Raw genomic sequence first — 112,843 nt, 5'->3', positions numbered from 1 at the left:
CCGTGGCGCTGGGCGCCACCATCGACCATTTCCTGCCCCATGTGAATTCGCTGCCCGAGGCGGTGCGGGCCATACAGTCCGGCATGAAGGCACGCTGAACCCTGCGCTGGTCGGGCGCATGCTCAACCACACCAGTACAGGTTCGGGCCGTCCACCTGGCATCATTCCGGCCACCCCAAAAAAAAGCGGGAGGCGCCTTGGGCGCCCCCCGCTTTGTGCGGCTGGACTGGGTCCTTGCTGTTGTGCTCAGCGTGCCGTCACAGCAAAGCCCTGTACCAGGCCACCGGTGTAGCGTACGAATAGCTTGCTGCCTTCAAACCACCAGTTGCTGTCGGCAGGCCCCGTGCCCGCAGGCAGCAGAGCCAGGTCGGGCACCAGCTGAAAGCGCTGGCCGGCCACGATCAGCTCGGTCTGCAGGTCGAGGACGGTGCGCAGGACGGTGGCCGTGCCCAGGAGCGATTGCAGCAAGCTGGTGAGCCCGTCGTAGTCGGCTACGTCGCCCTGCAGCGCCTGGCTCACGCCATTCGCATCCGTGAAGACCAGGCCGGTCGTGCTGTGGAAGACGAAGCCCGGGGCATTGCCCGTGCGGCCCATCGGCAACCATTGCGCGCGCAGGTGGAAGACGGTGCTGCCCAGGGAGACGCGCAGGGCCCCATTGGGCTGCAGTACCGTCGTGGCGCCCAGGGCCGTGAGGGCCTGGCCCATGGCGGGCAGGGACTGCAGGACCGGTCCGAAGCGGGTCACCAGGCCTGCTGTGGCCACCTCGATGCTGCCATCGTCCGCCACGGTCGCGCCATCGGCGCGGCCGGGCACCACACGCACTTCCAGCGGCACCACGGGGAAGCTCACGCCGCCCAGGGTCCAGGTGACGCTGCCATCCGCAGCCTGCGCCGCGCTGGTGATGCCAACGGTGCGCAGGCCGTTGTTGACCAGGGTTTCCAACGGCGTGCTGCCGCCCGTGCGGGTGGGCACGCCCGCAAGGCGCACGAAGCCCACGTTGGCGTTGATGCCCGCAGGCAGGTCACTGCGCTGCACGGGGTCGCCCAGGCCGGTGCCGGCCACGGTGCCCAGGCGCACGCTCTGTACCTTGCCCGCGCCATCGAGCCGAGCCACTTCGCCGCTGTACACCGTCACGGCGGCAGCCCCATTGGCAGCCGGTGGCAGTGCCACCCGGCCTGTGCGCACGAACACGCTCCACGACTGCGGCGTGCCAGCGGCAGCGCGTGGGGTGGTGATGAGCGTGACCGACACCACGCCATCGCCCAGTGCAGTCAGTGGCAGGTTGCCCGTGGTGGTGGACAGCAGGGCCACCACCGTGCCCTGGCTCACCGTACCGCTGAGCGTGACTTGGGAGTCACCCGAGGTCGACGGGTTGAGCACCAGCGCCACCTGGGGCTGGCCATTGGCGCCGATCAGCGTGACCACGCTGAGCACCGTGGCCGTGTCGGGCTGGGGCTGGATGCTGAAGGTCTGGCCGCCGATCACCAGGGTCACCGGCGCCGGGGTACCGCCACTGCCTGCGGGGGGCAGGGTGATGGTGGATCCGCCCGATTGGGGGTTGAGCGTGATCGTGCTGCCTGGGGATGCCGTGACCTGCACATTGCCGCCGACGATGACCGGCGCGCCTGGCGTCACTGCCACGCTGCCTTGCGTCACCACCGTGGGTGGAGTCGAGCCACCACCACTGGGCACCTGGGCCGTGTAGGTCAGCACGGGGCTGCTGGCGCTCTCGTTGCCTGCAGCGTCCGTGGCCTTGAGTGTGAAGTTGTGCACCACGAAGGTCAGGCCGGATACCGTGACCGAGAAGTTGCCGCCCGTTGCCGTGCCGCTGCCCAGCAGGGTCGCGCCTTCGTACACATCCACCCGGCTGCCGGCTTCTGCCGTGCCGCTGATGACCACCGAGCTGCCTTCGGCCGATGCGTTATTGGCTGGTGTGGTCACTGCCGGGGCTGCCGGAGCGCTGGTGTCGTACTTGACCCCCGTGATCGATGCGGTGACTGCGGGGTTGCTGGCCGCATCGGTCGCGTCGAATGCGAAGGTGTAGATCGCACCATCGACCAGACCCAGGGGAGCCGTGCAGCCATTGGCGTCGGCGGTCAGCGCCACACCATGGGCGCCCGCATTGAGGGCGGTGCCCTGCAGGTTGCAGGTGTGGGGGGAGGCGCCGTCGGCCGTGCCGCCCGTCTGGGTGGCGGTGATGAGCGCGCTGGCCACAGCCTTGCTGAGCGTGAAGCCCAGCGTGGAATTGGCCTTGATGGCTGCGTTGTTCGCCGGGGTCGTCGCACTGAACGCCGGGGCGTTGGTATCGCGCGTCAGGGGCAGCACCAGTTCCGCGCTCACATTGCCTGCAGCATCGCGCAGCGTGATCCGGAAGGTGGCTTGCTGGCCATTGGCAATGCCGCTGGTGTCGATGCTGATGCTGGCGGTACCGCCCGCGATGACCTGGCCGGTGTTGCTATTGCCGAGCCAGACCTGCAGCCCATTCTCGGCGCTCTGGATGGTCAGCGCGGTGGAGTTGCCGATGGCGTAGGTGGGCGTCGTGGCCAAGGTGGGAGCCACCGGCACGCTGGAGTCCACCAACACGCTGGCAGTGGCAGCGGGCGCGATGGCAGAGACGTTGCCGGCATTGTCCTTGACGAAGCCGTACAGCGTCTTGTTGCCATCCGATGCAAACGGATAGCTTGTGGGCACCGTACCCCAGGCGCAGCTGGCCGACACGTTGCTCTCCTGCAGGCAGTAGCCTGCAGCGGCAATGCCGGATCCTGCATCGCTGCCGCTGAACGCACCGGCCGCTACGGTGATCGTGCGGCTGGTGGACGTGGCGGGCAGGGTCAGGCTGGCCGTTGGGGCCGTGGTGTCGTAAGTGACACCGGTGACTGGGGCGGTGGCCGATGGGTTGCCCGCCTTGTCCGTCCCACTGAAGGCGATGCTGTAGATGGCATTGCTGACCAGGTTCAGTGCCGTGGCGCAGCCGTTGGCATTGGCGGCATAGGCGATCTGGTGGGTGCCCGAAACCAGCGCAGTGCCTTGAAGTGTGCAGGTATGCGGTGTCGGGTCGGCGGCGCCGCCAGTGCGCGTGAACACGATGGTGGCGCCGGCCACCACGTCTTCGCTCAGCGTGTAGCCGATCGTGCTGCTGGCACCCAGGAAGCCACTATCGGCCGGCAGGATGTTGGAGAACACCGGCGGCGTTCCGTCGCGCGTGATCGTGAGCGTGCCGGTGACCAAGGTGGCCCCACCGCCCGCGGTCTTGGTTTCGACCAGGAAATTCTTGTTTCCATCCGGGGCCGGAGTATCGAGCGTGACGGTCAGCTTGCCGCTGGCATTGATGGTGCCCTTGTTGGCACTGTCCACCCACACCTCGGCATTTTGCGGGCCGCTCACCGTGACCTGCTTGGTGTCCTGGTTCGTAGAGCTATTGATGACCTGGGCCACGCCTGCAGAAGTGCCGGCCAGGTAGTTGCTGTCGCCGGGATACTGGGCCGTGATGGTGTGCACACCCACGACCAGGGTAGCCGGGCTGCAGCTCGCAGTGCCATTGGTCAAGGCGATATTGGAGCAACCGGCAATGGCATCCACGCCGGACAGCAGGCTCACCGTGCCCGTGGGGGTGGTGCCGCCGGTCAGTGTCACCGACAGGGTGGCAGCGCTGCCCACGGTGACCGGTGTGGTAGGTTGGACCGTGATGGTCGGAGGGCTCTCTGGATAGGCTTGTCCTTGCGACACGCTGCCCGTGGTGGTCAAGGTGGCGCTGCTGCCCGTGGCATTCATCACGGCCACACCCAGAGGAACGACAGAGCCCCCTGTGCTGCTACCGGTGTTGGCACCGAACTTGGAATTGAGCAGGTCGATAGTGGTTACCGCCGTGCGGTTGACCCACACCGCGCCGCCGCGGTCGGCCGTGTTGCTGTTGAAGAGGGATCCGTCCACCGTCATCGTGCCGATGTTGCGGATGGCTCCGCCTTCACCGGCTGCCGTGTTGCCGGTGAAGGTACAGGCGTTGATGGTCAGCGCGCCGCGGTTTTCGATGGCACCGCCGCTGGACTGGGCGTCGTTGTTGCGGAAGGCGCAGTTGCTCAGGTTGGCGGTGGAGCCTGTGGGGATGAACAGCCCGCCCGCATTGCTCATGGTGCTGCTGGCCAGCGCCTTGCCGCTTTGTACGGTGAGCCCGGTCAGGGCCAGTGTCACGCTGCTGCCGATAGGAATGTCCAGCACGCGAACTTGGCCGCCACCTGAAATGCTCGTGGAGGCCGCGCCGTTGCCCGTGATGGTGAGGTTGCGCTGAATGACCAGAGGGCCATTGCCCGCGGTCAGTACGATTGTCTGGGCCGCTGCATTGAAGCGAATTTCGTTGCCGCTGGCATCCCCCCGAGTGCACTCCGCTGCTCCCTGGTTGGCCGCGTTGGCGTTGGAAAGGGCCCTGCGCAGGGTGCATCCCGTGTTGCCATCCCCCAGCGTATCCACCGTGATGGTGGCAGCCATGGCATGGCCGCTGGCCCCCAGGGCCAGAACCAGCATGCCCAGCCCAGACCACCAGGTCGGCTTCAGGGTTTGGATCCATCGTTGCATGAAATCAACTCCTCGGTCGGCCCGTGGGCCTTGCAGCGCCAGGGCGCCTTGTGGGTTCTTGTGTGGATCAGTTGCGGGACGGAAAAATGCCCTGCAGCGCGATCGCGAAGTTCACCACCAGAAACGGTGGGCGGTTTTCGTGGGGTGAAGAACCTCCCCCGCTGGAGACCAGGGTGGCCTGGGTTCCATTGCTGCTGGTGGAATACGGTGAATCCACCGTCGAGGCGGCGAGTGCATTGCCGCCTGGCGAGGCTTGGTCGCCTGAGGCGCTGGATGCCATTAGGGTATGGTTGTGGGGTGCCAATTCCAACAGGGTCAGCTCGTGGGTTTCGGCACCGCCCACCTGCCCCCACACATAGTTGCTACCTGCGCCCGTGCCCATGCCGATGGTGCGCCGTCCGCGCAAGTCCGGAAGTGCAAATGTAGTCTGCCCATTGCCTCCATAGGTGGTGCCGAGCAAGGAGAACAAAGCCGAGTTTTGCGCAATGGACAAAATTTGCCCATTGCACAGTGCCCAGCCACGTGGCGCAAAGTTGAAGCCGCACATGCGGATTTCGCCGATAAAGGGATCTGACATGGATATTTTTCCGAGGGTTTTGCCGGGGGCGACGGTTTTAGTTGCGAGACGGGAAAATACCTTCCGTCGCAATACAAAGGCCCACCGCCATGTAAGGGGGCATGTTGTTGTGAGGCTGGCCGCCACCGGCAGTATTCACTGCAAAAGAAGACATCGCTGTATCCGGTGCGGTGGCGGCGTACAGATCGCTACGTATGCTCGATTGTGCGAGGGCGTTCCCAGCCGGCGCGTCGCTGGTGCCGACAGCAGCCACGGCAGATACCAGGTGGGTGTGTGGCGGTATGTGTGCTGCCGTCAGGGTAACAGTCGTTGCGCCCAGTTGCTCGCCCAGGACGTACGGGCTTAAACCTGGCCCCTGGCCTTGTTGGATCGGGGTGCGCCCTGCGAAGTTGGGCAATGCGAACGTGGTCTGTCCGTTGCCCCCGTAGGTGGTTCCCAGTATGGAAAAGAGGGCTGTATTTTGGGCAATGCTCAAAATCTGGCCTTGGCAGGCCATCCAGCCCCGAGGCGCGAAGCTGAAAGCGAAATGGCGGATTTCTCCGATAAATGGTTCGGACATAGATACCTCAAACTCAATTGCGCGACGGGAAGATGCCTTCCAGCGCGATGATGAAGTTCAGTGCCAACACAGGCGCGCGATTCTCATGCGGCTGTGCGCCGGCACCGGACGAAATGGTGCCGGCATGCAGAGCGGCGCTTGCCGCAGCGTTGGAGTAACGGAAATCGCGCGCTGGGGTGGTTGCGGGCAAGCCTCCCGACGGCGAAGCCTGGGTCCCAGTGGACCCGGCGGCCAAGGTGTGGCTGTGGGCAGGGATCTCGGTGGCGATCAAGGACACGCTTTCTGCACCTCCGAACTGACCCTGGTCATAGTTCCCGCCCCCGGTGAGTTGGCCCGCGTGAACTGGTGCGCGGCCGCGTAGGTCGGGTAGGGCGAAGGTTGTTTGTCCGTTACCTCCATAAGTGGTGCCCAGCAGGGAGAAAAGAGCGGTATTTTGCGCAATAGACATGATTTGGCCTTGGCAAAATGCCCAGCCCCGGGGGGGGAAGTTACCGGCAAACATGGTGATTTCGCCAATGAATGGTTCGGACATCGTCAATCGCTTTCTAGGAAATTCTGGAAGATGCTCACGCTGCCAGATAAGTGCCTGTGACCCGGCTGAGCAGCACGTCACACAATCCTTGGCAGGATGCGGCCGACACGGAGGGCAGGGTTACCGCTGCGCGGGCCTGTTTCAGGTGCAGGGCGTGCAGGTAGGCTGCCGTCACTGTTTCTCCAGAGATCGCATCCAGGCGCACTTCTCCGCGCGGTGTCTGCAGCACGGCCGCTGCCATGGCCTGGGCCAGCGGCAGTCCAAGAGGGGCCGACCGGGCTGCTGCGTGCAGGCGTTGGGCAAGTTCGTACCCCAGCAAATGGAATGTTGTGGGCTGCTGCACGCGCTGAAAGGCTGTCACACCGCTGGTGCCCTCCGCCTGAGGTTGCCAGGAGCGTGCTGCCCAGATCTCCAATCCCCACGCCGGTTGGTGGGCAGCCGCCATGGTTTCCGCGAGCATGCCGCTGGCCACAAGGGGTACTTGGCTGGCAATGTCCGACTGTGTCCAGAATTGCTTGAACGCATCGGCCCGGTGACCGGAGTCCAGCGCGAACACGAAGTCGGGTCGTGTCTGGCGCACCAGCAGCGCCAGTTCATCCAACAGGCTGGTCCCGTCGACTGAGCGTGTGAACACCGTGTTCTGCACCCGCCCACCGGCAGACGCAAAAGCGCGCTCGAAGGCGGGAAGGTGGTCAAATCCGCAGTCTGCCGGGCCCACGGCCACAATGGCGCGCGGGCCGAGCGCCTTGGCGGCCCAGCGGCCTGCGGCCCAGGCTGCCTGCCAGTGGCCCAGGCTGTTGTGCACCACCCAGGGCGAGCGCGCCTGGGGACTGAGCGCGTTGGCGCCGGTATCACCCACGAGCAGGGGCACCTGGTAGCGTTCCAGCAGGGGCTCCCAGGGGGCGGCCTGCTTGCCGGTATGGACGAAACCGGCCAGCACATCCACCTGCCCGGTCGCCAGCAACTCCTCTGCGGCATGTTGCGCCTGGCTGGAGTAGTTTCCGTAGGTGACGGGCGAGAAGCGCAGTTGCGGGCCACCGGTCTGCTGCTGCGCAAAGGCCTGTGCGCCGGCCATCAACTGTGCGCCGAGCAGAGGGTAAGCCCGCCCTTCGGGCAGCAGCATGCCTACCCGCAGCGTACGGCCCGTGCTCATGGTGGTGGTTGTGGCCAGGGGTGAGGAGGGAGCAGCACCGACAAGGCCGGGAGCGCCCAGTGCGGCGGCAACTGCCATCGCTCCGGTGCCGGCCACAAACCGCCGGCGGCTTTCCGATTCCAGGGCCTGCGGGGCCAAAGGCGCGGTGTCTTCGAATTCCATGGTTTGTTGTTCCTGGTTCAATCAGTCCACTATCTGTTTGTCGGTACCACGGCTGCCAGGCTTCCTAGGGGAAGCCCGCCGTGGCTTGCTGTGCGGCCACTCCATCTGCCGCACCATGCCGTCATCGGTCACGCTCTCAAAGCCGCAGCGCTCGTACAGGCGCACCACGGGGCTGGCGCTGGCGGCCTGCAGCCGCAGACCCACGCCAGCGGACACGGCGTCCTGCTGGAGCCGGGCAATCAGTTCGGATCCTATGCCCTTGCCCCGTGCGGCGGGAAGGAGCTCGATGTTCACCAGCACCCAGCGTTCCGCACTGCGGCACACCGCGAGCATTCCCGCAGGGTTTCCTTCCCACAGCACCAGGGTCGTTTCCACGGGGGGCAGGTACTGCCCGTACCCCGCCGTGCGAAACCGGTGCTGCATTTCGCAGAAAGCATCGATCTGGGCGTCCGGCCAACCGATGGCCTGGAGCTCCGGCTCGCGCACCGAGCGGTACACGGCGCACAGGAACGCGGCATCCTGCTCCGTCGCAGGACGCAACGCGAGGGCCTGCTGCTGCTTCGCCGTTGACGCTCCCACTTGCCACACCTTTCTTGCCGCCCACCCGGGCAGGCGCTGCCTGGCGGCGCAGGGCCGCGGAAACTCGAAGTTACACGCAAATTTTAACGATTGCACGTAAAGTTTTACGGACTGGTGCAATTGTGGCCCCGAAGCGGCAGCTCCGCCACAGGCAAATTCTGCATGGGGCCGGCGCCAGGTGGGCGTGGTGCCTGTGTCAGCCCCGCTGGCCGCACGCCGGCAAGGCGTCCAGCTCGCCACGCAGCTGTCCCAGCAGCGCGAGCAACTGCGCTTGGGTGCCTGCATCGCAGCCTTCCAGCAACCGGGCCGACAGCGTCTGGCGCAGGCCGCGCACCGTGTCCTGCAGGGCCTGGCCTTCCGCGCTCAGGGCCAGGATGCGGCTGCGGCCGTCCTCGGGGTTGGGGTGGCTGGTGATCCAGCCGCGCTCGGCCAGCTGGGCCACCATGCGCGCCACCTGGGCCTTGTCGGCGCCGCTGTGGCGCACCAGGTCTTTCTGGGTGGCCCCGGGGTGGCGACCGATGAAGCCCAGGGCGCGTACCTCGTTCATCGTCAGACCGGGGTGGATGGCCGCCATGGCCCGCACCATGTGCGCGCGGTACACGTGCATCAGGTCGTGCATCGCTTCAAAGACATCGGCAGGGGGGCGGTTGCGGTGCATGGCAAAGCCAACCGGTTGACAAAGTCAACTTGTTGGCGGATGATCTGGTTGATTAAGTCAACATTTTAAATCATGAGCACTGACGCCTCCAACCCCCTTGCCTCCAACGATCCTCTGGCCATCACCCGCGTGCGCCACACCCTCAAGGCCCGCCATGCACAGGTGCTGCGCCGCACCGAGGTCAGCCCCGGCTTCGTACGGCTCACGCTGGGCGGGCCGGATCTCGCCGACTTCGTGAGCGCGGGCTTTGACGACCACATCAAGCTCATCCTGCCGCACCCAGGGCAAGAGCGCGCCTCGCTGCCGACGGTACAGGATGGCCGCCCGGTGATGTCCGAGCCGCGCCCGGTGCTGCGCGACTACACACCGGCGCACTACGACACCGCCAAGGGAGAGTTGGACATCGAAGTGGCCCTGCACGACGCCGGCCCCGCGTCGGACTGGGCTGCCGCCGCGGCCGTGGGCCACTGGGTGGGCGTGGCCGGCCCGCGCGGCAGCATGGTGGTGCCCACGGCCTTTGCCTGGCACTGGCTGCTGGGCGACGAGACCGCCGTGCCCGCCATCGTGCGCCGCCTGGCCGAGCTGCCGGCCGAAGCCGCCGCGACGGTGCGCATCCAGGTGCGCAACCCCGCCGACCAGCGGCCCCTGGCCAGCGCCGCGAAGCTGGATCTGCAGTGGGTGGCCTCACTGCCCGAGGCGGCCCAGGCGCTGGCGATCCCCGAAGGCGATGGCTATGTCTGGGCGGCTGGCGAACACGCCGACATGGCAGCCCTGCGCAAGGTGGTGCTGGCCAAGCCGGGCGTGAACCCCAAGCGCATGCGCATCGCGGCCTACTGGAAGAAAGGCGTGGCCGACCACCACGAGGATCTTCCTGCCTGATCCCGCAGCCTAAGGCAGCAAGGCGGTGGCCGCAGCCTGCTGCACCGCCTCGGTCATGCGCTGCAGTGCCTGTACGTCCAGGCGCCAGAACTGCCAGTGCAGTGCCACGTCCACTGGCTTGCCGGGTACCAGTTCGACCAGGTGGCCGGCGTCGATGGCCTCGCGTGCCAGTTGCTCGGGGCTCATGCCCCAGCCCAGCCCGGCCAGGGTGGCTGCTACGAAGCCTTGGGACGAGGGCAGCCAGTGCACTGGTGGCGCCAGCGCGCGCCGGGCGATGCGGCGCATGAAGCGCTCCTGCAGGGCGTCCTTGCGGTTGAAGACCAGCACGGGTGCCTGGGCCAGCGCTGCGGCGGTCACACCCTGGGCAAAGTGGCGTGCCATGAACGCGGGGCTGGCCAGCGCCCGGTAGCGCATGGTGCCCAGGCGCACCACCTGGCAGCCCTGCACGGGTTGCGGCTCGGCGGTCACGGCGGCCATCACACGGCCCTGGCGCAGCAGCTCGGAAGAATGGTCCTGGTCCTCGACGTGGATGTCGAAAGTGATGGGCGGGGCCCTGCCTTCGCCCGGCTCTGCGGCCCGGGCCATGGCGTCCACGAACCAGGAGGCCAGCGAATCGGCATTCACCCCCAGCGCCAGCCGCACCGGCGCCAGGCCGGCGCTGCTGCCCGCAATGCTGCGCAAGGCGTCGGCCTCGCTCAGCGCCATCTGCTGGGCGTGGCGCAACAGGGCCTGGCCGGCCTCGGTCGGGGTGCAGGGCGAGGCGCGGCGGACCAGCACCTGGCCCACGCGCTCTTCGAGCAGCTTGACGCGCTGGGACACGGCCGAGCGCGTGACGTGCAAGGCCAGTGCTGCGCGCTCGAAGCTGCCTTGCTCCAGCACGGCGGCCAGCGCGGCCAGTTGGGCGGTGTCGAGGTGCATTCAGTTTTGCTTACGGGTAGCAAAAAAGTATAGCTTTTCTTTCGCTCCACGGCTGGGCACCATCGGGTCCATGAACCTTTATTCGGCCTTTGCCAACGGCTTTTCCTCGACCGCCATCCTGATCATCGCCATTGGCGCGCAGAACGCCTTCGTGCTGCGCCAGGGCCTGCGGCGTGAGCATGTGTTGCCCGTGGTGGCCGTGTGCGCGCTGTCCGACGCCATCCTGGTGCAGGCCGGCGTGTGGGGGCTGGGTTCGGCCGTGCAGTCCCACCCCGCACTGCTCGTGGCCGCGCGCTGGCTGGGGGCGGCCTTTCTGCTGGCCTATGCGGCGCGCGCCTTGTTGCGCGCCTGCAAGCCTGCCGCGATGCAGGTAGCAACCGACGGTACGGCGCCCGCCGGTTGGCAGCCCGTGGTGCTCACCGCCATGGCCTTCACCTGGCTCAACCCCCACGTGTACCTGGACACGGTGCTGCTGCTGGGGGCGATCGCCAGCCCCTACCCCCCATCGCTGCGCATGGGTTTCGCGGCAGGCGCCAGCCTGGCAAGCCTGGTGTGGTTCGCCGCGCTGGGCTGGGGGGCACGCTGGCTGGCGCCGCTGTTCGCATCGCCGCACGCCTGGCGCGTGCTCGATGCGGTTGTCGCGGCCATGATGGTCGCACTCGCCGTGGGGTTGCTGCTACATTGAAACCCGGCAGCGCCCTGGGGGTGCGGTGCATAAGGTTACAACGAGAAATTCGTTCGTGTGGAAGCAAGCCCGGTCCATAGTGCAGCGCACTAAGACTTTCTGTACAGGCCTACCTTTCATGCGATTCCAATCCCTCTTGCTGGCGGCTGCGCTGGCCGGTGCGCTGCCCCTGGCCAGCCATGCCAACACCTTCCGCTGGTCGCGTTCCACCGACCTGTCCTCCTGGGACATCCATGCCCAGAACGTGGGCGTGAACAACACGCTGCATGCAGCGGTGTATGACACCCTGGTCGAATACAACAGCAAGACCTTCAAGCCCGAGCCCTCGCTGGCCACCGAGTGGAAGCGCGTGAGCCCCACGCAACTGCGCCTGACCCTGCGCAAGGGGGTCAAATTCAGCGACGGCAGCGAGTTCACCGCCGACGACGCCAAGTTCTCGCTCGAACGCGCCAAGGCCAAGACCTCCAACTTCGCGGTCTACACCCAAGGCATCGACCGCGTGGAAAAGGTCGATTCCCACACCATCGACATCTTCTCGGAGGTGCCCAACCCCGTGCTCGTGAACCAGCTCACCGAGCTGCGCATCCTGAGCAAGGCCTGGGCCGAGAAGAACAATGCCACGGCGCCCAAGGACATCAAGACCAAGGACGAACCCTTCTCGCACCGCAACGCGTTGGGCACTGGTCCCTTCACGCTCGAGTCGTGGACGCCCGACCAGCGCCTGGTGCTCAAGGCCAACCCCACCTGGTGGGGCAAGGGCAAGTACACGGGCAACGTGACGCAGATTGTCTACACGCCGATCAAGTCCGACGCCACGCGCACAGCCGCGCTGCTCTCGGGCGAACTCGACTTCGTGCTCGACCCGGGCCTGCAGGACCTGCCGCGCGTGCGCCAGACGCCCAACCTCAAGGTCCTCGACGGGGCCGAGAACCGCACCATCTTCCTCGGCCTGGACCAGTTCCGCGAGGAGCTGCCGGGCTCCGACGTGAAGGGCAAGAACCCGCTCAAGGACGTGCGCGTGCGCAAGGCGCTCTACCAGGCCATCGACATCAGCGCCATCCAGCGCGTGGTGCTGCGCGGCCTGGCCCAACCCACGGGCGCCATCATCGCGCGCCAGGTCAACGGCTGGACGCCCAAGGCCGACGCACGCTGGCCCTATGACCCCTCTGCCGCGCAGAAGCTGCTGGCCGAGGCCGGCTACCCGCAGGGCTTCGAGGTCGACTTTGCCTGCAGCGCGGGCCGCTATATCAATGACGAGCAGCTGTGCCAGGCCATCACGGCCCAGTGGGCCAGGATCGGCGTCAAGGCCAAGCTGCGTTCGCTGCCGTTTGCCACTTACTTCCCGATGATCCAGCGCAACGAGGCCAGCATCTACCTGCTGGGCTGGGGCGTGCCGACCTTCGACGCCTTCTACTCGCTGCAGTCGCTGGTCCGTTCCAGCGGTGCCGGCGGCGACGGCAACTTCAACCTGGGGCGCTTCTCCAACCCGCAACAGGACGCGTTGATCGAGCGCATCAAGAAGGAGACCGACACCGCCACGCGCAACGGCCTGATCGAAAAGGCCCTGATCGCCGACCACGAGTTGATCTCGCACATTCCGCTGTACAACCAGATCATCCCCTGGGCGGCCACTCAGAAAGTGGACATCGTGCACCGTGCGGACAACCGCGTCGATTGGCGCATTCTCAAGGTCAACTGACAGCTTTGCCTTCAACCGGCTAGCGTCGTTGGGCAGCCTTGCCGTGCTACAGCACTGTCTGCGGCTTCCCGCCTGCCTATCCGGTCGAATCCAAAGCCGTGGGCACCGGGCTCACTCGCGAAAAAAGCCCTCGCAGCCCTTCTGGCTGCGAGGGCTTTTTTGTTGATCAGAGAGATCAGGCCAGCGCGCGTTGGACGGCGGGGCGCTCCAGCATGCGCGCGGTGTGCGCAGCCACCTTGGGAAACATCGCAATGTCCACGCCATCCGACTTGAGCCACGAGGCAATGGTGAACAGGTAGGCATCGGCCACCGAATACGCCTCGCCCAGTACCCACGGGCCTTGCAGGTAGTGGTTCTCGATGACGGAGAAGGCCTCGGACATGGTCTGCGGCACCTTGCGCTGCATATCGGCGATGGAGCCGGCCTCATCGGCCCAGCGCCCGGCGCGCCGCCCATGGGCGTGATTCACGTGCACGGTGGAGGCCAGGTAGCTGTTGAACTCCTGCATGCGCGCCAGCGCGAACGGATCGTCCAGAGGGGCGAGCTTCGCGGCCGGGAAACGCTGGGCGATGTAGAGCAGCAGCGCGGTCGTCTCGGAGAGCACACCCTGCTCCGTCACCAGCGTGGGCACGCGGCCCTTGGGGTTGATGGCCAGGTACTCGGGGCTGCGCTGCTGCTGATTGGCAAAGTCCAGTGTCACCAATTCATGGCCGGCGTCGGCCTCCTGCAGGGCAATGTGCGCGGCCAGGGAGCAGGTACCGGGGGCGGAATAGAGTTTGAGCATGGTTGCGTGGTGAAGTAGTAAATCAGTACAAACCGCGGGTGCGGGCCATCAGGCGTGCCAGGCCCAGCAGGGCGGCGGTGTGCGGGGTCGGTGTATCGGTGATCTGGCCCAGCTCATGCACCGCGCCCACCAGGGCGTCGATCTCCACGGGCTTGCCGGCCTCCACGTCCTGCAGCATGGACGTCTTGAAGGCGCCGAGTTTGCGCGTCACGGCGTGGCGGTCCTCGGGCTGCTGGTCGATGGGCAGGCCCAGCTTTTCGCCGATGGCCTTGGCCTCCAGCATCACGGCCGAGACGAAGCCGCGCACCAGCTCGTCGTCCAGGATGCGGTCGGTGGTGGCGCCGGTGAGGGCGCTGATCGGGTTCACCGTGAGGTTGCCCCAGAGCTTGAACCAGATGTCCTTCTGGATGTTCGTGGAGACCTCCACGTCGATGCCGCCGCGCTGCAGCGCGTCGGCCAGGGCCTGCAGCCGCGTACTGGCACTGCCATCGGGCTCGCCCACGATCAGCCGGTTGCCGAAGTGCTGCTTGACGAAGCCCGGTGCCTCCAGCGAGCAACTGGTGTGCACCACGCTGCCCAGTCCCTGGCCTGCGGGGATGGAACGGGCGATGGCACCGCCGGGGTCCACCGATTCCAGCGTGCGGCCTTGCGCCGCGCCGCTGCAGCCACCCAGGAACCACCAGGGCACGCCGTTCATCGCGGTCAGCACGACCGTCTGGGGGCCGATCAGCGGGGCCATGGCGCGCGCCACCTCGGGCAGGCCCGGCGCCTTCACGGCCACCACCACCAGGTCCTGCACGCCCAATGCGGCCGTGCTGTCGCTGGCGCGCACGGAGGCGTGCACCACACTGTCATCGGGGCGGCGCAAGCGCAGGCCGTGTTTCTCAAGGGCCGCCAGCGTGGCGCCGCGCGCCACCATGCTGACCTCGCTGCCCGCTTGCGCCAGGGCCAGGCCGATCCAGCCGCCAATGGCGCCGGCGCCGTAGATACATGCTTTCATCGTTGCATTGCTTTCCATATCGAAGGGTGTTCAGTATCCGTTGGGCATTGCGGCTGGGGCGTCCGCGCGAAAGCGCGCCAGCAACTGCCGGGCCGCACTGGCCAGCAGCATGGTATCGACCCCCACGGCCACGAACAGCGCGCCCGCTGCCAGCCAGTGGCGCGCCTGCGCCTCGTTGGTGGCCAGGATGCCCGGCGCCTTGCCCGCGCGCAGGATGCGCGCAATGCCTTCGGTGATCGCGGCCTGCACATCGGGGTGGCCGGGGTTGCCCGGGTGGCCCATCGACGCCGACAGGTCCGCCGGGCCGATGAAGACCCCGTCCACGCCCGGCACAGTGGCGATGGCGTCGAGGTTATCCAGGGCCTGCACCGTCTCGGCCTGCACCAGCAGGCACACCTGGGCATTGGCCTCGTGCACGTAGTTCGGGTAGGCCTGCCAGCGCGAGGAGCGCGCCAGGGAGCTGCCCATGCCGCGCACGCCCTCGGGCGCATAGCGCGTGGCGCGCACCAGGTCGCGGGCCTGCTCGGCGGTGTCCACCATGGGTACCAGCAGGGTGGTGGCTCCAATGTCGAGGTATTGCTTGATCAGCGCCGTGTCGCCCACGGGCACGCGCGCAATCGCGTGGGGTGGTTGCGCGCCAGCGGGTAGCGCACTGGTTGCGCTGGCCACCGCCTGCAGCAGGTGCAGCTGCGAGCGCAGGTCGTTGGGCGCGTGCTCGCCATCGAGCAGCAGCCAGTCGTAGCCCGTGCCGGCCAGTACCTCGGTGCTGTAGGCATCGGCCAGGGCCAGCCACAGGCCGATTTGCGCGCGGCCTTGGGCCATGGCCTGCTTGAAGGGGTTGATGGGGGTTTGCATGCGTGCGTCTCTTTCTGGCTCTGGTGCAAGGCCGCCATCGTACGGGTTGTGCACACCCTGCGGCGGGCGTGCGCCAATTGCCCCGGCAATGCGCCTTGGCGGGGCTGGCCGGTATAGTCACCAGCCTGCCTTCTGTTTGTCCCCATTTCCCACGCCATGGCCAAAGAAAAAACCGTTTTCACCTGCACCGAATGCGGCGGCACCAGCCCGCGCTGGCTGGGCAAGTGCCCCGCCTGCGGCGCCTGGAACACGCTGATCGAGCAGGTGGCCGAGGCCGGGCCGGGCAAGAACCGCTACAGCGGCGCGCAGTTCGCGGGCCTGAACCAGGCCCAGGCGGTGATGCCGCTGTCGGCCATCGAGGCCAGCGACGTGGAGCGCACGCCCAGCGGCATCGACGAGCTTGACCGGGTGCTGGGCGGCGGCATCGTCGAGGGGGGCGTGGTGCTGATCGGCGGCGACCCAGGCATCGGCAAATCCACCTTGCTGTTGCAGGCGCTCGATGCGCTGCAGCGCGCGGGCCTGCCCACGCTGTACGTGACCGGCGAGGAAAGCGGTGCCCAGGTGGCGCTGCGCTCGCGCCGGCTCGGGCTGGACCACAGCCAGGTCAATGTGCTGGCCGAGATCCAGCTCGAAAAGATCCTGGCCACCATCGAATCCATGCAGCCCGCCGTGGCCGTGATCGATTCCATCCAGACGGTGTACTCCGACCAGCTCACCTCGGCCCCGGGCTCGGTGGCCCAGGTGCGCGAATGCGCGGCCCACCTCACGCGCGCGGCCAAGTCCTCGGGCGTGGCCATCGTGCTCGTCGGCCACGTCACCAAGGAAGGAGCGCTTGCCGGCCCGCGCGTGCTCGAGCACATGGTGGATACGGTGCTCTACTTCGAGGGCGACACGCACAGCCAGTTCCGCCTGGTGCGCGCCATCAAGAACCGCTTCGGCGCGGTCAACGAGATCGGCGTGTTTGCCATGACCGAGAAGGGCCTCAAGGGCGTGAGCAACCCCAGCGCCATCTTTCTGAGCCAGCACAGCGAGCCCGTGCCGGGCAGCTGTGTGATGGTGACGCTGGAGGGCACTCGCCCGCTGCTGGTGGAGATCCAGGCGCTGGTGGACAGCGGCGGCCCCAGCCCCCGGCGCCTGTCGGTGGGCCTGGACAAGGACCGGCTGGCCATGCTGCTGGCCGTGCTGCACCGCCACGCGGGCGTGGCCTGCATGGACCAGGACGTGTTCGTGAACGCGGTGGGCGGCGTGCGCATCAGCGAGCCGGCGGCCGATCTGGCCGTGATGCTGTCCATCACCTCCAGCCTTCGCGGCAAGGCGCTGCCGCGCGGCTTCCTCGCGTTTGGCGAGGTGGGCCTGGCGGGCGAGGTGCGGCCCGCACCGCGCGGGCAGGAGCGGCTCAAGGAAGCCGCCAAGCTCGGCTTCAGCGTGGCCGTGGTACCCAAGGCGAATGCGCCCAAGAAGCCTATCGAGGGGCTCACCATCCACGCGGTGGAGCGCGTGGAAGAGGCGATGAACGTCGTGCGCGAGATGGGCTGAAGGCTTTCAGCCTTTCAGTTTCGCGGAGTCAGAAGGATTCCCAGTCTTCGTCCGAGCCCTTGGCCTTGGGGGCGGGCCTGGCGGCGGCCGGTGCCGGGGCTTTGGCGGCCGCAGGTGCGGGCTTGGGCGCCTGCAGTTTGCGGGTCGCGCTGCCAGGTGAAGTGACTTTGGCAGTGGCCGTCGCGGCTGGGCGCGGCACCGGGGCGCGGGCCGGGGCCGGCCGGGGCGCGGGTGCAGCAGCGGCCGGCTGGTAGCCCACATTGAACACCGACACCACCTCGGCCAGGCGCTGGGCCTGATCGCGCAGCGACGAGGCGGCGGCGGCGGATTCCTCGACCAGCGCGGCGTTCTGCTGCGTCATCTGGTCGAGCTGGGTCACGGCCACGTTCACCTGGGCAATGCCGTCGCGCTGTTCGGACGAGGACGCAGTGATCTCGCCGATCAGGTCCGACACGCGGCGCACGCTGCTGACGATCTCGTCCATGGCCTGGCCGGCCTGGGTGACCTGCTCGGATCCGGTCTCCACCGATTCCACCGACGCCGTGATCAGGCCCTTGATCTCCTTGGCCGCCTCGGCGCTGCGCTGCGCCAGGCCGCGCACCTCGCTGGCCACCACGGCAAAGCCCCGGCCCTGTTCGCCGGCCCGGGCCGCTTCCACGGCGGCATTGAGCGCCAGGATATTGGTCTGGAAAGCGATGCCGTCGATGGTGCCGATGATGTCGGCGATCTTGCGCGAGCTGTGGGTGATGGTCTGCATGCTGGTCACCACCTGGGCCACCACCTCGCCACCCCGACCGGCGGCCTGCGCGGCCGTGCTGGCCAGCTGGTTGGCCTGGCGTGCGGTGTCCGCCGACTGGGTCACGGTGGCGGTCAGCTCCTCCATGCTGGCGGCGGTTTCTTCCAGGTTGGCGGCGGTCTGCTCGGTGCGCGACGAGAGGTCGTGGTTGCCGGTGGCGATCTCCACCGAGGCGTTGGACATCGAATCCACGCCGCTGCGCACTTCCGACACCAGGCCGCGCAGCTTGGCCGCCATTTGCGAGACCGAGCGCAGCAGGTGGCCGAACTCGTCCTGGCGGTCATCCGAGGACTGCACGGTGAGGTTGCCACCGGCAATGGCGTCGGTCAGCTGCACCGCATCGTTCAGCGGCCGGGAGATCGAGCGCACCAGCAGGAAGGAAAGTGCCAGTCCCAGCAGGAACACCACGGCCTGGATGGTCCAGGCCAGCGCGCGGGCACGGGCCATGGCGCCTGCAGCCTCCTGCTTGGCCGTGTCGCGCTGCGACTGCTGCAGCTGCACGAAGGCTTCCAGCGAATCCACGTAGCGGCCGATGGCGCCCAGGTATTTCGACTCCACGAAGGTCTTGAAAGCGGCAGCATCGCCGGCCAGCTTGATCTCGCGGGCCTGCTTGTTCAGCGCCAGCACATTGGTGCGTTCGCTGGCCACGCGCTCCAGCGCAGCTTTGTCGGCGGGGCTGGTGGCCAGTTCCACCACCTTGGACTGGATGCCGGAGATGCCGGTCACGCCTGCCTTCACGCGTGCGTCGAACAGCGTGGTCAGCTCCGCATCGGGCGTGGAATTGCTGGCCAGCACGCGCTCGCCCGTGGTTTCGGTCGCGCCTTTCCATTGCTGGGCCAGGGAGATGCGCTGTTCGAACGCCTCCAGCGACGCCAGCGTCTGCGCCATGACCTGCGAGGCCTGGTATTGCGACCAGAGGGAGACCAGCAGCATGGCACCCAGCAGGCCCACGATAGACCCCCAGAGTTTGGGGGAAAGGCGTATGTTGTCCAGTTTCATGGCTTGTGCTTGCGCAGGCGTCACCCGGCGTATCAGGTTGTATCAACTGGCGAGCGTAAACCGCAGCGCACGGTTGCGCCATACGCCAGGCACCCGTATGCATTTGATGTAGCGTTTGCACAACGAATCTGCAGCCCGGGCCATGCTGGTGCGGCCTGCGAGGGTTTTTGGCGCCCATCGGCGGGCAGTACCCGCAAGACCTGCGGTCTTCACGTACGGCGGCACGCGCTGGCCATATGACAATACCGCCCATGAATTTGCGCAATATGTTTGTTCCGCTCGCTGCCGTGGGTGCCCTGGTGTTCGGTTTTGTGTCCTATGGGTGGCCCGGCGTGGCCGCTGTGGGGGGCGGGCTCCTGATGTGGGCGCTGCTGCACTTCACGCGCCTGATGACTGTGCTGAAAAAAGCGGCAGACAGGCCTATCGGTCACGTGGGCAGCGCCGTCATGCTCAACGCCAAGCTGCGGGCCGGGGTGAACCTGATGCATGTGGTGGCCATGACGCGCTCGCTGGGACAGCTGTTGTCGGACGATGGCGCCCAGCCTGAGCTGTACCGCTGGACGGACGGCAGCCGCTCGTTCGTGACCTGTGAGTTCAAGAACGGCAAGCTCGTGAAGTGGGAGCTCGTGCGCCCGGCGCAGGAGGAAGAGGTGCCGCCCGCAGTTGCCCCAGTGGCCGAGGTGCCGCCAGCCCCGTAAAATCGCTCTTTTGCGACCCACAGCAATTCAAAGGACACCCATGAGCCCCGTAGTTCCCTCAATGGCCGACCGTGACGGCAAGATCTGGATGGACGGCCAGATGGTGGATTGGCGCGACGCCAAGATCCACGTGCTGAGCCACACCCTGCACTACGGCTGCGGCGCGTTCGAAGGCGTGCGCGCCTACAAGACCGCCGACGGCACGGCCATCTTCCGCCTCGAAGAGCACACCGACCGCCTGTTCAACAGTGCCAAGATCCTGCGCATGAAGATCCCCTTCAGCAAGGAAGAAGTGAACGAGGCGCAGAAGGCCGTAGTGCGCGAAAACAACCTGGAGTCGGGCTATCTGCGCCCATTGACCTGGATCGGCTCGCAAAAGCTCGGCGTTTCGCCCAAGGGCAACCAGATCCACCTGATGGTGGCCGCCTGGGCCTGGGGCGCCTACCTGGGCGAAGAGGGCATGCAGCGCGGCATCCGCGTCAAGACCAGCAGCTACACCCGCCACCACGTGAACATCACGATGACCCAGGCCAAGGCGGTGAGCAACTACACCAACTCCATCCTGGCCAACATGGAAGCGCTGGACGACGGCTACGACGAAGCCTTGCTGCTGGACAGCAGCGGTTTCGTGAGCGAAGGCGCGGGCGAGAACATCTTCGTGATCAAGAACGGTGTGATCTACACGCCCGACCTGTCGGCCGGCGCCCTGAACGGCATCACGCGCAACACCGTGTTCCACATCGCCAAGGACCTGGGCCTGGAGATCGTGCAAAAGCGCATCACGCGCGACGAGGTCTACATTGCCGACGAAGCCTTCTTCACCGGCACGGCCGCCGAAGTCACGCCGATCCGCGAGCTCGACCGCATCGAGCTCGGCAGCGGCAGCCGAGGCCCGATCACCGAGAAGATCCAGAGCGCCTTCTTTGACATCGTCAACGGCCGCAATCCCCAATACGCCCACTGGCTGGCAAAGGTCTGAACCATGTCCCAAGCTGCGATCGAACTGCTGGCCAAGGACTTGAACGCCCAGGGCGGGGTCTTCTGCCCGAGCCCCAAGGCGGACATGAAAATCTGGAACAACCACCCCAAGGTCTATCTGGACGTGGCCCGCAGCGGAGAGGCCAAGTGCCCCTACTGCGGCACGGTGTACCGCCTCAAGGCGGGCGAGCACGTGCACGCTGGCCACTGACGGATGTCGGCGGCCGCTGGCGACGAGAAACCGTCGCCCACGCTCACGGTGGCGGTGCTCACGCACAACGAAGCGCACCGTATCGAAGCCTGCCTGCGCAGCGCCGCTTTTGCCCACCAGGTGCTGGTGGTTGACAGCGGCAGCACGGACAACACCGTCGCCCTGGCCCAGGGCCTGGGTGCAGAGGTCCATTCCTACCCCGACTGGCAGGGCTTTGCCGTGCAGCGCAACCGCCTGCTCGCCCATTCGCGGGGTGACTACGTGTTCTTCCTCGATGCCGACGAGGTCATGACGCCGGCCTTCCAGCAGGAGCTGCAGGCCATCGTGCGCTCGGGCGCACGCGGCGTGTGGACCATCCGCTGGCGCATGGTGGCCTTTGGCCAGGAGCTGCGCTATTTTCTGTCGCAGTCGCGCATCGAGCGGCTGTTCGTGCGCTCCATGGTCCGTGAATTCACGGGCGTGGTGCACGAGCAGGCGCAGCTGCACCCCGAACCCGGTGGTGTGGCCGTGCCGCGCCATCTGGTACGCGCCCGCCTGCTGCACTACACCCGCAACTCGGTGCGCACCAGCCTCGAAAAGCTCACCCAGTATGTGATGCTGGGCGCCGCCAAGCGGGCCGAGGCGGGCAAGCGCGGTGGCGTGCTGCGCGGCTTGGCCTCGGGCGGCTCGATGTTCCTGCGTCTGTATGTGTTCCGCCTGGGCTTCCTGTGTGGGGGCGCGGGCTTCCTGTACTGCCTGTTCGTGGCGCTGGAGGGCTTCTTGCGGTATGCGGCCCTGCACTACGACCGCGACAGCCTCACCGGCCGGGTGATACGGTGATGGTCAGGTCCTACCGCTGGTTCGGGCGCTGCGCGAGCATCGGCGCATTCATGGTGCCTGGCCTGGCCCTGTGGCTGCCCTCGGGCTATTCTTATGGCGCGGCGCTGCTGCTGCTGGCGGCGCTGGCCAGCGCGCCAGTGTGGTGGAAGCGCCCCGCCCCCCGCGCCGCCTGGTGGCTGCTGGCCGCCTTTTCGTGCATGGCCGCCCTGTGGCTGCTTGACGTGGGCGCCACCTGGGGCTGGGGCAGCATGGACCGCCCGGTCAAGTACCTGCTGGCGCTGCCGTGCATCTTCTACCTCATGACGTTCGAGCCGCGCGCCTCCTGGCTGTGGATGGGCGTGGCGGTGGGCGCCGTCGGCAGCGGCCTGGTGGCCATCTACCAGATTGGCGTGCAGGCGCTGCCGCGCGCCAGTGGCTTCACCAATGCCATCCAGTACGGCAACCTGAGCATGCTGCTGGCCGTGATGAGCGGCCTGCTGCTGGTGGTGCAGTGGAAGCGCTGGGTGGCCTGGCAGCGGCTGCTGCTCACGGCCGCCATCGTGCTCGGCGCGGTGGGCTCGGTCCTGTCGCAGTCGCGCGGCGGCTGGCTGGCGCTGGTGTTGCTGTTGCCCGTGTGCGCCTGGCTGCTGGTGCGCACCACGGGCCAGCGCCGTGTGTACTGGGGCCTGTGTGCCCTGGCGCTGGCCGCTGCGGCCCTGTCGCAGGTGCCGGCCGTCGAGCAGCGCGTGGACGAAGCGCGCCAGGAGGTGCAGACCTACCAGCAGCGCGGTGATGGCCGCAGCTCCGTGGGCCAGCGCCTGGCCCATTGGCACTTGGCCTGGCAGATGGGCTGGGACCGGCCGTTCACCGGCTGGGGTCGGGCCGGCTACGAGCAGGAGAAGGCGCGCCGCGTCGCCGCTGGCCTGGCGCACCCCGTGGTGCTCGAATTCGGCCACGCGCACAACGAGGCGCTGGACCTGTTCGCCAAGCGCGGCCTCCCTGGCGTGCTGCTGCTGCTGGCGTTCTACGGCATTCCGCTGGTCATGTTCTGGCCCACGGCCCGGCGCATCCGCGACGGTGCGGGCAAGATGGACCGCGAATCGCTCTCGCTGTGCCTGGTGGGCGTGATGCTGCCGCTGTCGTACATCGGCTTCGGCCTGACCCAGGTCTTCTTGGCGCACAACAGCGGCAACATGTTCTACCTCTTCATGTGCCCGCTGGTGCTGGCGGCCCTGCATGAGCGGCGCGCCCGCATCGGCTGCGGCCGCCCCTTCTGACGACAGGTATCCTCCATTCCATGCACATCTTGCTGGTCAACAACTCCTCCATCCCGGTGTACGGCTACGGCGGTACCGAGCGCGTGATCTGGGACCTGGGCAAGACTCTGGTGCAGTTGGGCCACCGCGTGAGCTACCTGGTGCCCGAGGGCTCGAGCTGCGACTTCGCCCAGGTGCTGCCGATCAAGCCTGATCAGCCCTGGGACAGCCAGATCCCGGCCGACGTGGACATCACCCACTTCCAGTTCAACCCGCGCAGCGAACCCTCGCGCCCCTACCTCGTCACCGAGCACGGCAACGCGCGCAAGCCCAAGCCGCTGCCGCTGAACACGGTGTTCCTCTCGCGCAACCATGCCGCGCGCTATGGGTCGACCGAGTTCGTCTACAACGGCCTCGATTGGTCGGCCTATGGCCCGGTGGATTTCGAGCGCCCGCGCTCGCACTACCATTTCCTGGGCAAGGCGGCCTGGGGCGTGAAGAACGTGGCCGGCGCCATCAAGGTGGCCAAGCTGGCCGGTGTGGAGCTCGACGTGCTCGGCGGCAACCGCATCAACTTCAAGCGCGGTTTTCGCTGGACGCTGTCGCGCCGGATCCATTTCTTCGGCATGGTCGGCGGCCAGCAGAAGAACGAGCTGCTCAACGCCTCGCGCGGCCTGATCTTCCCCGTGCGCTGGCACGAGCCCTTTGGCCTGGCGGTGATCGAAAGCCTGTACTTCGGCTGCCCGGTGTTCAGCACGCCCTACGGCGCGCTGCCCGAACTCGTGCCTGCCGAGTGCGGCAGCCTGTCGGCCAGCGCCAGCGAACTGGCCGAGGCCGTGCGTGCCCACAAGGCCGACCCGCGCACCTGCCATGCCCATGTGCAGCAGCACTTCAGCGCCGAGGCCATGGCACGCGGCTACCTGCGCTACTACGAGCGCGTGCTGGCCGGCGAGGTGCTGCACCGCGAGCACCCCGTTATCCAAGGCACGGCCCGCGACCTGCCCTGGACGCGCTGAGCTTCTTGCTTCAGTGCGCAGCGCCCACGCGCGCGCAGGCCTGCTTCCATTCCTCTTCGAGCAGCGCCATCAGCGCAGCGGCGGCCATGGGCCGAACCGCCTCCACGCCCTGGCCAGCCCACAGCGACAGGTAGTCTGCCCGGCCCGCCTCGTTCGAGGCCTTGCGCAGCGCTCCCGTCAGCGCGTTCTGCACGGGGTAGGGCGGCACGGCCATCTCGTTGGTCTGCAGGCGGTCCATCAGCGCGTTGACGATGCCGCGTGCGTGGCGCCCCGTCAGGGCGCGCGTGGTGCGCGTGTCGGTGCCCTTGGCGCTGGCCAGCGCCTGGCGGTAGGCCGCGCCGATGCCCGATTCATCGCAGGAGAGGAAGGCCGTGCCCATCTGCACCGCCTCGGCCCCCAGCGCCTGCGCGGCGGCGATGCCGCGTCCGTCCATGATGCCGCCGGCCGCGACCACTGCCACGCCGCGCGGCTGCAGCGCATCCACGCAGCGCGGCACCAGGGCCATGGTGCCGATCATCGAAGAGGCGAAGTCCCCGAGAAAGGTACCCCGGTGCCCACCCGACTCCATGCCCGAGGCGCAGACCCCGTCGGCCCCCACGTCGGCCCAGGCCACGGCCTCGGCGACCGTGGTCGCGGTGCCGATCACATAGCAGCCTGCAGCGTGCAGGCGTTCCACCTGCGCGGCACTGAGGATGCCGAAGGTGAAGCTCGCCACCGCCGGGCGCGCAGCGATCAGCGCGTCGAACTGCGCCGCGAAGTCCTCGCACCAGCACGCGGGTGCGGCCGGCTGCTGGCCGAACTCGGCGTACAGCGGGGCGAGCCGCGCCACGGCGGCGTCCACCGTGGCCGCGTCGGGCGCGGGCGTGTCCTGCACGAAGAGGTTCATGCAGAACGGCCGGTCGGTGCGCCTGCGCACCTCGGCAGCCGCCTCGGCCATGGCTGCAGGTGAACGCATGCCACAGCCCAGCGAGCCCAGGCCGCCAGCCGCGGAGACGGCAGCCGCCAGGGCCGGGGTGTCGGAGCCGGTCATGGGGCCCTGGATGATGGGCAGGCGCAGTGAAAGGGCGGTGCGAAGGCTGCGGTCGGTCATGGCGGACTCCTTGGGGGAATTGAAAAGCGGTCAGGCTGCGGAAAGCAGCGCCTGCTGCAGGGCATCGAGCGCGCTGGAGCGGTAGCCCTTGCGCCAGGTGAGCAGGGTGTCGATAAGGGTGATGGGCTGGTGGCTCAGCAGCTCGGCATGAGGTGTCATGGCCAGCACCGAGCGCGGCACGATGCCCGCGCAGCTGCCGGCGGCCACGCAGGCCAGAATGGCGTGGTACGAGCCCAGCTCCAGCACCTGCATGGGCTGCGGCCGGGGGGCGAACCAGTCCTGCCCGATGCGGCGGTAGGTGCAACCCGGCTCGAAGACCGCGAGCGTGCCGGGCTGTACATCCTGGGGGCCGGCAACGACAGGGTGGCCGGCGGGCAGTACCAGCAACAGGTCTTCGGTGAACACAGGACGGGTTTCGAGCGCCGGGTCCGGGGCCTGGCCCGGCGGCCACGCCACCAGTACCGCATCGAGGGCGTGTGCGCGCAGCCGCTCCACCAGCTCGCGCGTGGGTGCGGTCGACAGCTCCAGCGCCACGCCCGGCCACTGGCCGTGCAGGCGTGCCAGCGGCACAGGCAGGCGGCTCGCGGCCGTGCTTTCCATCGAGCCCAGGCGCAAGCGTCCACCGGGGGGCCCCGGGCGCACTGCCTGGCGCGCTTCCTCGGCCAGCGCCAGCAGCTGGTCGGTATAGCCCAGCAGCACCTGGCCCTCGGGCGTGAGCGCCATGCGCTTGCCTTCGCGCAGGAACAGGGGGGTGCCCAGGTCCGCCTCCAGCTGGCGCACCCGGGTGGTCACGTTGGACTGCACGCGTCCCAGCCGCTCGGCCGCGCGCGTGACGCTGCCTTCGGCCGCCACGGTGCGAAAGATGTCCAGGGCCGCAAGGTCCAGCAAGGATGACGAAGATTCAACCATCTTGAAATAGTATGAATTACATAAATTCAATCTCTTGGTAAGATGATACGCAGCGGCATCCGCCGTGGCAATCCTCTCCGGTATCCCCGCATGGACCAAGTGTCTTCCCCTTCCTCCGCCCGCGTGCATGACGCCGACACGGCGCCTTTGCGGGTCGCCCTGGCCGGCATGGTCGCCCTCGCGGTCGCCATGGGCATCGGCCGCTTCGCCTTCACCCCTCTGCTGCCGATGATGCTGCACGACGGCGTGGTGGACATCGCCACCGGCAGCTGGCTGGCCACGGCCAACTACGCCGGCTACCTTGCCGGGGCGTTGCTGTACATGGCCCTGCCGTGGCTGGGCCGTCGCCTGGGCGCAGTCCCGGGCAATGCGGCCCTGGCGCGCGGCGGGCTGGTGGCCACGGTGCTGCTGACCGGAGTGCTGGCCTTGCCCTGGCCCGCGTCGTGGCCCCTGCTGCGCTTTCTGGCGGGTATCGCGAGTGCCCTGGTGTTTCTGGGCACGGCCAACTGGTGCATGGGCCAGCTCACCCGGCTGGGGCAGCCCCAGCTCGCCGGCCTGATCTTCTGTGGGCCGGGACTGGGCATCGTGGTCACGGGCCTGCCCACCGGCGCCATGGTCGCTGCGGGCTGGAGTGCGGCAGCCGGCTGGGCCACGTTTGCCGCACTGGCGGCGGTGCTGTGCGCCGGGATCTGGCAGGTATTGCGGGGTGGCGAGGCGCAGGCCCATCCGGCGGGGGCACCCGCCGCTGCCGCCGTGCCTGCGCCGGCGGCGTTGCGGGCACTGCATGCCTTGGCGTATGGCCTGGCGGGCCTGGGCTACATCGTCACCGCCACGTTCCTGCCCGTCATCGCGCGTGCTGCGCTGCCGGCCGGCTCGGCCTGGCCCGACCTGTTCTGGCCGGTGTTCGGCGCCGGCGTGGCACTGGGGGCCTTTGTGTCCACGCGCATCGCGCCGCACCGCGACCGGCGCTGGCTGCTGGCCGGCGCCTACCTGCTGCAGGCGGTGGGCATTGCGCTGGGGCTGCTGTGGCCGGGGCCGGCGGGCTTTGCCCTCGGCAGCCTGCTGCTGGGGCTGCCGTTCACGGCCATCACCTTCTTCGCCTTGCAGGAGGCGCGCCACCAGTGGCCACAGGCGGGAGCGGGCTTCACCGGGCTGCTCACGGCGCTGTATGGCATCGGCCAGATCGCCGGGCCGCCCATGGCGGCCGCGCTGCTGGCGCAGGCAGGCTCGCGGGCGCAGGGCTTTGACTGGGCGCTGGGAGTGGCGAGCGCCGTGCTGGTGCTCGGTGCCGCGCTTTACGTGGTCATGGCGTGGCGCTGGCAGAAGTGACCGGCAACCGCAGCACGAAGCACGCGCCGCCCGCACCATCGGGCCGGTCTTCACAGGCCACCGTGCCGTTGTGGCGCCCCGCGATGGAGCGCACCAGCGACAGGCCCAGGCCCACGCCGCCCGCGCGCTCGCTGGCGCCCGGCAGGCGGTAGAAGGGCTCGAAGATGCGTTCGCGCTGGTTGGGTGGAACGCCCGGGCCATGGTCGCACACGCGCACCTCGGCATGGCCCTGGCGCCGGTGCACGACCACGCTGACCTCGCCTGTGCTGTAACGCCGCGCGTTCTCCAGCAGGTTGCGGATGGCCCGGCGCAGCAGCTTGGAGACGCCGCGCACGTCCACCGCATCGGGGCTGGCGCCCACGTCCAGATCGGCGTCCACGCGCGCACATTCCTCGGCCGCCAGGCCCACCAGGTCGACTGTCTCCACCGTGCCCACGTCGGCCTCGCGCGCGTCCAGGCGGCTAGCCAGCAGGATCTCGTCGACCAACTGGTCGAGCTCGGCGATGTTGCGCAGGATCTCGGCGCGGAACGTCGGCGAGGGCTGCTGCCCGCCCATGAGCTCCATGCCCATGCGGATGCGCGTGAGCGGCGAGCGCAGCTCGTGCGAGGCGTTGGCCAGCAGCGATTTGTGCGACTTGACCAGGGTCTCCACCCGTTCCGCTGCGGCATTGAACTGGCGCGCCAGGTCGGCCACTTCGTCCTGGCCCTGCTCGGGCACGCGCACGGAGAGATCGCCTTCGCCAAAGTGCTTGACGCTGCGCTGCAGCGCCTCCAGCCGCAGGGTCAGGCGCCGGATGATGGGGTACACCCCCGCCGCCACGGCCAGGCCCACGATGCCCAGCAGCCACAGGAAGCCAAAGGGCGGGCGGGTCCAGAAGGCCGCGTCGCCCTGGTTGGGACCGCTACCGGGCCGCCCGCCGATGCGGGGCTGGCGCGGTGCCATCTGCAGCACAAAGGCCTGGCCGGTGTCGGATTCGATGTGGAACTCCACGTTCTCGCCGGGCTCCGACGGCTGCCGTGTCGCAGGCCCCTGAAAGACGACATCGCCCTTGGCATCGCGCAGCACCATTTCGCGCGAGGGCGGTACGAAGGGCTGGTTGTTGCTCGCCTTCTGCTCCTCGGCAATGCGCCAGGCCCAGCCCACGACCAGCGTGAGCACGGCGATGCCGCCGACCACGGCGAGCCAGATGCGCAGGTACAGGCGCCGGGCAAAGGGGTTGGAAAGGCTCACCGGGCTTCAATCCTGCTGCTTGGCGAACACATAGCCCACGCCGCGCACGGTGAGGATGCGGCGCGGGTTCTTGGCATCGACCTCGATGGCCGCGCGGATGCGGCCCATGTGCACGTCGATCGAGCGGTCGAAGGCCTCCAGCTCGCGGCCGCGCACGGCCTCCATGATCTGGTCGCGCGTGAGCACGCGCCCCGCGCGCTCGGCCAGCGCCACCAGCAGGTCGAACTGGTAGGAGGTCAGGTCGGCTGGCTGGCCGGCCACGGTGACCGTGCGCGCATCGCGGTCGATCTCCAGCGTGCCGAAGCGCAGGGCCTGGGCCACCGGCGTGCCGCCATCGGTGCGTCGGCGCAGGATGGCGCGGATGCGCGCCAGCAGCTCGCGCGGCTCGAAGGGCTTGGGCAGGTAGTCGTCGGCGCCCAGCTCCAGGCCGATGATGCGGTCCATCGGGTCGCCCTTGGCCGTGAGCATGAGCACCGGTACCTGCGCAGCCGGGCCCTGCAGCGAGCGGATGCGGCGGCAGACCTCCAGGCCGTCCATGTCGGGCAGCATCAGGTCCAGGATCACCAGGTCGGGCAGGGCGGCGGCGTCCGGCCCCTGCAGTTGCGCCAGGCCGCTCTTGCCATCGGCGCGGTGCGTCACCACCAGGCCGGACTGGCCCAGGTACTCGCCCACCATCTCGGCGAGGCGGGTGTCGTCTTCGATCATCAGCAGTTGGGAGCTCATGGGGTCAGTGTAGTAGCGGCCTGTCCATGGTCGCGCAAAGGCGTCACAAGGTGTTGAAGCGCCTGTAAAGCTCCCGTAAACCTGCTGCCTGTGCCATCGCTTGCATTGCTATGCAATGCATAGCAAAAAATCGCCTATTTGTGGTTAGTGCCCACGATTTCGACCCGAGACGCCAGCCATACCAGCAGCAGCACGGGCACACCCAGTAGCGCGGTGGCCGTGAAGAAGTGCGCGTAGCCGAACCCATCCACGTAGCGGCCCGAGAAGCCTGCGATGAACTTGGGCAAGAGCAGCATCAGCGAGCTGAACAGCGCGTACTGCGTGGCCGAGTAGCTCACGTTGGTCAGGCTCGACAGGTAGGCGATGAAGGCCGCCGAGGCGATGCCGCTGGCCAGGTTGTCGGCCGAGACCACGGCGATCAGCGCCGTCACATCGTGCCCATGCCCCGCCAGCCAGGCAAACAGCAGGTTGCTGCCCGCGCTGAGCACGGCGCCCAGCATCAGGATGCGCATGACACCGAAACGCATGGACAGCACGCCGCCCACGAAGGCGCCCACCAAGGTCATCACCACACCGTAGATCTTGGTCACGGCCGCGACTTCGTCCTTGGTGAAGCCCATGTCCACGTAAAAGGGGTTGGCCATGATGCCCATCACCACATCGCTGATGCGGTACACGGCGATCAGGGCCAGGATCAGCGCCGCATGCCAGCCATAGCGGGTGAGGAAGTCGGCGAACGGGTCCACTACCGCACCCTTGATCCACTCGGCCGCGTTCTTTGCTGGTGGCAGCACGACCTGCGCGGGCTCGCGCGAGAACAGCACCGTGACGATGCCCACCGCCATCGACGCCGCCATGGCCAGGTAGGCCACCTGCCAGGCGCCGTTCTGGTAGGCAGCCGCGCCCTGTGCCACGGCCTGGCCCACGGCGGGTGCCACTTCGGCGCGTGCGGCTATCCACAGCACGCCCGCGCCGGCCCAGATCATGGCCAGGCGGTAGCCCGTCTGGTACGAAGCGGCCAGGGCCGCCTGGTGCCGTGCGTCGGCCGACTCGATGCGAAAGGCGTCGAGCGCAATGTCCTGCGTGGCCGAGCCGAAGGCCACGGCCAGCGCGCACCAGACGATGGGGCCCAGCATCTCGCGCGGGTCCGCCAGGGCCATGCCGACCAGGCCGGCCACCACCACGGCCTGCGACAGCAGCAGCCAGCTGCGCCTGCGGCCCAGCCAGCGGGTGAGCAGGGGCAGGGGCATGCGGTCCACCAGCGGTGCCCAGACCCACTTGAAGCCATAGGCCAGGCCCACCCAGCTCAGGTAGCCGATGGTGCTGCGGTCGATGCCCGCTTCGCGCAGCCGAAAGCTCAGCGTGCCTAGCACCAGCAGCAGCGGCAGGCCGGCCGAGAAGCCAAGGGTGAGCATGCGCAGGCTCGCAGGCTCCAGGTAGACGCGCAACGTCTGCAGCCAGGTGGGCCGGGGGGCGTCGGTCGACGCGGCAGATACGGCCGTAGCGGTCGGGATAGGGGAGGTGTCTGACATGGGTACCTGGGTTTTTGTCTATTATTCCTGCATGTGCATGCTTTGCCCCTCTCCTTCCGCCGCGCCATCATCGATGTGGTCCGCGCGCCGCGCATTTCTACTGGCGGCGGGGGCGGGCGCCATGGCCCCGGCCATCGCCCAGGTGGACGTGGGCACCTCCTCCACCCTGCGCAAGCTGATACCGGCCGAGACGCTGGAGCGGTCCGCCGCGCAGCAGTACCAGCAGATGCTGGAACAGGCCCGCGCCAAGCGCGCGCTCGCGCCCGATGACTTTCCACAGCTGCAGCGCTTGCGCGTGATCGCCCAGCGGCTGATCCCGCACACCAAGCCCTGGAACGAGCGCGCAAGCCAGTGGCGCTGGGAGGTGAACCTGATCGGCAGCAAACAGATCAACGCCTTCTGCATGCCCGGTGGCAAGATCGCCTTCTACACCGGCATCCTCGACCAGCTCAAGCTCACCGACCACGAAGCCGCGATGATCATGGGCCACGAAATGGCCCACGCGCTGCGCGAGCATGCGCGCGAGCGCCTGGCCAAGACCCAGGCCACCAACATTGGCCTGCGCCTGGGCTCGCAGCTGCTGGGCCTTGGTGACCTGGGCAATGCCGCCGCCAGCCTCGGTGGGCAACTGCTCACACTGCAGTTCAGCCGCTCGGACGAAAGCGATGCCGACCTGGTGGGCCTGGAGCTGGCCGCGCGCGCGGGCTACCAGCCCGATGCGTCGGTGAGCCTGTGGAAGAAGATGGGCAGCGCCACGGGGAGCAAGCAGGGAGGCCTGGCCTTTTTGTCCACCCACCCTTCGGGCCCGGCACGCATCCAGCAGCTGGAGCTCAACGTGCCCAAGGTGCAGAAGCTCTACGAAGCTGCGCGCAAGGGTTGACGGCTGATCAGCCTGCCGTGACGCGGTTGCGGCCGTTGTTCTTGCTTTGGTAGAGCGCCTGGTCGGCCCGTGCTATGGCCGCCTGCAGGTCGTCGCCATGGGCCACCTGCGCTACCCCGAAGGACATGCTCAAAGGTACCGGCTGGCCCTGGCAGTCCATCTGGATCTGCTCCATCGCCATTCGGATGCGCTCGGCGACTTCCATGGCGGACGCCTGCGGGCTCGCCGGCATCAACGCCAGGAACTCCTCGCCGCCCCAGCGCGCGATCACGTCGCTCTCGCGCAGGTTGCGCGCGAGCACGCCGGCCACGGTCACCAGCACGCGGTCACCCATGGCATGGCCGTGGCGGTCGTTGACCTGCTTGAAATGGTCGATGTCGCACAGCAGCAGTGCCACCGGTTCGCCGGTGCGCTGGGTGCGGTTCAGCGTGTGCCCGGCCAAGGTGTGGAAATGCGCGCGGTTGTTCAGCCCGGTCAGCGCATCCAGCGTGGCCTGCTTGAGCAGCCGGTTTTCGGCGATGAGGATGGTGCGGCGGTAGAACGCCGCCAGCGCCGCAAACATGCCGAAGACGATGCACACGTGGATGGCGTTGACCACCTGCTGGCCCTTGCCGGTCAGGGGCGCGAGGGCGCCCCAGTGGTCGCAGGCAAGGCGCAGGCCCAGGTAGTAGGTCAGCAGTGCCAGCACGATCGGTACGGCGTAGCGGCCCGAGTTGGCAATGACCACGGCCGGTATGAACAGCAGCAGGTAGTAGTGAAAGCCGCTGTCCCAGCCCACCAGCAGCGAGCCCAGTGCCGAGTGGAAGATCACCTCCAGCCAGATCAGCGAGATGCCCGCCGTGTTGCGCCGCCGCTTGATGAGCGCGTAGGCGCCCAGGTACATGCCGATGCTGGCCAAGTTGACCAGCGCCAGCGGCACCGAGCCCAGCCAGAGGAAGAGCAGGATGTAGCCGCAGTCAATGGCTGCGGCCGTCAGCGCCACCCGCTGCGCCATGGCCCAGTAGGCCTTGCCAGCAACGCTGGAGCCGCGCTGTGGAATGGCGAAGGGGCGGGGAGGATGGGCGGTGGGAACGGTGCTTGCAGGGGATGCCATGGCGGGACGATGCCCGGCACGCGCCTCCGACCGCCGGGATTGTTAACAGAATGTCACATCTTAAAAAGTTGCAATGCAGCGCATCGCCGGATCAGGCGGGGCAAAGCATCCCAGTTCTACGTTACCCGCAAAGGGAGGGACTCAGGTGCCGCCGACGTAGGGATTGCTCTTGCGCTCGCGGCCGAAAGTGCTCTCCGGGCCGTGGCCGGGAATGAACACCGTCTGGTCCCCCATGGGCCACAGGCGCCCGGTGATGCTGTCGATCAGGTCCTGGTGGTTGCCCTGTGGGAAGTCCGTGCGCCCGATGCTGCCCGCAAACAGCACATCGCCCACGAAGGCCCGGTCGATCTGCGGCGCGTGGAACACCACATGGCCCGGCGTGTGCCCAGGGCAGTGGCGCACGTGCAGCGTCTCGTTGCCGATCTGCACGGTGTCGCCATCGGCCAGCCAGCGCGTGGGCGTGAAATGCTGCGCGGGCGGAAACCCGAACATCGCGCTTTGATCCGGCAGCGCATCGATCCAGAACTGGTCCCCGGGGTGCGGCCCCACGATGGGCAGCGACAGGCGCTCGGCCAGTTCGCCCGTGCCGCCCGCATGGTCGATGTGGGCGTGGGTGAGCCAGATCTGGTCGAGCGTGAGGCCCAGGCGCTCCACCTCGGCCAGCAGCACGTCAAGGTCACCGCCGGGGTCGACGATGGTGGCTTGGTTCGTGGCGTCGCACCAGAGGATGGAGGAGTTTTGCTGGAAGGCGGTGACGGGGACGGTGAGGTAGTGGAGCATGGGGTAGTCGTTTGGTTGTTGGTAACAGAGAGTGGCTTTTGTACGGGCAACTGTTCTTAGATCGTCTTGCCGACGCGAAGCGCGAGTTCGCGCATCCAGGTCAGTGCGGGATCTGCGTCGCGATGCCGGTGCCACTGCAGCTTCTGAACCAGCGTGGGCACCTCCAACGGAGGTTGCCAGAGCCGAATGGGAAGAATCTGCTCGGCCTGAAGCGCAAGCCTCTTGTGCACCGTGGCGATCCGGTCTGTCCCAACGACCATGCGTGGAAGGGCGGCCATCGTCGGGGCAGAAACCTCCACATGGCGCTTGATGCCGAAGCGATCAAGAAACCAGCTGTCGAACGCCGCGCGCTGCTGTCCGGTCGCGTAGTTGGCCACCACATGGCCACATTCCAGGTAGTCGTTGAAGGTCAGCTCCTCCTGGATGCGGCTGTTTCCCGACCAGGTCACGCAGAGGTACTGCTCTTCGAACAATGACTCGGAGGGGTGGTCGGGCGAGACATACTGGGCAGGAATGATCAGCAGGTCGGCATCCCCTTGCTCCAACTGATCGATAGGTCGATCATTCAACATGCGCAGCTCAATCCCGATGCCCCTTGCTTCTTTGTAGAGCGCTTCCAGCATGGCGGGGACAAAGACTGCGGTGGTGAAGTCCGAGAGCAGCAGCACAAATTTGCGGGTCGCCTTGGCGGGATCGAAGACTGGCGGATTGGTGATGGTGCTGTCAATGCGCATCAGCACCTCCCGCACGGGTTCGATGAGGCTGATGGCGCGGGGGGTGAGCACCATCTGCCGGCCCTGTGCGGCCAACAGTTCGTCCCCGAAGTACTCGCGCAATCTGGCGAGTGCGTTGCTCATCGCCGGCTGGCTCAGGTGCACCCGCTCACCCGCTCTGCTGATGTTGCGCTCGGCCAGCAGTGCATCGAGCGCTACGAGCAAGTTGAGGTCCAGTTTGTTGAATCGCATGTCTCAGGGTTTGTATTGATATTGGTTCTATGGATTCCTGGAATCTAAAGAATCCATTTCAGGAATACAAGCCCAATCTCTAGAGTTCATCCCTGCCGCACTCGCCATCGAGCCTGGCGGCAGAAAAACAGAACATCAACGGAGACAAAGCCATGCGAAACAGCGCCGACCCGGCGGGTCGACCCACGTCCATACGCCCCCGATACACCCGGATTGCAGCAGCGCTTGTCGCGCTTGCTGGCGCGCAGTCTGCCTCGGCCATCGAGATCGATACCGGAAACTCCGATTGGAAGCTGCGCTGGGACAACACCGTCAAGTACAGCCTGGCCGGCCGCGTGAAATCGCCACTCCCGTCCCTGGCCAACACCCTCCCGGTGACGGCCAACCAGGATGATGGCGACAACAATTTCAAGCGCGGCATCGTATCGAATCGGCTGGACCTGCTCAGTGAGCTGGACCTCGCCGGTCCCAGCTATGGTGCCCGTTTGAGTGCTGCCGCATGGTACGACGAGGTCTACAACGGGCGCACCGACAACCTGGGCTTCACGTCCAACCACAGCCCACGAGATGCCTTCCCATCCGAGACGCGCAAGCTCATGGGCCGCAAGGCCGAGGTGCTGGACGCATTCGTCTATGGACGCTTCGAACTTGGCAGCACCCCGGCAACCGTGCGCCTGGGCCGCCACACGCTGCTGTGGGGCGAGAGCCTTTTCTTCGGTGCCAACGGTATCGCCGGGGGACAGGCACCTCTGGACCTGATCAAACTGCTCTCGGTTCCCAACTCGCAGTTCAAGGAGGTCGCAAGACCCACTGGAAAGATCTCTGGCCAGGTGCAGCTGTCGTCCGACCTGGCGGTTGGAGCCTACGCCAACTACGAGTGGCAGAAAACCCGCCTCATGCCTGTGGGTGCCTACCTGTCCACCAGCGATTCCCTGGGACCGGGCGCAGAGCGTATCAATGCAGGACCCACGGGCACCTTCATCCGCCAGGCTGATCTGGACGCCAAGGATTCCGGACAGGGTGGCCTGCAGGTACGTTGGCGCTCTGCGGCGCTGGACACGGACTTCGGCTTCTACGCCATTCGCTACCACGCAACCACGCCCAGCAACATCAACAACGTGCTCACGGGGTTCCCGCCAGCGCTGTCAGCCAGCACCTATCGCTGGATGTACCACGAGGGAGTGCGCGCATACGGCGCCAGCTTCGCCAAGACCTTGGACGAGTGGAGCTTCGCGGGCGAGGTATCCGTCCGGCACAACACGCCCCTGGCCAGCTCGGGCCAGTCGACACTGGCCAATGTGGGCGTGAATGCGGGGCTGAACAACAGCAGCAACCCCGGCTATGCAGTGGGCGAGAGTGCACACGCCCAGGTCTCCTGGATTGCATCGCTCGGGCCGTCCTTCATTTCGCGTGAAGCCTCGTTTGTGGGTGAGATCGCCTGGAACGAGCGCACCAAGGTCACGCGCAACGCGCAGATGCTCAATCCCAATGCGGACAAGTCTGCGGTCGGCATGCGCATGGTCTACGCGCCCAGCTATCGGCAGGTTGCGCCGGGTCTCGACCTCACACCCTCGATCGGTCTGGGCTACACCTTTGGCGCCTCATCCGCCGTGGGGCCGGGCTTTGGTGTGGACAAGGGCGGGGACATGAACTTAGGGCTGTCTGGCGTGTACCTCGGCACCTGGACTTTCGCACTGAACTACGTGCACTACCTCGGCAAGGCGGCGCCGACGCTCGACGCCGCGAACAACGCGCAATTCAAGCAAGCCCTGAAGGACCGGAACTCCCTGACGTTCTCGGTGCGCACCACTTTCTGACCTGGAATCCATCGTATGACGAAGACCATGCAACTTGTCGGCGGCCTGCTGTGCCTGTCGACCCTCACCGCGATGGCTGCGGTGACCCCGGAAGAAGCCGCCAGGCTCAAGACCGAACTCACCCCCCTGGGCGGCGAACGTGCGGGCAACAGGGAAGGCACCATTCCGGCCTGGACCGGTGGCTACACCACGGCGCAGGCTGGCTTCAAGAACGGCGGACGCCGTGAGAATCCCTTTGCGGGGGAAAAGCCGCTGTTCAGCGTCACAGCCGCCACCATGGCGCAGCACGCCGACAAACTGACCGACGGCACGCAAGCGCTGCTCAAGAAGTACCCGCAGAGCTTCCGCGTCGACGTGTACAAGACCCAGCGCACCGCAGCGGCGCCGCAGTGGGTCTACGACAACACCGCAAGGAATGCCACCACGGCGCGCCTGGAGGGCGAGATCGTGCGCGGCGCCCATGGCGGTATCCCCTTCCCGATCCCCAAGACCGCCAAGGAAATTCTCGCCAACCATGAATTGCATTGGCGCGGGGAATCGTGGCAAACCAACTTCCGGGGTTACATGGGCACTGCCACGGGCCAGCGCGTGATGGCGGTGGAGGGCGTGGGCGACTTTCAGATGCCGTACTACAACAAGGACGGCTCGGCCGACAAGGCGAATGGCGAATACTGGATGATTCGCCTGGTCAACTCGGGCCCGCCGGTGCGTGCTGGCGAGGCCATCACGGGTCGCCAGAACCTGGACCCCGACAAGACCGGCACATGGGTCTATCTCACGGGTCAGCGCAGGGTCCGCAAGCTGCCAAACGCATGCTGTGACACCCCCACACCGGCTTCCAACGGCATCGCCAACTTCGACGAAGTCGATGTGGTGTCCGGTCGTAGCGACCGCTTCGACTGGTCCATCGTCGGCAAGAAGGAGATGTACATCCCCTACAACGCGAACGGCATGCACGTGCCAGAGAAGGACAGTGACCTGCTTCTGGCAAGCCACCTCAATCCCGACCATGTGCGCTGGGAGCTTCATCGCGTCTGGGTCATCGAGGCCAAGCTCAAACCGGGCCAGCGCCACCAGGCACCGCGCTCGCGCTACTACGTGGATGAAGACACCTGGGTTGCCGTGCTTGGCGACCGCTGGGACGCGAAGGACCAGCTGTGGCGCACCCTGTGGTCCCATCCCATGGTGATGCCTGACCTGCCGGCCACCACGCCTCCCCAGCAGTGGGGATTCAACGACCTGGTTGCCGGCACCTGGTACGCCAGCGGTGTGGTGAATGAGCGCCCGCAGCACTACAAGGTGGTGCCACGCCGCCCTGACACCTTCTTTACCCCCGACGCTATGGCTGGCGAAGGCGTTCGTTGAGTCGCAGGGTCACCATGCGCCATCTTGTTCAATTGGCCATCCTGGCAGGGATGGCGACATCGGCATGCGCAGCCGTTGCGGCAGGTGCGTCGTCTCAAGCCGTCGGGCCCGCCATCGATCGGCCCGCGCTGACCGGTGCCCACCCGCATCGCGCAGTGCTTCTGGGCGCAGCGTTGGCCGGGCAGCGCATTGTCGCGGTGGGAGAGCGGGGCATCATCCTCTGCTCGGACGACGGTGGTTCCAACTGGAAGCAGTCGAAGTCACCTGTGAGTGTCACCCTGACTTCCGTCCGATTCGTCAACGAGAAGACAGGGTGGGCAGTCGGCCACGGAGGCACCATTCTTGCGACCAAGGATGGTGGCAATACGTGGGTGCGACAGCTCGATGGCACGAAGGCCGCAAAGCTGGTACTCGCTCAGGCAACGGCCCGCGGAAACGAGAGGGCCATCAAGGACGCCCAGCGCCTGGTCGCTGACGGGGCCGACAAACCGTTTCTCGATCTGCACTTCTTCGATGATCGCCACGGCCTGGCTGTCGGCGCATACAACCTCGCCTTTGCGACCCGCGATGGGGGATTGACCTGGGTGCCGCTCACGGGTCTCCTCGACAACCCGCAGGCAATGCACCTGTACGCAGTGCGTGCCAGAGGCACTACCGTCGTCATTGCCGGAGAGCAGGGCCTGGTGCTGCTCTCCGGTGATGGTGGTGCGAGCTTTCGCCGGATCGAGACGCCCTATGCGGGCAGCTTCTTCACGGCGGAAATTCTCCAAGACGGAGCCATCTGGCTGGGCGGGTTGCGCGGCAATGTCTGGCGCAGTGCAGACGCGGGTGGCAGCTGGGAAGCGATGCATGGGCGGGGCAACACGCCCACCGGCGCCTCGATCACCGCCTCTGCGCTTGCCCTGGACGGCACCCTGCTGCTCGCCTCCCAATCCGGGCAGACCTTCCAGGCCATCGGTGAGTCGCTGCGACTGCGTCCCGGACCTCCCGCCGGTCCTCTCACCGGCCTGCTTCCTTTGCCCGATGGGCGCCTGCTTACCTTGACCTTGCGAGGTGCAACCGTGCAAGCGGCGTCCGAGAAGGCCTCGCACCACCCATGAACGCCGCCAAATTCGATCCCCGCAGCGGTTCATCTCTTGAACGCCTGCTGTTCAACCACCGAGCTTGGGTGGTGGTGCTGTGTGCGCTAGTCACTGCCGTCCTCGGCTGGCAAGTGTCGCGCCTGACGCTCAACGCCAGCTTTGAGAAGACCATCCCGACATCGCACCCCTACATCCAGAACTACCTTGCCCACCAGGCGGAGCTGACCGGGTTGGGGAATGCCGTGCGCATTGCCGTTGCCAATCCCCGAGGCTCCATCTACGACGCGGCCTACCTGGACACGCTGCGCCAGTTGAGCGATGAAGTGTTTCTGCTGCCAGGTGTGGCGCGCAACCAGATGAAGAGCCTCTGGACGCCGAACACCCGCTGGGTCGGCGTGACCGAAGACGGGCTGGAAGGTGGGCCGGTGATCCCCGATGGCTATGACGGAGGTGCCCAGAGCCTTCAGCGGCTGCAACTCAATGTGGCCCGCTCCGGCGAGGTCGGGCAACTGGTTGCCGCAGATGCCCGATCCACGGTCATTTTCGTGCCGTTGCTCACCAAGGACAGCGCCGGCCTGCCGCTGAATTACGGCGCTTTGGGCCAGCGGCTTGAAGCCCTGCGGACGAGGTACGAGGCCAAGGGCGTGGAGCTGCATGTCACAGGCTTCGCGAAGCTGGTGGGCGACCTGATCGAAGGGGTGCGGGCGGTGCTGGTGTTCTTCGCGCTGGCGGTGGCGATCTGCACCGCGATGGTGTACTGGTACACACGCTGCATTCGCTCGACGGGGCTGGTGGTTGCCGCCTCGCTGGTCGCCGTCGTGTGGCAGCTGGGCCTGCTGCCGGTGCTGGGCTATTCGCTGGACCCTTACTCCATCCTGGTCCCCTTCCTGGTGTTCGCCATCGGCATGAGCCATGGCGCGCAGAAGATGAACGGGATCATGCAGGACGTAGGGCGGGGCATGGACCAACTGGTGGCGGCTCGTTTCACCTTTCGGCGCCTGTTCCTTGCCGGCCTCACCGCCTTGCTGGCGGATGCCGTGGGGTTTGCGGTGCTGCTCGTCATCGACATCACCGTGATACGGGAGCTGGCCATTGCGGCGTCCATTGGCGTTGCCGCCCTGATCTTCACCAACCTGATCCTGCTGCCGATCATGCTCTCGTACACCGGTGTGAGCGCCCAGGCGGCAGAGCGCAGCCTGCGCGATGAGCGCGCGATTGCGCAGGGCGCTTCCAGGCATCCCCTGTGGGCTACCCTGGACCGCTTTACGCGGCGCGGCGCAGCCACAGCCGCATTGGTGGCGGCCGTCGCCCTTGGCGCGGGCGGGTTTGCCTTGAGCACCCAGCTGAAGATCGGCGACCTCGGCGCGGGCGCGCCCGAGCTGCGCTCGGGCAGCCGCTACAACCAGGACGTGGCCTTCATGGCGAAAAGCTATGGTGCGTCGAGCGACGTGATGGCCGTCATGGTCACCACCCCACCCGGCCAGTGCGCGAACTACGAAACCCTCAATCGGGTCGATGCACTGGAGTGGCAGCTCAGACAGCTTGACGGCGTCGAAAGCACGAACACCCTGGCGTTGCTCAACCGCCGGGTGCTCTCCGGGCTGAACGAGGGCAGTCCCAAGTGGTACGAGTTCCTGCCCAACCAGGACATGATCAACACCGTGACCGCCGGCGCACCGCGTGGTCTGTACAACGACACCTGCAGCCTGCTGACGTTGTATGTGTTCCTGCGCGACCACAAGGCAGAAACCTTGTCACGGGTCGTGTCCCACGTGGAGTCGTTTGTCCAGGCCAACGATACGAAGGATGCCAAGTTCCTTCTGGCGGCCGGTTCGGCGGGCATCGAGGCAGCCACCAATGTCGTGGTCGCCAAGGCCTGGTGGCAGATGCTGGGGCTGGTCTATGCCGCCGTCATCGTGCTCTCGTTCATCACATTCAGGTCCTGGCGTGCGGTGGTTGTGGCCATCTTGCCCTTGCTGTTGACCTCGGTTCTGGCAGAGGCGCTCATGGTGATCCTGGGGATCGGCGTGAAGGTGGCAACCCTGCCCGTGATCGCGTTGGGCGTGGGCATCGGCATCGACTACGCCCTGTACATCCTCTCGATCACGCTGGCCCGTCTGCGCATGGGGGAGTCGCTCTCCGCCGCCTACCAGCATGCCCTGCTTTTCACGGGCAAGGTCGTCATGCTGACAGGTGTGACCCTGGCGGCTGGCGTGTTCACCTGGGTCTTCAGCCCGATTCAGTTCCAAGCCGACATGGGTCTGCTGCTGGCATTCATGTTCCTTCTCAACATGCTCGGCGCGTTGGTCCTGGTGCCTGCTCTCGCGCATTTTCTCCTCAGGCCATCGGCGCAGCGCACCACGGCCTCCCGTTCTTCCACAGCTACCGCCGCAGTAGCGGCATAGGTCCCCATGTTCAAGTATTTTCCAACCAACTACGTCTGGAACCTGTCCGTCAATCTGGCCATCGAGATGGGGGCACGCATCGGTGAGATCGAAGCGATGTGTGCTCCGCTGCAGGAGGCTGCCAAGGCTCCCGACGCCGCAGGCACAGCAGCGTTCCGTGAGACCTGGGCGCGAATGGCCGACAAGCTGTGCGAACTCGCAGCCGAAGATGAAGCTGCGGGCCGTGCGCTTTCCGCAGGGGAGAAGTACAGCCGAGCAGCCACCTACTACCTGACCGCCGAGCGCTTGCAGGCCCATGGGGCACCCGGCAGGACGGCTCTTTACGGCCGCTTCCTGGAGGTGTTCGCAAAAGGGCTGCAACTGGGTCGCGAGAACTGCACTCGCGTCGAGATCCCCTATGAGGGAAAGCACCTGTCTGCACTCTACGTGCGTGCTGAAGGCGCGAGCGGAGCAGCCCCGATCCTGGTGCAGGTCAATGGCCTGGACTCCACCAAGGAGATGAAGTACCGCGTGGGGCTGCCGAGCTGGTTGGCGCGCCGTGGGGTGAGTTCGCTGGTTGTTGATCAGCCTGGCACGGGAGAAGCGCTGCGTCTTCACGGCCTGACCGCTCGCTTCGACAGCGAGCACTGGGCCAGCCGCATCGTCGATTGGCTTGAACAGCAGCCCCACGTGGACTCCAGGCGGATTGGTCTTGAAGGCGTGTCGCTCGGTGGCTACTACTGCCCGCGCGCGGTGGCGTTCGAACCACGGTTCGCCTGCGGCGTGGTCTGGGGCGCGAACCATGACTGGCGCGATGTGCAAAAGAAGCGCCTTGCCAAGGAAGGCAGCCTTCCCGTTCCGCACTACTGGGAGCACGTGCGCTGGGTCTGGGGAGCTAAGGACATGGATGACTTCATGCGCATCGCCGAGCAGGTGCACCTGGACGGTGTCCTGGACCGCATCCGCGTGCCCTTCCTTGTCACGCATGGAGAAAAGGACTCCCAGATTCCCCTGCAGTGGGCGCACCGCACCTACGAACAGCTGGTCAACAGCCCCAAGCGCGAGCTCAAGGTCTTCACCGAGCGCGAGGGCGGCGTGCAGCACAGCAGCTTCGACAACAGCATCAATGCAGGCCACTACATCGCCGACTGGGTGGCCGAAACCCTGGGCGGACACACCGCCTGAGCATGCACAACCAAGATCCAGGAAACACCCAGATGAACATCATCGGACCCGACGCACTCGTATTCGGAGTGGACGACATCGCTGCCTGCGGGCAGTACCTGGCCGACTATGGCCTTACCCGCAGCGATGCGCCTGGGCAGCAGGGCCGCTTCGAGGCGCTCGACGGCACCTCCGTGGTGGTACTCGCGAAGGATGATCCATCGCTACCCGCCTCCATGGGCACGGCCAGCATGTTGCGCGAGACAGTGTATGGCGTAGCCGACCAGGAGAGCCTGGATGCCATCGAGGCAGAGCTGGCGAAGGACCGGCAGGTCAGCCGCACAGACGGTGTGGTGCGCGCTGTCGATGACATGGGGTTCGCGCTCGCGTTCCAGGTGACCGTGCGCAAACCGATCTCCTTGCCTGCCGAATCGGTGAACGCACCCGGTGCGGCGCCGCAGCGTGGCGCGAATGCGCTGGGCCTTTGGGCGGACATGGCGGCCAAGCCGCGGTCCCTGTCCCACGTTGTCTACTTTGTTCCCGATGCGGTCAAGGCCGAGGCGTTCTACGCACGGCTGGGGTTCGTTTGCACGGACCGGTTCACCGGCGTCGGACCCTTTCTGCGGCCCGCGGGCACCAGCGATCACCACACGCTGTTCATGATCCAGACGCCGCCCTTCATGAAGGGTTGTGAGCACTTCACCTTTCACATGGGCGGGCCCACCGAGGTCATGCTGGCGGGCACCCGTTTCGTGGAGAAGGGCTACCAGAGCTTCTGGGGACCGGGGCGCCACCGGTTCGGCAGCAACTGGTTCTGGTACTTCAATTCGCCGCTGGGCTGCCATGTCGAATACGACGCGGACATGGATCTGCACGACGAGGCCTGGGTGGCCCGCGAGGTTCCCATGAGCGCCGACGCGTCGCAGTTGTTCCTGTTCCAGCACCGCGAGAAGTGGGCGCCTTCGGGGCCCCCTCCGGGGGCTGGCGCGCCGAAGGGCTGATCGTGAGGCTGTGCCATCTCCGAGACCTTCCCCCGAATGGGTCGCGTGGGCTTGATCCATACGGTGAAGGTCAGGACAGCGTATTCATCGTGATGCGCGGTGGAAAGCCACTTGCCTACGCCAATTCTTGCCCGCACCACCAGACGCCGATGGCCTGGCGAAAGGACGAATACCTCAGTGCCTCAGGAGATCGCATCGTCTGCGCCGCCCATGGCGCGCAGTTCGATATCTCGACGGGCATATGCACGCTGGGGCCCTGCCTGGGTGACGCGCTGACACCTATCGAGATCCATATCGAGCGCGATGGAGAGATCCACGCTCGATTGCACAACTACAAGGAGACAAGTTCATGAGTTCACTGTTTCGCCGCGTCCTGATCATTGGCGGCGGGTTTTCCGGGATGGCGGCTGCCATCGAGCTTCGCAAGCAAGGCATCGCCGTTGATCTGGTCGAGATCGATCCAGGTTGGCGCAGCTACGGCGCGGGCATCAGCCTGGGTGGTGCAACGCTGCGTGCATTCCGCCAGCTGGGGATACTGGATGCCTTCCTTGCCCAAGGCAGTGCCGCCGATGGAGTCCAGTTTTGCAGCCCCGTGGGGGACAAAATCGGGAATCTGCCCACGCCGCGCATCGCGGGGCCCGATGTTCCCGGAGGCGGCGCCATCATGCGTCCGGTGCTGGCGAAGATACTGGCCGATGCCACGCGCGCCTCTGGCGCAGATATTCGGCTAAGGTGCACGTTCACCCACATTCACCAGGATGCCGAGGGGGCCGAGGTCCAGTTCAGTGATGGACAGAGCCGACGCTATGACCTGGTGATCGGTGCGGACGGCCTGTACTCCGCAGTGCGCGAGGCGGTCTTCCCGGCCTCTGCAAAGCCCAAGTACAGCGGCCAGGCTGTCTGGCGTGCAGTATTGCCCCGTCCGGCCGAGGTCGAGACAGCCACCATGTGGATGGGCCCTCGGGTCAAACCGGGAGTGAACCCCGTGTCGAAGTCAGAGATGTACCTCTTCGTCACCGAGCCGAGGCCAGCCAATGTACATGTCGAGCCGTCAACATTTGCAGCCCATCTGCGTGGACTGCTCGACGACTTCCATGCACCGGTGCTGCAACAGATCAAATCGCAGATTGGTCCTGACTCGCAGATCGTGTACCGCCCTCTCGAAGGGCTTCTCCTGCCCAGGCCGTGGTTCAAAGGGCGTGTGGTCCTGATCGGTGACACGGTGCATGCGACCACTCCGCATCTGGCGTCAGGCGCCTGCATCGGGATTGAAGACGCGCTGGTGTTGGCTGAAGAATTGGGCCGTGCAACCGACGTCGACGCTGCGCTGTCTTCCTTCGAGAATCGCCGCTGGGAGCGCTGCCGGATGGTGGTCGAAAACTCGGCCCGGTTGGGCGAGATCGAGATTGCCGGCGGGGACAAGGAGGAGCACGCGCGCATCATGCGCGAGTCGTTGATGGCGCTGGCCCAGCCGATTTGAGGAGTGCCCATCATGATCACAACCGCTTCCCTCCGAGGCCGCGCCGCACTGATGGTGGGCCACTGCGCAGGCATGGTGGATCTTGTCGCACTGCCCATCTGGGTGGGGACACTCATCTCCTTTTACCGATTTGACCCGCAGCAAGCAGGCCTGCTGGCAACGCTCTTTCTTGCTGGCGCTGTCGGTGCCAGTCTCTTCCTTGCTCCGATCTTCCACCTGCTTGTCGGGCGATGGGTTGCATCCATCGGGTTTGGCCTGGCGGCCCTGGGGTTCGCCGTGGCGTCGACGACCACAGGCTTTGGCATGCTCGCTGTTTTGCACATCGTCGCTGGTGTGGCCGCTGGCGCTGCCTTGAGCGTGACCCACGGGACGATCGCCAGCAGTGCGAATCCGCACCGGCTGTTCGCTGTGGTCGGCATTGCACTGGGGGTCTTCGGGATCGTCTTCATGGCGGCGGCGACCCACCTGGTAGCCACCCGCGGCGGCGCAACGCTCTTCCAGATCTTCGCCGTCGTGATGGTGGCTGGTGCTGCCTTTGCGCTGCTGGGATTTCCTGACAAGGACAAGGGCACGCTCGCTGCCCAGGAGAAGGCGTCTGCCTCACGGCTGCCTCGTGCCGTCTGGTGGGGCGCCGCAGGCGTCGCCTGCATGGGCCTGGTGCAGTCGATGATGTTCAGCTTCCTGGAGCGGGTCGGTTCAGATCGAGGGTTCACTGCACAGGCAGTGACTGCAGTGCTCATTGCCCTTGGCTTCGTCAACCTGGTTCCCGCCGCTCTCGCCGCCTGGTTGGAGAAGCGCTGGTCTGTTCGAAGCGTCCTGCTGGTGGGCCCCCTTGCGCAAGCAGTCCTGGTGCTGGTGATCGTGAACGGTACGAGCTTCGCACCCTATGCGGCGGCCGCTTCAGTCTTCGCGGCGGTGATGATCTTCACGCACACATTCGCTTTCGGTGCACTCGCTCAACTCGATCCCAGCGGCAGAGCGCTGTCGGCAACACCGGCGATGCTCATGATCGGCGCGGCCCTGGGGCCCATCGTCGGCGGAACACTGGTCAAGCAGTTTGGCTATGAAAGCCTCGGAATCGCTGCCCTGGTCGTCGACGCCCTGGCCATCTACGCCTTCACGAAGATCCCCAAAGCGTCGGAAACCAAGAATTTCATTGGAGCAACGGTATGAGTGAACAGCAAGAACACACCACCCCACGGCGGGCGATGAACCGGCGTTCGCTGCTGGTCTCGCTGGCGGGCACGGGTCTGGCACCTTTGGCCATCGCCCAGGATGGGCGCCATCTGACGATCATCGTTCCACAGCCAGCTGGCAATCCGAGCGACGTGTTCGCCAGAAAGCTCCAGGTGCAGCTCCAGAAGTCACTTGGCCAACCGGTGATCGTGGAGAACATGCCTGGCGCAGGTGGGTCGATCGGCGTGCAGAAGATGCTCAATGCGCCCGCCGATGGATTCACCACCGTGATGGTGTCCCAGACCGAGCCAATCCTTACCCCGGCCACCCTCGCCAGCGTCCGCTACAAGCCGGAGCAGATGAAACCCGTCGGTCTGCTCGGACGGACAAGCTATGTGTTGGCCGGCCGTCCCGGTCTCCCCGCACAGACACACTCAGAACTCCTGGCTCTGGCACGCTCGGCGGACAAGACAGGGAAACCCCTGAGCTTCGGCCATATTGGACCTGGGTCGATGATCCACTTGATGGGCGCGCAATGGGCGCGCCTGTGTGGGGTGCAGCTCGTTCACATCCCCTACCGCGGTGTCCCACCGGCGGTGCAAGACCTGGCGGGTGGCCAGATCGACCTCTCATTCGTTCCGCTCGGTGGCCTGGCGCTCGATCTCATCACCACAGGCAAGCTGCGCGCCTTCGGCAGCACTGCGGAGCAATCGCCGGCGCTGTTGCCGAGGGTTGCTACTTTGAAGACCCTGGATCCAGCCTTGCAGTCGTTTGTTCACACGGCATGGGGGGCGCTGCTGGTGTCTCGCACCACGCCGGATGCTGCACTCCAACGCTTGCACCAGGCGTTCGAAGCCGCCATGCGTGACCAGGAGGTGCAAGCCTTCCTGCGGAGCCAGGGAACCGATCCGCAGGCGCCGTTGTCGCTGGCCGCACTCGACAAGTTCTACGACGCAGAAGTTCAAAAGCACCAGGCGCTGGCTCGCGCTGTGGGTGTTGTCCCCGAATGAAGAGCCGAGAAGCACAGCCATGAAGAAGCCTCAGCACCGATTCGTAGACCTGTCGATCTACCTGGAGAACGACGTTCTGTCCGATCCTCCACCACTCGCCCCCAGGATCACCTACCAAAAGCATGCCGAAACGTTGCCGGAATTCATGGCCATGATTCCGGGAACCACCCCCGAGGACTACCCGGATGGCGAGGCCGCAGCGGCCGAATGGGTGACGCTCACCACGCACAACGGTACGCATCTGGACGCACCCTGGCATTTCCACTCGACCCAGGACGCCAAGCTGGGCGGAGCACGGCCGTCGATCACGATTGACCAGGTACCGCTTGAATGGTGCTTCCAGCCTGGCGTGAAGCTGGATTTTCGCCACTTCCCGGATGGGTATGTCGCCACGGCTGCGGATGTGGAGGCCGAGCTCAAACGCATCGGATACGAGTTGCAGCCGCTGGACATCGTCGTCGTCAACACCCGTGCAGGGAGCCGCTATGGCCACCCTGACTACCTGGGCGCAGGCTGCGGGATGGGCTATGAGGCAACCATGTACCTGCTGGAGCGCGGGGTGCGCCTGACCGGTACGGACGCATGGAGCTGGGATGCACCGTTCTCCTACACGGCAGCCAAGATCGCTGAGACAGGGAACAAGGCGCTCATTTGGGAGGGGCACAAGGCGGGCCGCGACATCGGCTACTGCCATCTCGAAAAGCTGCACAACCTGGAAGCCGTTCCGCCGACGGGATTCACCATCAGCTGCTTCCCGCACAAGATCCGAGGGGCTTCTGCCGGCTGGACCCGGGCCGTTGCGATCTTCACCGAGGACGCTGCATGACATTGCCGTGCATTCATCGTGTCGTGACAGGGCACAACCCGCAAGGCAAGGCGGTGGTGAGCAGCAGCGGGCCGCTCCCCATGGTGGTAGAGGTTGCTGCTGTGCCAGGCACGGTCTTTCATGAAGTCTGGAGTACGTTCGAAGCTCCCGCCGTCATCTCCAATGGTGCGGATCCGACGACCGGCTCCCTGGCCCTTCCCCCGCCTCCAGGCGGCACGCGCATTCGCTTTGTCGATATTCCCCCGGATACCGAGGATTTCCTTGCGAATGGCGCCGAGCGCATGCAAGAAGCATTTCGGCAGATTGGCGATGCGGACGCTTCAACGGTGAAGCACAACTCGCCCCACCCGCTGATGCACCGCACGGAGTCTGTCGACTATGGAGTGGTGATCGAGGGCGAACTGACCCTGGTGCTCGACACCAGCGAGGTGCTGCTGCGCCAAGGGAGCGTGGTCGTCCAGCGAGGAACCAACCACGCATGGGCGAACCGCTCGGGCCGCATGTGCCGGATGCTCTTCGTGCTGATCTCCGGCGAGTACGACGAGGAAATTGGAAAGACCCTGGAGGCTGGCTAGCCAGGCCCTGCCGCGATGTCTGGGCCAAGCCCCGAGGCCAGATCCACCTCATTCACCTGGAGCTGATGCATGCAACCAAATGCAATCCGTCGCGCAATGATTCTCGCTGGGCTGTGCGCGCCGGCCTGGGCCTCGGCTTGGCCAACCAAGCCAGTTCGTATCGTATTGCCCTTCGCACCCGGCGGAAGCGCTGATGTGGTTGCACGCCTGCTGGCGGAAAAGTTGACGGCCAGCCTGGGCAAGCCTGTCATCGTCGATTCAAAGCCTGGTGCCAATGGAATCATCGCCTCCGAAGCGGTCGTTCGCAGCACCGATGGCCATACGGTTCTCATGACCAGCGCCGCGCACGCCATCAATGCCAGCCTCTACCCCAAGCTGCCCTACGACAGCCTGCGAGACTTCGCTCCCGTCGCGATGGTTGCCAGCCCGGGGCCGCTGGTTCTTGCGGTGCATGCAGGGCTACCGGTCAAATCCGTTGCCGAACTCATCGCGTTGGCCAAACGCGAGCCCGGCACTCTGGGCTATGCGTCGGCCGGAATCGGCAACGTGCTGCACATTGCTGGCGAAATGCTGTCGCAGCAGGCTGGTATCCAGTTGCTCCACGTCCCCTACAAGGGCGCGGCGCCGGCGTTGAATGATCTGGCCGGCGGGCAGGTCAAGCTGATGTTCAACAGTGCATTGGCACTTGCGCCGATGGTCAAGGATGGGCGGGTGCGATTGCTTGCGCAGACCGGAGGGCGCCGGTCACCGGCACTTCCTGCCACCCTGCCTACCGTGGCCGAGACTGCTGGCCTGAACGGCTTTCAGATCACGGCCTGGTTTGGGTTGCTTGCGCCGTCGAGTCTCCCAGGTTCGGTGGTCGCCGAGCTGAACGCTGCCTGTGTGACGGCTCTGGCGCAACCCGATATGCGGGAGAAGCTCACATTGCTGGGCAGCACCGAAGCACCTGGTCAAACTCCGCAGGAATTCGGCAGTTTCCTCTCGGGAGAAATCGAACGGTACTCGCGCGTCATCCAATCTGCGGGGCTGAAGCTGGAGCAACCCTGAGCTCGACAGATGTGTCCAGTGCTGGAGCGATACCGCGTGTGGGTCCATTGCCGGCGCAACCTCGGCGAACGCCTTCCGATCCCTGCCCGTAAAATTTGGGAATGACGACCGACCAAGTTTCTCGGGAAAAACCTAGTCACGCAGCGTCGATTGACCTCGACGAGCGTCGATGGCGTGCCGCTGAGCACGCCTACATGGACGAGCCTCTGGACGCCGTCCCCACCGAGCAGGTCAGGTGCTCCAGCAAGGGCCGCCCCTGGCATGGGATGGCTCTGTGGCATCAGGTGGCCGGCAATGGCGACCTGTATATCCCGGCGGCCGGCAAGCACTGCATCATCGTTCGACGCGGCCCCTCCACAGGCCTGATGCAGCGGCATGGCTCAGCCTCGCACATCAGCAGGTGGAACACGGGCGACATCGTGCTGCTGCCAGAGCGCACGCCGAGCTTCTGGCGCACGGAGCTGGACCGGGACAACCTCCATCTCGACCTTTCTCCCCAATGGCTGGAGCGGGTGCAGGAGGGGGACGATCGCCCGGTTTCCCTGCGAAGCTGTTTCGGTGCGAAGGACCCGCTTCTCTTTCAGATGGTCCAGTTGCTGATGACTGCGCTGGACGACAACAGCTCGATGCACCCCCGGTTCGCGGAAGGCATCGCGACCAGCGTAGCGGTGCACCTGCTGGAGCACTATCGCGAATCCACGCCGCAAAGTGATCGGGTGGCGCTGCTGTCCGCGCGGCAGTTGCGCAGGCTCGCCGACCTCGTCGACGCCCAGATCGGCGAGGGGGTATCCCTGGACGCCATGGCCTCGGAAGTGGGTCTCAGCGTCTTCCATTTTTCGCGCTGCTTCAAGGCAACGTGTGGCGAGACTCCGCATCAATTTGCGTTGACTCGCCGTCTCGACCGTGCCAAGTCGCTGCTCGTTGACTCCCGCCATTCCGTCAGTGAGATTGCGTTGGCGACAGGGTTCTCCTCGCCGTCGCATTTTTCCCAGGCGTTCAGGAAGCAGTGGGGCTCCACGCCTTCGCAGTTCCGGCGCGACCACTAGGGCAGGTCCTCGCGCGACCGCAGCTTTTCGATATTCGCCGCAATATTTCGACAGTTGCGAGCTTCAGGGTTCCCATACTCGGCTTCGCGCGTCAACTCACCCGATGGGGCTCTTGTTCCCAGTCGGCCCTGATGACGGCGCAAGAACTTTAATTGGGGACATTCATGATTTCTCGACGTGCTCTTGTGCGCTCCTGTGCAGCGCTGCCATTCGCATCCAAGGTACTTGCTCAGCCGGCACTTGTCTTTCCCCGAAAGGCGGTGACCTGGGTGGTCCCCTATCCCGCGGGTGGATTTGGTGATGCGGTCTCCCGTGTGCTGACTCAGCACATGGCGACAACGCTGAAGCAACCCGTCATTGTGGAGAACAAGCCCGGGGCCGGTGGCCAGATCGCCGCCGCGTATGTCAAGCAGCAGCCGGCAGATGGCCATACGCTGTTCTATGGCGACATCGGCCCCTTCGCGATGAACGCAGCGCTCTATCCGAAGCTCAACTACGACACCCTGAAAGACTTCGCTCCCCTGACGCGGCTGCTGACTTCGTCGCTGGTCCTGGTCGTTCCCGCCAACAGCCCCTTCAAGACCCTTGACGATCTCATCAAGGCTGCCAAGGCGGCCAAGGACGACAAGAACATCATGTACGGCTCCTTCGGCATGGGCAGCCAGCCGCATATCTGGGTCGAGATGCTCAAGCGCGAAACCAAGGGGAAGTTTCAGCACGTGGCCTACAAAGGCGCAGCCCCTGCCGTCCAAGACCTGATGGGCGGCCACATTGACATGATGCTGGATGTCACGGCCAACAGCATGCCATACGTTCTTGAGGGCAAGCTGAGAGCTCTGGCGGTAGTTGGCAGCGAGAAGCGCCTCGACAAGCTTCCTCAGGTGCAAACGCTGACCGAGCTGGGGTACCCGGCGCTCAACATGCCCGGCTGGACCGGTGTTGTCGTGCGAGCAGGCACGCCAGGCGATGCCATGGCCCAGCTGCATGCAGCGGTGGTGCAGGCAGTGCAGTCGGATGAGATCAAGCGCCGCTTTGGCGATCTCGGAGTCGTACCCGCACCCCAGAGCTCGGCGGATTTCGCTCGCTACATCCAGACGGAGACTGAGCGCTGGGGTTCGGTCATTCGAAGCGCCGGCGTGGTCCTTGAGTAAGTGGTCGCGCGGATGAGTTCAACACTGTTCGACCTCAAGGGGAAGGTCGCGCTCGTCACCGGCGCGACCGGTGGCCTGGGCCTGGCGATTGCCCAGGCGATGGCCGATCACGGAGCGAGTGTCCTGGCGTCCGATCTCGACCCGGTACTGTGCGCGAGACTGGTTGAGCGGATTCGACGCTCTGGTGGTGTCGCACATGATCTTCCGGCAGATCTATCGAAGGTCGAAGGAGCGGCAGCCCTTGCAGCCGCCGCGCAGGCCGTCTACGGACGCGTCGACGTCCTGGTGTGCAATGCAGGAATGCAAGGCCCTGCAGGACCGATCGGCCAGGCATCCCCAGCGGACTGGCAGCGGGTCATGGACCTGAATCTGCGCGCTGCCGTGGAGCTCACAACGGCGCTGTTGCCGAAGATGGCGGCGAATCCGGGAAGCAGTGTGGTTCTGATGTCGAGCATTGCGGGCTTGCGGGGCAACAAGGCGATTGGACTGTACGGATTGTCCAAGGCCGCGTTGGCGCAACTCGCGCGCAACCTGGCAGTGGAGTGGGGGCCTCTTGGCGTTCGCGTCAACTCGATCTCCCCCGGCCTGATCCGCACGCCTCTGTCGGCCTCCTTCATCGACAACCCCGCAGCCATTGAGCGAAGGCTGTCGCTGACGCCACTGCGCAGGGTGGGGGAGCCGCACGAGATCGCTGGCGTTGCGGTCATGCTGGCCAGCGCTGCGGGCGGATTCATCACGGGGCACAACCTTGTCGTGGATGGCGGTACCACCATCAGCGACGGAAACTAAGCCGTCACCGGCGTTCAATCATGAAATTTGCCACTTTGAATTCAGAGGGTGCCGACGGGCGTTTGCTGGTCGTTTCACGCAATCTTCAGCAGGCTGTCGATGCATCGGCTACCGTGCCGAGCCTGCATGAGGCGGTGCGCCATTGGGACAGTTGCGCCCCAGCGCTAGAGGCGCTTTACAAGCGGCTGAATGCGGGGGGCTGTGCGGATGCATTTCCATTCGGGGCGGAGAAATGTGCGGCCCCGTTGCCACGCGCTCCCCAATGGTGCGACGCATCCGCGTTCCTGAATCACGGGCGCCTGATGGAGCGCGCCTTCAATACGCAACCGATTCCGGACTCGGACACCATTCCTCTCATGTACCAGGGGGCAAGTGATGATTTCCTCGGCCCCCATGCCGATGTTCCTTTGCCCAGTGAGGCGGACGGCATCGACTTCGAAGGTGAGTTTGGGGTCATCGTCGGATCCGTCCCCATGGGCGCGACCGCAGAGCAGGCCGAGCAATCGGTGCGGCTTGTGGTGCAGATCAACGACTGGAGCCTCAGAGCGCTCGGCCCCAGAGAGATGCGGACAGGGTTTGGATTTCTTCAGGCCAAGCCTTCTAGCAGCTTTGCCCCCGTTGCCGTGACGCCCGACGAACTGGGTGACGCATGGCGTGATGGTCGAGTGCATTTGCGCTTGCACGTCACCTGGAACGGCCAGCGCTTCGGAGAGCCCCACGGCGGGGAGATGAACTTCAGCTTTGGCCAGCTCATCGCCCATGCCGCGCGCACACGTCGCCTGGCGCCCGGAACCATCGTGGGTTCGGGAACCGTTTCCAATGTCGATAGAGCTGCGGGCTCGGCCTGCATCGCAGAACGGCGTGTCATTGAGATGATTGACCTCGGTCAAGCCGAAACAGGCTTCATGCGATTTGGCGATCGCGTTCGCATGCAGGCCAGGTTCGCAGATGGCACCGAAGGTCCGTTCGGCGCGATGGACCAGCGTGTCGTGGAGTCCGCTCGGTGAGCCAGGTCGTTGTAACGGGGAGCCAGGGCTTCATTGCCCAGGTCTTGATTCGACGACTGCTCAGGGATGGCCTTGGCGGCGAGCCCGTTGACCGCATCACTGCGGTAGATCTGGCGTTCGAGGCAGGTGCAGATGAAGATGCTCGCCTGCATCGCGTGGCAGGCAGTGTCCATGACCCGGCTGTGCAATCCGAGGCGCTGAAAAGCGTCCCTGACCTTGTCTTTCATCTGTCGAGCGTTCCCGGCGGCGCTGCGGAGCGTGATCCTGATCTGGGGCGCAAAGTGAACCTGGATGCGACACTCAGCCTGCTCGACAACTGCAGGGCGCTTCCCCGTCCGCCCCGGTTCATCTATGCGAGTTCGGTGGCTGTCTACGGTGAGCACCTTCCTGCCCAAATGACGGAAGACACGCCTGCGGCTCCCGCCTTGACCTACGGGGCGCACAAGCTGGCATGCGAAGTCCTGATCGCGGATGCCAGTCGACGCGGCTGGGTGAATGGGTGCTCGCTCCGGCTGCCAGGTGTCGTGGCCCGTCCAGGCCAAGGTGACGGGCTGATGTCTTCGTTCATGAGCCAACTGTTTTGGCGGCTTGCGCGAGGCGAAGCCATCACGCTGCCAGTCTCTCCGAAGGCTACTTGCTGGTGGATGTCGGTGGGCACGTGCGTAGACAACTTGATGCACATCGCAACCATGGATTCACGGTCCTGGAACGCCCAGCGGAGCTACCAGATGCCGGTGCTGCATCTGAGCATTGAGGAGGTCGTTGCAGCACTTTCCAAGAGACTCGGCCGCTCTGTCGCAGACTTGGTGCACTATCAACCCAATCCTCTCATCGAGCGGCTCTTCGGGTCCTCGCCACCTCTGCTTGCTCCGTTGGCAGCATCGATCGGACTGCGCCACGACGGGGATATCTCCCGACTGACGGTTCGCGCGATGTCGCACGAATAGCGGCATTCCAGGGTTCGGCCACCCCGCGAGGCCGCACTGCGGCACCAAGCCTACTGCCTGCCGAACCGCTTCTCAAACCACCGATCCAGCAACGCCTTCTCATACCGCAACCGATCGCCACTCGAATACCTGTTGCTGGGCACCATGAAGTTCAGGTCGCTGAGCACCTCTTCGCCGCCGGAAACCGGGGCGCTGTCATCGCGCACCAGGCTGTAGCGCAGCTTGATGCGCGGGCCCGTGACATCGGTGACCACCCGCACGTCCGAGCCACCCACGCCCATGGGCGGGAAGTGGCCGGCGAGGTCGATGTCCAGCACCTCGACCTTGAGGGTGTCGGTGGGCGCCAGGCCCCGCGTGGCCAGGCGCTGCAGGTGCTGCTCCACATCGCGCAGCACCTGGGCGCGGTCGGATTCGTTCGCCACGGGGTGGGCGTAACTGGCATCGGTGTACTTTTCCGGCGCGGTGAACGTGACGCTGGCAGTGCCCGCCGCCGCGCTGGTCGCCGTGATGGCGGCGCAAGCGGCGAGCAGGCCGGCAGCCAGAAGGCGGGCGGGGCGTGGTGGGTGCAGCAATGGCAGCAGCAGCGACATGGCGCGTTTCTCCTTGAATGGTTGGCAGTGTGACGCAGGGCGGCGGTACGTGGTTCCATTCCACCATCGATGGGTCGGCTCGCTGGCAGGGATTGCGGCCGTCGGTCGATCAGTCCTCCTACCTCTGGGGGCCAATCGAGGTGGAAGGGACCCGTGGGATCTTCTTTCCCGGAATGCAACAGCCCCCAGACAGGCGGCGTTGTATGCCCCGGAATGCCCATTTTCGTTGCAACGATGCAACGTATTGATAACCACTTTGCTGCGAATTTTGTAGCAACGGGCCACGCATTGCGGTCGATTCGGGTTTTCCCGGCACGGCGCGGATGGGCCTCTGGCGGGCTTTACCGAGGAGGGTCTACCCGTTCGGAGGTTGCTAAATTAAAATGCGAATAGTTGTCGTTCTGATTTGTGTCTATAAACCAAGACGGCAGGCCAAGTGCGTTGCCTCTGGTTGTATGACCTCCTGTCTTGGATTGGAACCGGCCTTGGCCGGTTTTGGTTCGCTCGTCTTTTTCTTGTTTCCTGGCCCCACCCACCATGCATTCTTCGACCGTCCGCGCGTTCCATCGCTTCGCTCCCCGTCCTCTGGCCCTGCTGATCCGCCAATGCCTGGGCGCCGGGCTGGCCATTGCCGCCGTGGGTGTGGCTGCGCAGACCAGCACCTCCGGCACCACGCTCGACGAAGTGAAGGTGCGCGAGCAGGCCGAAGCCATTGGCGGCCTGCAGAAGACCTACCACGGCGGCCAGTTCGCGCGCGGCGGTGACCTGGGCATCCTGGGCCGCACCGACCAGATGAACGTGCCGTTCAGCACCACCAACTACACCAACGAGCTGATCCAGAACCAGCAGGCCCTGACGGTGGCCGACGTGGTGATGAACGACGCCTCCGTGCGCAGCCTGCAGGCGCGCGGCGGCTACGGCGATGACTTCCAGGTGCGTGGCCTCACGGTGTCCAACACCGACGTGAGCCTCAATGGCCTGTTCGGCCTGAGCCCCTCCACCCGCATCCCGCTGGAAATGATCGAGCGCGTGGAAGTGCTCAAGGGCCCTGGCGCCCTGACCAACGGCGTGGGCCCTGGCGGCAGCGTGGGCGGCAGCATCAACCTGGTGACCAAGCGCGCGGCCGACACGCCGCTGACGCGCCTGACCACCAGCTACATGGGCAAGGCCCAGTTCGGTGCCCACCTGGACGTAGGCCGCCGCTTCGGTGAAGACAACCAGTGGGGCGTGCGCGCCAATGCGCTGGTGCGCAACGGTGAAGGCAACGTCGACGGCGGCCGCCAGCGCGCCGACGTGGCTGCGCTGGGCCTCGACTACGCCGGCGGCCGCCTGCGCTGGTCGCTGGACGCCTTTGCCACCGAAGGCGAAACCCGGCAGTTCCGCCCCCAGACGGCTTTTCGCGCCGGTGTTACGCAGATGCCCGCCGCGCCGGACAACCGCACCAGCATCTACCCCGGAGCCAACCTGACGGACGACATGCGCACCGTGATGTCGCGCCTGGAGTACGACGTGAGCGACAGCACCACCGTGTACGGCGGCGTGGGCTACACCCACAACACCAACGAGCAGCACTTCCCGACCGCCGGGCTGCGCGTCGACGCTCTGGGCAACTTCACGGTGGCCAACGGCTACTACGATGCCTACAACAAGACCTCGTCGATGGACGCGGGCCTGCGCACCAAGTTCCAGACCGGCGGCATCGGCCACACCGTGGCCCTGGCCACAAACTACCTGGACCAGGAGATCGGCTACTTCTACCAGCTGACCAGCACCTACGCCCCGTCCAACATCTACAACCCCGCGCCGCTGCCGACCATCAACTTTCCGCGCGGCAACCCCAGCAAGAGCAGCGAGCTCAAGCAGCACAGCCTGGCGCTGGCCGACACCATGTCGTTCGACAACGGCCGCTACCTGCTGACGCTGGGCGTGCGTGACCAGACCATCGAACAGGGCAGCTTCAACGTCAACACCGGCGCAGGCACCAGCTACTACAAGGCCAGCGCCGTGACGCCGCTGGCGGGCCTGGTGATCAAGCCGACGAAGAACATCTCGGTCTACACCAACTACACCGCCGGCCTGACCCGTGGCGGCACGGCCGGCCCCGGCACGGCCAATGCGGGCGAGACGTTTGCGCCGCAGAAGTCCAAGCAGAACGAAGTGGGCATCAAGGTGGACTGGGGCCAACTGACCACCCAGGCCGCCATCTACCAGATCAAGCGCCCCAGCGCCCTGACCGACCCGGCCACCAACCGCTACAGCTTTGGTGGTGAGCAGCGCAACCGCGGCCTGGAGCTGACGGCCTATGGCGAAGTCCAGCGTGGCCTGCGTGCCATGGCCAGCGCCTCGTTCAACACCGCCAAGCTCACGCGCACCGCCGGTGGCGTGAACCAGGGCAACGACGCGGCCGGCGTGCCGGACCGCACCTTCAACCTGGGCCTGGACTGGGATACGCCGCTGCAGGGCCTGAGCGTGAACGGCCGCGTGATCAATACCTCCGGCATGTACGCCGACGCCACCAACCGCCTGCGCGTGCCTGCCTGGACGCGCCTGGACATCGGTGCCCGCTACGCCACCAAGGTGGCCGGCAAGCCCGTGGTGCTGCGCGCCAACCTGGAGAACGTGAGCGACAAGAACTACTGGGTCATCAGCAACTACGTGACCGTGGGCGCGCCCCGCACGCTGATGCTGTCGGCCGCAGTGGACTTCTGAGGTATGGGCATGACCGGAGTCTTGCCATGATGCCCGTGCTGCGCGGTATCTGGCGCGCCGGGCCGCTGGTGTCGCGCATCGTTGCGGCCATCGGCGGCGGCTATGTGCTGGCGGCGCTGTTCAGCGTGGCGGTGCTGGCCCTGCCCATGGCCCGGGCGCAGGCCGTGATCACGGGCATGCTGGCCAGCTTTGCCATCTACACGGGCGCGGTGATCTGGGTGTTTGCGGTGCGCAGCGCCTGGCGCGCCTGGGCCGGGCTGGTGGTGGCGGCCGTGCCGCTGCTGCTGGCCGCATGGACCGTGTGGTCCTCTGCAGGAGCTTCCCAATGACGACGACCAAGAACGACGACGTGCCGGATGACGAGCCCAAGGCGCCGGGCATCCGCCAGACCATGTCGGACCTGCACACCTGGGCCGGCCTGCTGTGCGGCTGGTTCCTGTATGCGATGTTCCTCACGGGCACGGTGAGCTACTTCAAGGACGAGATCTCGCAGTGGATGCGGCCCGAGCTGCCGCACCGCGCGGTGGTGCCCGATGCGGCCGAATCGGCCCAGCGCATCGCCAACCAGCTCGTGCAGCTGGTGCCGAATGCGCCGCAGTGGAGCATGCGCCTGCCCGACGAGCGCTACACCACGGTGGACAGCTTCTGGCGCCTGGCACCCGGGCAGGGTGCAGCTGCCAACGGGCGCAACTTCGGCAGTGCCAACTTCGATCCGCTGACCGGCGAGAAGGTGGCCTCGCGCGAGACGGTGGGCGGCGAATTTTTCTACCGCTTCCACTTTCAGTTCCACTACATGCCCGTGCGGTGGGGGCGCTGGCTGGCGGGCGTTTGCGCCATGTTCATGCTGGTGGCCATCGTCAGCGGGGTCATCACGCACAAGAAGATCTTCACCGACTTCTTCACCTTCCGCTGGGGCAAGGGCCAGCGCTCGTGGCTGGATGCGCACAACGCGCTGTCGGTGTTCGGGCTGCCGTTCCACTTCATGATCACCTACACCGGCCTGATCACGCTGATGGCGCTGTACATGCCGTTCGGCGAGCAGGCGGCGTACACGACACCGGCGCAGAAGCAGGAGATGACCTCCCAGCTCAGCGCCTTCATCCAGCCCGGCAAGGCCACGGGCCAGCCGGCGCCGCTGGCGCCGGTGGACGACATGGTGCGCCAGGCCCAGGCGCGCTGGGGCGAGGGCAACGTGGGCCGCCTCACCGCCACGAATGCCGGCGACTCCGCGGCGCGTGTGAGCGTGACGCGCGGCGAGGAGGGCCGGGTCTCCATGAGCCCGCAGTACATGCTGTTCGATGGTGTGAGCGGCAAGCTGCTGGAGGTGAAGGAAAGCGTAGGCCCCGCAGCCGAAACGCGTGGCGTGCTTTATTCGCTGCACCTGGGGCGCTTCAGTGACCTGCACATGCGCTGGCTGTACTTCATCGTGAGTCTGGCGGGCACGGCCATGGTGGGCACGGGCCTGGTGATGTGGACCGTCAAGCGCCGCCGCAAGCTGGGCGATCCGGCGCGGCCGCACTTCGGCTTTCGCTTGGTGGAAAAGCTCAATATTGCCAGCATCGCGGGCCTGTCCATCGCCATGGCCGGCTTCCTCTGGGGCAACCGCCTGCTGCCGCAAGGCATGGCCGAGCGCACGGCATGGGAGGTGCATGTGTTTTTCATCGTCTGGGCCCTGACGCTGGCGCATGCCATGCTGCGCCCCTCGCGCCGGGCCTGGATCGAGCAGTTCTGGATTGGTGCGGCCGCGCTGGCCCTGCTGCCCCTGGTCAGCGCGTTGACCACCGAGCGGCCGCTGTGGCGCAGCCTGGCCGAGGGGGATTGGGTGTTTGCCGGCTTCGAGTTCATGCTCTGGGCGCTGGCCGGCCTGCATGCCTGGCTGGCGGTGCGCACGGCGCGCCACCAGGGGTCCAAGCCCCGGGCGGCACGGGCGCCAGCGCCATCCGCACCCACCGGCTCTGCCATGCCCCAGGGGGGTGCGTGATGCACCACCTGCTCACCTTCGTGACCTGCCTGGCCGCCTTCGCAGCCCTGGCACTAGGGACGGAACGCCCGCAGGACGAGCTGTTCGGCCAGGCGCTGGCACCGCGCGCCACCTGGCTGTTGCGCATCGCGGGCTGGGGCGCCCTGGCCGTGGCGCTGGCCATCATCGTGCAGGCCCAGGGCTGGGGCATGGGGTTGGTGAGCTACAGCGGCCACACCAGCCTGGCGGCCGGCATCGTGCTGTGCGGGCTCATCGTGCGCAGTCGGCGCTGACTGAGCCGGTGCTGCCGCTCTCACATCTTGACGTCGTAGCCGAGGGTGATCGGCGCGTGGTCCGAGAACTCCACCTCCTTAGATGGTCACGGTACGCGCAAGGGTAGTTGTCGCCGGCGTTGCCAAGTGGCGTTGATCGCGAGGGCGCAGGGTGCGAGAGAATGGTTGTTTCGGGCGATTTCGCGCCCTGCCAATTTCGTGAGCACTGTTACCCTGCTGCACCATGATCCCAGCTTTCAATCACTCTCACGTTTTGCCCCCTTTCGAGGGCGAGCGTCTGACCAGTGCACACAGTTCGCCCTATGTAGTTGCGACTGGAGAGTTCGTGCAGCGCTTCGCCATCAACGCGGCGCGCCACGCGATCATTGATGGGTTCATGCGCTACCGTGGCGAATTGCGCCGTCTAGGGTTTGTCCGAGGATTTCAGTGGCTCGACGGCAGTTTCGTTGAAGATGTCGAGTCTCGTGAGGGGCGCGCGCCCAGGGACATAGACATCGTGACGTTTGCGCATCCTCCCGCCGGCATGAGCACCGAGCAGATCAGGGACATGATGCAATCGCATGCAGATCTTTTCGACCACGCTCTGTGCAAAGCGGCTTTCCGCTGCGACACTGCGATCGTCAACCTGGCAACTTCACCAGAGTGGCTGGTCACTCAGACTCGTTACTGGTACGGCCTCTACTCCCATCGCCGAGGCGATGCGTTGTGGAAGGGCATGTTGCAGTTGCCCTTGGATTCGAACGACCTCGAAGGGCTCCAAATGCTGACGGAACTGAATTTTGAAGGAGAGAGCAATGCTGGCTCAACTTGAGAGGCAATTCCTTCAGGCCGATCTCGCGCAAGCTCGGCAACTACTCGCCGAGGGATGCGCGCACAACGACCCTTTTGCAGAAAGCCAATATAGCCAGCGAGTGGCACGGCTTGAGCGCGAACTGACTGAGCTTGCTGTAAAAGCCCAGAGCGCTCCGACCGGGGTCGCCTTGTTCTTTGGTGGTAGGCCGGTGATTGGATCGCATGGCATCAAGGCTGCGTTCGGAACACAGGCTGTGGGCCAGTTTCAGAAGTTAGTCAGCCAGCGCTACGCGGCGGCGGAGACGGGGCCCTTGGCGTCACGCGGGCGAGTGCCAATGAGCGAGGAAACTCAACTTCTTGTGACTGATGTAGTGCGAGGGTCTTTTGGATTTGTCCTGCAAGGAAGTCAGCCTGCAGAAAGCGATGCGACGCTCAGACAGGTAGTGGGCGAGGTCGCTGACACGCTCTCACGAATGGCCAGTGTAGACGATGCGCTATTCGATGAAGCGTCCGCTCGAGTTGACAATCGGCAACTCGGCGCATTGAAGGAGTTTTTCAAACTGCTCGACGACGAGGGAGCAAGCTTGCGAGTCGTGGAGGGTGAGCGGGATTTCGAGTTGACGACGCAAGCAGTGCAGCGCGCTCGCCAACGTGTCGAAGCGCTTGTGATCGAAGATCGTCTCGAGACCCATGAAGGCGAAATCATCGGATGGGCCGAATACTCGCTTCGCTTCGAAGTGCTCCTCCATGCGGACCGAAACGTGATTGTCGGTTCGATGTTACGGGAAGCGATGCAGAAGCTACTGGAAGAAGGCGTTAACCCGCTGCACCAGCACGTTAGTGCGCGGGTCAAGGTCCGCGAAGTTAGGCTGCGCAATCGCGCTCCTCGAAAGACGTTTGTATTGCAGTCGGTCGAACGCATTGGAGCACCTCCGGACTGGCCGGTGAGAGCGGCGCAACAATCTATTGCCACGTTGTCGAACGACTACAACGTGAAGTCGTAGCCGATGGTGATCGGCGCGTGGTCCGAAAACTTCACGTCCTTGTAGATGGTCTCGGTGCGCGCGAGGGCCGCCAGCGCAGGGGTGGCCAGGTGGTAGTCCAGCCGCCAGCCCACGTTGTTGGCGTAGGCCTGCCCGCGGTTGCTCCACCATGTGTAGGCGGTGTCGGTGGTGGTCGGTTGTAACTGACGGTAAACGTCGATCAGGCCGCCGCCTTCATCAGTTGTGTGCAACAACTTTGTCATCCAGGCGCGTTCATCGGGCAGGAAGCCGCTGTTCTTCTGGTTGCTGCGCCAGTTTTTCAGGTCGATCTGCTGGTGGGCGATGTTGATGTCGCCGCACAGGATGAACTCTCGCTCCCGCTTGAGCTGCATGAGGTGGGGATGGAATTCCGCGAGGAAGCGGTACTTGGCGAGCTGGCGCTCCTCGCCCGAGGAGCCGCTCGGAAAGTAGGCGCTGATGATGGACAGCTTGCGCGCGGGGGTGTCAAAGCGCAGCTCGAGGTAGCGGCCCTCGGCGTCGAACTCGGTCGAGCCGTAGCCCACGATCACGTCGCTGGGCAGGTGGCGGGTGTAGATGCCCACGCCCGAATAGCCCTTTTTCTGCGCGTAGTGGAAGTGCCCGTCCATCTCGGCCAGGCGCTCGAAGCGTGTGGCCACGTCGGCGGCCTGCGCCTTGACTTCCTGGACGCAAATACAATCCGGCCGTGTGGCAGCCATCCAGCTTTCCACGCCCTTGGTGGTGGCCGAACGGATGCCATTGAGGTTGAGGCTGGTCAAATTGAACAAGGAATTTCCCATGGTAGATGTTGTTGCGCAGGGCTCGGATGAGGGCCAGCTGGCGCAGGACTTTGTACGGTTTGCCGTCGAATCGGGCGTGCTGCGCTTCGGGGAGTTCAAGACCAAGGCCGGGCGCCTGAGCCCCTACTTCTTCAATGCCGGTCTGTTCGACGACGGCAGCAAGATGGGGCGCCTGGCCGAATTCTATGCAAAAGCCCTGATCGCCAGCGGCATCGAGTTCGACATGGTGTTCGGGCCGGCCTACAAGGGCATCCCGCTGGCCGCGACCGTGGCGGTGGAGCTGGCACGCCAGGGGCGCAATGTGCCCTTTGCCTACAACCGCAAGGAAGCCAAGGACCATGGCGAGGGCGGCACCCTGGTAGGGGCTCCGCTCCAGGGCCGGGTGCTGATCGTGGACGACGTGATGTCGGCCGGCACTGCGGCGCGCGAGTCGATTGCCCTCATCCAGGCCGCAGGCGCCACCCCCCATGCGGTGGCCATTGCGCTGGACCGCCAGGAGAAAGCCACCGAGAATGGGCTGGACGTGGAGCACAGTGCAGTGCAGTATGTGCGCCAGCAGCTTGGCATGAAGGTTTGTACTATCGCCAGGCTGGCAGACTTATTGCTGTACCTATCGCAAACAGGGGGGGCGGAGATGCGCGCCCATCACGAACGGGTTTCGGCCTACCGCGAGCGGTACGGGGTGAACGAAGGGTAACTAGTTGCACAAGACGGCGTGGCTCATTGGCGAATTGGCATTGGCAGGCCTGGTCACGGCGTCCGCGTGGGCGCAGCAGACGGGACCGGTGGGCAGCATCTACACCTGCGTGGACCGCAATGGCCGCCGGCTCACGGCCGACCGACCCATTGCCGAATGCGTGGACCGTGAGCAGCGCGAGCTGGGCCCTTCTGGCATCGTACGGCGCCAGATTGGCCCCACGCTGACCGAGCAGGAGCGCGCCGCCCTCGAAGTGCGCCAGCGCAAGGAAGCCGAGGAACGCAGCCGCGCCCTGGAAGAACGCCGCCGCGAGCGTGCCCTGACGTCGCGCTACCCCGACAAGGCCGCGCACGACGTGGAGCGCAAGGCCGCCATCCAGATGGTGGAAGACGTGGCGGCCACGGCCCAGAAGCGCATCGTCGAGCTGCGCCAGCAACGCCAGGCCATGGACACCGAGATGGAGTTCTACAAGAAGGACCCCAACAAGGCCCCGATGACGCTGCGCCGCAAGATCGCCGAGAACGACGACAGCATTGCCGAACAGCAGCGCTTCATTGGCGGCCAGGACGACGAAAAGCGCCGTGTGCACCAGCGCTTCGACGTGGAGCTCGCACAACTGCGCAAGCTGTGGGATGAGCAGCGGGGCGTTGGCGTGCCTGGTGCTGCGAGCAGCGCCCCCCCGGCGTCCGCCGGCGGTGCCCGTTGATCAGGGCCCATTCAGGGTTCTCGGCGATGGATGCCCTCCACGCAGGGGGCGGCATCCACCGGGCGTGATCAGACAGCGAGCTTGGCGCGCAGCAGGTCGTTGACCTGTTGCGGGTTGGCCTTGCCCTTGCTGGCCTTCATGATCTGGCCCACGAGTGCGTTGAAGGCTTTGTCCTTGCCGGCGCGGAACTGGGCCACATTGTCGGCATTGGCCGCAATCACGTCGTCAATGATGCCTTCCAGGGCACCCGTGTCGTTCATCTGCTTGAGGCCCTTGGCCTCGATGATGGCGTCCACGTCGGGTGATTCCCCGGTCCACAGCGCCTCGAACACCTGCTTGGCGGCGTTGTTCGACACCGTGCCGTCGGCAATGCGGCCGATCAGCGTGCCCAGTTGGGCGGCCGACACGGGCGAGGCATCCAGCGCCATGTCGTTGGCGTTCAGGCGGCGCGAGACCTCGCCCATGATCCAGTTGCTGGCCAGCTTGGGCTGCTTGCTGGCCTGGGCTGCGGTCTCGAAATAGGCGGACATGGCCTTGCTCTGGGTCAGCGTGGTCGCGTCGTACTCGGGCAGGCCATAGTCGGCCACGAAGCGCGCGGCCATGGCGCGCGGCAGCTCCGTCATCAGTGCGCGCTGCTCGTCCACCCACTGGCGCGAGATCTGCAGCGGCGGCAGGTCCGGGTCGGGGAAGTAGCGGTAGTCGGCCGCGTCTTCCTTGGTTCGCATGGCCTCGGTTTCGCCCGTGTCGGGGTCGAACAGCACCGTGGCCTGCTGGATGGCGCGGCCATCCTCGATCTCCTCGATCTGCCAGCGGATCTCGTAGTCGATGGCTTGCTGCATGAACTTGAAGCTGTTCAGGTTCTTGATCTCGCGGCGCGTGCCCAGGGGGGCGCCGGGCTTGCGCACCGAGACGTTGGCATCGCAGCGGAACGAGCCCTCCTGCATGTTGCCGTCGCAGATGCCGATCCAGGTCACGATCTTGTGCAGCTCGCGCGCATAGGCCACGGCCTCGTCGCTGGAGCGCATGTCGGGCTCGGTCACGATCTCCAGCAGCGGCGTGCCGGCGCGGTTCAGGTCGATGCCGCTCTGGCCGATGAAGTCCTCATGCAGCGACTTGCCTGCATCTTCTTCGAGGTGGGCGCGCACCAGGCGCACGGTCTTCTTCTCGTCGCCGAGAAAGAACTGCACCTCGCCGCCCTGCACCACGGGGATCTCGAACTGGCTGATCTGGTAGCCCTTGGGCAGGTCGGGGTAGAAGTAGTTCTTGCGCGCGAAGATGCTCTCGGGCGCGATGTGCGAGCCCAGCGCCAGGCCGAGCTTGATGGCGCATTCCACGGCGGTGCGGTTCATCACCGGCAGCGTGCCGGGCAGGGCCAGGTCCACGGCGCAGGCCTGGGTGTTGGGTTCGGCACCGAAGGCCGTGGAGGCGCGGCTGAAGATCTTGCTCTGGGTGGCGAGCTGGGCGTGGGTTTCGAAGCCGATCACGACCTCGTAGCCGTGGATCAATTTGCTGCTGGTTGCTGTCGTCGTCGTCATGTCACAGACCTTCGGGTTGGCGCAGGTGAAAGTCGGTGGCCTGCTGCAGCCGGTGTGCTGCGTTGAGCAGGCGCGCTTCCTGGAAGTAATTGCCGATCAGCTGCAGGCCCACGGGCATGCCGCCTTCGCCAAAGCCCGCCGGCACGCTCATGCCGGGCAGGCCGGCCAGCGAGCCGGGCAGGGTGAAGATGTCGGCCAGGTAGTCGGCCAGCGGGTCGGCGCCATGCTCGCCGAGCTTCCAGGCCACGGTGGGAGCCACCGGGCCGGCGATCACGTCGCACTGCGCGAAGGCCTGCTGGAAGTCGTCGGCAATCATGCGGCGGATCTTCTGGGCCTTGAGGTAATAGGCGTCGTAGTAGCCGTGCGAGAGCACGTAGGCACCGATCATGATGCGGCGCTTGGCCTCGTCGCCAAAGCCTTCGGCGCGGGTCTTCTTGTACATGTCCTCCAGGTCACCGTAGTCCTTGGCGCGGTGGCCGAACTTCACGCCGTCGAAGCGGCTCAGGTTGGACGAGGCCTCGGCCGGCGCGATGATGTAGTACACCGGGATCGAGAGTTCGGTGCGCGGCAAGCTGATGGGCACCAGCCTGGCGCCAAGCTTCTCGTATTCCTTGAGCGCAGCGTCCACCGCAGCGCGCACGTCGGGCGCCAGGCCGTCCCCGAAGAACTCGGCCGGGATGCCGATGCGCAGGCCGTCGATGGAGTCGTTCAGCGAGCGGCCGAAGTCCTCGGCGGGCATGTCGATGGAGGTGGAGTCGCGGTCTAGGTCGGGGCCGCACATGGTGGACAGCAGCAGCGCGCAGTCCTCGGCCGTGCGCGCCATGGGGCCGGCCTGGTCCAGGCTGGAGGCAAAGGCGATCATGCCGTAGCGTGAGGCGCGGCCGTAGGTGGGCTTGATGCCGGTGATGCCGCAGAACGAGGCCGGCTGGCGGATGGAGCCGCCGGTGTCGGTGCCGGTCACGGCCGGGGCCAGGCGCGCAGCCACGGCCACCGCGCTGCCGCCCGAGGAGCCACCGGGGATGCGCGAAGTATCCCAGGGGTTGCGCACCGGGGCGGGCGCGTCGAAGCCCACGGGGGCCACGGCCGAATTTTCGTTGGCCGAGCCCATGGCGAACTCGTCGCAGTTGAGCTTGCCCAGGGTCACGGCGCCGGCCTCGGCCAGCTTGCGCACCACGGTGGCGTCAAACGGGGACTGGTAGCCCGCCAGCATCTTCGAGCCGGCGGTGCTGGGGAAGTCGCGCGTGACGAAAATGTCCTTGTGGGCCAGGGGCACGCCTTCCAGCGCGCCTGCCGTACCGGCGGCAATGCGGGCATCGGCCGCACGCGCCTGGGCCAGCGTGACGTCTTCATTGACCGCCACGTAGGCGCCCAGCGACTGGTGGCTCTTGGCGCGGGCCAGGAAATGCTGGGCCGCTTCCACGGCGGAGACCTGGCGCTCGCGCAGTTGCGCGGCCAGGGCGGTGACGGTCAGATCGTGCAGGTCTGCAATTTGCTTGTTCATGCTGGCCTCAACCGATCACTTTGGGCACAAGGAACAGGCCGCGTTCCACTGCCGGGGCGCTGCGCTGGTTGGCCTCGCGCTGGTTGGGTTCGCTGGCGACGTCGTCGCGCAGGCGCAGTGCGATCTCCTGGATGGCTGCCACGGGGTGTGCCAGGGGTGTCAAGTCCCCGGTATCCACAGCGCGCATCTTCTCCACGATGTCGAAAAAGCCGTTGAGTTGTGTGAGCATGCGCTCACTTTCGCTCGCGCTCAATTCCAGTCGTGCCAGATTGGCGATGCGATCGATGTCCAGGGATGTCAGTGCCATAGGGGAAAAATTCGGGAGAAACCAGATGTAAAGCTGAAATGGGGGGTGGGACCAGGAGAGTTATTCACAGGGGATAGGGTATTATCCCGGCTTTGCCGCAATACCCTCCCTCATGCCGGTCATTGTGCGAAAAAAGCGAAATTTGACCCCGTAAACCCGGCGATGGCAGGCCGATGCGCACGCCATGCCTGAGAGGATTCTTGAATGTTCGGAGCTTTCCGTCGGTACTTCTCCACCGACCTGGCCATTGATCTTGGCACAGCCAACACCCTGATATTCGCCCGCGACAAAGGCATTGTGCTCGATGAGCCCTCTGTTGTCGCCATCCGCCACGAAGGCGGACCCCATGGAAAGAAAGTCATTCAGGCCGTAGGCCATGAAGCCAAGGCCATGCTTGGCAAGGTGCCCGGCAACATCGAAGCCATCCGGCCCATGAAGGACGGTGTGATCGCTGACTTCGTGATCACCGAGCAGATGATCAAGCAGTTCATCAAGATGGTGCACCCGCGCACGCTGTTCACCCCCAGCCCTCGCATCATCATCTGCGTGCCCTGCGGTTCCACCCAGGTCGAGCGCCGCGCCATCAAGGACGCAGCCGAGGCGGCCGGCGCCACCGCCGTCTACCTGATCGAAGAACCCATGGCCGCCGGCATCGGCGCGGGCCTTCCGGTCTCGGAAGCCAGCGGCTCCATGGTCGTGGACATCGGCGGCGGCACCACCGAAGTGGGCGTGATCTCGCTGGGCGGCATGGTCTACAAGGGCAGTGTGCGCGTGGGCGGCGACAAGTTCGACGAAGCCATCATCAGCTATATCCGCCGCAACTACGGCATGCTGATCGGCGAGCCCACGGCTGAATCCATCAAGAAGAACATCGGCTCGGCCTTCCCCGGCTCCGAAGTGCGCGAGATGGAAGTCAAGGGCCGCAACCTCAGCGAAGGCGTGCCGCGCAGCTTCACCATCTCCAGCAACGAAGTGCTGGAAGCGCTGACCGATCCGCTCAACCAGATCGTCTCGGCCGTCAAGAACGCCCTGGAACAGACCCCGCCCGAGCTAGGCGCCGACATTGCCGACCGCGGCATGATGCTGACCGGCGGCGGCGCGCTACTGCGCGACCTGGATCGCCTGCTGGCCGAGGAGACCGGCCTGCCGGTGCTGGTGGCCGAAGACCCGCTGACCTGCGTGGTGCGTGGCTGCGGCATTGCGCTGGAGCGCATGGACCGCCAGGGCAGCATTTTTACAAGCGAGTAAGTCCCCCGTGCCTGCGTGCCAGCCATGCAGGCACCCATCGCGCTGAAATGGCATGACCGCAACCGCACCGATGCTTTTTGAGCCGTGCCCCTGGCCGCGTTGGCGCGCCGTGCAGGCCCACCGCTGAGCGCCATGCCCCTGGGAACCCTGGAGCGCAGTGCGCCTCCCTTCTTCAAGCAAGGCCCCTCGGCCCTGTCACGGCTGGCGCTTTACGGCGCGCTGGCCCTTTTCCTCATGGTGGCGGACGTGCGCTTCAAGCTGACCGGCCCGTTCCGCCAGGCCGTGTCTACCGTGCTCTACCCCGTGCAGTGGCTGATGCTGCAGCCGGTGGAGTTTGCAGGGCGCGGCGCCGGCTACTTCCAGAACCTGCAGACCGCGCAGCAGGACGCCGATGCCGCGCGCAGCAAGATGGCCCAGATGTCGCAGCGTGCGAGCCAGGCCGACCAACTGATACTGGAGAACGAGCGGCTGCGCAAGCTACTCACGCTGCGCGAGCGGCTGACCACGTCGGCCGAGGCGGCCGAAGTGATCTATGACACCGCCGACCCCTATACCCGCCGCGTGGTGGTGGACAAGGGGCTGATGGCGGGGGTGGAACTCGGTGCGCCCGTGCTCGACGAAGCGGGCATCCTGGGCCAGGTCACACGGGTGTTCCCCATGCTCAGCGAAGTGACGCTGCTGGTCGACCGGGACCAGGCCATTCCCGTGCTCAATATCCGTACCGGTGCGCGCGGCGTAGCCTACGGGGATCCCGTGGCGGGCAACAACGGCGGCATGGAGCTGCGTTTCATGCCCGCCAATGCCGACGTGCGCGAAGGCGACCTGTTGACCACCAGTGGCGTGGACGGCCTGTACCCCCCCGGCCTGCCGGTGGCCAAGATCGTGCGCGTGGAGCGCCGGGCCGACTCGGCCTTTGCGCGCATCTACTGCGAGCCGCTGGCCCAGGTGCAAGGCGCACGCCATGTGATGGTGCTCAAGCCCCTGTCGGGACACATTCCCGAGCGGCCCGAGCCGGCCGCCCCGCCCACCGCTGGCAAGAAGGGACGCCACAAATGATCATGCCGCGCGGCCAGCCGCTGCTGCTGCCTGTCAACCCCGTCTTCATCGCCGTGAGCCTGATGGCGGGCCTGGCCATCAACATGATCCCTCTGGGGCGTGTGGTCTGGACGCCTGACCTGCTGATGCTGCTGCTGGTGTTCTGGAGTGTGCACCAGCCGCTGCGCATCGGCATGGGCACGGCCTTCCTGCTGGGCCTGTGCATGGATGTGCAGCAGTCCTCGCTGCTGGGCCAGCATGCGCTGTCGTATTCGGTACTGGCTTTTGGCGCCATCGCCATCCACCGCCGTCTGCTGTGGTTCAGCGTGCCTTCGCAGGCGCTGCAGGTGTTGCCGCTGTTCCTCATTGCGCATTCCATCGAGTTGCTGGTGCGCGTGGTGTCGGGCGGCATTTTCCCGGGGCTGTGGGTCTTCGTGGCCCCAGTGCTCGAAGCGCTTTTGTGGCCACTGGCCAGTTGGGTATTGCTGGCGCCCCAGCGCCGCCCGCCTGATCGCGATCAGAATCGACCGCTATGAGCCTGGTGTGGACCCTCCAACAATCCGCCTGCGCTTGCCGCACGGTGGTGGGGAGGGCGCAGCGTGACTGAACTGCGCAATGCCGAAGCGGACTCGTCGCGTTTTCGCGCCCGCATCTTCACCGTCGCCTTCGTGGTGTTCCTGGCGTTCGGACTGCTGGTCGCGCGCCTGGTGTTCCTGCAGGTGGTGCGCCACGAGGACCTGGCCGCCCAGGCCGAGAGCAACCGCACGGCGGTGGTTCCCATCGTGCCCAACCGCGGCCTGATCATGGACCGCAACGGCGTGGTGCTGGCCACCAACTACGCGGCCTACACGCTGGAGATCACCCCCTCGCGAGTGGGCGTGCTGGAGGAGACCATCGAGGCCCTGTCCAAGGTGGTCGATATTCAGCAGCGCGACCGGCGGCGCTTCAAGCGCCTGCTGGAAGAGTCGCGCAACTTCGAATCCCTGCCCATCCGCACGCGCCTGACCGACCAGGAAGTGGCGCGCTTTTCCGCGCAGCGCTACCGCTTTCCCGGCGTGGACATCAAGGCCCGGCTGTTTCGCAACTACCCGCTGGGCGACGCGGGCGCCCATGCCATCGGCTACATCGGCCGCATCAACCAGACGGAAAAGGCGCGCATCCAGGACTCGGACGACGAGGCCAACTACCGGGGGACCGAGTACATCGGCAAGCTCGGCGTGGAGCAGAGTTTCGAGAACATGCTGCACGGCCTGACCGGCGTAGAGCGCATGGAGACCTCGGCCGGCGGGCACGCCGTGCGGCGGCTGGCCAGCCACCCGGCCACGCCGGGCAACACGGTGATGCTGTCGCTGGACATCAAGCTGCAAAAACTCATCGAGGACATGTTCGGCGACCGCCGCGGCGCCCTGGTGGCCATCGACCCGCGCAATGGCGAGGTGCTGGCGCTGGTGAGCAAACCCACCTTTGATCCGAACCTGTTCGTCGAGGGCATCGACAGCGAAAGCTGGCAGGCGCTCAACGAGTCGATCGACAAGCCGCTGCTCAACCGCGCGCTGCGCGGCACCTACCCGCCGGGCTCCACCTACAAGCCCTTCATGGCGCTCGCGGCGCTGCAGCTGGGCAAGCGTGCGCCCAGCATGGTGGTCAACGACCCGGGTTTCTACACCTTTGGCGGCCACACCTTCCGCAGCCACGAAGGGGGCCTGGGCGGGGTGGACATGCACCGCGCCATCCAGTTCTCGAGCAACACCTATTTCTACTCGCTGGCCGTGGAGATGGGGGTCGATGCCATCCACGATTTCATGAAGCCGCTGGGCCTGGGCCAGAGCACGGGGATCGATCTCAACGGCGAGGTGCGCGGCGTGCTGCCCAGCACCACCTGGAAGCGCAATGCCTACAAGCGCCCCGAGATGAAGCGCTGGCACCCCGGCGAAACCGTGTCCCTGGGCATCGGCCAGGGCTACAACAGCTTCACCATCCTGCAGCTGGCGCAGGCCGAGGCCACGCTGGCCAACGGCGGCATCAAGTATGCGCCCCACCTCATCAAGGCCGTGCGCGACACGGTCAGCGGCACCGTGACCCCGGTGGTTCAGCCTCCGGGAGAAAACCTTGGCTACCTGCCGAAGAACGTGGAGATCGTGCGCAACGCGCTGGTGGCGGTGAACAAGGGTGGCACGGGCACGCGCATCTTTGCAGGCGCGCCCTACACGTCCGCCGGCAAGACCGGCACTGCGCAGGCCATGAGCCTGGGCCAGAACGTGCGCTACAACGCCAAGCTGCTCGAAGAGCACCAGCGCGACCACTCGCTGTTTGCGGCCTTTGCCCCGGCCGAGAACCCCCAGATCGCACTGGCCGTCATCGTCGAGAACGCCGGCTTTGGCGCTGCGGCGGCCGGCCCGATTGCGCGGCGTGTGTTCGACTACTGGCTCCAGGGCGAGTACCCGAACGATGAAGACCTTGCCGCAGTGCGCAAGGGCATCGCCGCCGCGCCCATCGGCAAGCCGCGCGCGGTGGCCGACGTGGTGATCAGCCCCCCGGCGCCCTGATCGCTCTTCAGGCGCTGGTTGCCGGGCTGCGGGCCGGCGGCGCCAACTGGCTGAACACCAGCGCAGTAACGATCAGTGCCGCACCGCTCAGGCCCGCCCAGCCCAGTTGCTCGCCGAGCAGAGCCCAGGCGGTGAGGGCGGCGAACACCGGCTCCAGCCCGAAGACGATGGCGCTGCGCATGGCATCCACGCGCTGCTGGCCCCAGGCCTGCAGGGTGACCACCACCACGCTGGCCAGCAGGCCCAGGTAGACCACGGCCACCCAGGCCTCTGCGGGCAGCCGGGCCGCAGATTCCAGCCAACCCATGCCATCCTCGCGCGCGAGCAGCAGCACGGTGGAGGCCAGGGCCATCACGCCAGCCTGCGCGGCTGCCATGCGCGTGGCGCGCAGCGGGTTGTCGGCCGTGCGCCGCGCGCACTCCTCCAGCGCCAGGATGTAGAGGGCATAGAACACGGTGCTGGCCAGCGTCAGCGTATCGCCCAGGTTCCAGGGGTCGTTCTCATGGAACATCAGCGCCATGCCCGCGCAGGCCATGGCGCATGCGGCCCACAGCCGCCAGCCATAGCGCCGGCCCATCAGTGCCATGGCGATCAGCGGCACCACCAAAACGTTCAGGCCGGTGACGAAGGCGTTGCGATTGCTGCTGGTGCGCGCCAGCCCCTCGATCTGCAGCCAGAACGCCAGGAACAGCAGCAGGCCCAGCGCACAGCCCCAGCGGCGTTCATGGCGCAGCATGCCCCACCACAGCGGTGCCAGCACCGCCAGGGCAATCACGAAGCGCAGCCAGATGATCTGCAGCGCATCGAGCTGGGCGGACAGCAGCTTCATGGCGGGGAAGGTGGTGCCCCACACCGCGGTCACCGCCAGCAGGGCCAACAGGCCAAAACGTTCAGATCGCATGTGCAAAAAGAAAAAAGGCTGGCCGGGGTCTCCGGCCAGCCTGTCAGGCGCAAGGGGCGCCGTGGATCAATTGAACAGGTAGCGGGCCTGCAGATTCAGGCGCAGCATGTCGCCCTTCTGGCCGTCGAAGGTGGTGCGGCGGCCGCCGATCAGCTCGCTGCCCAGTTCCACGTTCTTGATCGGCAGGTAGTACATGCCGGCGTGCCATTGGTAGAGCTTGTGGTTGCCTTCGCCGCCGTAGGCGTTCACGTAGTCGTCGCCCAGGCGGTGGCGCGAGCGCACGGCGCCCAGCGACACGGTGCCGCGCATCTTCTCGCTGAAGACGTTGCTCAGGCCGATCACGACGCCGTGCGAGCGGTCCAGGCGCACGGTGCTGCCGTCGAGCACGGGGTAGTTCGCGCCCACCAGGTAGGCGCCATCGCCATCGCCATCCAGGCGCGTGTACTGGGCCATCAGCGTGGTGGTGCCGGTGATCTTGTAGCCGGCGCCGATACCCACACCCAGGCCGCGCTTGCTGAATCCGTCGACACGTTGCTCGTGCGAGAGCAGGCGGGCGTTCACGTTGCCCCAGTCGAAGGCCTTGTCCACGCGGGCCACGAAGTTCAGGCCCTTGGCGCCATCGGTGGGCTCTTCGAGCGCGAACTGGAACTTGGCCAGATCGGGGTTGTTGTAGGTGTAGCGGATCTGCGCGGGGCGGCGGAAGGTGGCGCCGGGCGGGCCGTTGAAGTCCACGGTCTCGGGCAGGTTGTCCGTGTCCATGAAGGTCGACCAGGTCTGGCCGATCAGCCAGCCAGCGTATTCGCCGTAGGCGTGGCGCAGGCGCAGGCGGTTGCGGTTGCACTCGACACCGCAATAGGCGTAGAAGTCGGCCTCGATCTTGGTGTTGAAGGTGCCGATGGAAGTCGGCGTGGAGGTTTCGAAGCCAAAGCGCGAAGTCTGCGCGGTCAGGCTGCTCTTGCCCTGGCGCGATTCGCCCAGGGGCTGCTCCATCAGGTTCGTGAAATTGTCGCCGGGGGCCGTGCCCTTGAAATCCTTGACCATGTTGGCCTCGGCAAAGCCGTAGACGCGGATCGAGGTCTCGCTGCCCGGCAGGCGGAAGCTGCCCGGAATGTCGCCCAGCACCACGGCGTCCTTCTGCTTGAGTTCCACGGCCTCGATGCGGTCGTTCCAGGCCGATGCGGACGCCGCAGGGGCGGCGGGCGCCTGGGCCTGCTGGGCCTTGAGCTGGTTGAGCTCGGCGCGCAGGGCCTTGAGCTCGTTGCGCATTTCTTCGAAGTCCTTGGCGGACTGCGCGAAGGCCGCAGGGGGCAGGCTGCACAGGCCGGCGGCCAGCAGGGCGAGGAACGTGTGGTTCAGTTTCATGGTCACTCCGGTAGGGGCTGGTAATGGCATGGCACGGGCCTGGATCTCAGGCGCTCATGCGGCCGATGAAGGCACGGATGCGGTCGTTGGCGGGGTTGTTGAAGAATTCGGCGGGCGCCGCGTCGTGGGCGATGCGCCCCTGGTCGAAGAACATCACGCGGTCGGCCACTTCGCGGGCAAAGCCCATCTCGTGGGTCACCACGATCATGGTCATGCCGCCACGGGCCAGCTCGCGCATCACGTCGAGCACCTCCTGCACCATCTCGGGATCGAGGGCCGAGGTGGGCTCGTCGAACAGCATCACCTTGGGCTGCATGGCCAGCGCCCGCGCAATGGCCACCCGCTGCTGCTGGCCGCCCGACAACTGCCACGGGTACTTGTGTGCATGGTCCTGCATGCCCACGCGGCGCAGCAGCACCATGGCCTGCTCGTTGGCCTGTGCGCGTGGTGTGTGGCGGATGCGCCGGGGCGCCAGCGTCACGTTGTCCAGCACGCTCATGTGGCCGAACAGGTTGAACTGCTGGAACACCATGCCGACCTCGCTGCGCTGGCGCTGCAGCGTGGCCATGTCGTCGGTCACTTCCACCCGGTCGATGGTGATGCGGCCCGAGTCGTGGGGCTCTAGCCGGTTGATGGCGCGCAGCAGCGTGCTCTTGCCCGAGCCCGAGGCCCCGATGATCACGGTGACCTCGCCGGTGTTGAACACGGTGGACACGTCGCGCAGCACCTGGTGGGTGCCAAAGGACTTGCAGACGCGGTCCACCACGATGAAGGGCGTGGGCCGGCTCATTGGTTGCGGCCTTCCACGTCGAAGCGGTATTCCACGGCGTTCGAGATCTGCGTGACCAGGGTGGTCAGCAGCAGGTAGGTGATGGCCACGGTGGACAGGGTGGCGATGGGCTGGAAAGTGGCCGACTGGATGCGATTGCCCACGTTGGTCAGTTCCACCACGCCGATGGCATAGGCCAGCGACGAATCCTTGAGCAGTGCCACGAAGTTGCTCACCAGCGGCGGCAGCGAGATCTTGAAGGCCTGCGGGAACACCACGTCCAGGAAGACATGCACCCGCCCCAGCCCCAGGGCCTTGGCGGCTTCGGTCTGGCCGCGCGGTACCGCCAGCAGCCCGGCGCGGATGGCCTCGGCGTTGTAGGCGCCCACGTTCAGGCCCAGGGCCAGCACGGCGGCCGCGAAGTCGGGCAGGTTCAGGCCCGGCACCAACACCGGCAGCGCGAAATAGACGAACAGGATCTGCACCAGGAGCGGCGTGCCGCGGATGACCCAGATGTAGAAGCCGGCCACCCAGCGCACGGCCGTCAGGCGCGAGGTGCGGGCCAGGGCTGCGCCGGTGCCCAGCACCAGGCCCACGCTGCCGCTCACCAGGGTGAGCCACAGCGTGGTGCGTGCACCGTCAGAAAACGCCTGGGCGTTGGGGCCGATGGGCTCGGGCAGGAAAGAGAGCAATGTGCCCAGCAGCGCCAGCGCCAGGACCATCAGGACGACGGCCGAGACGAGCGTGGCGTTGCTGCGCTGCTGGCGAGACCAGCGCTCGGGCCAAAGGGCAGTGAGCATGAAAACCCCTGGTGATTACAAGCGGGCTTGCTCAGTTGGTGCAGCGAACGTCTTCGTTGAAGTACTTCTTGGACAATGCGGCATAGCTGCCGTCGGCCATCACTTCGGCCAGCGCCTTGTTCCAGCCGCCGGCCAGCGAGCTGTTGCCCTTGGCCACGGCGGCGGCGATGCGCTCGATGAACAGCATGTCGCCGAGCTTGAAGCCGGCGCCGGGGTTCTTTTCGGCCACTGCCTTGGCCACGAAGCGGTCGGTCACCCAGGCGTCCACGCGGCGCGAGTTCAGCGCGCTGCGGGCATCCACGTCGGTGGGGAAGTTCTTCATTTCCTTGATGGATGAGACCTTCTGCACGTTCTCCAGGTAGCTGGTGCCGGTCTGCACGGCCACCACCTTGCCGGCCAGGTCCTTGGCGCTCTTGATGGCCGGGTCCATGGCGATGATCATGCCGCCCGAGCAGTAGTGGGGCTCGGTGAAGGTCACTGCCTTGGCGCGCTCTTCGGTGATGCCGTGGGAGGCGATCACCAGGTCCCAGCGGTCCTGGCGCAGGCCCGTGAGCAGGGCGTCGAAGCCCAGGGTCTTCCACTGGATCGTGAGGCCCATCTTCTTGGCCACGAGCTCGGCCGTCTCCACTTCGAAGCCGGTGAGCGTGGTGCCGCTGAAGAAGTTGAAGGGGGCGAACTGTCCTTCGGTCGCGATGAGGATCTTGCCGTCCTTCTTCACCTCGTCCAGGGTCCGGGCCTGGGCGGAGAAGGCGGCGCAGAGCGCGAGGGCGGTGGCTACAGCCTTGAACAATTGCATGGGATGGGTCCTGTCCGGGGTATTTCAGGTACAAAAAATCCGGCATGCGGGTAGGCAGGCCGGAGGCTCGGGAAATGCGTCCGCAGCCATCGCGGATGGCGATGTCAGGCGTCACGAAATAGTCACCAATTATAAGGAGCGGTCTTTTTCTGCCGCCACAGGGGGCGCCCTACAAAAGCCGGTTGTAGGCCAATTCACAACAGGTTTTAGAGAAGGCTCCCGAACTTTTCCAAGTGCTGGTAATCGCGCGGGCGCCCTTTGCAGCGCGCGCTCAGCGCAGAAAGGCGTCGTAGCCTGTCTTGAGGATCAGCGCCCCCACCACCACGATGAAGATGCCGCGCACGAAGCCCGTGCCGTGCTTGAGCGCCATGTGCGTGCCGATCAGGCTGCCCACCACATTGGCCACGGCCAGCGTCACCGCAAAATGCCACCAGACATGGCCCTTGGCGGCAAACAGGGCGATGGCCGCCACGTTGGTGGCCGTATTGAGCAGCTTGGCCGACGCCGAGGCATTGAGGAAGTCGTACCCGAGCAGCCGCACGAACAGGAACACGAAGAAGCTGCCCGTGCCCGGCCCGAAGAAACCGTCATAGAAGCCGATGGCCAGACCGATCAGGCTGGCGGCCACTATTTCAGCGCGCCCGGCGAAGCGCGGCGTGTGGTGGCGCCCCATGTCCTTTTTGGCCAGGGTGTAGGCCAGCACGCCCAGCAGCACCAGGGGGAGCAGCCGGCGCAGGAACTCGGGCGAGATGACCGTGACGGCCCAGGCCCCTGCGAACGAGCCGGCAAACCCGGCGGCTGCGGCCGGCAGCAGGGCGCTCCAGCGCAGTTGCACGCGGCGGCTGTACTGCCAGGTGGCCATGGCCGTACCCCAGACGCCCGCCGCCTTGTTGGTGCCCAGCAGCGTGGCAGGAGGTGCCACGGGAAACGCGGCGAACAGCGCTGGCACCATCACCAGGCCACCGCCGCCCACAATCGCGTCCACGAAGCCTGCCAGCAGCGAGGCGAGGGTGATGAAAATCCATTCCATCCCCCTGATTTTCGCACCCACCCAGCTACGGTTTTGGTAGCGAAGGCATTCCCCGAGCGGAAAGAAAAAAGGCGCTGGGATTGCCAGCGCCTGAAAAGGGGGTGCACCTCGTTGGGTGCTTTATTGGGTTGTTGCTTGTAGGGATGTCTCCTCGGCCCCTCGTCCAGCACACCAGGGCGCGCTTTCGAGTGACGGTACTGTAACGGCGGCACCCGCTTGGTGCATTGGGGGTTTCCCGCCCCCTTTTGGGGGGCGAAACGGGCCGAAAGACGCCCTGACTGCCCCAAATGCGATTTTTTGCTTGGCATGCCTTGTGCACTGTGCCTTGTAACAAATTGCGAAAAGGGAGCTTCCACATGCGGGCAGTCATCCATGGGTTCGTCACGGTCGTGGCCTTGTGCCTCGGGCTTTGCACCGCAACGGTCTGGGCGCAAGCGCCCGCCCCCGAGGCCGCCGCATCGGCAGCCGTTGCCGCACCGGCACCCGCTCCCTTGACGCGCCCCGGCCTCGTGGCCAAGGAGGCCATCAATGCCGCGGACACCGCCTGGATGATGACCTCGACGGTGCTGGTGCTGCTCATGACGCTGCCGGGCATCGCCCTGTTCTACGCGGGCATGGTGCGCCGCAAGAACGTACTCAACACCATGGCCAGCGTGGTCGCCATTGCCGCGCTGGTGAGCCTGCTGTGGTTTGCCATCGGCTACTCGTGGGCGTTCACGCCGGGCAGCGCCTGGCTGGGCGGTACCGAGCGCATGGCATTTGCCGGGTTCGACTTCCAGCTGGCCGCGGGCAAGCTGTCGGTGAGCCATGTGGCACCGGCCATCCCCGAATCGGTCTACGCCATGTTCCAGCTGACCTTTGCCATCATCACGGCGGCGCTGCTGGTGGGGGCCGTCGTCGAGCGCATGCGCTTTTCCGCGATGCTGCTGTTCATCAGCCTGTGGACGGTGTTCATCTACGCGCCCGTGGCGCACTGGGTCTGGGAGCCGGGCGGCTGGCTGGCGCAGATGGGGGCGCTCGACTTTGCCGGGGGCTCCGTGGTGCATGTGAATGCCGGCGTGGCCGGCCTGGTGTGCGCCTGGTTCCTGGGGCGGCGCAGCGGCTATGGGCGCGAACCCTTCGAACCCTACAGCCTGGCGCTGACCATGGTGGGCGCGGGCATGCTCTGGGTGGGCTGGTTCGGCTTCAACGCGGGCTCGGCCGTGGCGGCCGATGGCCGGGCGGGGCTGGCCATGGCCGTAACCCATGTGGCCGCTGCCGCGGGCGCGCTGTCCTGGATGCTGGGCGAGGCGGTCATGCGCGGTCGTCCCTCCTTGCTGGGCCTGTGCTCGGGCCTGGTGGCCGGGTTGGTGGCCATCACGCCGGCTGCCGGTTTCGTCACCCTGCGCTCGGCCGTTGTCATCGGGCTGGTGGCGGGCCTGGCCTGCTACTGGGGCGCGACGGGGCTCAAGCGCCTGCTGCGAGCCGACGATTCGCTGGACGTGTTCGGGGTGCATGGCATCGGCGGCATCGTGGGTTCGCTGCTCACGGGCGTGCTGGCCAGCCGCACGGTCGGTGGTGTCGCGGGCAGCCTCTGGACCCAGGCCATCGGCGTGGGGGCCGTGATGCTGTTCAGCCTGGTGGGCACGGCACTGCTGCTGTGGATCACCAACCTCGTGCTCGGCCTGCGCGTGGACGAGCAAAGCGAGCAAGTGGGCCTGGATATTGCACAGCACCGGGAACGCCTGGGTCAGTAGGTCTCCCAATGTTCTGAGGAGTTCACCATCATGCAGGACAGCGACAAACTCGCCATCGCAGCGCACCTGCACGTGCTGCTGCGCCGCAAGACCGGCCGGGTGACCGACACCGAGTGGATGGCAGCCAATGCCGAGTACGCGATGGAAGTCGTGCGCTTTGCGCGCCAGCACGCGGTCGAAGACGGCGTGCCCGAACTTGCCGAATGGGCCGAACGGCTCGACCGCGCCGTGCACGAACCGGCCCCTGCGCCACAACGGCGTCCCTTGCTGGAGACCGCCGGCCAGGCGGTGCGCCAGCGCCTGGCGCCTGCACCGGTGGTCGAAGTGCCCCGCTATGTCGGTGGCATCCGCTGAACTTGAAAGCTCACGCCTTCTGCGCGGCCAGGATCCATTCGGCTGCCTTTTCGGCCAGCATCAGCGTGGGTGAGTTGGTGTTGCCACTGGTGATGGTGGGCATGGCGCCCGCATCCACCACGCGCAGGCCGGCAATGCCACGCACGCGCAGTTGCGAATCAAGCACCGCCATCGGGTCATCTGCGCGGCCCATGCGCGTCGTGCCCACGGGGTGGAAGATGGTGGTGGCTATGTCGCCCGCCAGACGCGCCAGGTCCTCATCGCTTTCAAACTGCACGCCGGGCTTCCACTCCTCGGGCTGGTAGGCGGCCAGGGCGGGCTGGGCGACGATGCGGCGCGTGACGCGCAGGCTGTCGGCCGCCACCTGCCGGTCTTCGGGGGTGCTCAGGTAGTTGGGCGCAATGGCCGGCGCGGCCTTGAAGTCCGCGCTCTTGATCTGTACCGTGCCCCGGCTCGTGGGGTTGAGGTTGCAGACGCTGGCCGTGAAGGCCGGGAAGCTGTGCAGGGGCTCGCCGAAGGCGTCGAGCGACAGGGGCTGCACGTGGTACTCGATGTTGGGCCAGGGCTGGCCAGGGTCGCTGCGCGTGAAGGCGCCGAGTTGCGAGGGTGCCATGCTCATCGGGCCACTGCGCTTCATCGCGTATTCCATGCCGATCTTGGCCTTGCCCCAAAGCGAGCTGGCCATGGTGTTGAGCGTGGGCACGCCATTGACCTTGAACACCGCGCGGATCTGCAGGTGGTCCTGCAGGTTGGCGCCCACGCCCGGCAGGTCGTGCACCACGTCGATGCCGTGCTGCCGGAGCAGGGCGGCTGGGCCGATGCCCGACAGCTGCAGCAATTGGGGCGAGTTGATGGCCCCCGCGCTCAGGATCACCTCGCCGGTGGCGTGGGCTGTCACCATCTCGTGCCCGTCCCACACCTTCACGCCGGTGCAGCGGCGTGTGCCGTCCGGCTGGGTTTCGAGGATCAACTGGGTGGCCTGCGCGTTGGTCCACATCTCGAAGTTCGGCCGGCCGTAGCAGGTCGGCCGCAGAAAGGCCTTGGCCGTGTTCCAGCGCCAGCCGCTCTTCTGGTTGACCTCGAAGTAGCCCACGCCCTCGTTGTCGCCGCCATTGAAATCCTCGGTGGCCGGAATGCCGGCCTGCTGCGCAGCCTTGGAAAAGGCGTCCAGCACATCCCAGCGCAGGCGCTGCTTCTCCACGCGCCACTCGCCGGTGCTGCCGGTGGCCTTGTTGCCGTGCAGGCGCTTGAAGTTTTCATTCACGTCGCCGGGCTGGTCCAGGCGCCAGTGGTCCTCGTGGCGGCGAAAGTGGGGCAGGGCGTTGTCCCAGCGCCAGCTGGCGTCACCGGTCAGCTCGGCCCACTGGTCGTAGTCGCGTGCCTGGCCGCGCATGTAGATCATGCCGTTGATGCTGCTGCAACCGCCCAGTGTCTTGCCGCGCGGATAGCGCAGGGTGCGGCCGTTCAGGCCCGCGTCGGGCTCAGTGTTGTAGAGCCAGTCGGTGCGCGGGTTGCCAATGCAATACAGATAGCCCACGGGAATGTGTATCCAGTGGTAATCATCCTTGCGACCCGCTTCGATGAGCAACACGCGGCGGCGGCCATCGGCGCTCAGGCGGTTGCACAGCAGGGCGCCCGCTGTGCCGCCGCCGATGATGATGTGGTCAAACGTGGTGTCGCTCATGGGAATAACGGTGTTGCAAGAGGTGTCGCGGGTTGATCGGAAGGGTCGGCGCCATTGTGCGGACCGCGCTGGTGGTGTCGAGGGGGTAAACGCGGCTTGCTAGCAAGTTTGTAGCTGGTGTGGCTTGCAGCGGTTGTGACTGCACGCAATTTGATAATAATTGCAAGCATTCGGGCCCGTGTCGTGCTTGCACGCAAGGGCTTGTCCTACCTGCGGGCCATGGGCTCCGCTACCATGCTTCCCCTACCTCCTTGCTGGTGGCTTGCGCCGCCCGTTTCATGACCGACCTTGCTCCGCGCATTGCCCGCACCGACACCTCCGAAGGCCCGGAGCTGCTGCTGCATGGGCGTTGGGGCGCGGCTGAGCTGGGTACGCGCCGGCAATGGAAGGCACTGTCCGCACAGCTGCAGGCGCAGCAGTCCAGTGCCCAGGTCGGGTGGGATCTGCGCGACCTGCAGTGGCTGGACCATGTAGGTGCCCAATTGCTCTGGAACCACTGGGGACGTGCGTGGCCCAAGCGCCTCGCGCTCACGGATATCCAGCGTGACATCCTGGAACGCGTGGCCGAGTTCACCGTGGCCGAGCCGCCGCCGCCCGAGCCCTGGAGCCTAGCCCGTGAAGTGGACCACCTGGGCCTGCTGGTGCTGCATGGTGTGGACCACGCGCGCCACATGCTGCAAATGGTGGGACAGCTGGTGCTCGACCTGCTGCGCCTGGCGCGTGCCCCCCAGCGCGGGCCCTGGCGCGACGTGTCCGGCCACCTGTACCGCATGGGCGCCACGGCGTTGCCCATCACAGCCCTGGTCGGCTTTCTCATCGGGGTGGTGCTGGCCTACCTGATGTCGCTGCAACTGCGCCAGTTCGGCGCCGAATCGTTCATCGTCAACATCCTGGGCATCTCCCTCATCCGCGAGCTGGGCCCCATGCTCGCGGCCATCCTGGTGGCGGGGCGCTCGGGCTCGTCCATCACCGCGCAGATCGGCGTGATGCGTGTGACCGAAGAGCTCGATGCCATGCGCGTCATGGGCATCCCGCACGGCTTTCGGCTGGTGATGCCGCGCACCCTGGCGCTGGCGCTGGCCATGCCGCTGATCAGCGTGTGGACCACGCTGGCGGCGCTGGCCGGGGGCATGCTCGCGGCCGATGTGGCCATGGATATTTCTCCCGCGTATTTTGTGCAGGCCCTGCCGTCTGCCGTGAAGGTGGGCAACCTCGGCCTGGCCATGGCCAAGTCGGTGGTGTTCGGTGCCTGCATCGCGCTCATCGGCTGCCATTGGGGCATGCGCGTCAAGCCCAATACGCAGAGCTTGGGCGAGGGCACGACCGCATCGGTGGTCACTTCCATCACCATGGTCATCATCGTGGATGCGCTGTTTGCCATCGCCTTCAAGAGCATCGGGATCTGACGCCGTGAGTACCGCCGACATCGCCACCCCGCCAAACGCCGCAGGCAGCAACGCGCCCCAGGCGCTGGCCGTGCCCTCGGGCACACCGCCCGTGGTTGAGGTCAAGGGCCTGTGGAGCGTGTTCGGCAAGGGCAGCGAAGCCTTCGCCGTGCACCAGGACCTTGAATTCACCGTGCAGCGAGGCGAGATGCTGTCGCTGGTAGGGGGCTCGGGCACGGGCAAGACGGTGCTGCTGCGCCAGATACTGGGCCTGGCCCGGCCCGCGCGTGGCACGGTCACCGTGCTCGGCCGCCCGGCCTCCGAGATGGGGCGCGAAGGTGCTGCCAGCCGGGTGGGCATGCTGTTCCAGCACGGTGCGCTGTTCTCGGCCTTCAACGTGCTCGACAACGTGGCCTTCGCGCTGCGCGAGCAGGGCACCCTGCCCGACGATCTGGTGCGCGATGCCGCGCTGGTCAAGCTGCAGATGGTGGGCCTCAAGCCCGAGCACGCCAGCCGCATGCCGGCCGATTTGTCCGGTGGCATGGTCAAGCGCGTGGCCCTGGCGCGCGCCCTCATCATGGACCCGCCGCTGCTGCTGCTCGACGAGCCCACCGCCGGGCTCGACCCGAGCAGTGCCGACGAGTTCTGCGCATTGCTGCGCGAGCTGCATGCGGCGCTGGGCCTCACCATGGTCATGGTCACGCACGACCTCGACACCCTGTTTGCCCTGTCCACCCGCGTGGCCGTGCTGGCCGACAAGAAGGTTGTCGTCACTGGCCCGCCGACTGAAGTGGCGCGTTTCAAACACCCCTTCGTCGAGCAATTCTTCATGGGTGAACGTGGCCAGCGCGCCATGGCCCCCCTGGCGGGCTTGCCCGAGCAGCCGCCCGCGGCCCCAATGCAGACTTCCAAGGACGCCTGATGGAAAACAAATCACACGCACTCGCCGCCGGCATCTTCGTCATCGTGGTGGCCGCCATGCTGGCAGGGCTGGCCATCTGGCTCACGCGCGACAACGCCAACTACGAGCAGTACGAGCTGTCCACCAAGGACGGCGTGAGTGGCCTGCAGCCCCAGGCCACGGTGCGCTACAAGGGCGTGGCCGTGGGCAAGGTCACGCGCATCGGCTTCGATCCCCAGGTCAGCGGCAATGTGCTGATCCGCATTGCCGTGAATGAGCAGGCGCCCATCAGCCCCAACACCTTCGCCGTGCTGGGCTACCAGGGCGTCACCGGCCTGGCCCATGTGCAGCTCGACGATGCCGCAGCGCCCTACCCCGAGCTGCCCCCGGGCCCGAGCGGCCTGCCGCGCCTGCCGCTCAAGCCTTCGCCGTTTGGCCGCCTGGCCGAGCAGGCGCCGGCCATCCTGGGCCAGGTGGAGGAGGCCACGCGCCGCATCAACCAGTTGCTGGGCGACACCAACCAGAAGCTGCTCACCGACGCCATCGGCAACATCGGCCAGGCGGCCGGCAGCGTCAACGCGCTCACCAAGCGGCTGGACACCACGGTGCAGACCCGGCTCGACCCGGCGCTGGCGTCGCTGCCGGCCCTGGCCGGCGATGCGCGCCAGACGCTGCAGTCGCTGCAGAAGGCCGGCACCAGTGTGTCGGACATGGCCGCAGGCATCAACGCCACCAACCAGCGCCTCACCGTTGAAGGCGGCCCCATCGACCAGATCACGCAGGGCACCCAGGCGCTCACGCGCGCGGCCGATGCACTGGGCAGCAACACGCTGCCGCGCGTCACCCGTGCAGCCGACGAACTGTCGCGCACCGCGCGCCAGATCGGCCGGGCCGCCAACAGCGTCAGCGACAACCCGCAGTCGTTCATCTATGGCTCGGGCCGCATCCCGCCTGGTCCGGGCGAAGAAGGCTTTGCCGCACCAGGCGCCGCGCGCTGATGCCGCCGTCCGACGAATTCAAGGAGTACATCGCCATGCTGGATATCCAACGCACTGTCTCGGGGCGCCTGGCTCGCCTGGCCCGCCGGGGTGCCGCCCTGGTGTGCGCCGCTGCCGTGCTGGCCGGGTGCTCGGCCCTGCCCGGCCCGCCCACGCGGGCGGTGCAGTACGACTTCGGCCCCGGTGCCATGGCAACGGCCCCGAGTGACCGCCGGGCCCCGCTGGCGCCGCTGGCCCTGGCCGATGTGGAGTCCACCGGCATGCCCGAAAGCAGCACGTCGGTGCTCTACCGGCTGGCCTACGCCGATGCCCAGCAGCCACGCCCCTATGCCGCAGCACGCTGGAGCCAGCCCCCGGCTGTGCTGGTGCAGCAGCGCATCCGCGAGCACCTGGGCCTGCGCCGGGCCATCCTGAGCACCAGCGACGCGGCCGTGCAGGCCCGTGTGGCGAACAAGCGGCCCACCGTGCTGCGCCTGGAGCTCGAAGAGTTCAGCCAGGTGTTCACCAGCGCCGCAGAAAGCGCCGGCCTGGTGCGCCTGCGTGCCACCGTTGCCGAGCCGACGCATCTGGGCGAGAACCTGGTGGGCCAGCGTGTCTTCATCGTGCAACGCCCCGCTGCCACAGCCGATGCGGCCGGCGGCACCCGGGCACTGGCCGACGCCACCAACCAAGCGGCGCGCGAATTGGACGAATGGCTGGAACAGGTGGGGCGCTGAGCCGCAGGAACCGGACACGCACCCGCACCGGCGCACCCCCAAAGCCAGTCTTGTTACGGATGGTTGCAGCACCCCTACTCAGGTAGGGTGTCGAAGCCTGCGGTGCTCTTCCATAATGTGCCGGAACGTGTTGACGGCCTTCGGGATTGCGCAAATCTCTTGTCGGGCTGCAACGAGGCAGGCTGTCCGGTACGGGGCCCGCAGACCGCCAATGCGTTCCCTGGGTGCCTGGCTCCCGGTGGGTCACTGCCATGGCCAGCCCATCGCCCGCCACCGCCTCCAGCCCTTGTGTTCCCCTTCGCCTGCGAGTGCAGCGCCGGATGGCATGCCGCCATCGCGGCCCACAGCGGGCTCCGATCCACGTTCATTGCCGAGGTAATTTCCCGTATGTTCTTCAAGCCATCGCTGCTGCGCTCCGCCTGTGCCGCCACCATCGCCCTCGCCGCCACTGCCACCACCGCCTGGGCCGGTGACAAGCTTTACGTGCAGGACAGTGGCAAGATCATGCTCGTCGATGTGGACGCCAAGTCCCTGACCCTGGTGTCCCGCCCCACGGTCGATGGCTCCATCACCGACATCGCCACCGACGCGGCGGGCACCCTCTACGTGCTGACCTTCAATTCGCTGTACCGCCTGGCCGCCGATGGCAGTGCCGTGCTGCTCGGCAAGCACGGCATCAGCACCGCCAATGCACTGACCTTCGATGGCAGCGGCAAGCTGTACGCTGCGTCCGCCGTCAACAAGAACCTCTACCAGGTCAACCCCGCCACCGCGCAGGCCACGGTGGTCGGTACCCTTCCGGCGCAATCGGCGGGTGACCTGGCCTACCTCAATGGCCGGCTGTTCTTTGCGGGCGAGAACGACTCGCTGGGCATCGTCAACCTGCGCAACAACCAGCAGTCGGCCAACGTCGGCAGCTTCGGCCTGGCCACTTCGGTCTACGGCCTGGCGGAAGGCGACAGCAACACCCTGTACGGCGCCGCATTCACCAAGCTGTTCAAGGTGGACCCCTCCACCGGTTCGATCAGCTACGTGATGGAGTTCACGGGGCTGGGGCAGGCCGGTGGCCTGGCACCATTCAAGGCCGTGGTCACCCGTGCCGACGACCGCTTGTTCAACTATGCGGAAGACACCTTCCCCACGCTGTTCAAGCCCTCGTTCTCGCCCTCGCTGACCTACGGCAACCAGTACTACCGCTTCTACCGCGACACCGGCGCCATCCTGTCCATCAGCAATGGCCAACTGAGCTACACCATCGTCGGCAGTTCGCCCGCCGTGCTGGGCCCGGTGGATACCTTCCTGCCGCTGGCAATCGGCGCTGGGTATTGATTCGGTACATCCCCCTGAGGCGCTTCGCGCCTTCACCCCTTCTCTCGAATTGCTGCGCAATTCGGGAAGAGGGACGCAGCCGGTGCGGCGGGGCGGCCCTTGCACGGCTGCCCTGGCTTAGAGCGGATAACAAAACTCAGCGAAGCGGTTCTGGCTAGGCGGNGCAGTACGAGTAGTACGACAAGACGCAGCAACGACGCCAGAAGAGTTTTGTTAGCCGCTCTTAAGCCGAGCGTGCACACAGGCTGTGCGCGTTATCGCCCTATTCCTGGACTCGCATTTTCGATCCCTCGATGCCCGTCACCACGCGCGCGTAGCGCGCAAAGCTCCAGTAGGCCCAGCCCCAGTCCATGAGCACGACCAGGCGGTTGCGAAAGCCGATGAGGAAGTACACGTGGGCGAAGAGCCAGAACAGCCATGCGAAGTAGCCTGAAAAGCGCACCGGGCCGATCGGTGAGGTGAGGTCCACCACCGCTGCGTTGCGACCGATGGTGGCCAGGTTGCCGTAGTCGCGGTAGCGAAACGGCTGCGTGGCCTGCCCGGCCAGGCGGCGCAGCACGTTGGCGGCGGCGGCGCGGCCCATCTGCTTGGCGCCGGGGGAGACGCCGGGGACGGGCGTGGGTTCCTGGCCGGGGACATGGCTCTTGGCGGCGGCCAGGTCGCCCACCACGCTGATCTCTGGGTGGCCGGGTAATGTGAGGTCAGGCTCGACCACCACGCGGCCGGCGCGGTCGGTGGTGCAGCCGGTGGCCTCGGCCAGCAGCCGGCCCAAAGGCGAAGCCGCCACGCCGGCAGCCCAGACGATGCATTGGCTGGGAATCGCATAGCTGGTGGCCGTGGGGTCAGCACCCGGCGCGGAGCCTGTTACCGTGAGGCCGGTGGCATCGATGGCCGTCACCCGTGCGTTCACGCGCACTTCCACGCCCAGCTTTTCCAACTGCTCCTTGGCGCGCTGGCTCAGGGCCTCGGGCATGGCCTGCAGCACGCGCGTGCCGCCTTCGAGGAGGATGATCTTCGCGCTGGCCGGATCGATGTGGCGGAACTCCCCGGGCAGCGTGTGGCGCGCGATCTCGGCGAGGGTGCCGGCCATTTCCACGCCCGTGGGGCCACCGCCGACCACCACGAAATTGAGCCAGGCGGCGCGCTGCACAGGGTCGCCTGTGCGCTCGGCGGCCTCGAAGGCCAGCAGGATGCGACGGCGGATGTCGAAGGCATCGTCCAGCGTCTTGAGGCCCGGGGCGAAGGGCGCCCAGTCGTCGCGGCCGAAATAGCTGTGCGTGGCACCCGCGGCCACGATCAGGTGGTCGTAGGGCAGGGCGTCGCCACCTTGCAGCAGCACGCTGCGCGCGGCCACGTCGATGCGCTCCACCTCGCCCAGCAGCGTGGTCACGTTGGGTTGTTTGCGAAACAGGTGGCGGATGGGCGCAGCAATGGCCGGTGCCGAGAGTCCGGCCGTGGCCACCTGGTAGAGCAGGGGCTGGAACAGGTGGTGGTTGGTCTTGTCGACCACCGTGACGTCGATGGCGCTGCCGTGCAGCGCGCGCGCCGCCTCCAGCCCGCCAAACCCGCAACCGATGATGACGACCCGGGGGCGGATGGGTGTGTTGGGAATGCTGCTCATGGCTGCATTATGGGCAGTCTGCAGTGGGGTCCCGTAAAGGCACGCCCCGCAGGCGTTGCAGCGTGCGGGGCGTTGTGACGGCGTGGCCGCTCAAGCGTTCATGAAGCCCAGGTCCACGGGGTATTCGGCACCGCCGAAGTGGCTCAGGTTGGGCAACACACTGGCGATCTCGGTGCTGCTCACGCCAAACCACTTGGCCAGCGTGGCGGCGTATTGGTCCACCGAGGTGCTGGGCAGCAGGCGGCCCTGGCCCACGTGCCACTGGTCATCGGGTGCGGCGGTGCTGGTGTTGCTGACCGGGGGGGCCGAGCCGTAAAAGGCCTTGCCCTTGACGGCACCGCCCACCATGAGGTGGTGGCTGCCCCAGCCATGGTCGGATCCATCGCCATTGGAGTTGAGCGTGCGGCCAAAGTCCGAGGCGGTGAAGGCCGTCACCTTGTCGGCAATGCCCAGCTCCACCGTGGCGCTGTGGAAGGCGGTCATCGCATCGCTCAGGCGCTGCATCAGGCCGGGCTGCTGGGAGATGAGGTTGTCGTGCAGGTCGAAGCCGCCCATCGAGACCATGAACACCTGGCGCTTGGTGCCCATGGTGCCGCGCGCGCCGATCAGGCGGGCCACCATCTTGAGCTGGTCCGCCAGGCCGTTGTTGGCGGGGAAGGGCGTGGCCAGGTTCACGCCCGCAATGCCGGTGGTGACCAGCGATTCGGAGGTCACGGCGCGCGTGGTCACCTTGTTGTATTCGTTCTCCAGCGTCTGGCTGCTGGTCTGCTGAATCAGGCTGGTCAGCGCCGAGCGCACGGCCGTGGAGCCATAGACGCTGCTCTTGACGCCATTGATCGGGATCGCGCCACTCGTGCTCACCTGGTATTGCAGCGCCGAGTCGCCCGAGAGGAACACCGCATTGCCCGTGACCGAGATGCAGGTGAACAGCGAATTGGCGTTGGACGACAGGGCCAGATCGCCGATGTTGCCGCCCCAGCCGATGGTGGAGCCTTCGGGCGAGGACGACTGCCACACCGACTGCTGGTCGTTGTGCGAAAACAGCTTGGGTGGCAGCGGGTACAGGCTGCGGTTGGAGCCGTTGTACTGGGCCTTGGTCAGCGGCACCACCAGCGGGCCCACGTTGAGTTGCACGGCGGCTTTGCCGTTGTTGAACAGGCCCGTGAGGCCCGACATGGCAGGGTGCAGCGCGTACTGGCGCCCACCGGGCAGGCCGGCCGTGGGGTTGAGCAGCGTCGCCGCCAGCTCCGCCTTGGGGATGGCGATGCCGCCACCACCCAGGCCATTGCCGCCCCGGATGGCGCTGTACTTGAGGTAGCTCGGGTCGTCGTAGGTGACCACGGTGTTGGCATAGTCGTTGCCACCATAGAGGAAGACGCAGACCAGGGCCTTGTAGTCGGTGGCGGTGAAGGCGGCCGCCTCGCCCATGGCGGCCAGGTTCAGCGCAAACGGCAGGGCGGTGCCGGCCAGGCCCAGTTGGCCGCTGCGGCGCAGGAAGGCCCGGCGGGTGTGGAGTTCGGGTTGGAGCAGGTGCATGGCGCGCGTCCTCTTATTTCTGGATGAGGTACTCGGCCGAAGCCATGACCAGGAAGATCGCCGACGCGATGCGGTTGAGCTTGACGGCGTCGGTGCTCGCGGCCGTGACGGGTGTTGCCTTGATCGCATCGGCAATCAGTTTCACGGTGGCGGCCGACAGCTGGCCCGCACACATCAGCAGGTTGATGCGCGCGACCAGGGCGTCGGGGTCGACGACCAGCACCATCTCATGCGTGTACAGCGCCTTGATGTCATAGCCGTTGTTCCCGTTGCTGCCGTTGTTGGGCAGGTCGGGCGCGTTCACGTAGATGCCGTTGCGGATCACGCCCTGGATGTAGTTCAGGTAGCCGCCCACGCTGCTTTCGTTGACCAGTTGGAACTCTGGCGCCACGGCACCGCTCTGGGCCAGGGCCGTGGACGGCGGCACATAGCCGGGCCGAAAGAAGTTGAACACCGAGGGGGAGCGCAGCGGGCTCTGGCCCAGCCGCGAACTGGCGGAGCTGGTGTCCCCGATCTTCCAGCTGCCGAAGTTGGAGCTGATGTTGAAGGTGCGACCCCACTGCACCAGGCGCAGCATGGGCTCGCGCAGCTTGCCGAAGCCCGGCTGCTTAAGCCCTTCGGACGAACGCGCTTCGTCGTCGAGCAGGATGGCGCGGACCACCGCCTTCATGTCGCCGCGCACACTGGCACCGTTGTTGTTGAACACCGTGGCCACGCGTGCCACATAGGCCGGCGAGGGGTTGCTGGTAACCAGCCGCTGGATCAGCTGCTTGCAGATGAACGGCGCCACGTTGCCGTGGTAGAACAGGGTGTCCATTGCCGTGGCCAGGGCCGCGGCACCGGGCGTATTGGCCGGAATGGTGGCACCCAGGAAGTTGACCGCCAGGTTGGAGTGCAGCGAGGCATTGAGCGACATGGGCAGCCGGGTGAACGCCGTGTTGGGCACCGTGCGTGTCGTGCCGGGCACGGTGCCCTGCTGGTTCAGCGACTGGTTGTAGTCGTAGCCCGTGAACACGCGCGCCAGGTTGGTCACGTCGGACTGGCTGTAGCTTTCAATGGGCTGGCCCGCGCCGTCGCGGCGCACGGTGCCGTCGATGTTGAGCATGACCAGCCCGATGGACATGAGCTGCATGACCTCGCGCGCATAGTTTTCATCCGGCTGGCGGCCCGTGGCGGTGTTCTCCTTCTGGTTGCCGCGGGTGTTGAGGTAGTAGCCCATCGCGGGGTTGAGCGACACGTCCTGCAGCAGGTTGCGGAAGTTGCCGAACGAATGGAATACCAGGGTGTCCCAGTAGTGCGCGATGGCGTGGCTGCGCCAGTTGAAGTCCAGGCCCGAGAGCGAAACCACGAAGATCTCCGACAGCGCCAGCGCGACCCGCTTGCGCAGGCCATCGGGCGATGTCATGAGCTGCGACCAGATCATGCAGTCGCCCGGATAGGTGTTGTCGTAGTAGGCCGTGGAATTGTCGACCGCCGCATACCCGCGCTGGTTGAGCCACTCCCAGCCCGATATGCCGATGGGGGCGTTGAACTGCGAGTTCAGCCAGGCGTCGAAGCCGATGGAGCGGACGGTGGCGATGTCCTGCGTGGTGGCGGCGAACCCTGCCTGCAGCAGAAAGCGAGCAGCGTCCTGGTCGTTGAGCGGCCGGCCGCTGGAGAAGACCGCATCGCCAAAGCTGGCCAGCGCGCCGACGTTGACCACGGCGTTGTTGGTGGGCGGGCCCAGCACCACAACGTTGCCCTGGTACACACCCAGGTAGTTGCGCGTGCCCCCGTAGTAGCGGAAGACGAGCGTGCCGCTGGTCACTGTGGCCTGGTGCGAGTCGAAGTACTGCGGGAAGACCATCTCCGCCCAGTCCATCAGCTCGTCGGGTGTGGGCGTGCGGCTGGCCGCCTGGTCCGACCGGAAGGAGCCCGAGCCGCCCATGTCGCCCAGGAGGGGCATGCGGGGCGCGTTGTCGGCCTGCTTGAGCGCCTGGGGGGCCTCGGCTTCGGCCTCGCCGCCGCCGCAGGCCGCGAGGGCCGCGCTGGCGGCGGCTGCCGCCGACAGCTTGAGCCAGGGAGCGCCCGCGGAGTCCGATGCTGTTGGCGCTGCATCAGCCGGCGACAAAGAGGAGGCTGTGCGGGCGTGCAGCGGTGCTGCCAAGGCTGCATCGGATGCTTCGTGGGCGTGTGTCATAGCGACTTTTGTGAAGATTTGTACAGAAGTGTAGGCAACCTCCTACAAAAGTGGCATTCCCTACCCGACAGTAAGCGTTACCAAAAGAAACGTGCTGGCCTCGTACAGAGGAGAGGGCCGCATGGCGCGATGCGCAGCAGCAACACCCGCTTTTCAACGATTGAAACACCCAGGCTGCTTTAGCGGGTGCTTGTCCGGCATGCCCGTAGGCGTGCGCCGACGTGGGTTCCACGGTGCGGACTACGCGCCGCAGGCGGACTCCTTCTTACAGTCTCTCCATCGCATCACGCAAGTGTTCCACGCAAACCGAGTGGATGGCTGAAGCGAATTTTTTCGAGGATGCACACCATGAACGAAGACACCATCAAGGGCAACTGGAAGCAGTTCACCGGCAAGATCACCGAACAGTGGGGCAAGCTCACCAACGATGACCTGGACGTCATCGACGGCAAGCGCGAGCAGTTCCTGGGCAAGCTGCAGGAACGCCAGGGCATTGCCCGCGACGCCGCCGAAAAGCAGCTCAGCGACTGGCAAACCCGCCATCCCGACTTCCGCTTCAACGACTGACATGGCCTTGGCGCACCGGTAGCCAGAACCCTCCAGGGCCCAAGGCCCTGCAGCTGGCGGGCTACCGAATGCACAACGCTCTTTCAGCACCCCTACAAGACATCCCCTAAGACCCCGAGGAGAAAACCATGAAATTCGCACGCACCCTGATCGCTTCCATCGCCGCCGGCCTGCTGGCCACTTCCGCGATGGCCATGACCGACGCCGAGTACAAGACGGCCAAGGACAAGATCTCTGCCGACTACAAGGCTGCCAAGACCAATTGCGACACCCTGAAGGACAACGCCAAGGACATCTGCGTCAAGGAAGCCAAGGGCGCCGAAAACGTGGCCAAGGCCGAACTGGATGCCCAGCACAAGCCTTCCGACAAGGCCACGAACAAGGCCCGCATGGCACGTGCCGACGCCGACTACGATGTGGCCAAGGAAAAGTGCGATGACTTGAAGGGCAACGCCAAGGACGTGTGCGTGAAGGATGCCAAGGCAGCCCACACCACCGCCAAGGAAAACGCCAAGGTGGCCAAGGCCGCAGCCAAGCCTGCCGACAATGCCGCCGAGAAGGGCGCCCAGGTCGCCGAAGCCCGCAAGGACGCATCGGCCGAAAAGAACGAAGCCAACTACAAGGCCGCCAAGGAGCGTTGCGACGCCATGAGCGGTGATGCCAAGTCCAAGTGTGTGGACGACGCCAAGCGCATGTACGGCCAGAGCTAAATCTCGGGCCAGCCCCCGCACCACGGCCTTCAGGGCCGATGGTGCTTCACCTAGCCCCGCCCCGTGCGGGGCTTTGTCATGGAGCTGCGCCATGGTGTCTGACCTGCATCAAAGCGGCCTTGGCCTTGCGCCTCTAAGCTGGCCCTTCAATTGGCTTGCAAGAACGGAACGGCACATGGCAGCACTGGAATGGTCTGACGCACTGGCACTGGACCTGCCGCTGATGGACGAGACCCATGAGGAGTTCGTCGAGCTCCTGGCGCGGGCGGAGCATTCGGACGATGCGCAACTGCTGGCGCGCTGGCAGGCGCTCATTGCCCACACGGAGCAGCATTTCGGCATGGAAGACCAGTGGATGGCCGGCACGCGCTTTGCAGCGGGCAACTGCCACAGCATGCAGCACAAGGTGGTGCTGCAGGTCATGCGCGAAGGGGCTGAGCGTGCCGGCCGGGGCGAGCTGCAGGTGCTGCGCATGATGGCCGGCGAACTGGCGCTGTGGTTTCCTCAGCATGCGCAGAGCATGGACGCCGCCCTGGCGCTGCACCTGCGCCGCGTGGGGTTCGACGCGGCCACCGGTGTGGTGAAGGCCCCCGAGGCCTTGCCCCAGGGGCTGGTGCACGGCTGCGGCAGTGCCAGCTGCTCGCCTTCGGCCCAGCCCGTGCCAGCCTGAGCGTTGGCACGGCGCGTACCTCAGTGGCTCAGCGCACTGGTGGGATGGCGTGGAAGCAGCACAATCGCCATGTGCCAAGACAGATCCCGCAGTGCAGAGCGCAGCGCCGCCGAGGCGGGTGGCCCGGATGTGCCCGGCGGGCCATAGGCTGCCCGCAGCACGGCCTGCTTGGCGCTGTGCAGCGCGGCACGGTCGTGCGCCTGCAGGGCCGCCAGCAACTGGTCGCGGTAGCGCTGCACACGCCGGGCCTCCGCGTCCGACAGGTCCGGTGCCGGGTGGGTGGTGGCTGCGGCACTGAGGTGGTGTGCCCAGGCCAATGCGGGCGAGGTGGTGGGCTGCTCGGTGCTGTGCATCATGGACGCCCTGGCTGGGTCGGGGTGGCCAGGCCCGAGTGGGGCAGGGGCACGCTGGGTGGCTCCCGTGGCGGCAGGGGTGGGCGGGGCGTGCCGGCGGGTGAGGTCAGTCCATACCAGTTCACCTTGCGGGTCAGTACCATCACGGCGGCCAGTACCAGGAACAGCGCGATGGAACCCACGGCCAGCGCCGTCTGCTCCAGCTGCAGCAGCACGTACAGCAGGCCGTACAGCAGCGCGATCCCCGCACCCAGCGGTATGCCGCGCGCCAGGCTGCCCAGCATGTGGCTTGCATAGTAGGCCAGCAGCAGCACGCAGGCGGTGGCCGCAACGCCGTAGGAGATGCCGAACGGCAGGTGCTCCGACAGGCTCACCAGCAGCAGGAAGAAGCTGCACAGCGCACTGCCCACCAGCAGGTACTGCACCGGGTGCACGCGCAGCTTCTTCATCAACTCGAACAGGCCCACGGCCACGAAGGTCAGGGCGATGAACAGCACGCCGTACTTGGTGGCCCGATCGGCCAGTGTGTAGGGGTTGACCGGGTCCACGAAGGCCACGCTGAAGCTTTCGGCGCATTCGCGCGGGGTGGCGTTGCCCGTGGCGTACTCACTGCTGTCGTCGCCACCGCCGCCGCTGTTCACGCACACCCGCTTGCCGTCGGCAATGTCTTTCTGTGCGGTGGTCGCCAGCGAGGACAGGCGCCAGCGGGCGGTGAAACCTGCCTTGGTCACCTCGCGCTCGGACGGAAGAAACTGCCCCGAGAACGAAGGGTGGGGCCAACTGCTGCTCATCTGTACTTCGGTGTTGCCCCCGATCGGCACGATGGCCAGGCGCTCCGTGCCCACCAGCTCCAGGTCCAGCGTGGCGGTCAGGCCTGTGGCCTGGCCGCGCACCGACTCGGGCAGGCCGGCATGCAGGCCACGGGTGTAGGTGGGGTGGAAGGTGCCGGGCTTGAGCACCAGCGCCTGCTCGCCCAGCGTGACCCGCGCCGTGCGGATGCCGCGCGCATCGCCCACGGCCACCATCAGGATGGGCGCGCCGCAGTTCATGCGCGAGCCCTTCATGGTGCTTTGCGGTTGCAGGCTGGTGAGCGCCCCCCACTGCGCGGTGACGTGCGACTTGAGGTTGTAGGTGTTGACCTTGTGCAGGCCGCGCGCGCGCTCTTCCATCGCTGCGCCGGTGACCACCTTGAGCTGCTCGGGCATGGCCGTGAGCAAAAACTCGCGCCGCTGCTCCACCGTGCGGCGCTCCTCGCCCTTGCCGGTCTCCACGTCCCAGCTTTCCACACAGGCGCTGTGGATCATCGGGCCCATCAGCGTTTGCGGCCCGGCCAGGCTGTCGGCCACGCTCTGCGCCGTCATGCTGCGGTAGCGCTGCCGGTCGCGCACCACGTCCTCGATCAGGCCCAGCCCGATGAGCAGCAGCAGCACGATGACCGCGAGTGCGCCCAGTTTGGTGAACAAGGGGTATTTCAAGAGAACCTCCATAGGGAATTAGGTGGAGGCAGTGTTGGCGGCGGGTGTGAGGGGGCGATGAAGTTTGTGAGGCGGGTGTGAAGTGGAGACGGGTGGCAAAATGTGGCGAACTTTCCCTGCGCCGCCTTCAGGAGCGCCTGCGATGAAACCTGCATCTCGACATATGCCCCGGATCAAAAAACCGTCCGCAACGCTTGCGTCGCGGTGGCTGGGATACTTGTTGCTCGCCGGCCTGGCTGGTGGCTTTCTCTGGGCGCTCTGGGCGCACCCTGTTGTGGTCGGGGCTCTGGTGGCGCTGGCCATGGGCGGCGAGGCGGTCTCCCGCGCACGCGAAAAGAAGCACTTCGCACGGTTGCTGCAGACCCGCTCGGAAGAATCCATTTGCCACTTCGCCCGGTCCATCGACTGCCGCGATGTAGACACCTGGGTCGTGCGCGCCGTGTACGAAGAACTTCAGGCCTGTCTGGCGCACCACCGTGCGCAGTTTCCGTTGCGGGTGACGGACCGACTGGGCGCCGACCTGCAGATCGATGGCGACGAGCTGGACTTGTCTCTTGTGCCAGACATCGCCCAGCGCACGGGTCGCGATCTCTCGTCGACGCAGGCCAACCCCTTCTTCGGAAAGGTCACCACGGTGGGCGACCTGGTGAACTTCTTCAACGCCCAGCCGCGCTGGGCTGTCGCCTGAGCTTGCCTACGCGGCCCGGAATTCCAGCTCCACCCGCAGCCCCGGTGCCGTATTGCGCACCACCATCTGCCCGCCATGCAGCGCCATCACGCGCCGCACGATGGCCAGACCCAGGCCCGAGCCGCTGCGCTCGCCGCCCGGCCGTGCGGTGGTGAAGAAGCGCTCGCCCAGGCGCGGCAGGGCGTAGTCGGGCACGCCCGGGCCGCTGTCCTGCACGGCCACGGTGCTGCCGGCCAGCTCCACCTGCACGCGGCTGCCGGCCGGGGCGAAGTCGATGGCGTTGTCGAGCAGGTTGGTCAGGGCCAGGGTTACGAGCTCGGCCTCCCAAGGGCCGCTGGCACCGCTGCCGGTGACGGCCAGGGTGATGCCGCGCTGGCCCGCGCGCCCTTGCGTGTGGGCCACGGCGGCGCGCGCGCAGTCCTGCAGCGCCACGGGCACGGGCGCATCGGCATGGTGGCGTTGCTCAAGCTTGCTCAGCTCCAGCAGTCGGTCGATGATGCGCTGCAGACGCTCGGCCTGCTGCACCACCTGGGTGGCAAATTCGGCGCGGTCGGCCGGGGGCAGATCGTCCTGCAGCAGCTCGCCGGCGCCGCGGATGGCGGCCACGGGGCTCTTGAGCTCGTGGGTGAGGGCGCGCACATAGCCTTCGATGTAGTCGCGCCCCTCCAGCCGCGCGCGCATGCGGTCCATGGCGCGGGCCAGGTCGCCCAGCTCGCCCGGCACCTCGGGCACGGCCAGTGCCGTGGTGGGGGGCGAATCGTGGTCACCGGCAGCGGGGCCCTGCACGCTCAGCGCATAGTCGCGCAGGCGGCGCACGTTCCACACCATCCACAGTGTCACGGCCACGCCGACGGCGGCCGACAGCACCAGCAGCAGCACGCCGCTGGCCAGCACCTTGTTCTCGGCCCGGTCGATGAAGCGCTGCACTGTGCGCGTGGGCTTGGCCACGGTGAGCACGCCAATGATCCTGCGCTCGGCAGCGCTGCTGCCGGGGGCGTAGATGGGCGCGGCCACGTGCATCACGCCGCTGGCATCGTCGTCCGGCACGTCGCGGGTGGAGCGCGCGCCGTACTCGCCGCGCAGTGTGCGTGCCACGTCGCGCCACTGCGAGTAGTCGGCGCCCACCGCGCGGTTCTCCGAGTCGAACAGCACCCGGCCGGTAGCGTCGGTCACATAGATCCGGTAGTCCAGCGACTGTTTGGAAAACCCCCAGATCGCCGCATCGATGGGCCGGGTGGCATAGGTGCGCACGTGCTGGGCAAAGGCGCTGCCCGCCTCCCCTTGATCCAGCCGGCCGGCCACCAGGTCATCGCTGGCCAGCTCGGCCAGGATGTTGGCGGTGTCCACCATCATGTCCTCCATCACCTCGCGCACACTGGGCTTGATCTCGGCCGTGAACACGCGCAGCACGAAGAAGGCAGCGATGCCGTTGATCAGGAAAAAGGCGAACAGCAGGCGGATGCCCAGGCGCATGGATGGCAGCCCTTACAGTTCGAGGCAGTAGCCCATGCCGCGGTGGGTGGTGATGTATTCGCGTCCCGCATCGGCCTCGCGCAGCTTGGCACGCAGCGTCTTGACGTGCGTGTCCACCGTGCGGTCGGTGCTCTCGCTGTCGTCACCCCAGGCGGCGGCCAGCAGCGCATCGCGCGAGTGGATGCGTCCCGCGCCGCGCAGCAGGCAGGCCAGTAGCCGGTATTCGCGCCGCGTGAGCGCCAGCGGCTGGCCGCGCAGGCTGATGCGCTGACCGGCCTCGTCGTCGTGGAACAGCGGCGCAGGGGCTGTCGTGGCGATGGCGGCAGTGTGCGCACTGGCGCGGCGCAGCAGGGCCTTCACACGCGCCCCCAGCTCGCGCGGGCTGAAGGGCTTGGCCAGGTAGTCGTCGGCCCCCAGCTCCAGGCCCAGCACGCGGTCGATTTCTTCACCGTGCGCGCTGAGCACCAGCACCGGCAGGGTGGCGGTGGCAGGCGCGCCACGCAGCTCGCGCAGCAGGTCCAGCCCGCTGCCATCGGGCAGGCCCACGTCCAGCACCAGCAGGTCGAAGGGCTGCTGGCGCATCTGCTGGCGTGCATCGTGCACCAGCAGGCTGTGCGTCACCGCCAGGCCTTCGCGCTCCAGCGCATAGGCCACGGTGCGCGCGATGGCCGGGTCGTCCTCCAGCAGCAGCAGGCGTGCCGGCATGGTGCGCAGCGAAATCAACGCGCCACCAGCACCGGGAACAGCTTGCCCAGGCCGTCGGCCATCACTTCCACCGCCAGGGCTGCGAGGATCAGACCCATGAGCCGCGTCATCACGTTGATGCCGGTCTTGCCCAGCACGCGCGCGATCGGGTCGGCCAGCGAAAAACACACCGCCGTGGCCAGGGCGATCACCACGCCGTAGCCCACCAGCGCCAGCTGCTGCCAGATGGTTTGCGCCCTGTCGGCATAGATCACCACGGTGGACATGCTGGCCGGCCCCGTGAGCAGTGGAATGGTCAGCGGCACCACCGCGATGCTGGAGCCCGTGGCCGCCTTCTCCACACCTTCCTCCAGCTCATTGGTCATGGGCTTGGCTTCGGCCGGCTGGGCGTTGAGCATGTTCATCGCGCTGATCAGCAGCAGCATGCCCCCGCCCACCTGGAAGCTCTGCAGCGAGATGTTGAAGAACTCCAGGATCTGCAGGCCCAGCAGCGCACAGGCCGCGATCACGCAGAACGAGGCAAACGCCGCCGTGCGGATCGTGGCGCGCCGCTGCGCCGCCGAAAACCCCTGCGTGTAGTGGATGAAGAAGGGCACGATGGCCAGCGGGTTCACGATGGCCAGCAAGGTGATGAGGGGTTTCAGGTCCATCAACGGGCTCCGGAGACGTCTAAGAGTGACATGGTGGTGTAAGGGGATGCGTCCGACATCAGCCACACGATGGCCTGGGCCACCTCGTCGGCCGTGCCGCCGCGCTGCATGGGCACCTGGTGGGCCAGGTCCTGCACCCGGTCGGGCAGGCCGCCGCTGGCGTGGATCTCGGTCTCGATGAGCCCCGGTCGCACGGCATTCACCCGGATCCCCTCGGCCGCCACCTCGCGCGCCAGGCCGATGGTGAAGCTGTCGATGGCGCCCTTGCTGGCCGCATAGTCCACATACTGGTGGGCCGAGCCCAGGCGCGAGGCGGCGCTGGACACATTGACGATGGAGCCACCCGTGCCGCCATGGCGCGTGCTCATGCGCCGCACCGCCTCGCGGGCACAGACAATGGCGCCGATCACATTCGTCTCGAACATGCGGCGCAGGCGCGCCACGCCCATCTCGTCCACGCGGGCCGTCACGTCCACCACCCCGGCGTTGTTCACCAGAGCAGTGAGGCGACCGAGTTGCGCATCGACCGCTGCGAACATGGCCAGCACCTGCTCTTCATGGGCCACGTCGCCCTGCACGGCGATGGCCTGGCCGCCCTGGGCGCGGATCTGCCGCACCACGGCCTCGGCGGCGGCCTGGTTGGCTAGGTAGTTCACGGCCACGGCCCAGCCCTGGCGGGCGGCCAGCACGGCGGTGGCGGCGCCGATGCCCCGGCTGCCCCCGGTAATCAATGCGACTTTGTCCAAATCGGCGTCTCCTGCAAGAATGGGGCATTACAGCATTGCCGGGAACCTTTGCGGGGCCTGGTTAGCCCCCTTCCATTCCCCATCTGTCTGGTATTTTCGTCTTCAAGGAGTTGCACCATGGGCCAATTTGTCGATCTGAAGTCCGCCGACGGCTTCGTCTTTCCCGCCTGGGTGGCCGAGCCCGATACCGCACCACGCGGCGCCGTGGTCGTGCTGCAGGAGATCTTCGGGGTCAACTCGCACATCCGCGCCGTGGCCGACCGCTTTGCCGCGCGGGGCTACGTGGCCGTGGCGCCTGCCACCTTCCACCGCGTGCAGCCTGGCGTGGAACTGGGCTACACGCCCGAGGACATTGCTGCTGGCGCAGCCCTCAAGGCGGCCGTGGAAGGCCTGCCCAGCCCCGGCGTGCTGCCCGACATCCAGGCCGCCATCGATCACGCGGCCGAGCGCAGCAGCCGCAAGGTGGGCATCGTGGGCTTTTGCTGGGGCGGCCTGCTGACCTGGCGCTCGGCCTGCCTGCTCAAGGGCCTGTCGGCCGCCGTGCCCTACTACGGCGGTGGCATCACCACCGAGACCGAGATGGCGCGCCAGCCCCAGGTCCCCGTGCTGGCGCATTTCGGCCGGCGCGACAAACACATCCTGATCGACGGCGTGCAGGCCTTCGCGCGCACGCACCCCGAGGTGGAAGTGCATATCTACGAGGCCGACCACGGCTTCAACTGCGACCAGCGCGGCAGCTACGACGAGGCCTCGGCCCTGGCCGCGCGCGACCGCACGCTGGCTTTCTTCGACAAGCACCTGGGCTGACGCCATGGCCTGCAGCTTCCTGCGCGGTTTCGTGGCGATGGCGCTGGGCGGGTTGGCCTGCGCATCCCAGGCGGCCGACTACACCGGCCCTTTGTTCGACTCGCACCTGCACTACAACGAGGAGGCCTGGAACGGTGCGGCCGGCCCGCACCCACCGGCCGACGTGCTGGCACGCATGCAGGCATCGGGCGTGCGCGCCATCGTGGCCAACTCGCGGCCCAACACCGGCTCGCAGGCCCTGGCCGCTTCACGCGAGGTGCGCGAGGCCGGCATCGCCGTCGTGCCCTTCGTGCGCCTGTACCGCAACCGCGAGGACTACAGCAACTGGTTCCGCGACGAGACCATCTACGAGATGGTGCTGGCCGAGCTGGCCAAGGGCACGGCCTCCGGCCCCTACAAGGGCATCGGCGAGTTCCACCTGTACGACAGCGCCAATGCCGATGGCCCCGTGGCCAAAAAGCTCATGGTGCTGGCCGAGCAGCGCGACCTGGTGGTGCTGGCGCATGTGGACGATGCCGCCATCGACCTGCTCATGGCCAACACCCCGTCCAAGGGCCAGAAGCTGCGCCTGGTCTGGGCGCACACGGGCATCGGCGGTGCGACGGTAGAGCGGGTGGACGCACTCATGGCGCGCTACCCGGGCCTGGTGGGCGAGCTGTCGTACCGCCCCGGCCTGGTGTGCGACGACAACCAGCTGTGCCCGGCCTGGCGCGCCTTGCTGCTCAAGTACCCCACGCGCTTCGTGGTGGGGTCGGACACCTGGGTCAACCAGCGCTGGCAGCACTACGAAGGCCTCATGAAGGGCTACCGCACCTGGCTGGGTGGCCTGCCACCAGCCGTGGCGCAGGGTGTGGCGTTTGGCAACAGCGCTGCCCTGTTCGGGGTGCCCGTGCCACGCAAATAGGGCTTTGGGGCGCGCTGTCGCCTATGATTTCCGGGCCGGCGTGGCGCGGCCAGGGCTTTCCTGGCGCGCCGCAGCCTGCATTGCGGAGACAAGTCCTTGAAAACCATAACAACCCTGTTGATCCAACCCGCGCGTCCAACTACGCACATTGCCTGTGCGTTGGCCCTGGCTGCCGCCAGTCTGTGCACACTGGCACCCGCCATGGCTGCCCCGGCCTTCGGGCCCACCCAGACCGTGCAGGGCACGCCGCTGGTGCTGCAAGGCGCGGGCACGCGCTACCGCGCCGTGTTCAAGGTCTACGACATGGCGCTGTACCTGCCGCGCAAGGTCCGCACGGCCGAGGAGATTCTGGCCACCACCGGCGCCATGCGGCTGGATTTTGTCGCCCAACGCGACATTCCGGGCACGGACCTGGGGCTGTCGTTCATCAAGGGCCTGTCTGCCAACGCCACGCCCGACCAGATCCGGCGCCACACGCCGTCGAGCAACCGCCTGGTCGAGATCTTCTCGGGCCGCACCAAGCTGGCATCGGGCGACACCTTCGCGATGGAGTTCGTGCCGGGCAAGGGCACCACCTTCTACATCCAGGGCCAGGCCCAGGGCGCGCCGGTGGGCGATGCCGAATACTTCGGCATGGTGCTGCGCATCTGGCTGGGGGCCGCGCCGGTGGACAGCCAGCTCAAGGACGCCTTGCTGTCCTCCGGCGCCAACTGACCTGCCCCCCGCCCCGAACGCGGGGCGTGTCGGCAAGGGCTTTCAGGAGCCTGTCCGGGCCAGGTAGCGCTTGCGCCAGAACACCGCAATCAGGAGGGTGGCGATGGTGATCATGGAGCCCATGGCCCACCAGAAACCGTCCTGCTTGTGCACCAGCGGGATGAACTCGAAGTTCATGCCGAAGATGCCGGCAATCAGGTTCAGCGGCAGGAACACCGCCGTGAGCGCCGTCAGCGTGCGCATGATGTCGTTGGTGCGGTTGCCCTGCATCGAAAAATGCATCTGCACCGTGGTTTCGGTGCTTTGCTCCATGCGCCGCACATGGTGCACCACGCGCTCGATGTGCTCCAGCACGTCGCGGCTGCGCACCTTGAGCAGGTCCAGGTCGCGCATGCCGGCGGGCGTCTGGGGCGTTTCCCAGGTCTCCAGCGCGTCGATCCAGTCCTGCACGGCGGTGCGCTGGTCCTCGCAGATCTCGTCCAGTGCGTGCAGCGACAGGCGTGCCTCCAGCAGCGAACTCCAGTTGACGTTGCGTGCCCGGGGCTTGAGCAGCTCGGTCTGCCAGTGATCGAGCTCGCGCGAGAGTTCGCGGCGCAGGTCCAGGTAGCCATCCACCATGAGGTTCACCACGCGCAGCATCAGGTCGGCCGGTGAGGTGGGCTTGCGCGAACCGGAGGCGGTGGGATTGGCCCGGCCTTCGCGCGGGTCCATGGGGGCTGGCGCCAGCAGGCGCGCCGCATAGGCATCGCGCACGCTGCAGTCGCCAGGATGCACCGTCAGCAGCACCCGGTCGAACACGGCGAACCCCACCGGGCTGGTGTCGATGCGCCGCAGCACCGGCGTGCCGCCGCGCCGGTGCGTGGCCTTCGCCGTGTCAGCGCTGTCCTCCGAAGGTACCGTGGCCAGGCGGCGGAACACCAGCAGGTCGTATTGCGAGGTGTAGTCGTAGTGCGACGGCAACTGCCCGTTGAGCAGGTCGGAGACATGCAGGTCCACCAATTGCAGGCCGGTCAGCCGCTGCAGGGCACCCTGGACCTCGGCCAGCTGCGCCTGGAAGGCCGGGCGCGCGCAGGCGATCCAGAAAAAGCCCTGCTCTGGGGGCGCATGGGGCAGGACGTCCAGCTCCTGGACCCCACTGCTCTGGATATGGAAGATGCGCATCGATGCCCGGTGTTTGGATGTTGGGAAGGTACCTGCGGCCTGCTGATGCCGCGTGCCGCTATCGCTTGAGGAGCAAGCGGGCGGCGTCGCGGGCAAAGTAGGTCAGCACGCCATCGGCACCCGCGCGCTTGAATGCCAGCAGGCTTTCCATCATCACCGCGTCGTGGTCCAGCCAGCCGTTGGCCGCAGCGGCCTTGAGCATGGCGTACTCGCCGCTTACCTGGTAGGCGAAGGTGGGCACGCCGAACTCGTCCTTCACGCGGCGCACCACGTCCAGGTAGGGCATGCCGGGCTTGACCATCACCATGTCGGCGCCTTCGGCGATGTCCTGGGCCACCTCGCGCAGCGCCTCGTCGGTGTTGCCGGGGTCCATCTGGTAGACGTTCTTGTCCGCCTTGCCCAGGGCGCCGCGCGTGCCCACCGCATCGCGAAAGGGGCCGTAGAAGGCGCTTGCGTACTTGGCGCTGTAGGCCATGATGCGCGTGTGGATGTGGCCCTGCACCTCCAGCGCCTCGCGGATCGCGCCGATGCGCCCGTCCATCATGTCGCTGGGGGCGACGATGTCCACACCCGCTTCGGCATGCGTGAGCGCCTGGCCGGTGAGGATCTCCACCGTGTCGTCGTTGATGATGTAGCCGGTGTCGTCCAGCACGCCGTCCTGCCCGTGGCTGGTGTAGGGGTCCAGCGCCACATCGGTCATCACGCCCAGGGTGGGGAATTCCTTCTTCAAGGCGCGCACCACGCGCGGTATCAGGCCGTCGGGGTTCAGGGCTTCCTTGCCATCGGGTGTCTTCAGGGCCGCGTCGATGGCCGGGAACAGGGCCAGCACCGGGATGCCCAGCTGCACGCAGTCTTCTGCCACGGGCAGCAGCAGGTCCAGGCTCAGGCGGTCCACACCCGGCATGGAAAGCACGGCCTCCCGCCGGTTCTCGCCTTCGTGCACGAACACCGGGTAGATCAGGTCGTGCGGGGTGACGCTGTGCTCGCGCACCAGGTTGCGGGTGAAGGCGTCGCGGCGCAGGCGGCGCGGGCGGTTTTGCGGAAAGGGGGCGGGGCTTGGGAGGTGCATGGGGAAAATTGTGCCTCAAGCGCGCCCACCAAGGCTGCGAGAGGGCTGCTGCCGGAGTTGTCAAACCCTGCTTGTATGCCCCGCAGGCTGGTGCTAAATTGGTTGCGGGCAGCTTGCTGTCCCCCGCTTTTCCTCCCTGAGCGGGGCCCTGGGCTGCCGTAATGCGGGCAGGGCTTTCGAAGCCCGGCAGCTTTTGCCGGGCTTTTTTTTGTGGCTTGCCTGCCTTGCCTTCTCTGCGTACGCGTCGCCAGGACTTGTTCAGCGTTCCCTTAAACTGCAGCCATGCTCTGGGTCAAAGCCTTCCACATCGTCTTCATCGCCAGCTGGTTCGCCGGCCTGTTCTACCTGCCGCGCATCTTCGTGAATCTGGCCATGGTGGCACCGGGCTCGGTGGCCGAGCGGGAGCGCCTGATCCTCATGGCGCGCAAGCTGCTGCGCTTCACCACCTTCCTGGCGGTGCCCGCGCTGGCCCTGGGCCTCTGGCTGTGGCTGGGCTATGGCATCGGCCGCGGGCCGGGCAACGGCTGGATGCATGCCAAGCTGGCCGTGGTGGTGCTGGTCATCGGCTACCACCACGCCTGCGGCGTGCTGCTGCGCAAGCTGGCCGATGGCAGCAGCCGCCGCAGCCACCGGTGGTTCCGCTGGTTCAACGAGGTGCCAGTGCTGCTGCTGGTGACCGCCGTGGTGCTGGTCGTGGTCAAGCCTTTCTGACAGCATCAGAGCGTCCGTGTACAAAAGCTCGGCCGGCCCCCTCGCGCTGATCTATGCGGCGCTGATCGTCTTTGCCAGCCTGTTTCCGTTCGATGGCTGGCGCGCGCAGGGCATCGACCCCTGGGTGTTTCTCGTGGCCCGCATGCCGCCGCCGTACTGGACGGGGTTCGACGTCACCTCCAACTTCATTGGCTACGCGCCCCTGGGTTTCCTGCTGGCGCTGGCATTGATGCGCATGCGCTGGCGCTGGGGGGCCTGGGTGCTGGCCACGGTGGCCGGTGTACTGCTGTCGCTCAGCCTGGAGTTTCTGCAGATCTACCTGCCCCGGCGCGTGCCCTCCAACATGGACCTGGCGCTCAATTCGGCAGGCACGCTGGTGGGTGCGCTCACGGCTGCGGCGCTGGAGCGCCTGGGGGCCATTGACCGCTGGAGCGATTTCCGCGACCGCTGGTTCGTGCAGGACGCGCAGGGCGCGCTGGTGCTGCTGGCGCTGTGGCCGCTGGCCCTGCTGTTCCCTGCCGCCTTGCCGTTCGGCCTGGGGCAGGTGCTCGAGCGGCTGGAGGGGGCCCTGGTCGAGATACTGGCCGACACCCCGTTCCTGGACTGGCTGCCCATGCGCGACACAGATCTTGATCCCCTGTCCCCCGGCGGCGAGCTGCTGTGCGTGACGCTGGGTCTGCTGATTCCCTGTCTTTTGGGCTACTGCGTGATCCGCCAGGCATCGCGCCGGGCGCTGTTCGCTCTGGCTGTGGTGGTGGTGGGTGTGGTGCTCACGGCGCTGTCGGCGGCGCTGAGCTGGGGCCCCGCCCATGCGTGGGAATGGATGGGCCTGCCCGTGCGCGTGGGCGTGTGGAGCGCGCTTGCTCTTGCGGTCGTGCTGCTGGCTTTGCCCCGGCGCGCCTGCGCGGCCGTGCTGCTGCTGGTGCTGGTGTGGCACCTGGGGCTGCTCAACCAGGCGCCGACCAGTGCCTATTTTGCCCAGACCCTGCAGGCCTGGGAGCAGGGGCGCTTCATCCGCTTCTACGGCCTGGGCCAGTGGCTGGGCTGGGTCTGGCCCTATGCGGCATTGGCCTATGTGGTGGTGCGCGTGGCCCGGCGCGACGGTCCGGCCTGAACGCCTTTTGGGGGTTATGGGCATAGGCCGTGCAGGGCACCGCTTCTAGAATGGCGGCATGACCGACACCTCCACGACGACACCGGCGGCACAGCCGAGCTACTACCAGCGGCACATCTTCTTTTGCCTGAACGACCGTGCCAACGGCGAAGACAGCTGCGCCCACCACGGTGCGCAGGCCGCCTTCGACCGCTGCAAGTCGCAGGTGAAGGCCGCCGGCCTGTCCGGCGCCGGCAAGGTGCGTGTGAACAAGGCGGGCTGCCTGGACCGCTGCGCGGGCGGGCCAATCGCCGTGGTCTACCCCGAGGCGGTCTGGTACACCTTCGTGGACAGCGCCGACATCGACGAGATCGTCGAATCGCACCTCAAGAATGGCCAGGTGGTGGAGCGTTTGCGCACGCCGCCGGAACTCGGCCGCTGATTCGCATTCAGAGCGCTGTTGTCCTTCCTGATTCCAGGCTGCCTGCATTGCCTTGTATGCGCAGACTGCTATTGACCTGGTAGCAAATTTTCGTGAATTCCCAGACCGAACGCCTGACCCTCACCGGCGCCGCCGGCGCCATCGAGGCGGTGCGCGACGCCGCCGTGCTGCCCGAGGGCGCGGCCCCGCGTGGCATCGCCGTCATTGCCCACCCCCACCCGCTGTTTGGCGGCACCATGGACAACAAGGTGGTGCAGACCCTGGCGCGGGCCTTCGTGCACAGCGGCTGGACGGCGGTGCGCTTCAACTTCCGCGGCGTGGGTGGCAGCGCCGGCACGCACGACGAGGGCCGGGGCGAGGCCGAGGATTTCCTGGAGGTGGTGCGCCAGGCTGCGCCCGAGGGGCCGTTGGCCCTGGCCGGCTTCTCGTTCGGCGCTTTCGTGACCAGCCACGCGCTGGCGCGCCTGTGGGGCGAGCGTGCCATCGAGCGTGTGGTGCTGGTGGGCACTGCCGCCAGCCGCTTTGCCGTGGCGCCCGTGCCCCCCGAAGCGCACGAACGCACCCTGGTCGTGCATGGAGAACAGGACGACACCGTGCCCCTGGCCGCCGTGATGGACTGGGCGCGGCCCCAGATACTCCCTGTGACAGTCGTCCCCGGTGGGGGGCATTTCTTTCACGGACAATTGCCACTTCTCAAAAACCTGGTGACCCGCCACCTGCTGGCTGGCGCCTGAGCTTCCCGGGCCACCGCGCGCATTGCGCGCGGCTGCATGCCGCTTCGGGCCGTCTCCCGCCGCCTTCTGCTGTTTTCTTTCCTCTTCTCACCCGAATGCTTGTTTCCATGAAGTCCTTATTGCACACGCTGCGCTCCGTCCTCCTTGCTGCGGTGCTCGCGCCAGCCGCCCTGTGGGCGCAGGTGCAGGCCCCTCAGCCACCGGAGATCGCCGCGCGCAACTACCTGCTGCTGGATATCACGGCTGGACAGGTGCTGGCCGCCAAGGACATCGATGCGCCAGTGGAGCAGGCTTCGCTGACCAAGCTGATGACCGGCTACCTGGTGTTCGATGCCCTGCGTGCCAAGAAGATCGCCCTCGACCAGAAGCTGCCGGTGAGCGTGCTGGCCTGGAAAATGCCCGGCTCGCGCATGTTCATCGATCCCAAGATGCAGGTGCCGGTGGACGATCTGATCAAGGGCATGATCGTGCAGTCGGGCAATGACGCCACCATGGCCCTGGCCGAAGGCGTGGGCGGCACCGCCGAGAACTTCGTCAAGCTGATGAACGACCAGGCCAAGGCCCTGGGCATGAAGAACACCGCCTACAAGAACCCCGAGGGCCTGACCGAGCCCGGGCATACCACCACCGCCCGCGATTTGGGCGTGCTGGCCAGCCGGCTCATGAAGGACTTCCCGGAGTACATGCACTACTACGCCACCAAGCAGTACAGCTACCCGGGTACACCCGTCTCCAACGGCAACAACCGCAATTCCCTGCTGTTCCGCGACCCGACGGTGGATGGCCTCAAGACCGGCCATACCGCCGCCGCCGGGTACTGCCTGGTGGCCACCTCCAAGCGCGACTTCCCCAATGTCGGCCAGCGCCGACTGCTGTCCATCGTGCTGGGCGCCGCCAGCGAGAATGCCCGTGCCAATGAAAGCCAGAAGCTGCTGAACTGGGGCTACACCGCCTTCGAGGCGGTCAAGCTGTTCGACGCCGGCCAGCCCGTGGCCACCCCCGCTGTCTGGAAGGGCACGGAAAACACCCTCAAGATCGGCCGTGCGGAGGCCATCGTGGTGGCCGTGCCCTCGGGCAGCGGCGGCAAGATCAAGACCGAGATCGCCCGCCCCGACCCCCTGGTGGCACCCTTTGCCAAGGGCCAGGCGGTGGGCTCGCTGAAGGTGGTGCTGGGCGAGCAGACGCTGGCCGAGGTGCCTCTGGTGGCGCTCGATGGCGTGGCGCAGGCCGGCATTCTGGGCCGCGCCTGGGATGCCATCCGCCTCTGGATAAAGTAAGGCTACCCCTTGGAAGGGGAAAGGCGCCCCTGCGGCGGGGCGGCCCTTGCACGGCGGCACTGGCCTGGGCCGCGCGCTTTCAATGGCTGGTGGCGGTGCTTGAGTGTCAGGCCCCGGGAAACCTGGGGGCAAAGTCGACTGCTGCTTGCCCACCGAGACCCATGCTGCTACATTAGAAGGCTTTTCGGAAATTCCGAAGGGTTTCACGTTTTCGTTTTTTACGTTTAGGGACGTATTCATGCCAACCATCAATCAACTAGTCCGTCAGGGGCGCGAGGTCGAAAAGATCAAGTCCAAGAGCCCTGCGATGGAAAACTCTCCTCAGCGCCGCGGCGTGTGCACCCGTGTGTACACCACGACGCCAAAGAAGCCTAACTCCGCTCTGCGCAAGGTCGCCAAGGTTCGCCTGACCAACGGCTTCGAAGTCATTTCCTACATCGGCGGTGAAGGCCACAACCTGCAGGAACACAGCGTGGTGCTGGTTCGCGGCGGTCGTGTCAAGGACTTGCCCGGTGTGCGTTACCACATCGTGCGCGGTTCGCTCGACTTGCAAGGCGTGAAAGACCGCAAGCAGTCGCGCTCCAAGTACGGCGCCAAGAAGCCAAAGGCCAAATAAGCCCTGGCGGTTGTGTCTCCATCGGTGTTTGATTCGCCTGGCAGGCGCAGTCAAACGAAGTGACCCCAAGCGCGGACTGTTCCGTGTGGGTCGAGTAAGTGGGGTTCTGAATGAATCTCGCGGTGTCTGAAAAGATGCCAACTGAAGCAATATGAGGTGAAAAATGCCACGTCGTCGCGAAGTCCCCAAACGTGAAATTCTGCCGGATCCCAAGTTCGGCAATGTAGAGCTGTCCAAATTCATGAACGTGATCATGGAAGGCGGCAAGAAAGCTGTTGCAGAGCGCATCATTTACGGTGCCCTGGAACTGATCGAGAAGAAGCACCCTGACAAGGACCCGCTGGAAGCCTTCACCGTTGCCATCAACAACGTGAAGCCCATGGTCGAAGTGAAGTCCCGCCGTGTGGGCGGTGCCAACTACCAGGTGCCAGTCGAAGTGCGCCCTGTCCGTCGCCTGGCCCTGTCCATGCGCTGGATCAAGGAAGCGGCCCGCAAGCGCGGCGAGAAGTCGATGGCCCAGCGTCTGGCCAACGAGCTGCTCGAAGCGACCGAAGGCCGTGGCGGTGCCATGAAGAAGCGTGACGAAGTTCACCGCATGGCCGAAGCCAACAAGGCTTTCAGCCACTTCCGCTTCTAAATCGACGAACTGCTTTCGTCGCCAAGCGCAAGGCTGCCGGCATTTTTGCCTGCAGCCTTGTGGCGATTGAGGTGGTCACAAAATTGACGGGTTGCAGCGCCACAATGCTGGGCCCCTCCCCTGAATAACACGACCCATCCAAGGATCCACCATGGCTCGCAAGACTCCCATCGAGCGCTACCGCAATATCGGTATCTCGGCCCACATTGACGCTGGCAAGACCACGACCACCGAACGCATCCTGTTCTACACGGGCGTGAGCCACAAGATTGGTGAAGTGCACGATGGCGCTGCCACCATGGACTGGATGGAACAGGAGCAAGAGCGCGGCATCACGATCACCTCGGCTGCCACGACCTGTTTCTGGAAGGGTATGGACAACTCCTACCCTGAGCACCGTTTCAACATCATCGACACCCCCGGCCACGTGGACTTCACCATCGAAGTGGAACGTTCGATGCGCGTGCTCGACGGCGCCTGCATGGTGTATTGCGCCGTGGGCGGCGTGCAGCCCCAGTCGGAAACCGTCTGGCGCCAGGCCAACAAGTACAAGGTGCCACGCCTGGCCTTTGTGAACAAGATGGACCGTACCGGTGCCAACTTCTTCAAGGTCTATGACCAGATGAAGCTGCGCCTGAAGGCCAACCCCGTGCCCGTGGTGATCCCGATCGGCGCAGAAGACACCTTCACCGGCGTGGTTGACCTGCTCAAGATGAAGGCCATCATCTGGGACGAAGCATCCCAGGGCATGAAGTTCAGCTACGAAGAAATTCCGGCCGAGCTGCTGGCCTCCGCCAAGGAATGGCGCGAAAAAATGGTCGAAGCTGCGGCTGAAGCCTCTGAAGAGCTGATGAACAAGTACCTGGAAGAGGGCGACCTCTCCGAGGACGAGATCAAGTTCGGCCTGCGCACCCGTACCATCGCCACGGAAATCCATCCGATGCTGTGCGGCACCGCGTTCAAGAACAAGGGTGTGCAGCGCATGCTCGACGCCGTGATCGACTACCTGCCCGCGCCTACGGACATCGCAGACGTGACCGGTACCGATGAAGACGAAAACCCCGTGACCCGCAAGGCGGATGACGGCGAGAAGTTCTCGGCCCTGGCATTCAAGCTGATGACCGACCCGTTCGTCGGCCAGTTGACCTTCGTGCGCGTGTACTCCGGCGTGCTCACCAAGGGCGACACCGTCTACAACCCCATCAAGGGCAAGAAAGAACGCATTGGCCGTATCGTGCAGATGCACGCCAACGAGCGCCAGGAAGTCGAAGAAATCCGCGCCGGCGACATCGCTGCCTGCGTGGGCCTGAAGGACGTGACGACCGGCGAAACGCTGAGCGACATCGACTCCCAGATCATTCTGGAGCGCATGGTGTTCCCTGAGCCTGTGATCACGCAGGCTGTGGAACCCAAGACCAAGGCCGACCAGGAAAAGATGGGCATCGCCCTGCAACGCCTGGCTGCCGAAGATCCATCGTTCCGCGTGAAGACCGACGAAGAGTCGGGCCAGACCCTGATCGCCGGCATGGGCGAGCTGCATCTGGAAATCATCGTCGACCGCATGAAGCGTGAATTCGGTGTGGAAGCCAACGTGGGCAAGCCCCAGGTGGCTTACCGCGAAACCATCCGCAAGACGGTGGAAGAGGCCGAAGGCAAGTTCGTGCGCCAGTCCGGCGGCAAGGGCCAGTACGGTCACGTCGTGCTCAAGATCGAACCCAACGAAGTGGGCAAGGGCATCGAGTTCGTCGACGCCATCAAGGGCGGTGTGGTTCCTCGCGAATTCATCCCGGCCGTGGAAAAGGGTATCAACGAAGCCGTGACGCAAGGCGTCCTGGCCGGCTACCCCGTGGTGGACGTCAAGGTCACGCTGCACTTCGGTTCGTACCACGATGTGGACTCGAACGAACTGGCGTTCAAGATGGCTGCCATCTTCGGCTTCAAGGAAGGCTGCCGCAAGGCCAACCCGGTCATCCTGGAACCCATGATGGCCGTGGAAGTGGAAACGCCTGAAGACTACGCCGGCAACGTGATGGGCGATCTGTCCTCGCGTCGCGGCATGGTGCAAGGCATGGAAGACATTCCTGGCGGTGGCAAGGCCATCCGCGCCGAAGTGCCCCTGTCGGAAATGTTCGGCTACTCGACCACGCTGCGCTCGGCCACGCAAGGCCGCGCCACGTACTCGATGGAATTCAAGCACTACAGCGAAGCGCCTCGCAACGTGTCGGAAGCCATCATGGCTGCCCGCGCCAAGTAAGCAGTTCGCAGGGACTGCCGCCAGCACCTGGTTTCAGGTGCCGGCGGCACCACCCTCCCCACGCAAGATTTTTGCAGTCTGCGATCCGGTGCCGCCCCGTTGCCTGTGCAGGGCGAACCAGCAATCGGATGCAGACGTTAAACCACAACACAGGCATCGCTCTTTGGAGAATTGAAAAATGGCAAAAGGTAAATTCGAACGCACCAAGCCCCACGTCAACGTGGGCACGATCGGCCACGTGGACCATGGCAAGACGACCCTGACGGCGGCCATC

Annotated in this window: 108 protein-coding genes and 1 pseudogene (1 of these 109 cut by a window edge); 66 read left to right on the top strand and 43 right to left on the bottom strand. The window is 66.2% G+C overall.

Annotated features, from left to right (window positions below; translation table 11 throughout):
• Positions 1-98: the end of a hypothetical protein gene (locus ASE28_RS11345; protein ID WP_057202680.1), read on the top strand. 769 nt of this gene lie to the left of the window's left edge; only the last 98 of its 867 coding nucleotides appear in the window; the start codon falls outside the window, past its left edge; its stop codon occupies positions 96-98.
• A 1,627-nt stretch (positions 99-1,725) separates the two neighbouring features.
• Here the strand turns inward: ASE28_RS11345 and ASE28_RS33555 are convergent.
• The 7 genes and pseudogenes from ASE28_RS33555 to ASE28_RS11315 all read right to left on the bottom strand — a co-directional run.
• Positions 1,726-3,771, bottom strand: a pseudogene (locus ASE28_RS33555) (Ig-like domain repeat protein); the annotation flags it as partial.
• An 865-nt stretch (positions 3,772-4,636) separates the two neighbouring features.
• On the bottom strand, positions 4,637-5,146 hold the full coding sequence (locus ASE28_RS11335) for a phage tail protein (RefSeq protein ID WP_057266657.1): 510 nt from the start codon (positions 5,144-5,146) through the stop codon (positions 4,637-4,639).
• A gap of 37 nt (positions 5,147-5,183) precedes the next feature.
• Entirely contained in the window at positions 5,184-5,705 is a 522-nt protein-coding gene (locus ASE28_RS31290) for a phage tail protein (RefSeq protein WP_082608026.1), read from the bottom strand.
• Positions 5,706-5,718: 13 nt separating this feature from the next.
• Positions 5,719-6,237, bottom strand: coding sequence for a phage tail protein (locus ASE28_RS11330; RefSeq protein ID WP_057266656.1), 519 nt, complete (start codon positions 6,235-6,237; stop codon positions 5,719-5,721).
• 34 nt (positions 6,238-6,271) lie between these two features.
• Positions 6,272-7,552, bottom strand: a complete 1,281-nt coding sequence (locus ASE28_RS11325) for an ABC transporter substrate-binding protein (RefSeq protein WP_057266655.1) — start codon at positions 7,550-7,552, stop codon at positions 6,272-6,274.
• A gap of 21 nt (positions 7,553-7,573) precedes the next feature.
• A complete protein-coding gene (locus ASE28_RS32475) occupies positions 7,574-8,092 on the bottom strand; it encodes a GNAT family N-acetyltransferase (RefSeq protein ID WP_162262244.1) in 519 nt (172 codons plus the stop codon).
• A 235-nt stretch (positions 8,093-8,327) separates the two neighbouring features.
• Positions 8,328-8,789: a MarR family winged helix-turn-helix transcriptional regulator gene (locus ASE28_RS11315; protein WP_057202673.1), complete on the bottom strand. Its 462-nt coding sequence runs from the start codon at positions 8,787-8,789 to the stop codon at positions 8,328-8,330.
• A gap of 72 nt (positions 8,790-8,861) precedes the next feature.
• Between ASE28_RS11315 and ASE28_RS11310 the strand changes: the two genes are divergently transcribed.
• A complete protein-coding gene (locus tag ASE28_RS11310) occupies positions 8,862-9,668 on the top strand; it encodes a siderophore-interacting protein (RefSeq protein ID WP_057202672.1) in 807 nt (268 codons plus the stop codon).
• A gap of 9 nt (positions 9,669-9,677) precedes the next feature.
• Here the strand turns inward: ASE28_RS11310 and ASE28_RS11305 are convergent, their stop codons facing one another.
• Positions 9,678-10,586, bottom strand: coding sequence for a LysR family transcriptional regulator ArgP (locus ASE28_RS11305; protein WP_057266653.1), 909 nt, complete (start codon positions 10,584-10,586; stop codon positions 9,678-9,680).
• Positions 10,587-10,656: 70 nt separating this feature from the next.
• On the opposite strand from ASE28_RS11305, the gene ASE28_RS11300 reads away from it, so the two are divergent.
• Both ASE28_RS11300 and ASE28_RS11295 read left to right on the top strand, forming a co-directional pair.
• Positions 10,657-11,271 (top strand): LysE/ArgO family amino acid transporter, encoded by a 615-nt coding sequence (locus ASE28_RS11300; protein ID WP_057266652.1) that lies wholly within the window; start codon positions 10,657-10,659, stop codon positions 11,269-11,271.
• A 118-nt stretch (positions 11,272-11,389) separates the two neighbouring features.
• Entirely contained in the window at positions 11,390-12,970 is a 1,581-nt protein-coding gene (locus tag ASE28_RS11295; protein ID WP_057202669.1) for an ABC transporter substrate-binding protein, read from the top strand.
• Positions 12,971-13,145: 175 nt separating this feature from the next.
• On the opposite strand, the gene ASE28_RS11290 is transcribed toward ASE28_RS11295, so the two are convergent.
• From ASE28_RS11290 to ASE28_RS11280, 3 genes are read right to left on the bottom strand one after another with little or no spacing between them, the layout of a single operon-like run.
• Positions 13,146-13,754: a glutathione S-transferase family protein gene (locus ASE28_RS11290; RefSeq protein WP_057266651.1), complete on the bottom strand. Its 609-nt coding sequence runs from the start codon at positions 13,752-13,754 to the stop codon at positions 13,146-13,148.
• A 22-nt stretch (positions 13,755-13,776) separates the two neighbouring features.
• Positions 13,777-14,754: a 2-dehydropantoate 2-reductase gene (locus ASE28_RS11285; protein ID WP_057266650.1), complete on the bottom strand. Its 978-nt coding sequence runs from the start codon at positions 14,752-14,754 to the stop codon at positions 13,777-13,779.
• Between the two features lie 30 nt (positions 14,755-14,784).
• A complete protein-coding gene (locus tag ASE28_RS11280; protein WP_057266649.1) occupies positions 14,785-15,609 on the bottom strand; it encodes an aldolase/citrate lyase family protein in 825 nt (274 codons plus the stop codon).
• A 156-nt stretch (positions 15,610-15,765) separates the two neighbouring features.
• On the opposite strand from ASE28_RS11280, the gene radA reads away from it, so the two are divergent.
• Positions 15,766-17,145 carry a DNA repair protein RadA gene (gene radA / locus ASE28_RS11275; RefSeq protein ID WP_057202665.1) on the top strand — a complete coding sequence of 460 codons (1,380 nt, stop codon included), beginning with the start codon at positions 15,766-15,768 and terminating at the stop codon, positions 17,143-17,145.
• A gap of 28 nt (positions 17,146-17,173) precedes the next feature.
• Here radA and ASE28_RS11270 read toward each other — a convergent pair whose 3' ends face one another.
• The gene (locus ASE28_RS11270; protein WP_057266648.1) at positions 17,174-18,940 is read right to left on the bottom strand and encodes a methyl-accepting chemotaxis protein; all 1,767 of its coding nucleotides are present in this window, start codon (positions 18,938-18,940) and stop codon (positions 17,174-17,176) included.
• A 251-nt stretch (positions 18,941-19,191) separates the two neighbouring features.
• Between ASE28_RS11270 and ASE28_RS11265 the strand changes: the two genes are divergently transcribed.
• Genes ASE28_RS11265 through ASE28_RS11240 form a run of 6 tightly spaced genes read left to right on the top strand, consistent with a single transcriptional unit; the run spans position 19,192 to position 23,897 of the window.
• Positions 19,192-19,638: a hypothetical protein gene (locus ASE28_RS11265; RefSeq protein WP_057202663.1), complete on the top strand. Its 447-nt coding sequence runs from the start codon at positions 19,192-19,194 to the stop codon at positions 19,636-19,638.
• Positions 19,639-19,678: 40 nt separating this feature from the next.
• On the top strand, positions 19,679-20,617 hold the full coding sequence (locus ASE28_RS11260) for a branched-chain amino acid transaminase (RefSeq protein ID WP_057202662.1): 939 nt from the start codon (positions 19,679-19,681) through the stop codon (positions 20,615-20,617).
• A gap of 3 nt (positions 20,618-20,620) precedes the next feature.
• Positions 20,621-20,827, top strand: coding sequence for a zinc-finger domain-containing protein (locus ASE28_RS11255; RefSeq protein ID WP_057202661.1), 207 nt, complete (start codon positions 20,621-20,623; stop codon positions 20,825-20,827).
• A 3-nt stretch (positions 20,828-20,830) separates the two neighbouring features.
• Complete coding sequence (locus ASE28_RS11250) at positions 20,831-21,646, top strand: glycosyltransferase family 2 protein (RefSeq protein WP_057266647.1); 816 nt, start codon at positions 20,831-20,833, stop codon at positions 21,644-21,646.
• The gene (locus ASE28_RS11245; RefSeq protein ID WP_057202659.1) at positions 21,646-22,902 is read left to right on the top strand and encodes an O-antigen ligase; all 1,257 of its coding nucleotides are present in this window, start codon (positions 21,646-21,648) and stop codon (positions 22,900-22,902) included. The genes ASE28_RS11250 and ASE28_RS11245 overlap by 1 nt, the downstream gene beginning before the upstream one ends.
• Positions 22,903-22,922: 20 nt before the next feature.
• Positions 22,923-23,897, top strand: a complete 975-nt coding sequence (locus ASE28_RS11240; RefSeq protein ID WP_057266646.1) for a glycosyltransferase — start codon at positions 22,923-22,925, stop codon at positions 23,895-23,897.
• A 10-nt stretch (positions 23,898-23,907) separates the two neighbouring features.
• On the opposite strand, the gene ASE28_RS11235 is transcribed toward ASE28_RS11240, so the two are convergent.
• Both ASE28_RS11235 and ASE28_RS11230 read right to left on the bottom strand, forming a co-directional pair.
• The gene (locus tag ASE28_RS11235; protein ID WP_057266645.1) at positions 23,908-24,987 is read right to left on the bottom strand and encodes a nitronate monooxygenase family protein; all 1,080 of its coding nucleotides are present in this window, start codon (positions 24,985-24,987) and stop codon (positions 23,908-23,910) included.
• Between the two features lie 30 nt (positions 24,988-25,017).
• Positions 25,018-25,896: a LysR substrate-binding domain-containing protein gene (locus ASE28_RS11230; RefSeq protein WP_200963931.1), complete on the bottom strand. Its 879-nt coding sequence runs from the start codon at positions 25,894-25,896 to the stop codon at positions 25,018-25,020.
• A gap of 90 nt (positions 25,897-25,986) precedes the next feature.
• On the opposite strand from ASE28_RS11230, the gene ASE28_RS11225 reads away from it, so the two are divergent.
• Complete coding sequence (locus tag ASE28_RS11225; protein ID WP_200963930.1) at positions 25,987-27,225, top strand: YbfB/YjiJ family MFS transporter; 1,239 nt, start codon at positions 25,987-25,989, stop codon at positions 27,223-27,225.
• Here ASE28_RS11225 and ASE28_RS11220 read toward each other — a convergent pair.
• The 3 genes from ASE28_RS11220 to ASE28_RS11210 all read right to left on the bottom strand — a co-directional run bounded on the left by ASE28_RS11220 (position 27,200) and on the right by ASE28_RS11210 (position 30,711).
• Positions 27,200-28,456 (bottom strand): ATP-binding protein, encoded by a 1,257-nt coding sequence (locus ASE28_RS11220; protein ID WP_057266643.1) that lies wholly within the window; start codon positions 28,454-28,456, stop codon positions 27,200-27,202. The genes ASE28_RS11225 and ASE28_RS11220 overlap by 26 nt on opposite strands.
• 6 nt (positions 28,457-28,462) lie before the next feature.
• Complete coding sequence (locus tag ASE28_RS11215; protein WP_057202655.1) at positions 28,463-29,179, bottom strand: response regulator transcription factor; 717 nt, start codon at positions 29,177-29,179, stop codon at positions 28,463-28,465.
• Positions 29,180-29,313: 134 nt separating this feature from the next.
• Positions 29,314-30,711: an MFS transporter gene (locus tag ASE28_RS11210; RefSeq protein WP_057266642.1), complete on the bottom strand. Its 1,398-nt coding sequence runs from the start codon at positions 30,709-30,711 to the stop codon at positions 29,314-29,316.
• Between the two features lie 73 nt (positions 30,712-30,784).
• Here ASE28_RS11210 and ASE28_RS11205 point away from each other — a divergent pair, with 73 nt between their 5' ends.
• Positions 30,785-31,591: a M48 family metallopeptidase gene (locus ASE28_RS11205; protein WP_235516096.1), complete on the top strand. Its 807-nt coding sequence runs from the start codon at positions 30,785-30,787 to the stop codon at positions 31,589-31,591.
• 7 nt (positions 31,592-31,598) lie between these two features.
• Here ASE28_RS11205 and ASE28_RS11200 read toward each other — a convergent pair whose 3' ends face one another.
• From ASE28_RS11200 to ASE28_RS11190, 3 genes are all read right to left on the bottom strand, one after another.
• Positions 31,599-32,684, bottom strand: coding sequence for a GGDEF domain-containing protein (locus tag ASE28_RS11200; protein WP_082608024.1), 1,086 nt, complete (start codon positions 32,682-32,684; stop codon positions 31,599-31,601).
• Positions 32,685-32,825: 141 nt separating this feature from the next.
• Positions 32,826-33,464: an MBL fold metallo-hydrolase gene (locus tag ASE28_RS11195; RefSeq protein WP_057266641.1), complete on the bottom strand. Its 639-nt coding sequence runs from the start codon at positions 33,462-33,464 to the stop codon at positions 32,826-32,828.
• 56 nt (positions 33,465-33,520) lie between these two features.
• On the bottom strand, positions 33,521-34,429 hold the full coding sequence (locus ASE28_RS11190; protein ID WP_057266640.1) for a LysR family transcriptional regulator: 909 nt from the start codon (positions 34,427-34,429) through the stop codon (positions 33,521-33,523).
• A 152-nt stretch (positions 34,430-34,581) separates the two neighbouring features.
• Here ASE28_RS11190 and ASE28_RS11185 point away from each other — a divergent pair, with 152 nt between their 5' ends.
• The 18 genes from ASE28_RS11185 to ASE28_RS11100 all read left to right on the top strand — a co-directional run bounded on the left by ASE28_RS11185 (position 34,582) and on the right by ASE28_RS11100 (position 54,296).
• A complete protein-coding gene (locus tag ASE28_RS11185; protein ID WP_057266639.1) occupies positions 34,582-36,246 on the top strand; it encodes a DUF1302 domain-containing protein in 1,665 nt (554 codons plus the stop codon).
• A gap of 15 nt (positions 36,247-36,261) precedes the next feature.
• A complete protein-coding gene (locus tag ASE28_RS11180) occupies positions 36,262-37,611 on the top strand; it encodes a DUF1329 domain-containing protein (protein ID WP_057266638.1) in 1,350 nt (449 codons plus the stop codon).
• A gap of 14 nt (positions 37,612-37,625) precedes the next feature.
• On the top strand, positions 37,626-38,711 hold the full coding sequence (locus tag ASE28_RS11175) for a YCF48-related protein (RefSeq protein WP_057266637.1): 1,086 nt from the start codon (positions 37,626-37,628) through the stop codon (positions 38,709-38,711).
• Entirely contained in the window at positions 38,708-41,098 is a 2,391-nt protein-coding gene (locus tag ASE28_RS11170) for an RND family transporter (protein WP_057266636.1), read from the top strand. Before ASE28_RS11175 ends, ASE28_RS11170 begins: the two co-directional genes overlap by 4 nt.
• Positions 41,099-41,104: 6 nt before the next feature.
• Entirely contained in the window at positions 41,105-42,262 is a 1,158-nt protein-coding gene (locus ASE28_RS11165; RefSeq protein WP_057266635.1) for a S9 family peptidase, read from the top strand.
• Positions 42,263-42,294: 32 nt separating this feature from the next.
• Positions 42,295-43,242: a VOC family protein gene (locus ASE28_RS11160; RefSeq protein WP_057266634.1), complete on the top strand. Its 948-nt coding sequence runs from the start codon at positions 42,295-42,297 to the stop codon at positions 43,240-43,242.
• Positions 43,194-43,595, top strand: a complete 402-nt coding sequence (locus tag ASE28_RS11155; RefSeq protein ID WP_369818154.1) for a Rieske (2Fe-2S) protein — start codon at positions 43,194-43,196, stop codon at positions 43,593-43,595. Before ASE28_RS11160 ends, ASE28_RS11155 begins: the two co-directional genes overlap by 49 nt.
• Complete coding sequence (locus tag ASE28_RS11150; RefSeq protein ID WP_057266633.1) at positions 43,592-44,722, top strand: FAD-dependent oxidoreductase; 1,131 nt, start codon at positions 43,592-43,594, stop codon at positions 44,720-44,722. The genes ASE28_RS11155 and ASE28_RS11150 overlap by 4 nt, the downstream gene beginning before the upstream one ends.
• A gap of 12 nt (positions 44,723-44,734) precedes the next feature.
• Positions 44,735-45,895 (top strand): MFS transporter, encoded by a 1,161-nt coding sequence (locus tag ASE28_RS11145; RefSeq protein ID WP_157421937.1) that lies wholly within the window; start codon positions 44,735-44,737, stop codon positions 45,893-45,895.
• Positions 45,892-46,908 (top strand): tripartite tricarboxylate transporter substrate binding protein, encoded by a 1,017-nt coding sequence (locus ASE28_RS11140; protein WP_057266632.1) that lies wholly within the window; start codon positions 45,892-45,894, stop codon positions 46,906-46,908. The genes ASE28_RS11145 and ASE28_RS11140 overlap by 4 nt, the downstream gene beginning before the upstream one ends.
• Positions 46,909-46,927: 19 nt before the next feature.
• Positions 46,928-47,734, top strand: a complete 807-nt coding sequence (locus ASE28_RS11135; RefSeq protein WP_057266631.1) for a cyclase family protein — start codon at positions 46,928-46,930, stop codon at positions 47,732-47,734.
• Positions 47,731-48,309: a cupin domain-containing protein gene (locus ASE28_RS11130; protein ID WP_057266630.1), complete on the top strand. Its 579-nt coding sequence runs from the start codon at positions 47,731-47,733 to the stop codon at positions 48,307-48,309. Before ASE28_RS11135 ends, ASE28_RS11130 begins: the two co-directional genes overlap by 4 nt.
• Positions 48,310-48,378: 69 nt before the next feature.
• Positions 48,379-49,356: a tripartite tricarboxylate transporter substrate binding protein gene (locus ASE28_RS11125; RefSeq protein ID WP_082608022.1), complete on the top strand. Its 978-nt coding sequence runs from the start codon at positions 48,379-48,381 to the stop codon at positions 49,354-49,356.
• Between the two features lie 101 nt (positions 49,357-49,457).
• Entirely contained in the window at positions 49,458-50,402 is a 945-nt protein-coding gene (locus ASE28_RS11120; protein WP_057266628.1) for an AraC family transcriptional regulator, read from the top strand.
• A 164-nt stretch (positions 50,403-50,566) separates the two neighbouring features.
• The gene (locus ASE28_RS11115) at positions 50,567-51,553 is read left to right on the top strand and encodes a tripartite tricarboxylate transporter substrate binding protein (RefSeq protein WP_057266627.1); all 987 of its coding nucleotides are present in this window, start codon (positions 50,567-50,569) and stop codon (positions 51,551-51,553) included.
• A 12-nt stretch (positions 51,554-51,565) separates the two neighbouring features.
• The gene (locus ASE28_RS11110) at positions 51,566-52,342 is read left to right on the top strand and encodes an SDR family NAD(P)-dependent oxidoreductase (protein ID WP_057267263.1); all 777 of its coding nucleotides are present in this window, start codon (positions 51,566-51,568) and stop codon (positions 52,340-52,342) included.
• Between the two features lie 20 nt (positions 52,343-52,362).
• Positions 52,363-53,349, top strand: coding sequence for a fumarylacetoacetate hydrolase family protein (locus ASE28_RS11105; protein ID WP_057266626.1), 987 nt, complete (start codon positions 52,363-52,365; stop codon positions 53,347-53,349).
• Complete coding sequence (locus ASE28_RS11100) at positions 53,346-54,296, top strand: NAD-dependent epimerase/dehydratase family protein (RefSeq protein ID WP_057266625.1); 951 nt, start codon at positions 53,346-53,348, stop codon at positions 54,294-54,296. Before ASE28_RS11105 ends, ASE28_RS11100 begins: the two co-directional genes overlap by 4 nt.
• A 50-nt stretch (positions 54,297-54,346) precedes the next feature.
• On the opposite strand, the gene ASE28_RS11095 is transcribed toward ASE28_RS11100, so the two are convergent.
• Positions 54,347-54,886: a DUF3016 domain-containing protein gene (locus tag ASE28_RS11095; protein ID WP_082608021.1), complete on the bottom strand. Its 540-nt coding sequence runs from the start codon at positions 54,884-54,886 to the stop codon at positions 54,347-54,349.
• A gap of 537 nt (positions 54,887-55,423) precedes the next feature.
• Here ASE28_RS11095 and ASE28_RS11090 point away from each other — a divergent pair.
• The 6 genes from ASE28_RS11090 (at position 55,424) to ASE28_RS32470 (ending at position 61,644) form a co-directional block, all read left to right on the top strand.
• Positions 55,424-57,595: a TonB-dependent siderophore receptor gene (locus ASE28_RS11090; protein WP_057266624.1), complete on the top strand. Its 2,172-nt coding sequence runs from the start codon at positions 55,424-55,426 to the stop codon at positions 57,593-57,595.
• A 26-nt stretch (positions 57,596-57,621) separates the two neighbouring features.
• Positions 57,622-57,924, top strand: coding sequence for a DUF3649 domain-containing protein (locus ASE28_RS11085; protein WP_057202629.1), 303 nt, complete (start codon positions 57,622-57,624; stop codon positions 57,922-57,924).
• The gene (locus ASE28_RS11080; protein WP_057266623.1) at positions 57,921-59,576 is read left to right on the top strand and encodes a PepSY domain-containing protein; all 1,656 of its coding nucleotides are present in this window, start codon (positions 57,921-57,923) and stop codon (positions 59,574-59,576) included. The genes ASE28_RS11085 and ASE28_RS11080 overlap by 4 nt, the downstream gene beginning before the upstream one ends.
• Positions 59,576-59,848, top strand: a complete 273-nt coding sequence (locus ASE28_RS11075) for a DUF3325 domain-containing protein (RefSeq protein WP_057266622.1) — start codon at positions 59,576-59,578, stop codon at positions 59,846-59,848. The genes ASE28_RS11080 and ASE28_RS11075 overlap by 1 nt, the downstream gene beginning before the upstream one ends.
• Before the next feature lie 223 nt (positions 59,849-60,071).
• On the top strand, positions 60,072-60,659 hold the full coding sequence (locus ASE28_RS11070; RefSeq protein ID WP_157421936.1) for a hypothetical protein: 588 nt from the start codon (positions 60,072-60,074) through the stop codon (positions 60,657-60,659).
• Positions 60,643-61,644, top strand: a complete 1,002-nt coding sequence (locus ASE28_RS32470) for a hypothetical protein (protein WP_162262243.1) — start codon at positions 60,643-60,645, stop codon at positions 61,642-61,644. Before ASE28_RS11070 ends, ASE28_RS32470 begins: the two co-directional genes overlap by 17 nt.
• Here the strand turns inward: ASE28_RS32470 and ASE28_RS11060 are convergent.
• Complete coding sequence (locus ASE28_RS11060; protein ID WP_057267261.1) at positions 61,626-62,429, bottom strand: exodeoxyribonuclease III; 804 nt, start codon at positions 62,427-62,429, stop codon at positions 61,626-61,628. The two genes, ASE28_RS32470 and ASE28_RS11060, sit on opposite strands and share 19 nt — an antisense overlap.
• A gap of 10 nt (positions 62,430-62,439) precedes the next feature.
• Between ASE28_RS11060 and pyrE the strand changes: the two genes are divergently transcribed.
• Together pyrE and ASE28_RS11050 are read left to right on the top strand one after the other, a co-directional pair.
• Positions 62,440-63,138: an orotate phosphoribosyltransferase gene (pyrE, locus tag ASE28_RS11055; protein ID WP_057202624.1), complete on the top strand. Its 699-nt coding sequence runs from the start codon at positions 62,440-62,442 to the stop codon at positions 63,136-63,138.
• A gap of 4 nt (positions 63,139-63,142) precedes the next feature.
• Positions 63,143-63,844: a hypothetical protein gene (locus tag ASE28_RS11050; RefSeq protein WP_057266619.1), complete on the top strand. Its 702-nt coding sequence runs from the start codon at positions 63,143-63,145 to the stop codon at positions 63,842-63,844.
• A 68-nt stretch (positions 63,845-63,912) separates the two neighbouring features.
• On the opposite strand, the gene gatB is transcribed toward ASE28_RS11050, so the two are convergent.
• The 3 genes from gatB to gatC are packed head-to-tail and all read right to left on the bottom strand — an operon-like array spanning position 63,913 to position 67,187.
• The gene (gene gatB, locus ASE28_RS11045) at positions 63,913-65,379 is read right to left on the bottom strand and encodes an Asp-tRNA(Asn)/Glu-tRNA(Gln) amidotransferase subunit GatB (RefSeq protein WP_057266618.1); all 1,467 of its coding nucleotides are present in this window, start codon (positions 65,377-65,379) and stop codon (positions 63,913-63,915) included.
• Between the two features lies 1 nt (position 65,380).
• Entirely contained in the window at positions 65,381-66,880 is a 1,500-nt protein-coding gene (gene gatA / locus ASE28_RS11040; protein WP_057266617.1) for an Asp-tRNA(Asn)/Glu-tRNA(Gln) amidotransferase subunit GatA, read from the bottom strand.
• Positions 66,881-66,887: 7 nt separating this feature from the next.
• A complete protein-coding gene (gene gatC / locus ASE28_RS11035) occupies positions 66,888-67,187 on the bottom strand; it encodes an Asp-tRNA(Asn)/Glu-tRNA(Gln) amidotransferase subunit GatC (RefSeq protein ID WP_057202620.1) in 300 nt (99 codons plus the stop codon).
• 204 nt (positions 67,188-67,391) lie between these two features.
• Here gatC and ASE28_RS11030 point away from each other — a divergent pair, with 204 nt between their 5' ends.
• The 4 genes from ASE28_RS11030 (at position 67,392) to mrdA (ending at position 72,016) form a co-directional block, all read left to right on the top strand.
• Complete coding sequence (locus ASE28_RS11030) at positions 67,392-68,435, top strand: rod shape-determining protein (protein WP_007858125.1); 1,044 nt, start codon at positions 67,392-67,394, stop codon at positions 68,433-68,435.
• A gap of 132 nt (positions 68,436-68,567) precedes the next feature.
• On the top strand, positions 68,568-69,491 hold the full coding sequence (mreC, locus tag ASE28_RS11025; RefSeq protein WP_057202727.1) for a rod shape-determining protein MreC: 924 nt from the start codon (positions 68,568-68,570) through the stop codon (positions 69,489-69,491).
• Positions 69,488-70,006: a rod shape-determining protein MreD gene (gene mreD, locus ASE28_RS11020; RefSeq protein ID WP_057202619.1), complete on the top strand. Its 519-nt coding sequence runs from the start codon at positions 69,488-69,490 to the stop codon at positions 70,004-70,006. The genes mreC and mreD overlap by 4 nt, the downstream gene beginning before the upstream one ends.
• 63 nt (positions 70,007-70,069) lie before the next feature.
• Positions 70,070-72,016, top strand: coding sequence for a penicillin-binding protein 2 (gene mrdA / locus ASE28_RS11015; protein ID WP_057202618.1), 1,947 nt, complete (start codon positions 70,070-70,072; stop codon positions 72,014-72,016).
• Positions 72,017-72,023: 7 nt separating this feature from the next.
• Here the strand turns inward: mrdA and ASE28_RS11010 are convergent, their stop codons facing one another.
• From ASE28_RS11010 to ASE28_RS10985, 6 genes are all read right to left on the bottom strand, one after another.
• Positions 72,024-72,917, bottom strand: coding sequence for a DMT family transporter (locus ASE28_RS11010; RefSeq protein WP_057202617.1), 894 nt, complete (start codon positions 72,915-72,917; stop codon positions 72,024-72,026).
• A 66-nt stretch (positions 72,918-72,983) separates the two neighbouring features.
• Entirely contained in the window at positions 72,984-74,279 is a 1,296-nt protein-coding gene (locus tag ASE28_RS11005; protein ID WP_057266616.1) for a DcaP family trimeric outer membrane transporter, read from the bottom strand.
• A gap of 46 nt (positions 74,280-74,325) precedes the next feature.
• Positions 74,326-75,069, bottom strand: a complete 744-nt coding sequence (locus ASE28_RS11000) for an amino acid ABC transporter ATP-binding protein (protein WP_057266615.1) — start codon at positions 75,067-75,069, stop codon at positions 74,326-74,328.
• Positions 75,066-75,848, bottom strand: coding sequence for an amino acid ABC transporter permease (locus tag ASE28_RS10995; protein ID WP_057266614.1), 783 nt, complete (start codon positions 75,846-75,848; stop codon positions 75,066-75,068). Before ASE28_RS10995 ends, ASE28_RS11000 begins: the two co-directional genes overlap by 4 nt.
• A gap of 31 nt (positions 75,849-75,879) precedes the next feature.
• Positions 75,880-76,644: an ABC transporter substrate-binding protein gene (locus ASE28_RS10990; RefSeq protein ID WP_057266613.1), complete on the bottom strand. Its 765-nt coding sequence runs from the start codon at positions 76,642-76,644 to the stop codon at positions 75,880-75,882.
• Positions 76,645-76,915: 271 nt separating this feature from the next.
• Positions 76,916-77,674, bottom strand: a complete 759-nt coding sequence (locus ASE28_RS10985) for a TSUP family transporter (RefSeq protein WP_057266612.1) — start codon at positions 77,672-77,674, stop codon at positions 76,916-76,918.
• Positions 77,675-78,030: 356 nt separating this feature from the next.
• On the opposite strand from ASE28_RS10985, the gene ASE28_RS10980 reads away from it, so the two are divergent.
• A complete protein-coding gene (locus tag ASE28_RS10980; protein WP_057266611.1) occupies positions 78,031-79,410 on the top strand; it encodes an ammonium transporter in 1,380 nt (459 codons plus the stop codon).
• A 30-nt stretch (positions 79,411-79,440) separates the two neighbouring features.
• Positions 79,441-79,764 carry a hypothetical protein gene (locus ASE28_RS10975; protein ID WP_057266610.1) on the top strand — a complete coding sequence of 108 codons (324 nt, stop codon included), beginning with the start codon at positions 79,441-79,443 and terminating at the stop codon, positions 79,762-79,764.
• Between the two features lie 10 nt (positions 79,765-79,774).
• Here ASE28_RS10975 and ASE28_RS10970 read toward each other — a convergent pair whose 3' ends face one another.
• The gene (locus ASE28_RS10970; protein WP_057266609.1) at positions 79,775-81,448 is read right to left on the bottom strand and encodes a GMC family oxidoreductase; all 1,674 of its coding nucleotides are present in this window, start codon (positions 81,446-81,448) and stop codon (positions 79,775-79,777) included.
• Between the two features lie 278 nt (positions 81,449-81,726).
• On the opposite strand from ASE28_RS10970, the gene ASE28_RS10965 reads away from it, so the two are divergent.
• The 5 genes from ASE28_RS10965 (at position 81,727) to ASE28_RS10945 (ending at position 86,777) form a co-directional block, all read left to right on the top strand.
• A complete protein-coding gene (locus ASE28_RS10965; protein ID WP_057202608.1) occupies positions 81,727-82,854 on the top strand; it encodes an ABC transporter permease in 1,128 nt (375 codons plus the stop codon).
• 4 nt (positions 82,855-82,858) lie between these two features.
• Positions 82,859-83,755 (top strand): ABC transporter ATP-binding protein, encoded by an 897-nt coding sequence (locus ASE28_RS10960; protein ID WP_235516095.1) that lies wholly within the window; start codon positions 82,859-82,861, stop codon positions 83,753-83,755.
• Complete coding sequence (locus ASE28_RS10955) at positions 83,755-84,732, top strand: MlaD family protein (protein WP_057266608.1); 978 nt, start codon at positions 83,755-83,757, stop codon at positions 84,730-84,732. The genes ASE28_RS10960 and ASE28_RS10955 overlap by 1 nt, the downstream gene beginning before the upstream one ends.
• 35 nt (positions 84,733-84,767) lie before the next feature.
• Entirely contained in the window at positions 84,768-85,448 is a 681-nt protein-coding gene (locus ASE28_RS10950; RefSeq protein WP_057267259.1) for an ABC-type transport auxiliary lipoprotein family protein, read from the top strand.
• Positions 85,449-85,835: 387 nt separating this feature from the next.
• The gene (locus ASE28_RS10945; RefSeq protein ID WP_057266607.1) at positions 85,836-86,777 is read left to right on the top strand and encodes a hypothetical protein; all 942 of its coding nucleotides are present in this window, start codon (positions 85,836-85,838) and stop codon (positions 86,775-86,777) included.
• 262 nt (positions 86,778-87,039) lie between these two features.
• On the opposite strand, the gene ASE28_RS10940 is transcribed toward ASE28_RS10945, so the two are convergent.
• The 3 genes from ASE28_RS10940 to ASE28_RS10930 form a co-directional block, all read right to left on the bottom strand.
• A complete protein-coding gene (locus ASE28_RS10940; protein ID WP_057266606.1) occupies positions 87,040-88,398 on the bottom strand; it encodes an NAD(P)/FAD-dependent oxidoreductase in 1,359 nt (452 codons plus the stop codon).
• 90 nt (positions 88,399-88,488) lie between these two features.
• A complete protein-coding gene (locus ASE28_RS10935) occupies positions 88,489-89,934 on the bottom strand; it encodes a DUF1501 domain-containing protein (RefSeq protein WP_057202604.1) in 1,446 nt (481 codons plus the stop codon).
• Positions 89,935-89,947: 13 nt separating this feature from the next.
• Positions 89,948-92,113 (bottom strand): DUF1800 family protein, encoded by a 2,166-nt coding sequence (locus ASE28_RS10930; protein WP_057266605.1) that lies wholly within the window; start codon positions 92,111-92,113, stop codon positions 89,948-89,950.
• Positions 92,114-92,461: 348 nt separating this feature from the next.
• On the opposite strand from ASE28_RS10930, the gene ASE28_RS10925 reads away from it, so the two are divergent.
• The 3 genes from ASE28_RS10925 to ASE28_RS10915 all read left to right on the top strand — a co-directional run bounded on the left by ASE28_RS10925 (position 92,462) and on the right by ASE28_RS10915 (position 94,060).
• Positions 92,462-92,680, top strand: coding sequence for a CsbD family protein (locus ASE28_RS10925; RefSeq protein ID WP_057202724.1), 219 nt, complete (start codon positions 92,462-92,464; stop codon positions 92,678-92,680).
• Positions 92,681-92,808: 128 nt separating this feature from the next.
• Positions 92,809-93,390, top strand: coding sequence for a hypothetical protein (locus tag ASE28_RS10920; RefSeq protein ID WP_057202602.1), 582 nt, complete (start codon positions 92,809-92,811; stop codon positions 93,388-93,390).
• A gap of 175 nt (positions 93,391-93,565) precedes the next feature.
• A complete protein-coding gene (locus ASE28_RS10915) occupies positions 93,566-94,060 on the top strand; it encodes a hemerythrin domain-containing protein (protein WP_057266604.1) in 495 nt (164 codons plus the stop codon).
• Between the two features lie 20 nt (positions 94,061-94,080).
• On the opposite strand, the gene ASE28_RS31965 is transcribed toward ASE28_RS10915, so the two are convergent.
• Complete coding sequence (locus ASE28_RS31965) at positions 94,081-94,416, bottom strand: hypothetical protein (protein ID WP_235516094.1); 336 nt, start codon at positions 94,414-94,416, stop codon at positions 94,081-94,083.
• On the bottom strand, positions 94,413-95,888 hold the full coding sequence (creD, locus tag ASE28_RS10905; RefSeq protein WP_082608019.1) for a cell envelope integrity protein CreD: 1,476 nt from the start codon (positions 95,886-95,888) through the stop codon (positions 94,413-94,415). The genes ASE28_RS31965 and creD overlap by 4 nt, the downstream gene beginning before the upstream one ends.
• A gap of 142 nt (positions 95,889-96,030) precedes the next feature.
• Here creD and ASE28_RS10900 point away from each other — a divergent pair, with 142 nt between their 5' ends.
• On the top strand, positions 96,031-96,576 hold the full coding sequence (locus tag ASE28_RS10900; RefSeq protein WP_057266602.1) for a hypothetical protein: 546 nt from the start codon (positions 96,031-96,033) through the stop codon (positions 96,574-96,576).
• Positions 96,577-96,582: 6 nt separating this feature from the next.
• Here ASE28_RS10900 and creC read toward each other — a convergent pair whose 3' ends face one another.
• The 4 genes from creC to ASE28_RS10880 are packed head-to-tail and all read right to left on the bottom strand — an operon-like array spanning position 96,583 to position 100,150.
• The gene (creC, locus tag ASE28_RS10895; protein WP_057266601.1) at positions 96,583-98,049 is read right to left on the bottom strand and encodes a two-component system sensor histidine kinase CreC; all 1,467 of its coding nucleotides are present in this window, start codon (positions 98,047-98,049) and stop codon (positions 96,583-96,585) included.
• 12 nt (positions 98,050-98,061) lie between these two features.
• The gene (gene creB / locus ASE28_RS10890; RefSeq protein ID WP_057267257.1) at positions 98,062-98,754 is read right to left on the bottom strand and encodes a two-component system response regulator CreB; all 693 of its coding nucleotides are present in this window, start codon (positions 98,752-98,754) and stop codon (positions 98,062-98,064) included.
• 14 nt (positions 98,755-98,768) lie between these two features.
• Positions 98,769-99,404, bottom strand: coding sequence for a MarC family protein (locus ASE28_RS10885; RefSeq protein WP_057202598.1), 636 nt, complete (start codon positions 99,402-99,404; stop codon positions 98,769-98,771).
• Entirely contained in the window at positions 99,404-100,150 is a 747-nt protein-coding gene (locus tag ASE28_RS10880; RefSeq protein ID WP_057266600.1) for an SDR family oxidoreductase, read from the bottom strand. Before ASE28_RS10880 ends, ASE28_RS10885 begins: the two co-directional genes overlap by 1 nt.
• A 117-nt stretch (positions 100,151-100,267) precedes the next feature.
• Between ASE28_RS10880 and ASE28_RS10875 the strand changes: the two genes are divergently transcribed.
• The 3 genes from ASE28_RS10875 to ASE28_RS10865 all read left to right on the top strand — a co-directional run bounded on the left by ASE28_RS10875 (position 100,268) and on the right by ASE28_RS10865 (position 102,575).
• Positions 100,268-100,957 (top strand): dienelactone hydrolase family protein, encoded by a 690-nt coding sequence (locus tag ASE28_RS10875; RefSeq protein WP_057266599.1) that lies wholly within the window; start codon positions 100,268-100,270, stop codon positions 100,955-100,957.
• A 37-nt stretch (positions 100,958-100,994) separates the two neighbouring features.
• On the top strand, positions 100,995-101,861 hold the full coding sequence (locus tag ASE28_RS10870; protein WP_057267256.1) for an amidohydrolase family protein: 867 nt from the start codon (positions 100,995-100,997) through the stop codon (positions 101,859-101,861).
• 201 nt (positions 101,862-102,062) lie between these two features.
• Positions 102,063-102,575 (top strand): chalcone isomerase family protein, encoded by a 513-nt coding sequence (locus ASE28_RS10865; RefSeq protein ID WP_157412500.1) that lies wholly within the window; start codon positions 102,063-102,065, stop codon positions 102,573-102,575.
• Positions 102,576-102,617: 42 nt separating this feature from the next.
• On the opposite strand, the gene ASE28_RS10860 is transcribed toward ASE28_RS10865, so the two are convergent.
• Both ASE28_RS10860 and hemB read right to left on the bottom strand, forming a co-directional pair.
• Positions 102,618-103,736 carry a magnesium transporter CorA family protein gene (locus ASE28_RS10860; protein WP_057266598.1) on the bottom strand — a complete coding sequence of 373 codons (1,119 nt, stop codon included), beginning with the start codon at positions 103,734-103,736 and terminating at the stop codon, positions 102,618-102,620.
• Between the two features lie 58 nt (positions 103,737-103,794).
• A complete protein-coding gene (gene hemB, locus ASE28_RS10855; RefSeq protein WP_057202592.1) occupies positions 103,795-104,805 on the bottom strand; it encodes a porphobilinogen synthase in 1,011 nt (336 codons plus the stop codon).
• Between the two features lie 282 nt (positions 104,806-105,087).
• On the opposite strand from hemB, the gene ASE28_RS10850 reads away from it, so the two are divergent.
• The 9 genes from ASE28_RS10850 to ASE28_RS10810 form a co-directional block, all read left to right on the top strand.
• Positions 105,088-105,516 carry a CopD family protein gene (locus ASE28_RS10850; RefSeq protein WP_057202591.1) on the top strand — a complete coding sequence of 143 codons (429 nt, stop codon included), beginning with the start codon at positions 105,088-105,090 and terminating at the stop codon, positions 105,514-105,516.
• Between the two features lie 16 nt (positions 105,517-105,532).
• Positions 105,533-106,630: a VanZ family protein gene (locus tag ASE28_RS10845; RefSeq protein WP_057266597.1), complete on the top strand. Its 1,098-nt coding sequence runs from the start codon at positions 105,533-105,535 to the stop codon at positions 106,628-106,630.
• A gap of 58 nt (positions 106,631-106,688) precedes the next feature.
• Positions 106,689-107,051, top strand: coding sequence for a ferredoxin (locus ASE28_RS10840; protein WP_057266596.1), 363 nt, complete (start codon positions 106,689-106,691; stop codon positions 107,049-107,051).
• 92 nt (positions 107,052-107,143) lie between these two features.
• On the top strand, positions 107,144-107,785 hold the full coding sequence (locus ASE28_RS10835; RefSeq protein WP_057202588.1) for an alpha/beta hydrolase: 642 nt from the start codon (positions 107,144-107,146) through the stop codon (positions 107,783-107,785).
• 107 nt (positions 107,786-107,892) lie between these two features.
• Positions 107,893-109,062 (top strand): D-alanyl-D-alanine carboxypeptidase family protein, encoded by a 1,170-nt coding sequence (locus ASE28_RS10830; protein ID WP_057202587.1) that lies wholly within the window; start codon positions 107,893-107,895, stop codon positions 109,060-109,062.
• A 238-nt stretch (positions 109,063-109,300) separates the two neighbouring features.
• Positions 109,301-109,678, top strand: coding sequence for a 30S ribosomal protein S12 (gene rpsL, locus ASE28_RS10825; RefSeq protein ID WP_007851137.1), 378 nt, complete (start codon positions 109,301-109,303; stop codon positions 109,676-109,678).
• Positions 109,679-109,841: 163 nt separating this feature from the next.
• On the top strand, positions 109,842-110,315 hold the full coding sequence (rpsG, locus tag ASE28_RS10820; RefSeq protein ID WP_005798541.1) for a 30S ribosomal protein S7: 474 nt from the start codon (positions 109,842-109,844) through the stop codon (positions 110,313-110,315).
• A gap of 151 nt (positions 110,316-110,466) precedes the next feature.
• Positions 110,467-112,569 carry an elongation factor G gene (fusA, locus tag ASE28_RS10815; protein ID WP_057266595.1) on the top strand — a complete coding sequence of 701 codons (2,103 nt, stop codon included), beginning with the start codon at positions 110,467-110,469 and terminating at the stop codon, positions 112,567-112,569.
• 178 nt (positions 112,570-112,747) lie between these two features.
• Positions 112,748-112,843: GTP-binding protein (locus ASE28_RS10810; protein WP_033470817.1), on the top strand; the 96-nt coding region annotated here is incomplete at its 3' end.

The sequence above is a fragment of the Acidovorax sp. Root219 genome, from assembly GCF_001428665.1.
Classification (GTDB): domain Bacteria; phylum Pseudomonadota; class Gammaproteobacteria; order Burkholderiales; family Burkholderiaceae_C; genus Acidovorax.
This window is presented reverse-complemented; position numbering and strand designations above follow the sequence as displayed.

Coding starts and splice junctions, on each gene's coding strand:
- ASE28_RS11335 (WP_057266657.1), bottom strand. CDS start 5,146: ATGTCAGATCCCTTTATCGGCGAAATCCGCATGTGCGGCTTCAACTTT.
- ASE28_RS31290 (WP_082608026.1), bottom strand. CDS start 5,705: ATGTCCGAACCATTTATCGGAGAAATCCGCCATTTCGCTTTCAGCTTC.
- ASE28_RS11330 (WP_057266656.1), bottom strand. CDS start 6,237: ATGTCCGAACCATTCATTGGCGAAATCACCATGTTTGCCGGTAACTTC.
- ASE28_RS11325 (WP_057266655.1), bottom strand. CDS start 7,552: ATGGAATTCGAAGACACCGCGCCTTTGGCCCCGCAGGCCCTGGAATCG.
- ASE28_RS11315 (WP_057202673.1), bottom strand. CDS start 8,789: ATGCACCGCAACCGCCCCCCTGCCGATGTCTTTGAAGCGATGCACGAC.
- ASE28_RS11310 (WP_057202672.1), top strand. CDS start 8,862: ATGAGCACTGACGCCTCCAACCCCCTTGCCTCCAACGATCCTCTGGCC.
- ASE28_RS11305 (WP_057266653.1), bottom strand. CDS start 10,586: ATGCACCTCGACACCGCCCAACTGGCCGCGCTGGCCGCCGTGCTGGAG.
- ASE28_RS11300 (WP_057266652.1), top strand. CDS start 10,657: ATGAACCTTTATTCGGCCTTTGCCAACGGCTTTTCCTCGACCGCCATC.
- ASE28_RS11295 (WP_057202669.1), top strand. CDS start 11,390: ATGCGATTCCAATCCCTCTTGCTGGCGGCTGCGCTGGCCGGTGCGCTG.
- ASE28_RS11290 (WP_057266651.1), bottom strand. CDS start 13,754: ATGCTCAAACTCTATTCCGCCCCCGGTACCTGCTCCCTGGCCGCGCAC.
- ASE28_RS11285 (WP_057266650.1), bottom strand. CDS start 14,754: ATGAAAGCATGTATCTACGGCGCCGGCGCCATTGGCGGCTGGATCGGC.
- ASE28_RS11280 (WP_057266649.1), bottom strand. CDS start 15,609: ATGCAAACCCCCATCAACCCCTTCAAGCAGGCCATGGCCCAAGGCCGC.
- radA (WP_057202665.1), top strand. CDS start 15,766: ATGGCCAAAGAAAAAACCGTTTTCACCTGCACCGAATGCGGCGGCACC.
- ASE28_RS11270 (WP_057266648.1), bottom strand. CDS start 18,940: ATGAAACTGGACAACATACGCCTTTCCCCCAAACTCTGGGGGTCTATC.
- ASE28_RS11265 (WP_057202663.1), top strand. CDS start 19,192: ATGAATTTGCGCAATATGTTTGTTCCGCTCGCTGCCGTGGGTGCCCTG.
- ASE28_RS11260 (WP_057202662.1), top strand. CDS start 19,679: ATGAGCCCCGTAGTTCCCTCAATGGCCGACCGTGACGGCAAGATCTGG.
- ASE28_RS11255 (WP_057202661.1), top strand. CDS start 20,621: ATGTCCCAAGCTGCGATCGAACTGCTGGCCAAGGACTTGAACGCCCAG.
- ASE28_RS11250 (WP_057266647.1), top strand. CDS start 20,831: ATGTCGGCGGCCGCTGGCGACGAGAAACCGTCGCCCACGCTCACGGTG.
- ASE28_RS11245 (WP_057202659.1), top strand. CDS start 21,646: ATGGTCAGGTCCTACCGCTGGTTCGGGCGCTGCGCGAGCATCGGCGCA.
- ASE28_RS11240 (WP_057266646.1), top strand. CDS start 22,923: ATGCACATCTTGCTGGTCAACAACTCCTCCATCCCGGTGTACGGCTAC.
- ASE28_RS11235 (WP_057266645.1), bottom strand. CDS start 24,987: ATGACCGACCGCAGCCTTCGCACCGCCCTTTCACTGCGCCTGCCCATC.
- ASE28_RS11230 (WP_200963931.1), bottom strand. CDS start 25,896: ATGGTTGAATCTTCGTCATCCTTGCTGGACCTTGCGGCCCTGGACATC.
- ASE28_RS11225 (WP_200963930.1), top strand. CDS start 25,987: ATGGACCAAGTGTCTTCCCCTTCCTCCGCCCGCGTGCATGACGCCGAC.
- ASE28_RS11215 (WP_057202655.1), bottom strand. CDS start 29,179: ATGAGCTCCCAACTGCTGATGATCGAAGACGACACCCGCCTCGCCGAG.
- ASE28_RS11210 (WP_057266642.1), bottom strand. CDS start 30,711: ATGTCAGACACCTCCCCTATCCCGACCGCTACGGCCGTATCTGCCGCG.
- ASE28_RS11205 (WP_235516096.1), top strand. CDS start 30,785: ATGTGGTCCGCGCGCCGCGCATTTCTACTGGCGGCGGGGGCGGGCGCC.
- ASE28_RS11200 (WP_082608024.1), bottom strand. CDS start 32,684: ATGGCATCCCCTGCAAGCACCGTTCCCACCGCCCATCCTCCCCGCCCC.
- ASE28_RS11195 (WP_057266641.1), bottom strand. CDS start 33,464: ATGCTCCACTACCTCACCGTCCCCGTCACCGCCTTCCAGCAAAACTCC.
- ASE28_RS11190 (WP_057266640.1), bottom strand. CDS start 34,429: ATGCGATTCAACAAACTGGACCTCAACTTGCTCGTAGCGCTCGATGCA.
- ASE28_RS11185 (WP_057266639.1), top strand. CDS start 34,582: ATGCGAAACAGCGCCGACCCGGCGGGTCGACCCACGTCCATACGCCCC.
- ASE28_RS11180 (WP_057266638.1), top strand. CDS start 36,262: ATGACGAAGACCATGCAACTTGTCGGCGGCCTGCTGTGCCTGTCGACC.
- ASE28_RS11175 (WP_057266637.1), top strand. CDS start 37,626: ATGCGCCATCTTGTTCAATTGGCCATCCTGGCAGGGATGGCGACATCG.
- ASE28_RS11170 (WP_057266636.1), top strand. CDS start 38,708: ATGAACGCCGCCAAATTCGATCCCCGCAGCGGTTCATCTCTTGAACGC.
- ASE28_RS11165 (WP_057266635.1), top strand. CDS start 41,105: ATGTTCAAGTATTTTCCAACCAACTACGTCTGGAACCTGTCCGTCAAT.
- ASE28_RS11160 (WP_057266634.1), top strand. CDS start 42,295: ATGAACATCATCGGACCCGACGCACTCGTATTCGGAGTGGACGACATC.
- ASE28_RS11150 (WP_057266633.1), top strand. CDS start 43,592: ATGAGTTCACTGTTTCGCCGCGTCCTGATCATTGGCGGCGGGTTTTCC.
- ASE28_RS11145 (WP_157421937.1), top strand. CDS start 44,735: ATGATCACAACCGCTTCCCTCCGAGGCCGCGCCGCACTGATGGTGGGC.
- ASE28_RS11140 (WP_057266632.1), top strand. CDS start 45,892: ATGAGTGAACAGCAAGAACACACCACCCCACGGCGGGCGATGAACCGG.
- ASE28_RS11135 (WP_057266631.1), top strand. CDS start 46,928: ATGAAGAAGCCTCAGCACCGATTCGTAGACCTGTCGATCTACCTGGAG.
- ASE28_RS11130 (WP_057266630.1), top strand. CDS start 47,731: ATGACATTGCCGTGCATTCATCGTGTCGTGACAGGGCACAACCCGCAA.
- ASE28_RS11125 (WP_082608022.1), top strand. CDS start 48,379: ATGCAACCAAATGCAATCCGTCGCGCAATGATTCTCGCTGGGCTGTGC.
- ASE28_RS11120 (WP_057266628.1), top strand. CDS start 49,458: ATGACGACCGACCAAGTTTCTCGGGAAAAACCTAGTCACGCAGCGTCG.
- ASE28_RS11115 (WP_057266627.1), top strand. CDS start 50,567: ATGATTTCTCGACGTGCTCTTGTGCGCTCCTGTGCAGCGCTGCCATTC.
- ASE28_RS11110 (WP_057267263.1), top strand. CDS start 51,566: ATGAGTTCAACACTGTTCGACCTCAAGGGGAAGGTCGCGCTCGTCACC.
- ASE28_RS11105 (WP_057266626.1), top strand. CDS start 52,363: ATGAAATTTGCCACTTTGAATTCAGAGGGTGCCGACGGGCGTTTGCTG.
- ASE28_RS11095 (WP_082608021.1), bottom strand. CDS start 54,886: ATGTCGCTGCTGCTGCCATTGCTGCACCCACCACGCCCCGCCCGCCTT.
- ASE28_RS11090 (WP_057266624.1), top strand. CDS start 55,424: ATGCATTCTTCGACCGTCCGCGCGTTCCATCGCTTCGCTCCCCGTCCT.
- ASE28_RS11085 (WP_057202629.1), top strand. CDS start 57,622: ATGATGCCCGTGCTGCGCGGTATCTGGCGCGCCGGGCCGCTGGTGTCG.
- ASE28_RS11080 (WP_057266623.1), top strand. CDS start 57,921: ATGACGACGACCAAGAACGACGACGTGCCGGATGACGAGCCCAAGGCG.
- ASE28_RS11075 (WP_057266622.1), top strand. CDS start 59,576: ATGCACCACCTGCTCACCTTCGTGACCTGCCTGGCCGCCTTCGCAGCC.
- ASE28_RS11070 (WP_157421936.1), top strand. CDS start 60,072: ATGATCCCAGCTTTCAATCACTCTCACGTTTTGCCCCCTTTCGAGGGC.
- ASE28_RS32470 (WP_162262243.1), top strand. CDS start 60,643: ATGCTGGCTCAACTTGAGAGGCAATTCCTTCAGGCCGATCTCGCGCAA.
- pyrE (WP_057202624.1), top strand. CDS start 62,440: ATGGTAGATGTTGTTGCGCAGGGCTCGGATGAGGGCCAGCTGGCGCAG.
- gatB (WP_057266618.1), bottom strand. CDS start 65,379: ATGACGACGACGACAGCAACCAGCAGCAAATTGATCCACGGCTACGAG.
- gatA (WP_057266617.1), bottom strand. CDS start 66,880: ATGAACAAGCAAATTGCAGACCTGCACGATCTGACCGTCACCGCCCTG.
- gatC (WP_057202620.1), bottom strand. CDS start 67,187: ATGGCACTGACATCCCTGGACATCGATCGCATCGCCAATCTGGCACGA.
- ASE28_RS11030 (WP_007858125.1), top strand. CDS start 67,392: ATGTTCGGAGCTTTCCGTCGGTACTTCTCCACCGACCTGGCCATTGAT.
- mreC (WP_057202727.1), top strand. CDS start 68,568: ATGCCCCTGGGAACCCTGGAGCGCAGTGCGCCTCCCTTCTTCAAGCAA.
- mreD (WP_057202619.1), top strand. CDS start 69,488: ATGATCATGCCGCGCGGCCAGCCGCTGCTGCTGCCTGTCAACCCCGTC.
- ASE28_RS11010 (WP_057202617.1), bottom strand. CDS start 72,917: ATGCGATCTGAACGTTTTGGCCTGTTGGCCCTGCTGGCGGTGACCGCG.
- ASE28_RS11005 (WP_057266616.1), bottom strand. CDS start 74,279: ATGAAACTGAACCACACGTTCCTCGCCCTGCTGGCCGCCGGCCTGTGC.
- ASE28_RS11000 (WP_057266615.1), bottom strand. CDS start 75,069: ATGAGCCGGCCCACGCCCTTCATCGTGGTGGACCGCGTCTGCAAGTCC.
- ASE28_RS10995 (WP_057266614.1), bottom strand. CDS start 75,848: ATGCTCACTGCCCTTTGGCCCGAGCGCTGGTCTCGCCAGCAGCGCAGC.
- ASE28_RS10990 (WP_057266613.1), bottom strand. CDS start 76,644: ATGCAATTGTTCAAGGCTGTAGCCACCGCCCTCGCGCTCTGCGCCGCC.
- ASE28_RS10985 (WP_057266612.1), bottom strand. CDS start 77,674: ATGGAATGGATTTTCATCACCCTCGCCTCGCTGCTGGCAGGCTTCGTG.
- ASE28_RS10980 (WP_057266611.1), top strand. CDS start 78,031: ATGCGGGCAGTCATCCATGGGTTCGTCACGGTCGTGGCCTTGTGCCTC.
- ASE28_RS10975 (WP_057266610.1), top strand. CDS start 79,441: ATGCAGGACAGCGACAAACTCGCCATCGCAGCGCACCTGCACGTGCTG.
- ASE28_RS10970 (WP_057266609.1), bottom strand. CDS start 81,448: ATGAGCGACACCACGTTTGACCACATCATCATCGGCGGCGGCACAGCG.
- ASE28_RS10965 (WP_057202608.1), top strand. CDS start 81,727: ATGACCGACCTTGCTCCGCGCATTGCCCGCACCGACACCTCCGAAGGC.
- ASE28_RS10955 (WP_057266608.1), top strand. CDS start 83,755: ATGGAAAACAAATCACACGCACTCGCCGCCGGCATCTTCGTCATCGTG.
- ASE28_RS10950 (WP_057267259.1), top strand. CDS start 84,768: ATGCTGGATATCCAACGCACTGTCTCGGGGCGCCTGGCTCGCCTGGCC.
- ASE28_RS10945 (WP_057266607.1), top strand. CDS start 85,836: ATGTTCTTCAAGCCATCGCTGCTGCGCTCCGCCTGTGCCGCCACCATC.
- ASE28_RS10940 (WP_057266606.1), bottom strand. CDS start 88,398: ATGAGCAGCATTCCCAACACACCCATCCGCCCCCGGGTCGTCATCATC.
- ASE28_RS10935 (WP_057202604.1), bottom strand. CDS start 89,934: ATGCACCTGCTCCAACCCGAACTCCACACCCGCCGGGCCTTCCTGCGC.
- ASE28_RS10930 (WP_057266605.1), bottom strand. CDS start 92,113: ATGACACACGCCCACGAAGCATCCGATGCAGCCTTGGCAGCACCGCTG.
- ASE28_RS10925 (WP_057202724.1), top strand. CDS start 92,462: ATGAACGAAGACACCATCAAGGGCAACTGGAAGCAGTTCACCGGCAAG.
- ASE28_RS10920 (WP_057202602.1), top strand. CDS start 92,809: ATGAAATTCGCACGCACCCTGATCGCTTCCATCGCCGCCGGCCTGCTG.
- ASE28_RS10915 (WP_057266604.1), top strand. CDS start 93,566: ATGGCAGCACTGGAATGGTCTGACGCACTGGCACTGGACCTGCCGCTG.
- ASE28_RS31965 (WP_235516094.1), bottom strand. CDS start 94,416: ATGATGCACAGCACCGAGCAGCCCACCACCTCGCCCGCATTGGCCTGG.
- ASE28_RS10900 (WP_057266602.1), top strand. CDS start 96,031: ATGAAACCTGCATCTCGACATATGCCCCGGATCAAAAAACCGTCCGCA.
- creC (WP_057266601.1), bottom strand. CDS start 98,049: ATGCGCCTGGGCATCCGCCTGCTGTTCGCCTTTTTCCTGATCAACGGC.
- creB (WP_057267257.1), bottom strand. CDS start 98,754: ATGCCGGCACGCCTGCTGCTGCTGGAGGACGACCCGGCCATCGCGCGC.
- ASE28_RS10885 (WP_057202598.1), bottom strand. CDS start 99,404: ATGGACCTGAAACCCCTCATCACCTTGCTGGCCATCGTGAACCCGCTG.
- ASE28_RS10875 (WP_057266599.1), top strand. CDS start 100,268: ATGGGCCAATTTGTCGATCTGAAGTCCGCCGACGGCTTCGTCTTTCCC.
- ASE28_RS10870 (WP_057267256.1), top strand. CDS start 100,995: ATGGCGCTGGGCGGGTTGGCCTGCGCATCCCAGGCGGCCGACTACACC.
- ASE28_RS10865 (WP_157412500.1), top strand. CDS start 102,063: ATGGCTGCCCCGGCCTTCGGGCCCACCCAGACCGTGCAGGGCACGCCG.
- ASE28_RS10860 (WP_057266598.1), bottom strand. CDS start 103,736: ATGCGCATCTTCCATATCCAGAGCAGTGGGGTCCAGGAGCTGGACGTC.
- hemB (WP_057202592.1), bottom strand. CDS start 104,805: ATGCACCTCCCAAGCCCCGCCCCCTTTCCGCAAAACCGCCCGCGCCGC.
- ASE28_RS10850 (WP_057202591.1), top strand. CDS start 105,088: ATGCTCTGGGTCAAAGCCTTCCACATCGTCTTCATCGCCAGCTGGTTC.
- ASE28_RS10840 (WP_057266596.1), top strand. CDS start 106,689: ATGACCGACACCTCCACGACGACACCGGCGGCACAGCCGAGCTACTAC.
- ASE28_RS10830 (WP_057202587.1), top strand. CDS start 107,893: ATGAAGTCCTTATTGCACACGCTGCGCTCCGTCCTCCTTGCTGCGGTG.
- rpsL (WP_007851137.1), top strand. CDS start 109,301: ATGCCAACCATCAATCAACTAGTCCGTCAGGGGCGCGAGGTCGAAAAG.
- rpsG (WP_005798541.1), top strand. CDS start 109,842: ATGCCACGTCGTCGCGAAGTCCCCAAACGTGAAATTCTGCCGGATCCC.
- fusA (WP_057266595.1), top strand. CDS start 110,467: ATGGCTCGCAAGACTCCCATCGAGCGCTACCGCAATATCGGTATCTCG.